The 111,196-nt window shown below is 71.4% G+C and carries 113 protein-coding genes and 4 pseudogenes (1 of these 117 cut by a window edge); 53 read left to right on the forward strand and 64 right to left on the reverse strand.

Features of this window, described 5'->3' with window-relative positions; genetic code table 11:
• Positions 1–508, forward strand: a pseudogene (locus tag AB0M92_RS20355) (2-oxoacid:ferredoxin oxidoreductase subunit beta); the annotation flags it as partial.
• A 34-nt stretch (positions 509–542) separates the two neighbouring features.
• Here AB0M92_RS20355 and AB0M92_RS20360 read toward each other — a convergent pair.
• Positions 543–923: a helix-turn-helix domain-containing protein gene (locus tag AB0M92_RS20360; protein WP_366103634.1), complete on the reverse strand. Its 381-nt coding sequence runs from the start codon at positions 921–923 to the stop codon at positions 543–545.
• Between the two features lie 120 nt (positions 924–1,043).
• Between AB0M92_RS20360 and AB0M92_RS20365 the strand changes: the two genes are divergently transcribed.
• The 3 genes from AB0M92_RS20365 to AB0M92_RS20375 all read left to right on the forward strand — a co-directional run bounded on the left by AB0M92_RS20365 (position 1,044) and on the right by AB0M92_RS20375 (position 4,567).
• Positions 1,044–1,898 carry an SDR family oxidoreductase gene (locus AB0M92_RS20365; RefSeq protein ID WP_366103635.1) on the forward strand — a complete coding sequence of 285 codons (855 nt, stop codon included), beginning with the start codon at positions 1,044–1,046 and terminating at the stop codon, positions 1,896–1,898.
• A gap of 146 nt (positions 1,899–2,044) precedes the next feature.
• The gene (gene rarD / locus AB0M92_RS20370) at positions 2,045–3,037 is read left to right on the forward strand and encodes an EamA family transporter RarD (RefSeq protein WP_366103801.1); all 993 of its coding nucleotides are present in this window, start codon (positions 2,045–2,047) and stop codon (positions 3,035–3,037) included.
• 213 nt (positions 3,038–3,250) lie between these two features.
• Entirely contained in the window at positions 3,251–4,567 is a 1,317-nt protein-coding gene (locus AB0M92_RS20375) for a M28 family metallopeptidase (protein WP_366103636.1), read from the forward strand.
• A 13-nt stretch (positions 4,568–4,580) separates the two neighbouring features.
• On the opposite strand, the gene AB0M92_RS20380 is transcribed toward AB0M92_RS20375, so the two are convergent.
• The 4 genes from AB0M92_RS20380 to AB0M92_RS20395 all read right to left on the reverse strand — a co-directional run bounded on the left by AB0M92_RS20380 (position 4,581) and on the right by AB0M92_RS20395 (position 7,727).
• On the reverse strand, positions 4,581–4,976 hold the full coding sequence (locus AB0M92_RS20380) for a hypothetical protein (RefSeq protein ID WP_366103637.1): 396 nt from the start codon (positions 4,974–4,976) through the stop codon (positions 4,581–4,583).
• On the reverse strand, positions 4,973–5,176 hold the full coding sequence (locus AB0M92_RS20385) for a ribbon-helix-helix domain-containing protein (RefSeq protein WP_229337077.1): 204 nt from the start codon (positions 5,174–5,176) through the stop codon (positions 4,973–4,975). The genes AB0M92_RS20380 and AB0M92_RS20385 overlap by 4 nt, the downstream gene beginning before the upstream one ends.
• A gap of 109 nt (positions 5,177–5,285) precedes the next feature.
• A complete protein-coding gene (locus AB0M92_RS20390; protein WP_366103638.1) occupies positions 5,286–6,491 on the reverse strand; it encodes a DUF2092 domain-containing protein in 1,206 nt (401 codons plus the stop codon).
• Between the two features lie 225 nt (positions 6,492–6,716).
• Positions 6,717–7,727, reverse strand: a complete 1,011-nt coding sequence (locus AB0M92_RS20395; RefSeq protein ID WP_366103639.1) for a polyprenyl synthetase family protein — start codon at positions 7,725–7,727, stop codon at positions 6,717–6,719.
• A 190-nt stretch (positions 7,728–7,917) separates the two neighbouring features.
• Between AB0M92_RS20395 and AB0M92_RS20400 the strand changes: the two genes are divergently transcribed.
• Both AB0M92_RS20400 and AB0M92_RS20405 read left to right on the forward strand, forming a co-directional pair.
• Entirely contained in the window at positions 7,918–9,444 is a 1,527-nt protein-coding gene (locus AB0M92_RS20400) for a peptide MFS transporter (protein WP_366103640.1), read from the forward strand.
• Positions 9,445–9,465: 21 nt separating this feature from the next.
• Positions 9,466–11,478 carry a CocE/NonD family hydrolase gene (locus tag AB0M92_RS20405; RefSeq protein ID WP_366103641.1) on the forward strand — a complete coding sequence of 671 codons (2,013 nt, stop codon included), beginning with the start codon at positions 9,466–9,468 and terminating at the stop codon, positions 11,476–11,478.
• A gap of 51 nt (positions 11,479–11,529) precedes the next feature.
• Here the strand turns inward: AB0M92_RS20405 and AB0M92_RS20410 are convergent, their stop codons facing one another.
• A complete protein-coding gene (locus AB0M92_RS20410) occupies positions 11,530–12,351 on the reverse strand; it encodes an HAD family hydrolase (RefSeq protein ID WP_366103642.1) in 822 nt (273 codons plus the stop codon).
• 140 nt (positions 12,352–12,491) lie between these two features.
• On the opposite strand from AB0M92_RS20410, the gene fahA reads away from it, so the two are divergent.
• From fahA to AB0M92_RS20450, 8 genes and pseudogenes are all read left to right on the forward strand, one after another.
• Positions 12,492–13,742, forward strand: a complete 1,251-nt coding sequence (gene fahA / locus AB0M92_RS20415; RefSeq protein WP_366103643.1) for a fumarylacetoacetase — start codon at positions 12,492–12,494, stop codon at positions 13,740–13,742.
• 151 nt (positions 13,743–13,893) lie between these two features.
• Positions 13,894–14,664, forward strand: a complete 771-nt coding sequence (locus tag AB0M92_RS20420) for a GntR family transcriptional regulator (RefSeq protein WP_366103644.1) — start codon at positions 13,894–13,896, stop codon at positions 14,662–14,664.
• Between the two features lie 60 nt (positions 14,665–14,724).
• The gene (locus AB0M92_RS20425; RefSeq protein ID WP_109778462.1) at positions 14,725–14,952 is read left to right on the forward strand and encodes a ferredoxin family protein; all 228 of its coding nucleotides are present in this window, start codon (positions 14,725–14,727) and stop codon (positions 14,950–14,952) included.
• Positions 14,953–14,966: 14 nt separating this feature from the next.
• Positions 14,967–16,334 (forward strand): ABC transporter substrate-binding protein, encoded by a 1,368-nt coding sequence (locus AB0M92_RS20430; RefSeq protein WP_366103645.1) that lies wholly within the window; start codon positions 14,967–14,969, stop codon positions 16,332–16,334.
• Positions 16,331–17,185: an ABC transporter permease gene (locus tag AB0M92_RS20435; protein WP_366103646.1), complete on the forward strand. Its 855-nt coding sequence runs from the start codon at positions 16,331–16,333 to the stop codon at positions 17,183–17,185. Before AB0M92_RS20430 ends, AB0M92_RS20435 begins: the two co-directional genes overlap by 4 nt.
• A 97-nt stretch (positions 17,186–17,282) precedes the next feature.
• The gene (locus AB0M92_RS20440; RefSeq protein WP_366103647.1) at positions 17,283–18,065 is read left to right on the forward strand and encodes an ABC transporter ATP-binding protein; all 783 of its coding nucleotides are present in this window, start codon (positions 17,283–17,285) and stop codon (positions 18,063–18,065) included.
• A 23-nt stretch (positions 18,066–18,088) separates the two neighbouring features.
• The gene (locus AB0M92_RS20445; RefSeq protein WP_366103648.1) at positions 18,089–20,803 is read left to right on the forward strand and encodes a fumarate reductase/succinate dehydrogenase flavoprotein subunit; all 2,715 of its coding nucleotides are present in this window, start codon (positions 18,089–18,091) and stop codon (positions 20,801–20,803) included.
• 98 nt (positions 20,804–20,901) lie between these two features.
• A pseudogene (locus tag AB0M92_RS20450) lies at positions 20,902–21,299 on the forward strand (Uma2 family endonuclease).
• 22 nt (positions 21,300–21,321) lie between these two features.
• Here the strand turns inward: AB0M92_RS20450 and AB0M92_RS20455 are convergent.
• The 19 genes and pseudogenes from AB0M92_RS20455 to AB0M92_RS20545 all read right to left on the reverse strand — a co-directional run bounded on the left by AB0M92_RS20455 (position 21,322) and on the right by AB0M92_RS20545 (position 39,795).
• On the reverse strand, positions 21,322–21,978 hold the full coding sequence (locus tag AB0M92_RS20455; protein ID WP_366103649.1) for a contact-dependent growth inhibition system immunity protein: 657 nt from the start codon (positions 21,976–21,978) through the stop codon (positions 21,322–21,324).
• 32 nt (positions 21,979–22,010) lie between these two features.
• Positions 22,011–22,604: a hypothetical protein gene (locus AB0M92_RS20460; RefSeq protein WP_366103650.1), complete on the reverse strand. Its 594-nt coding sequence runs from the start codon at positions 22,602–22,604 to the stop codon at positions 22,011–22,013.
• A gap of 28 nt (positions 22,605–22,632) precedes the next feature.
• Positions 22,633–22,737: pseudogene (locus tag AB0M92_RS20465) on the reverse strand (RNase A-like domain-containing protein); the annotation flags it as partial.
• A 36-nt stretch (positions 22,738–22,773) separates the two neighbouring features.
• Positions 22,774–23,574 (reverse strand): hypothetical protein, encoded by an 801-nt coding sequence (locus tag AB0M92_RS20470; protein WP_366103651.1) that lies wholly within the window; start codon positions 23,572–23,574, stop codon positions 22,774–22,776.
• A 34-nt stretch (positions 23,575–23,608) separates the two neighbouring features.
• Entirely contained in the window at positions 23,609–23,812 is a 204-nt protein-coding gene (locus tag AB0M92_RS20475; protein WP_366103652.1) for a WXG100 family type VII secretion target, read from the reverse strand.
• Positions 23,813–23,938: 126 nt separating this feature from the next.
• On the reverse strand, positions 23,939–25,585 hold the full coding sequence (gene nuoN / locus AB0M92_RS20480; protein WP_366103803.1) for an NADH-quinone oxidoreductase subunit NuoN: 1,647 nt from the start codon (positions 25,583–25,585) through the stop codon (positions 23,939–23,941).
• Positions 25,586–25,590: 5 nt separating this feature from the next.
• Positions 25,591–27,183 (reverse strand): NADH-quinone oxidoreductase subunit M, encoded by a 1,593-nt coding sequence (locus AB0M92_RS20485; RefSeq protein ID WP_366103653.1) that lies wholly within the window; start codon positions 27,181–27,183, stop codon positions 25,591–25,593.
• Between the two features lies 1 nt (position 27,184).
• A complete protein-coding gene (gene nuoL, locus AB0M92_RS20490; protein ID WP_366103654.1) occupies positions 27,185–29,080 on the reverse strand; it encodes an NADH-quinone oxidoreductase subunit L in 1,896 nt (631 codons plus the stop codon).
• Positions 29,081–29,092: 12 nt separating this feature from the next.
• Positions 29,093–29,392, reverse strand: a complete 300-nt coding sequence (gene nuoK / locus AB0M92_RS20495; RefSeq protein ID WP_048474479.1) for an NADH-quinone oxidoreductase subunit NuoK — start codon at positions 29,390–29,392, stop codon at positions 29,093–29,095.
• Positions 29,389–30,198, reverse strand: coding sequence for an NADH-quinone oxidoreductase subunit J (locus AB0M92_RS20500; RefSeq protein ID WP_366103656.1), 810 nt, complete (start codon positions 30,196–30,198; stop codon positions 29,389–29,391). Before AB0M92_RS20500 ends, nuoK begins: the two co-directional genes overlap by 4 nt.
• Positions 30,195–30,803 carry an NADH-quinone oxidoreductase subunit NuoI gene (gene nuoI / locus AB0M92_RS20505; protein ID WP_366103657.1) on the reverse strand — a complete coding sequence of 203 codons (609 nt, stop codon included), beginning with the start codon at positions 30,801–30,803 and terminating at the stop codon, positions 30,195–30,197. Before nuoI ends, AB0M92_RS20500 begins: the two co-directional genes overlap by 4 nt.
• Complete coding sequence (gene nuoH / locus AB0M92_RS20510; RefSeq protein WP_366103658.1) at positions 30,796–32,166, reverse strand: NADH-quinone oxidoreductase subunit NuoH; 1,371 nt, start codon at positions 32,164–32,166, stop codon at positions 30,796–30,798. Before nuoH ends, nuoI begins: the two co-directional genes overlap by 8 nt.
• Positions 32,163–34,670 (reverse strand): NADH-quinone oxidoreductase subunit G, encoded by a 2,508-nt coding sequence (locus tag AB0M92_RS20515; protein ID WP_366103659.1) that lies wholly within the window; start codon positions 34,668–34,670, stop codon positions 32,163–32,165. Before AB0M92_RS20515 ends, nuoH begins: the two co-directional genes overlap by 4 nt.
• On the reverse strand, positions 34,667–36,013 hold the full coding sequence (gene nuoF, locus AB0M92_RS20520; RefSeq protein WP_366103660.1) for an NADH-quinone oxidoreductase subunit NuoF: 1,347 nt from the start codon (positions 36,011–36,013) through the stop codon (positions 34,667–34,669). Before nuoF ends, AB0M92_RS20515 begins: the two co-directional genes overlap by 4 nt.
• Positions 36,013–36,777 carry an NADH-quinone oxidoreductase subunit NuoE gene (gene nuoE / locus AB0M92_RS20525; RefSeq protein WP_366103661.1) on the reverse strand — a complete coding sequence of 255 codons (765 nt, stop codon included), beginning with the start codon at positions 36,775–36,777 and terminating at the stop codon, positions 36,013–36,015. The genes nuoF and nuoE overlap by 1 nt, the downstream gene beginning before the upstream one ends.
• Positions 36,774–38,123: an NADH-quinone oxidoreductase subunit D gene (locus AB0M92_RS20530; RefSeq protein WP_366103662.1), complete on the reverse strand. Its 1,350-nt coding sequence runs from the start codon at positions 38,121–38,123 to the stop codon at positions 36,774–36,776. Before AB0M92_RS20530 ends, nuoE begins: the two co-directional genes overlap by 4 nt.
• Positions 38,123–38,869, reverse strand: a complete 747-nt coding sequence (locus AB0M92_RS20535; RefSeq protein ID WP_366103663.1) for an NADH-quinone oxidoreductase subunit C — start codon at positions 38,867–38,869, stop codon at positions 38,123–38,125. Before AB0M92_RS20535 ends, AB0M92_RS20530 begins: the two co-directional genes overlap by 1 nt.
• Positions 38,866–39,420 carry an NADH-quinone oxidoreductase subunit B family protein gene (locus AB0M92_RS20540; RefSeq protein ID WP_030028258.1) on the reverse strand — a complete coding sequence of 185 codons (555 nt, stop codon included), beginning with the start codon at positions 39,418–39,420 and terminating at the stop codon, positions 38,866–38,868. Before AB0M92_RS20540 ends, AB0M92_RS20535 begins: the two co-directional genes overlap by 4 nt.
• A 15-nt stretch (positions 39,421–39,435) precedes the next feature.
• A complete protein-coding gene (locus AB0M92_RS20545) occupies positions 39,436–39,795 on the reverse strand; it encodes an NADH-quinone oxidoreductase subunit A (protein ID WP_366103664.1) in 360 nt (119 codons plus the stop codon).
• Positions 39,796–40,553: 758 nt separating this feature from the next.
• Here AB0M92_RS20545 and AB0M92_RS20550 point away from each other — a divergent pair.
• From AB0M92_RS20550 to AB0M92_RS20565, 4 genes are all read left to right on the forward strand, one after another.
• Positions 40,554–41,390 (forward strand): C40 family peptidase, encoded by an 837-nt coding sequence (locus tag AB0M92_RS20550; protein WP_366103665.1) that lies wholly within the window; start codon positions 40,554–40,556, stop codon positions 41,388–41,390.
• 225 nt (positions 41,391–41,615) lie between these two features.
• Entirely contained in the window at positions 41,616–41,939 is a 324-nt protein-coding gene (locus AB0M92_RS20555; protein WP_366103666.1) for a hypothetical protein, read from the forward strand.
• Positions 41,940–42,037: 98 nt separating this feature from the next.
• The gene (locus AB0M92_RS20560; protein WP_147420012.1) at positions 42,038–42,280 is read left to right on the forward strand and encodes a hypothetical protein; all 243 of its coding nucleotides are present in this window, start codon (positions 42,038–42,040) and stop codon (positions 42,278–42,280) included.
• A complete protein-coding gene (locus AB0M92_RS20565) occupies positions 42,274–42,723 on the forward strand; it encodes a DNA-binding protein (RefSeq protein WP_366103667.1) in 450 nt (149 codons plus the stop codon). Before AB0M92_RS20560 ends, AB0M92_RS20565 begins: the two co-directional genes overlap by 7 nt.
• Positions 42,724–42,782: 59 nt before the next feature.
• Here AB0M92_RS20565 and AB0M92_RS20570 read toward each other — a convergent pair whose 3' ends face one another.
• Positions 42,783–44,066: a geranylgeranyl reductase family protein gene (locus tag AB0M92_RS20570; RefSeq protein WP_366103668.1), complete on the reverse strand. Its 1,284-nt coding sequence runs from the start codon at positions 44,064–44,066 to the stop codon at positions 42,783–42,785.
• A 98-nt stretch (positions 44,067–44,164) separates the two neighbouring features.
• Here AB0M92_RS20570 and AB0M92_RS20575 point away from each other — a divergent pair, with 98 nt between their 5' ends.
• Entirely contained in the window at positions 44,165–44,701 is a 537-nt protein-coding gene (locus AB0M92_RS20575; RefSeq protein ID WP_366103669.1) for a GNAT family N-acetyltransferase, read from the forward strand.
• A gap of 38 nt (positions 44,702–44,739) precedes the next feature.
• Here the strand turns inward: AB0M92_RS20575 and AB0M92_RS20580 are convergent, their stop codons facing one another.
• Both AB0M92_RS20580 and AB0M92_RS20585 read right to left on the reverse strand, forming a co-directional pair.
• Positions 44,740–45,651: a glutaminase gene (locus AB0M92_RS20580; RefSeq protein ID WP_366103670.1), complete on the reverse strand. Its 912-nt coding sequence runs from the start codon at positions 45,649–45,651 to the stop codon at positions 44,740–44,742.
• Positions 45,652–45,670: 19 nt separating this feature from the next.
• Positions 45,671–46,366 carry a demethylmenaquinone methyltransferase gene (locus tag AB0M92_RS20585; RefSeq protein ID WP_366103671.1) on the reverse strand — a complete coding sequence of 232 codons (696 nt, stop codon included), beginning with the start codon at positions 46,364–46,366 and terminating at the stop codon, positions 45,671–45,673.
• Positions 46,367–46,565: 199 nt separating this feature from the next.
• Between AB0M92_RS20585 and AB0M92_RS20590 the strand changes: the two genes are divergently transcribed.
• Both AB0M92_RS20590 and AB0M92_RS20595 read left to right on the forward strand, forming a co-directional pair.
• Entirely contained in the window at positions 46,566–47,492 is a 927-nt protein-coding gene (locus AB0M92_RS20590) for a DUF3152 domain-containing protein (RefSeq protein WP_366103672.1), read from the forward strand.
• A 69-nt stretch (positions 47,493–47,561) separates the two neighbouring features.
• Positions 47,562–47,831 (forward strand): helix-turn-helix transcriptional regulator, encoded by a 270-nt coding sequence (locus AB0M92_RS20595; RefSeq protein ID WP_366103673.1) that lies wholly within the window; start codon positions 47,562–47,564, stop codon positions 47,829–47,831.
• A 10-nt stretch (positions 47,832–47,841) separates the two neighbouring features.
• On the opposite strand, the gene AB0M92_RS20600 is transcribed toward AB0M92_RS20595, so the two are convergent.
• The 4 genes from AB0M92_RS20600 to AB0M92_RS20615 form a co-directional block, all read right to left on the reverse strand.
• The gene (locus tag AB0M92_RS20600; RefSeq protein ID WP_366103674.1) at positions 47,842–48,486 is read right to left on the reverse strand and encodes a hypothetical protein; all 645 of its coding nucleotides are present in this window, start codon (positions 48,484–48,486) and stop codon (positions 47,842–47,844) included.
• A 7-nt stretch (positions 48,487–48,493) separates the two neighbouring features.
• Positions 48,494–49,693 carry a cyclic dehypoxanthinyl futalosine synthase gene (gene mqnC / locus AB0M92_RS20605; RefSeq protein WP_366103675.1) on the reverse strand — a complete coding sequence of 400 codons (1,200 nt, stop codon included), beginning with the start codon at positions 49,691–49,693 and terminating at the stop codon, positions 48,494–48,496.
• 72 nt (positions 49,694–49,765) lie between these two features.
• Entirely contained in the window at positions 49,766–51,541 is a 1,776-nt protein-coding gene (locus AB0M92_RS20610) for a serine/threonine-protein kinase (protein ID WP_366103676.1), read from the reverse strand.
• A gap of 233 nt (positions 51,542–51,774) precedes the next feature.
• Positions 51,775–52,638, reverse strand: coding sequence for a menaquinone biosynthesis protein (locus AB0M92_RS20615; RefSeq protein ID WP_366103677.1), 864 nt, complete (start codon positions 52,636–52,638; stop codon positions 51,775–51,777).
• A gap of 238 nt (positions 52,639–52,876) precedes the next feature.
• Between AB0M92_RS20615 and AB0M92_RS20620 the strand changes: the two genes are divergently transcribed.
• Positions 52,877–53,080: a cold-shock protein gene (locus AB0M92_RS20620; RefSeq protein WP_030162033.1), complete on the forward strand. Its 204-nt coding sequence runs from the start codon at positions 52,877–52,879 to the stop codon at positions 53,078–53,080.
• Between the two features lie 189 nt (positions 53,081–53,269).
• On the opposite strand, the gene AB0M92_RS20625 is transcribed toward AB0M92_RS20620, so the two are convergent.
• Positions 53,270–54,949, reverse strand: coding sequence for a hypothetical protein (locus tag AB0M92_RS20625; RefSeq protein WP_366103678.1), 1,680 nt, complete (start codon positions 54,947–54,949; stop codon positions 53,270–53,272).
• Positions 54,950–55,616: 667 nt separating this feature from the next.
• On the opposite strand from AB0M92_RS20625, the gene AB0M92_RS20630 reads away from it, so the two are divergent.
• Entirely contained in the window at positions 55,617–56,093 is a 477-nt protein-coding gene (locus AB0M92_RS20630) for an SRPBCC domain-containing protein (protein WP_366103679.1), read from the forward strand.
• A gap of 51 nt (positions 56,094–56,144) precedes the next feature.
• Here AB0M92_RS20630 and AB0M92_RS20635 read toward each other — a convergent pair whose 3' ends face one another.
• Complete coding sequence (locus AB0M92_RS20635; protein ID WP_366103680.1) at positions 56,145–56,996, reverse strand: AraC family transcriptional regulator; 852 nt, start codon at positions 56,994–56,996, stop codon at positions 56,145–56,147.
• Positions 56,997–57,257: 261 nt separating this feature from the next.
• Between AB0M92_RS20635 and AB0M92_RS20640 the strand changes: the two genes are divergently transcribed.
• Positions 57,258–57,731 carry a carboxymuconolactone decarboxylase family protein gene (locus tag AB0M92_RS20640; protein WP_366103681.1) on the forward strand — a complete coding sequence of 158 codons (474 nt, stop codon included), beginning with the start codon at positions 57,258–57,260 and terminating at the stop codon, positions 57,729–57,731.
• Positions 57,732–57,794: 63 nt separating this feature from the next.
• Here AB0M92_RS20640 and AB0M92_RS20645 read toward each other — a convergent pair whose 3' ends face one another.
• Positions 57,795–59,534, reverse strand: a complete 1,740-nt coding sequence (locus tag AB0M92_RS20645; RefSeq protein WP_366103682.1) for an AMP-dependent synthetase/ligase — start codon at positions 59,532–59,534, stop codon at positions 57,795–57,797.
• A gap of 147 nt (positions 59,535–59,681) precedes the next feature.
• On the opposite strand from AB0M92_RS20645, the gene AB0M92_RS20650 reads away from it, so the two are divergent.
• Complete coding sequence (locus AB0M92_RS20650; protein ID WP_366103683.1) at positions 59,682–60,728, forward strand: AraC family transcriptional regulator; 1,047 nt, start codon at positions 59,682–59,684, stop codon at positions 60,726–60,728.
• Here AB0M92_RS20650 and AB0M92_RS20655 read toward each other — a convergent pair.
• Complete coding sequence (locus AB0M92_RS20655; RefSeq protein WP_366103684.1) at positions 60,715–61,914, reverse strand: calcium-binding protein; 1,200 nt, start codon at positions 61,912–61,914, stop codon at positions 60,715–60,717. The two genes, AB0M92_RS20650 and AB0M92_RS20655, sit on opposite strands and share 14 nt — an antisense overlap.
• A gap of 236 nt (positions 61,915–62,150) precedes the next feature.
• Here AB0M92_RS20655 and AB0M92_RS20660 point away from each other — a divergent pair, with 236 nt between their 5' ends.
• Positions 62,151–63,314, forward strand: a complete 1,164-nt coding sequence (locus tag AB0M92_RS20660) for a lipase family protein (protein WP_366103685.1) — start codon at positions 62,151–62,153, stop codon at positions 63,312–63,314.
• Positions 63,315–63,353: 39 nt separating this feature from the next.
• Here the strand turns inward: AB0M92_RS20660 and AB0M92_RS20665 are convergent, their stop codons facing one another.
• The gene (locus AB0M92_RS20665) at positions 63,354–63,785 is read right to left on the reverse strand and encodes a MarR family transcriptional regulator (RefSeq protein ID WP_366103686.1); all 432 of its coding nucleotides are present in this window, start codon (positions 63,783–63,785) and stop codon (positions 63,354–63,356) included.
• Positions 63,786–63,906: 121 nt separating this feature from the next.
• On the opposite strand from AB0M92_RS20665, the gene AB0M92_RS20670 reads away from it, so the two are divergent.
• On the forward strand, positions 63,907–64,335 hold the full coding sequence (locus AB0M92_RS20670) for a heme-binding protein (protein ID WP_366103687.1): 429 nt from the start codon (positions 63,907–63,909) through the stop codon (positions 64,333–64,335).
• A gap of 45 nt (positions 64,336–64,380) precedes the next feature.
• Here AB0M92_RS20670 and AB0M92_RS20675 read toward each other — a convergent pair whose 3' ends face one another.
• Complete coding sequence (locus tag AB0M92_RS20675) at positions 64,381–66,240, reverse strand: long-chain fatty acid--CoA ligase (RefSeq protein WP_366103804.1); 1,860 nt, start codon at positions 66,238–66,240, stop codon at positions 64,381–64,383.
• A gap of 215 nt (positions 66,241–66,455) precedes the next feature.
• Between AB0M92_RS20675 and AB0M92_RS20680 the strand changes: the two genes are divergently transcribed.
• From AB0M92_RS20680 to AB0M92_RS20695, 4 genes are all read left to right on the forward strand, one after another.
• Positions 66,456–68,075 (forward strand): ATP-binding cassette domain-containing protein, encoded by a 1,620-nt coding sequence (locus tag AB0M92_RS20680; RefSeq protein WP_366103688.1) that lies wholly within the window; start codon positions 66,456–66,458, stop codon positions 68,073–68,075.
• A 112-nt stretch (positions 68,076–68,187) separates the two neighbouring features.
• Positions 68,188–68,556 carry a hypothetical protein gene (locus AB0M92_RS20685; protein WP_366103689.1) on the forward strand — a complete coding sequence of 123 codons (369 nt, stop codon included), beginning with the start codon at positions 68,188–68,190 and terminating at the stop codon, positions 68,554–68,556.
• Positions 68,557–69,411, forward strand: a complete 855-nt coding sequence (locus AB0M92_RS20690) for a serine hydrolase domain-containing protein (protein WP_366103690.1) — start codon at positions 68,557–68,559, stop codon at positions 69,409–69,411.
• A 164-nt stretch (positions 69,412–69,575) separates the two neighbouring features.
• Positions 69,576–70,715, forward strand: a complete 1,140-nt coding sequence (locus tag AB0M92_RS20695) for a hypothetical protein (protein ID WP_366103691.1) — start codon at positions 69,576–69,578, stop codon at positions 70,713–70,715.
• A 19-nt stretch (positions 70,716–70,734) separates the two neighbouring features.
• On the opposite strand, the gene AB0M92_RS20700 is transcribed toward AB0M92_RS20695, so the two are convergent.
• Both AB0M92_RS20700 and AB0M92_RS20705 read right to left on the reverse strand, forming a co-directional pair.
• Positions 70,735–71,661 (reverse strand): helix-turn-helix domain-containing protein, encoded by a 927-nt coding sequence (locus AB0M92_RS20700; RefSeq protein WP_366103692.1) that lies wholly within the window; start codon positions 71,659–71,661, stop codon positions 70,735–70,737.
• A gap of 214 nt (positions 71,662–71,875) precedes the next feature.
• Positions 71,876–72,283, reverse strand: a complete 408-nt coding sequence (locus AB0M92_RS20705) for an ATP-binding protein (RefSeq protein ID WP_366103693.1) — start codon at positions 72,281–72,283, stop codon at positions 71,876–71,878.
• Positions 72,284–72,438: 155 nt separating this feature from the next.
• Between AB0M92_RS20705 and AB0M92_RS20710 the strand changes: the two genes are divergently transcribed.
• The 8 genes from AB0M92_RS20710 (at position 72,439) to AB0M92_RS20745 (ending at position 78,288) form a co-directional block, all read left to right on the forward strand.
• Complete coding sequence (locus tag AB0M92_RS20710; RefSeq protein ID WP_366103694.1) at positions 72,439–73,299, forward strand: helix-turn-helix transcriptional regulator; 861 nt, start codon at positions 72,439–72,441, stop codon at positions 73,297–73,299.
• Positions 73,296–73,544, forward strand: coding sequence for a DUF397 domain-containing protein (locus tag AB0M92_RS20715; RefSeq protein ID WP_366103695.1), 249 nt, complete (start codon positions 73,296–73,298; stop codon positions 73,542–73,544). Before AB0M92_RS20710 ends, AB0M92_RS20715 begins: the two co-directional genes overlap by 4 nt.
• 98 nt (positions 73,545–73,642) lie before the next feature.
• Positions 73,643–74,089: a hypothetical protein gene (locus AB0M92_RS20720; RefSeq protein ID WP_366103696.1), complete on the forward strand. Its 447-nt coding sequence runs from the start codon at positions 73,643–73,645 to the stop codon at positions 74,087–74,089.
• Complete coding sequence (locus AB0M92_RS20725; RefSeq protein WP_366103697.1) at positions 74,086–75,477, forward strand: hypothetical protein; 1,392 nt, start codon at positions 74,086–74,088, stop codon at positions 75,475–75,477. Before AB0M92_RS20720 ends, AB0M92_RS20725 begins: the two co-directional genes overlap by 4 nt.
• The gene (locus AB0M92_RS20730) at positions 75,474–75,794 is read left to right on the forward strand and encodes a hypothetical protein (RefSeq protein ID WP_366103698.1); all 321 of its coding nucleotides are present in this window, start codon (positions 75,474–75,476) and stop codon (positions 75,792–75,794) included. The genes AB0M92_RS20725 and AB0M92_RS20730 overlap by 4 nt, the downstream gene beginning before the upstream one ends.
• A gap of 76 nt (positions 75,795–75,870) precedes the next feature.
• Positions 75,871–76,344 (forward strand): hypothetical protein, encoded by a 474-nt coding sequence (locus AB0M92_RS20735; RefSeq protein ID WP_366103699.1) that lies wholly within the window; start codon positions 75,871–75,873, stop codon positions 76,342–76,344.
• A 10-nt stretch (positions 76,345–76,354) separates the two neighbouring features.
• Positions 76,355–77,782 (forward strand): hypothetical protein, encoded by a 1,428-nt coding sequence (locus tag AB0M92_RS20740; protein WP_366103700.1) that lies wholly within the window; start codon positions 76,355–76,357, stop codon positions 77,780–77,782.
• The gene (locus AB0M92_RS20745; protein ID WP_366103701.1) at positions 77,782–78,288 is read left to right on the forward strand and encodes a hypothetical protein; all 507 of its coding nucleotides are present in this window, start codon (positions 77,782–77,784) and stop codon (positions 78,286–78,288) included. Before AB0M92_RS20740 ends, AB0M92_RS20745 begins: the two co-directional genes overlap by 1 nt.
• A 68-nt stretch (positions 78,289–78,356) precedes the next feature.
• Here the strand turns inward: AB0M92_RS20745 and AB0M92_RS20750 are convergent, their stop codons facing one another.
• From AB0M92_RS20750 to AB0M92_RS20770, 5 genes are all read right to left on the reverse strand, one after another.
• Positions 78,357–79,664: a dicarboxylate/amino acid:cation symporter gene (locus AB0M92_RS20750; RefSeq protein ID WP_366103703.1), complete on the reverse strand. Its 1,308-nt coding sequence runs from the start codon at positions 79,662–79,664 to the stop codon at positions 78,357–78,359.
• Positions 79,665–79,984: 320 nt separating this feature from the next.
• Positions 79,985–80,290, reverse strand: coding sequence for a DUF4229 domain-containing protein (locus AB0M92_RS20755; protein WP_366103704.1), 306 nt, complete (start codon positions 80,288–80,290; stop codon positions 79,985–79,987).
• A 170-nt stretch (positions 80,291–80,460) separates the two neighbouring features.
• On the reverse strand, positions 80,461–80,985 hold the full coding sequence (locus tag AB0M92_RS20760) for a GNAT family N-acetyltransferase (protein WP_366103705.1): 525 nt from the start codon (positions 80,983–80,985) through the stop codon (positions 80,461–80,463).
• A 93-nt stretch (positions 80,986–81,078) separates the two neighbouring features.
• Positions 81,079–82,242, reverse strand: coding sequence for an aminofutalosine synthase MqnE (mqnE, locus tag AB0M92_RS20765; RefSeq protein ID WP_048474516.1), 1,164 nt, complete (start codon positions 82,240–82,242; stop codon positions 81,079–81,081).
• A gap of 72 nt (positions 82,243–82,314) precedes the next feature.
• On the reverse strand, positions 82,315–82,770 hold the full coding sequence (locus AB0M92_RS20770; protein WP_359172825.1) for an Lrp/AsnC family transcriptional regulator: 456 nt from the start codon (positions 82,768–82,770) through the stop codon (positions 82,315–82,317).
• A gap of 138 nt (positions 82,771–82,908) precedes the next feature.
• Here AB0M92_RS20770 and AB0M92_RS20775 point away from each other — a divergent pair, with 138 nt between their 5' ends.
• Complete coding sequence (locus tag AB0M92_RS20775; RefSeq protein ID WP_268257432.1) at positions 82,909–83,043, forward strand: hypothetical protein; 135 nt, start codon at positions 82,909–82,911, stop codon at positions 83,041–83,043.
• Here AB0M92_RS20775 and AB0M92_RS20780 read toward each other — a convergent pair.
• Positions 83,040–83,726 carry a UbiX family flavin prenyltransferase gene (locus AB0M92_RS20780; protein ID WP_366103706.1) on the reverse strand — a complete coding sequence of 229 codons (687 nt, stop codon included), beginning with the start codon at positions 83,724–83,726 and terminating at the stop codon, positions 83,040–83,042. The two genes, AB0M92_RS20775 and AB0M92_RS20780, sit on opposite strands and share 4 nt — an antisense overlap.
• Before the next feature lie 77 nt (positions 83,727–83,803).
• Between AB0M92_RS20780 and AB0M92_RS20785 the strand changes: the two genes are divergently transcribed.
• Positions 83,804–84,406, forward strand: a complete 603-nt coding sequence (locus tag AB0M92_RS20785) for a rhomboid family intramembrane serine protease (RefSeq protein WP_366103707.1) — start codon at positions 83,804–83,806, stop codon at positions 84,404–84,406.
• On the opposite strand, the gene mqnP is transcribed toward AB0M92_RS20785, so the two are convergent.
• The 3 genes from mqnP to AB0M92_RS20800 are packed head-to-tail and all read right to left on the reverse strand — an operon-like array spanning position 84,403 to position 87,253.
• The gene (gene mqnP / locus AB0M92_RS20790) at positions 84,403–85,323 is read right to left on the reverse strand and encodes a menaquinone biosynthesis prenyltransferase MqnP (protein ID WP_366103805.1); all 921 of its coding nucleotides are present in this window, start codon (positions 85,321–85,323) and stop codon (positions 84,403–84,405) included. The two genes, AB0M92_RS20785 and mqnP, sit on opposite strands and share 4 nt — an antisense overlap.
• Entirely contained in the window at positions 85,323–85,799 is a 477-nt protein-coding gene (locus tag AB0M92_RS20795) for a hypothetical protein (protein ID WP_366103708.1), read from the reverse strand. The genes mqnP and AB0M92_RS20795 overlap by 1 nt, the downstream gene beginning before the upstream one ends.
• A complete protein-coding gene (locus tag AB0M92_RS20800; protein WP_366103709.1) occupies positions 85,796–87,253 on the reverse strand; it encodes a menaquinone biosynthesis decarboxylase in 1,458 nt (485 codons plus the stop codon). Before AB0M92_RS20800 ends, AB0M92_RS20795 begins: the two co-directional genes overlap by 4 nt.
• Positions 87,254–87,343: 90 nt before the next feature.
• On the opposite strand from AB0M92_RS20800, the gene AB0M92_RS20805 reads away from it, so the two are divergent.
• From AB0M92_RS20805 to AB0M92_RS20815, 3 genes and pseudogenes are all read left to right on the forward strand, one after another.
• Positions 87,344–87,634 (forward strand): PLD nuclease N-terminal domain-containing protein, encoded by a 291-nt coding sequence (locus tag AB0M92_RS20805; RefSeq protein WP_366103710.1) that lies wholly within the window; start codon positions 87,344–87,346, stop codon positions 87,632–87,634.
• Positions 87,635–87,793: 159 nt separating this feature from the next.
• Positions 87,794–87,961 (forward strand): annotated as a pseudogene (locus AB0M92_RS20810) (helix-turn-helix domain-containing protein); the annotation flags it as partial.
• 45 nt (positions 87,962–88,006) lie between these two features.
• Positions 88,007–88,477, forward strand: a complete 471-nt coding sequence (locus AB0M92_RS20815; RefSeq protein ID WP_366103806.1) for a hypothetical protein — start codon at positions 88,007–88,009, stop codon at positions 88,475–88,477.
• Here AB0M92_RS20815 and AB0M92_RS20820 read toward each other — a convergent pair.
• The 8 genes from AB0M92_RS20820 to hemL form a co-directional block, all read right to left on the reverse strand.
• Positions 88,453–88,962, reverse strand: coding sequence for an SRPBCC domain-containing protein (locus tag AB0M92_RS20820; protein ID WP_366103711.1), 510 nt, complete (start codon positions 88,960–88,962; stop codon positions 88,453–88,455). The two genes, AB0M92_RS20815 and AB0M92_RS20820, sit on opposite strands and share 25 nt — an antisense overlap.
• A gap of 56 nt (positions 88,963–89,018) precedes the next feature.
• On the reverse strand, positions 89,019–90,128 hold the full coding sequence (gene ccsB, locus AB0M92_RS20825; protein WP_366103712.1) for a c-type cytochrome biogenesis protein CcsB: 1,110 nt from the start codon (positions 90,126–90,128) through the stop codon (positions 89,019–89,021).
• Positions 90,125–91,840 (reverse strand): cytochrome c biogenesis protein ResB, encoded by a 1,716-nt coding sequence (locus AB0M92_RS20830; RefSeq protein ID WP_366103713.1) that lies wholly within the window; start codon positions 91,838–91,840, stop codon positions 90,125–90,127. The genes ccsB and AB0M92_RS20830 overlap by 4 nt, the downstream gene beginning before the upstream one ends.
• Positions 91,841–91,853: 13 nt before the next feature.
• A complete protein-coding gene (locus AB0M92_RS20835) occupies positions 91,854–92,633 on the reverse strand; it encodes a cytochrome c biogenesis CcdA family protein (protein ID WP_366103714.1) in 780 nt (259 codons plus the stop codon).
• Between the two features lie 4 nt (positions 92,634–92,637).
• The gene (locus AB0M92_RS20840) at positions 92,638–93,234 is read right to left on the reverse strand and encodes a TlpA disulfide reductase family protein (protein ID WP_366103715.1); all 597 of its coding nucleotides are present in this window, start codon (positions 93,232–93,234) and stop codon (positions 92,638–92,640) included.
• 66 nt (positions 93,235–93,300) lie between these two features.
• On the reverse strand, positions 93,301–94,530 hold the full coding sequence (locus AB0M92_RS20845) for a hypothetical protein (RefSeq protein ID WP_366103716.1): 1,230 nt from the start codon (positions 94,528–94,530) through the stop codon (positions 93,301–93,303).
• A 75-nt stretch (positions 94,531–94,605) separates the two neighbouring features.
• Entirely contained in the window at positions 94,606–95,280 is a 675-nt protein-coding gene (locus AB0M92_RS20850) for a histidine phosphatase family protein (RefSeq protein WP_366103717.1), read from the reverse strand.
• Positions 95,277–96,611: a glutamate-1-semialdehyde 2,1-aminomutase gene (gene hemL / locus AB0M92_RS20855; RefSeq protein ID WP_366103718.1), complete on the reverse strand. Its 1,335-nt coding sequence runs from the start codon at positions 96,609–96,611 to the stop codon at positions 95,277–95,279. The genes AB0M92_RS20850 and hemL overlap by 4 nt, the downstream gene beginning before the upstream one ends.
• Positions 96,612–96,916: 305 nt before the next feature.
• Here hemL and AB0M92_RS20860 point away from each other — a divergent pair, with 305 nt between their 5' ends.
• Positions 96,917–97,354, forward strand: coding sequence for a hypothetical protein (locus AB0M92_RS20860; protein WP_030161262.1), 438 nt, complete (start codon positions 96,917–96,919; stop codon positions 97,352–97,354).
• A 46-nt stretch (positions 97,355–97,400) separates the two neighbouring features.
• Here the strand turns inward: AB0M92_RS20860 and AB0M92_RS20865 are convergent, their stop codons facing one another.
• From AB0M92_RS20865 to AB0M92_RS20875, 3 genes are all read right to left on the reverse strand, one after another.
• Positions 97,401–97,802 carry a hypothetical protein gene (locus tag AB0M92_RS20865; RefSeq protein WP_366103719.1) on the reverse strand — a complete coding sequence of 134 codons (402 nt, stop codon included), beginning with the start codon at positions 97,800–97,802 and terminating at the stop codon, positions 97,401–97,403.
• Between the two features lie 149 nt (positions 97,803–97,951).
• On the reverse strand, positions 97,952–99,013 hold the full coding sequence (locus AB0M92_RS20870) for a serine hydrolase domain-containing protein (protein ID WP_366103720.1): 1,062 nt from the start codon (positions 99,011–99,013) through the stop codon (positions 97,952–97,954).
• 118 nt (positions 99,014–99,131) lie between these two features.
• Positions 99,132–100,472 carry an FAD-binding oxidoreductase gene (locus tag AB0M92_RS20875; RefSeq protein WP_366103721.1) on the reverse strand — a complete coding sequence of 447 codons (1,341 nt, stop codon included), beginning with the start codon at positions 100,470–100,472 and terminating at the stop codon, positions 99,132–99,134.
• A gap of 232 nt (positions 100,473–100,704) precedes the next feature.
• On the opposite strand from AB0M92_RS20875, the gene AB0M92_RS20880 reads away from it, so the two are divergent.
• On the forward strand, positions 100,705–101,844 hold the full coding sequence (locus tag AB0M92_RS20880) for a TDT family transporter (protein WP_366103722.1): 1,140 nt from the start codon (positions 100,705–100,707) through the stop codon (positions 101,842–101,844).
• Between the two features lie 35 nt (positions 101,845–101,879).
• On the opposite strand, the gene AB0M92_RS20885 is transcribed toward AB0M92_RS20880, so the two are convergent.
• Entirely contained in the window at positions 101,880–102,779 is a 900-nt protein-coding gene (locus tag AB0M92_RS20885) for an NADP-dependent oxidoreductase (protein WP_366103807.1), read from the reverse strand.
• Between the two features lie 156 nt (positions 102,780–102,935).
• Between AB0M92_RS20885 and AB0M92_RS20890 the strand changes: the two genes are divergently transcribed.
• Positions 102,936–103,352 carry a helix-turn-helix domain-containing protein gene (locus AB0M92_RS20890; RefSeq protein WP_366103723.1) on the forward strand — a complete coding sequence of 139 codons (417 nt, stop codon included), beginning with the start codon at positions 102,936–102,938 and terminating at the stop codon, positions 103,350–103,352.
• Positions 103,353–103,431: 79 nt separating this feature from the next.
• Complete coding sequence (locus AB0M92_RS20895; RefSeq protein WP_366103724.1) at positions 103,432–104,172, forward strand: Mut7-C RNAse domain-containing protein; 741 nt, start codon at positions 103,432–103,434, stop codon at positions 104,170–104,172.
• A gap of 12 nt (positions 104,173–104,184) precedes the next feature.
• Here the strand turns inward: AB0M92_RS20895 and AB0M92_RS20900 are convergent, their stop codons facing one another.
• Positions 104,185–104,691 (reverse strand): hypothetical protein, encoded by a 507-nt coding sequence (locus AB0M92_RS20900; RefSeq protein ID WP_366103725.1) that lies wholly within the window; start codon positions 104,689–104,691, stop codon positions 104,185–104,187.
• 123 nt (positions 104,692–104,814) lie between these two features.
• Here AB0M92_RS20900 and AB0M92_RS20905 point away from each other — a divergent pair, with 123 nt between their 5' ends.
• The gene (locus AB0M92_RS20905) at positions 104,815–105,150 is read left to right on the forward strand and encodes a YnfA family protein (protein ID WP_366103726.1); all 336 of its coding nucleotides are present in this window, start codon (positions 104,815–104,817) and stop codon (positions 105,148–105,150) included.
• A gap of 71 nt (positions 105,151–105,221) precedes the next feature.
• Positions 105,222–105,986, forward strand: coding sequence for an SDR family NAD(P)-dependent oxidoreductase (locus tag AB0M92_RS20910; RefSeq protein ID WP_366103727.1), 765 nt, complete (start codon positions 105,222–105,224; stop codon positions 105,984–105,986).
• Positions 105,987–106,063: 77 nt separating this feature from the next.
• On the opposite strand, the gene AB0M92_RS20915 is transcribed toward AB0M92_RS20910, so the two are convergent.
• A complete protein-coding gene (locus AB0M92_RS20915; protein ID WP_366103728.1) occupies positions 106,064–107,119 on the reverse strand; it encodes an MBL fold metallo-hydrolase in 1,056 nt (351 codons plus the stop codon).
• Positions 107,120–107,368: 249 nt separating this feature from the next.
• Here AB0M92_RS20915 and AB0M92_RS20920 point away from each other — a divergent pair, with 249 nt between their 5' ends.
• Positions 107,369–108,208 (forward strand): hypothetical protein, encoded by an 840-nt coding sequence (locus tag AB0M92_RS20920; RefSeq protein ID WP_366103729.1) that lies wholly within the window; start codon positions 107,369–107,371, stop codon positions 108,206–108,208.
• A gap of 76 nt (positions 108,209–108,284) precedes the next feature.
• Here the strand turns inward: AB0M92_RS20920 and AB0M92_RS20925 are convergent, their stop codons facing one another.
• The gene (locus AB0M92_RS20925; protein ID WP_366103730.1) at positions 108,285–109,478 is read right to left on the reverse strand and encodes an RtcB family protein; all 1,194 of its coding nucleotides are present in this window, start codon (positions 109,476–109,478) and stop codon (positions 108,285–108,287) included.
• A gap of 175 nt (positions 109,479–109,653) precedes the next feature.
• Between AB0M92_RS20925 and AB0M92_RS20930 the strand changes: the two genes are divergently transcribed.
• Positions 109,654–110,502 (forward strand): DUF3558 domain-containing protein, encoded by an 849-nt coding sequence (locus tag AB0M92_RS20930; RefSeq protein ID WP_366103731.1) that lies wholly within the window; start codon positions 109,654–109,656, stop codon positions 110,500–110,502.
• Between the two features lie 177 nt (positions 110,503–110,679).
• On the forward strand, positions 110,680–111,196 hold the 5' portion of the coding sequence (locus AB0M92_RS20935) for a DUF3558 family protein (RefSeq protein ID WP_366103732.1). 260 nt of this gene lie beyond the right edge of the window; only the first 517 of its 777 coding nucleotides appear in the window; the start codon lies at positions 110,680–110,682; the stop codon falls past the right edge of the window.

Here is a 111,196-nt window from a genome sequence, read left to right on the forward strand (position 1 = left end):
GACGGTCGACTCCGACCGCAAGCACCTCACCGAGGTGCTGCGCGCGGCCGCCGACCACCAGGGCACGGCGCTCGTGGAGATCTACCAGAACTGCAACATCTTCAACGACGGCGCATTCGAGGTCCTGAAGGACAACGCGCAGGCCCAGGAGGCCGTGATCCGGCTGGAGCAGGGGCGGCCGATCCGCTTCGGCACCGACGGCCGCAAGGGCGTCGTACGCGACCAGAGCACCGGGGAGCTGGAGGTCGTGGACGTGACCCCCGAGAACGAGTCCCGGATCCTGGTCCACGACGCGCACGGCGCCGGCCCGACCACCGCTTTCGCACTGTCCCGCCTCGCCGACCCGCACACCCTGCACCAGACGCCCATCGGGGTCTTCCGCAGCGTGGAGCGGCCGGTCTACGACTCCCTGATGGCCGAGCAGCTCGACCACGCCGTCGACGCCAAGGGCAAGGGCGACCTCAGCACCCTCCTCGCCGGCAGCGACACCTGGACGGTCGTCGGCTGATCCGTATCCCGCAGGCCGAACGGCCCGGAGCTCCTCAGGAGCTCCGGGCCTCGTCGTAGGCGGCCCGGGCCGCCTGCACGTCGGCGGTCCGGCGCTCGGTCCAGCGGGCGAGGGCGTACACCTGCTCGGCGGCCTCCCGCCCGAGCCCGGTCAGCGAATAGTCCACGCGCGGCGGGATCACGGGCTTGGCGTCGCGCAGCAGGAACCCGTCGCGCTCCAGCGTCTGGAGGGTCTGGGCCAGCATCTTCTCGCTGACGCCGCCGACCTCCCGGCGCAGTTCGCCGAAGCGGTACGAGCGCTCGACGAGGGCGGCCAGCACCAGGACGCCCCAGCGGCTGGTGACGTGCTCCAGCACTCCGCGGGAGGGGCACATCGGGGCCTTCACGTCCACGGCCGGCTGCTCACTTACCTTCATACCAGTACCTTACTTTGAAGTGGGTACTTACGAAAGGTTAGCGCTCTCCCTAGGGTGGTGTCACACCCCGAAGCCAGACATGGCCCACACCCAGACATGGCCCCACGCAAGGAGCGCACCATGAGCATCGTCGTCACCGGAGCCACCGGAGCCCTCGGCCGCCTCGTCGTCGAGGAGCTGCTGAACCGGGTCCCCGCCGAGCGGGTGGCCGTCGTCGTCCGCAGCGAGGAGAAGGCCGCCGACCTGGCCGAGCGCGGGGTCGAGGTGCGCATCGCGGACTACGACGCCCCCGAGACCCTGGCCGGCGCCTTCCGCTCCGGCGACCGCGTCCTGCTGATCTCCGGCAACGAGGTCGGCCGCCGGGTGCCGCAGCACCTCGCCGTGATCGCGGCCGCGCGGACCGCCGAAGTGGCCCAGCTCGCGTACACCGGGATCCTCGGCGGCCCCGAGGCCGACTTCGACCTGGCCGCCGAGCACAAGGTCACCGAGCAGGCCATCCTCGACTCCGGCCTGCCGTACACGTTCCTGCGCAACGGCTGGTACCACGAGAACTACACCGGCCGGCTGGACACCGTCCTGGAGCACGGCGCGGTCGTGGGCAGTGCGGGCGAGGGCCGGATCGCCTCGGCGGCGCGGGCGGACTACGCCGCCGCCGCAGCCGCCGTCCTGACCGGCGAGGGCCACCTCGGCCAGGCGTACGAGCTGTCCGGCGACTCCGCGTGGAGCCTGGCGGAGTACGCGGCCGAGGTCGCGGCGCAGACCGGCAAGGAGGTCGCCTACAGCGGGGTCCCGGCCGAGGCGCACCTGGCGATCCTGACCGGCGCCGGGGTGCCCGAGGGCTTCGCGGCGATCCTCGTCGACGTGGACGCGGCGATCTCCCGCGGGCGGCTGGCCCACACCGGCGGGGACCTGTCCCGCCTGATCGGCCGCCCGACGACCCCGGTGGCCCACGCCATCGCCTCCGCCCTGGCCTGAGCGGGGCCGGCCGCGGCCCGGGTCCGCGCCGCCGCGGCCACGCAAGGCCCCGCGGGTGTCATGAGTATCTCCTGCGAACGGGCATGACATCCGGTCCGCCCGGCGCTACCTTCGTCAAGTTGGCCGAATCACGACTGGAGGGCCCCGTGAAGGCGGAGAACGAGCAGCGCACGGGTTTGCTCTACGGATTCGGCGCATACGGGATGTGGGGGCTGGTCCCCCTGTTCTGGCCGCTGCTCAAGCCGTCCGGAGCCATCGAGATCCTCGCCCACCGCATGGTGTGGTCGCTGGGCGTGGTCGGGATCCTGCTGCTGGCCATGCGCCGCTGGTCCTGGATACGGGACCTGCTCCGCCGGCCCCGCAAGCTCGCCCTGACCGCGCTGGCCGCGTCGGTGATCTCCGTGAACTGGGGCCTGTACATCTGGGCCGTCAACAACGGCGCCGTCGTCGAGGCGAGCCTCGGGTACTTCATCAACCCGCTCGTCACCATCGCGATCGGCGTGCTGGTCCTCGGCGAGCGGCTGCGCCGGGTGCAGTGGGCGGCGGTCGGCATCGGCGTGGCCGCCGTGCTCGTGCTCGCCGTCGGGTACGGGCGGCCGCCGTGGATCTCGCTGGTACTGGCGTTCTCCTTCGCCACCTACGGGCTGATCAAGAAGAAGCTCAACATGGGCGGGGTCGAGTCGCTCGCCGCCGAGACCGCGCTGCTGTTCCTGCCCGCTCTCGGCTACCTGCTGTGGCTGGGCGCGCAGGGCAGGTCCAGCTTCGCCACAGAGGGCCTCGGGCACGCCTCGCTGCTGGCCGCGACCGGGCTGGTCACCGCGATCCCGCTGGTCTTCTTCGGGGCGGCCGCGATCCGGGTGCCGCTGTCCACGCTCGGACTGCTCCAGTACCTGGCCCCGGTGTTCCAGTTCGGGCTCGGCGTCGTGTACTTCCACGAGGCGATGCCGCCGGAGCGCTGGGCCGGGTTCTCCCTGGTCTGGGTCGCCCTGGCGCTGCTGACCTGGGACGCGCTGCGTACGGCGCACAAGACGCGGGCCCGGCTGGAAGCGGCCCGCGCCGCCGCCGCAGCGGTGCCCGCCCCGGTGGCCGAGCCGGCGACCGGGCCCGCGCCCGCCCCGGCGACCGAGCCGGCGGCGTAACCCCGTACCGCGCGCCCCCGATACCCCCACGATCCCCGCTACGGAACTCCCGTGGCGGGGATCGTCCGTTTACCGAACCACCCTGACCGAATCGCGGTCTTGACGGGCAGTCACCCTTCCACTGAACATCAGGCTCGCACTGACGCACGATCGCTCAATTGCGCCACCCCGCACGTTCCGTTCAATCCCCAACGGAATCCCGGAGTCCCCCACATGAGCCTGTCCGTCTCCCGGCGTCTCGCCGCCGTGACCGCGATCGCGGTCGCCGGCCTGTTCGCCTCCACCGCTCCCGCCGCACTCGCCGCCCCCACGGCGACGACCGCGGCGCCGACCCCGCCCGACATCCCGGTCGCCAACGTCAAGGCGCACCTGGCGCAGCTCCAGTCCATAGCCACCGCCAACGGCGGCAACCGGGCCCACGGCCGGGCCGGCTACAAGGCCTCGATCGACTACGTGAAGGCCAAGCTGGACGCGGCCGGGTTCACCACCACCCTGCAGACCTTCACCAGCAGCGGCGCGACCGGCTACAACCTGATCGCCGACTGGCCGGGCGGCGACCCGAACTCGGTGCTGATGTCCGGCTCGCACCTGGACTCGGTGACCGCCGGCCCCGGCATCAACGACAACGGATCCGGCTCGGCGGCCATCCTGGAGACGGCGCTGGCCGTCTCCCGCGCCCAGCTCCAGCCCACCAAGCACCTGCGGTTCGGCTGGTGGGGCGCGGAGGAGCTCGGCATGATCGGGTCGAAGTACTACGTGAACAACCTGCCGGCCGCCGAGAAGTCGAAGATCTCCGGCTACCTGAACTTCGACATGATCGGCTCGCCGAACCCGGGCTACTTCGTCTACGACGACGACCCGACGATCGAGCAGACCTTCAAGAACTACTACGCGGGCATCGGCGTCCAGACGGAGATCGAGACCGAGGGCGACGGCCGCTCCGACCACGCCCCGTTCAAGAGCGCGGGCATCCCGGTCGGCGGCCTGTTCTCCGGCGCCGACTACACGAAGACGGCCGCGCAGGCGCAGAAGTGGGGCGGCACCTCCGGTCAGGCCTTCGACCGCTGCTACCACTCCTCGTGCGACACCTCGGCGAACATCAACGACACCGCCCTGGACCGCAACTCCGATGCCATCGCGTACGCGATCTGGAACCTGGGGGCGGCCACCCCCGTACCGCCGGGCAAGTCCTTCGAGAACACGGCGGACGTGAACATCCCCGACTCCCCCGGCGCCGCGGTGAACTCGCCGATCACGGTCTCGGGCGTCACGGGCAACGCCCCGGCCACCACCAAGGTGGACGTGAACATCGTCCACACCTACCGCGGTGACCTGGTGGTCGACCTGGTCGCCCCCGACGGCACCGTGTACAACCTGCACAACCGCAGCGGCGGCAGCGCCGACAACCTCGTCCAGACGTACACGGTCAACGCGTCGAGCGAGGTGGCCAACGGGGTCTGGAACCTCCGGGTGAAGGACGGCGCGGCGCAGGACACCGGCTACGTCAACAGCTGGAAGATCACCTTCTGAGACGGGAAGGGTCCTAGGACGAGGCCGTCTGCGGCTCCTGTATGAGGGCCCGGAGCTCCTCGGCGACCGTCCCGATGTCGGCGCGGCCCAGCTTCGCCGCCTCCACCAGGTCGCCGAGTTCCTCCGGCGAAGGCAGCTGTTGGGCTCCCGCCACGCGCAGGTACGAGCGCGTGGCGGCAGCCGCGTAGAACTCGTTCATCGGCGATTCCAGCGCCGGGCACACCGCGAGGGTGTGCAAAAACGCGGCGGCCCGCCACGCGGTGTCCGGGGCGGGCTGTTCGGGCACCAGGACGAGGTCGTTCTGGTGCCGGGCGACCGCGGCGGCCACCCCGGAGGGATCCCACACGGCGGGATCTGACGGCAGATGGTGGGCCAGAGCGGTCCAGGCCCACTCCATGGTGATCTTCAATTGCCGAACCGCTCCTGGAAGTAGCTCCAGTGGTCGGCGAACTCCTCGATGCCGGACAGGAAGTTCTTCCGGTCCTCGTCGAGCTCGCGTTCCGTTACCTCGGTGATCAGCGCGGTGACCGTCGTCCCCAGTGCCGCCGCGCGCGCTTTGAGGCGCTCGTGGAACTCTTCGTCCAGGCGGATGGTGACGTGTCTCGACATGCTTTTCACGGTACAGCGGGCGCGCTGTACACAGGGCCACAACGGCCGAAGGGTGGGCAGGGACACAGTCCCCGCCCACCCTTCGGACAGCTCTACCGGGCTTGCGGCACTACTTGTTGGCGTCGGCCGCCTGCACCAGTGCGTCCTTGGTGACCGCACCGACGTAGACCTTGCCGTCGTCCGTGATCAGCGCGTTGACCAGGCGGGTCTTGAAGACCCGGCCCTCGCCGAACTTGCCGTTGACCTTGCCGCCGAGGGAGTCGAGGAACTGCTTGGCCTCCTTGGGGGCGTCCTTGCTGTTCTCAAGGTCCTTCAGGCTCTTGCCGGCGCCCGTGTCGACGCGGGCGATCGTCGCCCAGCCCTCGCCGAGCACCTTCGTCTCGCCGCCCTTGCCGGCGCCGCCCATGCCGCCGGTCAGGGCGTCCAGGCCGGGGAAGGAGTCCAGGCCCTTGAACTGCTTGCCGTGGCCGTCCTTGCCCGCCTCGGCGGCGCCCTCGGTCACCTTGGCGCCCTTGGGCGCGGCGAACGCGAACGTGTCGGCGGAGGGCTTGGCGAAGTCCACCTTGGTGAACCCGGCGTCGACGATCGGCTTGCCGCCCTCGGCCGAGAGCAGCTGGACCCGCAGCGGCACGCCGTTCTTGGCGTCCACCGCGATCTTGACCGAGCCGACCGTGGTGCCGCTCTGCTTCGGCTTCAGCACGAGCTGGTACGCGTCCCGGCCGGCCACCTGCGCGGTCTCGCCCACGCTGACGTCCGTGGTCGGCCCGGCGGCCTTCAGCACGTCCTGGGCCAGCTGCTGGGGCGAGGCGCCGCCCAGCCGGTCGGCCGTCTTCTTCTCGTCCTTGCCCGCCGCCTCGGGGTTCTTCTCGTGCCAGACCTCGTTGGCCTTGCTGTCGTAACCCCACACGTCGGCGCCGTTGTGGATCAGGCTGTACTCGTCCTTGCCGTCCACGAACGTGAGCTTCTGGCGGTCCGGGCCGTCGGCCGCGACGCGCACGGTGTGCGAGCCGTTGGCCAGCTGCGCGATCTTGTCCTCGGGATTGGCCGAGCCGCCCGAGACGCCCGCACCGCCGAGGAGGCCGCTCGCCAGCTTCGGCAGACCCAGGTCGGTGCTGATCTTCGCGCTGCCGGACAGCTGCTGCACGTCGGAGGCGGCGACCTTCTCGATCAGCTGCTGCGCCGTCATCTTCGGCAGGTCCGGACCGCCGGAGTTCGCGAAGGCCGGGACCATCGCCACGGTCGCGGCGGCCACACCCGCCACCGCTACCGGTACGGCGTACCGGGCGGCCTTGCGGGTCTTTGCGTTCGTTGCCATGTCTGCCCCTACCTCCGTGTCACCCGTTCTGGTGTGTCTCCATCTGACCAAAGGGGAGGGGGCCGGGGCGTCACTCCCCGGGGCCAACTCCGCGTACGCCCCAGGGATGACACGACGAGGGCCCGGCATCGCCCACCCGTAGGGGATGCCGGGCCCTCGCCCTGCCGAAAGTCCTGCCCGGACGCATCCGGGCGCACCGGCCGCGCCCCCAGGGGGGCGGGCCCGCTAGCCGGCCCGGTGCACCACCGCGTCGCAGAGCTCTTCGAGCGCCGACTTCGCGAAGCCCTCCGGCAGCGGCGCCAGCGTCGCCCGCGCCTCCTGCGCGTACCGGATGGTGTCGCGGCGGGCCTGCTCCAGCGCGGGGTGGACCCGCAGCCGGGCGAGCACCTGCGCGTGCAGGGCGTCGTCGGTCAGGTCCCCGTCGAGGAGACCCACGAGCTCAAGGTCGTCGGGGTCGCCGCCCTGGGCGGCCATCTCGCGCAGCCTCAGCACGGGCAGCGTCGGGATGCCCTCGCGCAGGTCCGTCCCCGGGGTCTTCCCGGATTCGTGCGCGTCGGAGGCGATGTCCAGGACGTCGTCGGCGAGCTGGAAGGCGATGCCGAGGCGCTCCCCGTACTGGGTCAGGATGTCGACGACCGACTCGTCGGCGCCGGACATCAGCGCGCCGAAGCGGCCGGAGACCGCGATCAGCGAACCGGTCTTACCGGCCATGACGTCGAGGTAGTGGGCGACCGGGTCGCGGCCGTCGCGCGGGCCGGCCGTCTCCAGGATCTGGCCGGTGACCAGCCGCTCGAAGGCCTCGGCCTGGATGCGTACGGCCTCCGGCCCGAGGTCGGCCAGGATGTGCGAGGCGCGGGCGAACAGGAAGTCACCCGTCAGGACGGCCACCGAGTTGCCCCAGCGGGCGTTGGCGCTGGCCACGCCCCGGCGCTCGTCCGCCTCGTCCATGATGTCGTCGTGGTAGAGCGTCGCCAGGTGGGTGAGCTCGACGACCACCGCGGAGGGCACGATGCCGGGCGCGTAGGGATCGCCGAATCGGGAGGCGAGCATCACCAGCAGCGGCCGGAACCGCTTGCCCCCGGCGCGCAGCAGGTGCTGCGCGGCATCGGTGATGAAGGGGACTTCGCTCTTGGTGGCCTCCAGCAGACCCGCCTCGACGGCGGCCAGTCCGGCCTGGACATCGGTCTCAAGAGCCTGGTCCCGCACGCTCAGTCCGAACGGCCCGACGACGGTCACGAGGGGTACTCCTGTCTGCTGACGATCACGGTGACGATCACCTGGATTGTCGATGTGTCGCTGCCATCACTCAAGCCAGCGTATCCGGTCTGTTTTCGATCACCGAGAGCGGCCGTCATGTCGCCACCCGCGCAGTGCCCGATGCGCACCGGTATGTTCGTGAGGAGCCGAAACAACCGGAGAATACGTTTTGTCCAGAACTGACACCGCAAGAGAGGAACCGGCGGAGCCGGTCGACCCGGAGGCGGACCAGCCGCCGCCCTCCGACGACCACGCCTTCCTCGGGCACCCCCGGGGCCTCGCCACGCTGTCCGGACTGGAGGTCTGGGAGCGCTTCTCGTTCCTCGGCATGCAGGCCATCCTCGTCCTCTACTTCGCGGACGCGGTGGCGAACGGCGGCCTCGGGATGAACCCTGGCACCGCGGCCTCCGTCTCGGCGGCCTACGGGACCATGGTCTACCTCGTCTCCGTCGCGGGCGGATGGCTCGCCGACCGGATCCTCGGTTCGTACCGGGCCGTGCTGTGGGGCGGCATCCTGATCGCCTGCGGCCACTACGCCATGGCGGTGCCGACGGCCGCCATGACCTGGACGGGCCTCGGCCTGATCAGTGCGGGCACCGGTCTGCTCAAGCCCAACGTGGCCAGCATGGTCGGCAAGCTGTACCGGACGAACGACGACCGGCGCGACGCCGGCTTCGCCCTGTACTACATGGCCATCAACATCGGCGCCTTCGCCGGACCCCTGATCACCGGCTGGCTCGGCGAGCACCAGGGCTGGCACTGGGGCTTCTCCGCCGCCGCCGTCGGCATGACCGCGGGCTTGATCCAGTACGTCCTCGGCCGCCGCCATCTGGCCGGGCGAAAGCACTCGGCCGAGTACGCCCTCGCGCCCGACGCGATGCGCCGCGCCGTCCGGTGGATCGTCGCCGGACTCCTCGCCGCGGCCGCCCTCGCCACCCTTCTGGCCGCCGTCGGGTGGCTGACGACGGACCGATTCGTCGACCTGCTCACCCTCGTCTCGGTGATCGCCCCGGTCGTCTTCTTCACGGTGATGTTCCGCAGCCCGCGGGTGACGCGCGAGGAACGCGGGCGGCTGCGCCCTTACGTGGTGCTCTTCCTCGCCTCCGTCGCCTTCAACTTCATCCTCTTCCAGGCGTACTCCACGATGATGCTGCTCGCGTCGACGAACGCCCGGACCGAGATCCTCGGCTTCCACTTCCCCGCGAGCTGGTACGCCTCCGCGCTCGGCGCGTTCGAGGTGGCGCTCGCCCCGGTCGTGGCCGCGCTGTGGGCCAGGATGGGCCGCCGCCAGCCGCACGCCTCCAACAAGATCGCCATCGGGGTGATCCTGGGCGGCCTGTCCTTCCTTTTGATGGTCATCCCGACCTCGGGGCACGCCGGGGAGGCGTACCGGATGGCCGCCTGGTGGATCGTCGGCTCGTACCTGCTGCTCGGTCTCGGCGACGTCCTGCTGGAGACCTCCGGCATGTCGGCCACCACCAAGCTCGCCCCGAAGGCCTTCGCCGGCCAGACCATGGCGCTGTGGTTCCTCTCGCTCGCCCTGGCCAACGGCGTCCAGGCCCAGGTGGTCAAGCTCTACGGCCAGGTGTCCACCCCCGCGTACTTCGGCGTCAACGGCGCGATCGCGGTGGTGGCGGGCCTGGCAGTCATCGCTCTGGCGCCGTGGCTGCGGCGCACTATGCACCCCGTCCACTGAGGCCCAGGTGGTGGTTTCCGCATGATCATCCGTACCGAGTTTCCGTACGAGACGGCCCACGAGGATGTCCGGATCCCGATGCCCGACGGCGTCGAGCTGTACGCCCGGATCTGGCGGCCCGTGACCGACCAGCCGGTCCCGGCCCTGCTGGAGTACCTGCCGTACCGGCTGACCGACTGGACCGCGCCGCGCGACTGGCAGCGCCACCCCTGGTACGCGGGCCACGGCTACGCCTCGGTCCGGGTGGACGTACGGGGCCACGGGTGCAGCGGCGGGAACCCGGGCGACGAGTACGACCCGCGGGAACTGGCCGACGGGGTCAAGGTGGTGGAGTGGCTGGCGGAGCAGCCGTGGTGCACGGGGTCGGTGGGGATGTTCGGGATCTCGTGGGGCGGGTTCAACTCCCTCCAGATCGCGGCGCTGGCCCCCGAGGCCCTGAAGGCGGTCGTCACGGTCTGCTCGACGGACGACCGGTACGACAACGACGTCCACTACATGGGCGGCTCGGTGCTGGCCGTGGACATGCACGCGTGGGCCGCGACCATGCTGGCCTTCGCGGCGCGGCCGCCGGACCCGCAGTTCGCCGGGGACGGCTGGCGGGAGCAGTGGCTGGCGCGGCTGGAGGCCGTCGAGCCCCTGATCCACACCTGGCTCGCCCACCAGACGCGCGACGACTACTGGCGCCACGGCAGCGTCTGCGAGGACTACGGGGCGATCGGCGCGGCCGTGCTGGCGGTGGGCGGCTGGCACGACCCTTACCGGGACACGGTGCTGAGGCTGGTCTCCCGTCTGCCGGACGACCGGGTGCGGGGGCTGATCGGGCCCTGGTCGCACCAGTACCCGGACCGGGGGCTGCCGCCCGGACCGGCGATCGGCTTCCTCCAGGAGACCCTGCGCTGGTGGGACCACTGGCTGAAGGGCGAGGAGAACGGGGTGATGGACGAGCCGCTGCTGCGGTCGTGGATCTCGGAGTCCCATCCGCCGGCGACCTCGTACGAGGTGCTGCCGGGGAGGTGGGTCGCCGACGCCCGGTGGCCCTCCCCCTCCGTCACCCCGGTCACCTACGCGCTCCAGGGCGCGCCGGTGGCCGTGGCCTCGCCGCAGCACACGGGGCTGGACGCGGGCCGGTTCTTCCCGTTCGGCAACGATGCGGACCTGCCCCCGGACCAGCGGGAGGAGGACGCGAAGTCGGCCTGCTTCGAGTTCCCGGTGGGGCGCGAGCCGGTGGAGGTCCTGGGCCGGGCGCAGGTGACGGCCAGGCTGCGGATGGACGTCCCGTACGGGCAGGTGGTGGCGCGGCTGTGCGACGTGGCGCCCGACGGGTCCTCGACGCTGGTGACGCGGGGCGCGCTGAACCTCTCGGCGCGGCTGGGGCGGGACAAGGCGGTGCCGTGGCCGGTGGGCGCGTACGAGGACGTGGTGTTCGAGCTGAACGGCATCGGGCACCGCTTCGCCGCCGGGCACCGGATCCGGCTCGCGCTGTCCTCGGCGTACTGGCCGTGGATCTGGCCGCGGGCCGGGTCGGAGGCGGGGTGGACGGTGGATCCGGCGGGGAGTTCGGTGGTGCTGCCGGTGCGTGCGGCGGCCGCGGCCGCGGCCGCCTCCGATGCGGAGGTCGGCTTCGAGCCGCCGGAGCAGGCCGAGCCGCTGGGGGTGTCGTACCCGGCCACGCTGGACGAGCCGCGGCCGGAGCGGTTGGTCGTACGGGACGTGGCGCGGGGGCGGTGGCGGCTGGAGGTGGACCCGCGGTACGGGGGCACGCGGGTGTTTCCGGACGGGCTGGAGTACGGGGAGGACGCCCGGGAGGTGTACGAGATCGACTCGGCGGACGCGTTGTCGGCGCGGGCGCGCTCGCAGTGGCGGATCCGGTTGCACCGGCCGGAGTCGGGGTGGGACGTGCGGGTGGAGACGCGGTCGGAGATCTCGTGCGACGAGGGCGGGTTCACGACCTCGAACGAGGTCGTGTGCCGGGAGGGGGAGGAGGTGGTGTTCCACCGGACGTGGGAGCGGCGCCTTCCGAGGGCGGCGGGCTGAGGAGGAGGGCCCGGGGGCCCTGCGCGGCCGGAACCGGGCGGTGGGGCGGGATCAGCCCCGGTAGAGGCGTTCCAGGACCACCGCGATGCCGTCCTGTTCGTTGGAGAGGGTCAGTTCGTCGGCCACCGCCACCAACTCGCGGTGGGCGTTCGCCATGGCCACCCCGTGGGCCGCCCACGCGAACATCGGGATGTCGTTCGGCATGTCGCCGAAGGCGATCGTCGACGACGGGCCGACGCCCAGCACCTCCGCCGCCAGCGCGAGCCCGCTCGCCTTGCTGACGCCCGGCGGCTGGAGCTCCACCGTGTGCTCCCCCGCCATCGTCACGTTCACCAGGTCCCCGACCACGGCGCGCGCCACCCGCGTCAGCTCGTCGTCGTCCAGCTCCGGGTGCTGGAGCAGCACCTTGTTGATCGGCGCGGCCCACAGGTCGCCGCGCCGGGGCACCCGGACCGTCGGCAGGTGCGGGTGCCACATGCGGTAGCCCGGCCCTATCAGCATCTCGGCGTCCACGCCTTCCTGGTTGACCGCCGCGTACACCTCGCCGATCTCGGCCTCGATCTTGCCGAGCGCCACCTCGGCCAGTTCCCGGTCCAGCGCGACGGAGTGCAACAGGCGCGTGCCCGCCGTGTCGTACACCTGCGCGCCCTGCCCGCACACCGCGAGCCCCGTGTAGCCGAGGTCGTCCAGTACGTGACGGACCTGCGGAACGGGGCGTCCGGTGACGATGATGTGCTGGGCGCCCGCGGCGCGCGCCGTCGCGAGCGCCGCGTACGAGCGGGCGGAGACGGTGTCTCCGGCGCGCAGCAGGGTCCCGTCCAGGTCAGTGGCGATCAAGGCGAACGGGGGGGCCGAAAGCGGGGCGGAAGTCACGGCGCAAGGATACGGACCCCTTTGGACAAGTCCTACAAATAGAGCCCCAATCCGGCCTCCCACCCGCCCCACCGGCCACGTAACGTATCAACCAGCCCCCGGGACACCCCCGGTCCGCAGCGAAAGCGAGGCAGTACCCCATGCCCCAGCAGAGCCCCCTCGATGTCCCCGAGGGCGACCCGTTCGGGCCGCACAACCTCCCGTACGGCGTCTTCTCCACCGCCGGGTCCACCGCCGGGTCCGCCGACGCCGAGCCGGCCCGCCGTCGTATCGGCGTGCGCATCGGCGCACACGTGCTCGACGCGGGGGCGGCCGCGGCAGCGCTCGGTTCCCCGTACGCCACACTGCTCGGGCAGTCCTCGCTCAACCCGCTGCTCGCCGCCGGCCGCACCGCCTGGCGCGACGTGCGCCGCGCGCTGACCGCGTGGGTGACCGACCCGGGCCACCGCGAGACGGTCGAGGCGCACCTCTTCCCGCTCGACGCCGTCACCCTGCACCTGCCGTACGAGGTCGCCGACTACGTCGACTTCTACGCGAGCGAGCACCACGCCACCAACGTGGGCCACATCTTCCGCCCGGACGGCGAGGCGCTGACCCCCAACTGGAAGCACCTGCCGATCGGTTACCACGGCCGCTCCGGCACGGTCGTGGTCTCGGGGACGGAGGTCGTACGGCCCTGCGGGCAGCGCAAGGCGCCCTCCGACCCGGCGCCGGTCTTCGGGCCGTCCGTCAAGCTCGACATCGAGGCGGAGGTCGGCTTCGTCGTCGGCACCCCGTCCGAGCAGGGCCGCCCGGTGCCGCTGGCCGACTTCGAGGACCACGTCTTCGGCCTGTTCCTGCTCAACGACTGGTCGGCCCGCGACATCCAGGCCTGGGAGTACGTGCCGCTCGGCCCCTTCCTCGGCAAGTCCTTCGCCACCTCGGTCTCCGCCTGGGTCACCCCGCTGGAGGCCCTGGAGGCGGCCCGGGTCGCCCCGCCCGCCCGCGACTTCCCCCTGCTGCCGTACCTCGACGACGCCGAAGCCGACCGGCCCGGCGGCTTCGACCTGCGCATCACCGTCTCCATCAACGGGCAGGAGGTCGCGCAGCCGCCGTTCGCGACGATGTACTGGACCGCCGCCCAGCAGCTCGCGCACATGACGGTCAACGGCGCCTCCCTGCGCACCGGCGACGTCTACGGCTCGGGCACGGTCAGCGGCCCCGAGGTCGGCCAGCGCGGCTCGCTGCTCGAACTGACGTGGAACGGACGCGACGCCATCGAGCTCGCGGACGGCAAGCGCACCTTCCTGGAGGACGGGGACACCGTCACCCTCACCGCCTGGGCGCCGGGCCCGGAGGGCACCCGCGTCGGCCTCGGCGAGGTCACCGGCCGCATTGTGGGATCCCGCTAGTCCGGCCCTTGGGACGGAGCATGGCACCGGGGTGGCGGATCTTTCCGCCGCCCCGGCGTCGTAGCAGGTCAGAGCGGTGCCGCTGAGTGTCCGCGGTGGCGCAATACTGCGGCAACACCACTGGCCGGAAGCCGTCGGTATGTTCCGTGCCATGCCAGCCGAACGCACCCGTGAGCACACCGTCCCGGTCGCCGCCGCGCGCCGGCGGCGGCTGCGCGCGGACCGGGCGCGGCAGCTCGCCGACCTGCTGCGCCACCAGATCCTGGCCGGAGGCTACCCCGGCGGGGTCCTCCCCCTGGAGGACGTCCTCGCCGCCGAGTACGGAGCCGGCCGCAACACCGTCCGCCAGGCCCTCGACCTGCTGCGCGGCGAGCGGCTCGTCGAGCGCCGCCCGGGCGTCGGCACCGTCGTCGTCTGCGAGAAGTACCCGCACGGCCTCGACCGCCTCCAGGGCCTGGCCGAGACCCTCCACGAGCACGGCCGGGTGACCAACGAGGTCCGCACGGTCGGCCCGGTGCGCGCCCCGGCCCCGGTCGCCGGCCGCCTCGGCCTCCCCGAGCACGCCGACGTGCTCTACATCGAGCGGCTGCGCCGCCTGAACGGGCTGCCGCTCTCCCTCGACCTCACGTACGTCCCCCTCGACATCGGCGCCGGACTGCTCGGCTGCGACCTGGAGAACACCGACGTCTTCCGGCTGCTGGAGTCCCTGACCGGTCAAGCGCTCGGCCACGCCGAGATCACCCTGGAGGCCGTCAACGCCGACGCGCACTCCGCCGCCGTACTGCAGGCCCCGCGCGGGGCCGCCGTGCTGATGCTGGAGCGGCTCACCCATCTGGCCGACGGCCGTCCCGTGGACCTGGAGTTCATCCGCTTCCGCGGAGACCGGATCACCATGAGCGGCCTGCTCCACCGCTCCCTCTGACCCTCCTGCCATCGCGCGGCCGGGCCAACCCCTGCCGTACCCACCTTCCTGGAGACAGCCATGCCCGTGGTCCCCCAGCGCGGCGACGTGCCCGTGACCATCGACGAGTCCCTGTGCATCGACGGCTGCACCCTGTGCGTCGACATGTGCCCGCTCGACTCGCTCGCGATCCGCGAGGACGACGGCAAGGCGTACATGCACGTGGACGAGTGCTGGTACTGCGGCCCGTGCGCCGCCCGCTGCCCCACGGGCGCGGTGACCGTCAACATGCCCTACCTGCTCCGGTGAAAGGCCCCGTTCCGATGCTCCGTACGAGAGCCCTTTCGCCCGCTCTGCCGCTGCTGCTCCTCGCCCCGCTGGCCGGCGGGTGCGGCGGGAGCGCGTCGGGGGCGGACGGCCCCAAGACCGTGACGGTGACCGTCGGCTACCAGTCCAAGACCATCAACACCGTCACCGCCGGGACCCTGCTGCGCTCCCTCGGCTACTTCGAGCAGGAGCTCGTGGCGCGCGGCCGGCAGGACGGCGTCACGTACAAGGTCGACTGGCAGGACTACGCCACGGGCGCGCCCATCACCGCCCAGATGACCGCCGGGAAGGTCGACATCGGCTCGATGGGCGACTTCCCGCTCCTGCTCAACGCGGCGCGCGGCAAGGAGCTGGGGCAGCCGACCCGGCTCGTCTCCGTGACCGGGTACAACCTGCGCGGCGGCCTCAACACGATCGTCACCGCGCCGGGCGCGCCGTACACGTCGCTGGCCGACCTGCGCGGCAAGAAGGTGTCGACCTCGGTCGGTTCGGCCGCGGACGGGACCCTCGTACGGGCTCTGCGGCGCGCCGGGATCGATCCGTCGAACGGCGTCCAGAAGCTCAACCAGCAGCCCAGCGTGGGGGCGTCGGCCCTCCAGGCGGGCAGCGCGGACGCGCTGTCGCAGTTCGTGGCCTGGCCGGGGCAGCTCGCGTACGAAGGGAAGGCGAAGGCCCTGTACGACGGGGCCGAGCTGAACCTGCCGACGTTCCACGGGGTCACGGTGCGGCAGAAGTTCGCGGCGCAGCGGGCCGGAGTGCTGGACGACTTCCTGCGGGCGCAGCGCAAGGCGACCGAGTACCTGCGGACGCAGCCGGTCGCGGCGGCCGAGTCGGTGGCGAAGGAGACGGGGCTGCCGGCGGAGGTCGTGTACCTGTACAACGGCGCGAACGGGATCGCGACCTTCGACCCGGCGCTGCGGCCGGAGCTGGTGGCGGCGCTGAAGGAGGACGTACCGGTCCTGAAGGACGCGAAGCTGGTCGGCGACGTGGACGTGGACGCGTTCGTGGATCCGGCGCCGCTGGAGCGGGCGGCTGCGGAGGCGGGCCACCCGGCCTACCCGGTGGCCGGTCCGGCTCGCCCCGAGCTGTGGCTGAGGAACGAGCCGGCGACGCGGACCTTCGACACCCCGGCGGCCCTGCTGAAGGCCCTGAAGGGCGCGGGGGCGGGGGCGGTCCGGGCGGCGTACGTGCCGGACGCGGTGACCGGGACCCCTTGGTTCGCCGACAAGGCGGTGTGGGTGGCGCAGGGCGCCGAGCTGCGGGCCTTCGTCACGGCGGCGGGCGCGAAGTCGTACGTCGACCGGAACGCGGGGTCCGGGGCGCGGATCGTGGGCTTCGCCGAAGCCGAAGGCCTGGCGTCATGACGCCGGGCCGCAGGCTGCTGAGGCTGGCTTCGCTCGGGGCGGCTCTGCTGGCATGGCAGCTGCTGACCTCCCTGGACGTGGAACTCTGGCTCCGTTTCGGGCAGTTCCCGACGGTCACGGAGGTGGCGTCGAAGCTGGCGGAGCGGGCCGGGGCGGCCCCGTACTGGGAGGACCTGGCCTCCAGCCTGCGCCGGATCGTGTCGGGCTTCGCGCTGGCGGCGGTCTCGGGGGTGGTGGTGGGCACGGCGATCGCCCGCTCGCGGGTGGCGGCGGACGTGCTGGGGCCGGTGCTGGAGGTGCTGCGCCCGATCCCGGCGATCGCGCTGGTCCCCGTCGCCATCCTCCTGTTCCCCTCGAACGAGCAGGGGATCGTGTTCATCACGTGCGCGGCGGCGTTCTTCCCGGTGCTGGTCTCCACGCGGCACGCGGTGGCCGCGCTGTCACCGGTCTGGGAGGAGGCGGCCCTCACGATGGGCGCGGGGCGGGGGCGCATCCTGCTGTCGGTGATCCTCCCCGGCTCCCTCCCCGGCGTCTTCGGGGGCCTGTCGGTCGGGATCGGGGTGTCGTGGATCTGCGTGATCTCGGCGGAGATGATCTCGGGGGAGTACGGGGTGGGCTACCGCACCTGGCAGGACTACACGGTGGTGGACTACCCGGGGGTCTTCGTCGGCATGGTGACGATCGGCGCGCTGGGCTGGCTGACGTCGACGGCGGTGGAACGCCTGGGCCGCCGCCTCACGCACTGGCTCCCGACCCGCCCCGAGCAGCCCGCACCGGCCGCCGCCCCGAAGCCGGTCCCCGGCGGCGCCCCTCCCCTGAACCAGCGCTCCACTGAGCCGGCCCATCCCTGACCCGCCGCGGTGGTTGCCGCCGCACGGGAACGATGCCCGGGCGGCGGGAGCGGCGCCGCCGGGCACCGGCATTCGACGACGCACAGGAGGTCCCCCGATGTCCGCATCCGCGGCGGCGGCGCCCGCCGGCACCACCACCACCAGCACCGCACCCGAACCCTCCGGTCCCGGCCCCGGCGCCGCCCTGCGGCTCGACGGCGTCCGGCTCGGCCGGGCCGCAGGGCCCGCCGTCCTCGACCGGCTCGACCTCGACGTCCGGCCCGGCGAGGTGCTCGCCGTCCTCGGGCCCTCCGGCTGCGGGAAGTCCACGCTCCTGCGCACCCTCGCCGGGCTCCTGCCCCCGCTCGCCGGCACCGTCACACAGGACGGAACCCCGATCACCCGGCCCGGCGCCGACCGCGCGCTCGTCTTCCAGGACGACGCCCTCCTCCCCTGGCGGACCGTACGGGCCAACGTCGAACTGCCCCTGCTCATCCGCCGCGTACCCCGCGCCGAGCGGCGCCGCACCGCCACCGACTGGCTGGCCCGCGTCGGTCTCGCCGACCACGCGCTCAAGCTGCCGCACCGGCTCTCCGGCGGCCAGCGCCAGCGCGTCCAGCTGGCCCGCGCCCTCGCCGCGCGCCCCCGCGCCGTCCTCATGGACGAGCCCTTCGGCGCGCTCGACGCCCAGACCCGCGCCGGGATGCAGGACCTCCTGGTCGACGTCCTCGCCGGTACCGGCGCGAGCGTCGTCTTCGTCACCCACGACGTGGACGAGGCCCTGTTCGTCGCCGACCGCGTCGTGCTCCTGGCCACCGGCACGGTGCTCGACGTACCGGCCCCGCGCGAGCGGACCGCCGACCACTCGGCCCTGCGCACCCGCATCCTCTCCTCCCTCTGACCCCCCGAAGGGCGATCCCGACCATGGAAATCCCCGCACTCGCCGACGCCGAGGAACTCTCCTGCGACGTCCTCGTCATCGGCGGCGGCACCGCCGGCACCATGGCGGCCCTGACCGCCGCCGGCCGCGGCGCGCGGGTGCTGCTGCTGGAGAAGGCGCACGTACGCCACTCCGGCGCCCTCGCCATGGGCATGGACGGGGTCAACAACGCGGTCGTCCCCGGCCGCGCCGAGCCCGACGACTACGTCGCCGAGATCACCCGTGCCAACGACGGCGTCGTCGACCAGTCGACCGTCCGCCAGACCGCCACCCGCGGCTTCGCGATGGTCCGGCGCCTGGAGTCGTACGGGGTGAAGTTCGAGAAGGACGAGCACGGCGAGTACGCCGTCCGCCGCGTCCACCGCTCCGGCTCGTACGTGCTGCCCATGCCCGAGGGCAAGGACGTCAAGAAGGTCCTCTACCGGCAGCTGCGCCGCCGCGAGATGCGCGAGCGGATCCGCATCGAGAACCGGGTGATGCCGGTACGGATCCTCACCTCGCCCGAGGACGGCCGGGCCATCGGCGCCGCCGCCTTCAACACCCGTACCGGCGCCTTCGTGACCGTCCGCGCGGGCGCCGTGATCCTGGCGACCGGCCCCTGCGGCCGGCTCGGACTCCCTGCCTCCGGATACCTGTACGGGACGTACGAGAACCCCACGAACGCCGGTGACGGCTACGCCATGGCCTACCACGCGGGTGCGGCCCTCACCGGGATCGAATGCTTCCAGATCAACCCGCTGATCAAGGACTACAACGGTCCGGCGTGCGCGTACGTCGCGAACCCCTTCGGCGGCTACCAGGTCAACCGGCACGGGGAGCGGTTCGTCGACTCCGACTACTGGTCGGGCCAGATGATGTCGGAGTTCGCGGCCGAACTCGCCTCGGACCGGGGGCCGGTGTACCTGAAGCTCAGCCACCTCCCGGAGGAGACCGTCTCCGCGCTCGAATCGATCCTGCACACCACCGAGCGGCCGACCCGCGGCACCTTCCACGAGGGCCGCGGCCACGACTACCGCACGCACGACATCGAGATGCACATCTCGGAGATCGGACTGTGCGGGGGCCACTCGGCGTCGGGCGTGCGCGTCGACGACCACGCGCGCACCACCGTGCCGCGGCTGTACGCGGCCGGGGACCTGGCCTCCGTACCGCACAACTACATGATCGGGGCGTTCGTCTTCGGCGACCTGGCGGGCGAGGACGCGGCGCGGTACACCGCCTACGAGGGTCCCCTGCCGGCGGACCAGGTGGCGGCGGCGCACGAGTTGGTCTACCGGCCGCTGCGCCGGCCGGACGGCCCGCCGCAGCCGCAGGTGGAGTACAAGCTGCGGCGGTTCGTCAACGACTACGTGGCCCCGCCGAAGACGGGTGCGAAGCTGTCGCTGGCCGTGGAGGCCTTCGCCCGGATGAGCGGCGAGATCGAGGAGATGGGGGCGCGGACGGCGCACGAGCTGATGCGCTGCGCGGAGGTGTCCTTCATCCGGGACTGCGCGGAGATGGCGGCGCGGGCCTCGCTGGCGCGCACGGAGTCCCGCTGGGGCCTCTACCACGAGCGGCTCGACCACCCCGAGCGCGACGACCCGGCCTGGCTGCACCACCTGGACCTGCGCAAGTCGGCTTCGGGGGCGATGGAGTTCACGGCCCGGCCGGTGGAGCCGTACGTGGTCCCCGTCCCCGAGTTCACCCCGCAGGGCGGCCCCTCCCGCCACCTGGGCGAGGTCGAGCTGGTCGGCGTGGCCACGGCGGGTCCGCGCACGGCGGCTCCGGCGGCCGGTGCCGCGGGGCCGGTGGCCCCGGCCCAGGCCCCGGCCCCGGTCGGGGCCACCGGCCCCTCGCCCCGGATCCTCGAACTGCTCGGCCTGGCCGAGGAGTCGCCGGACCTCGCGGCGCTGCGCCCGTACCTCGGCGACCCCGATCCGGCCGTGCGGGCCGCGGCCGTCGCCGTGCTCGGGGAGACCGTCCCGACCGGTACCGGGCCCGAGCTGGCGGGGCGGCTCGGGGACGCGGACCCGGCCGTACGGGCCGCCGCCGCTGCTGCGCTGCGGGAACTGCTGGAGGTGCTGCCGGGCGAGCCGGAGCTGGCGGCCGCGCTGCGTGCCGCGCTGCCGGTCGCCGACCCTGCGGTGCGCTCGGCGGCGCTCGAAGCCCTGCGCGCCCTGCGGCTCGGCGACGCCGCCCTGTACGCGGAGTCCCTCGCGGACCCCGATCCGGAGGTACGTACCCACGCCGTGCGGGCGCTGGTCTCGGTGGACGCCGTCCCGGCCCTCGCGCGGGCCGCCGCGGATCCGGCCCGCGAAGTCCGGGTGGCGGTGGCCAAGGGGCTCGCGGCGGTGCACTCCCCGGCCCCCGACCCGCTGGACCCCCTCCTCGCGGACCCGGACCCGCTGGTCCGCGCCGCGGCGCTGGCGGCGCTGGCGGCGACGGGCTGCCCGCCGGCCCACGCGGCCGGGGCGGTGGCGGCCCTGGCCGACCCGGCCTGGCAGGTCCGCACGGGCGCGGCCACCGCCCTGTCCGCCGCGGCCCCCGACGCCGCGGTTCCCGCACTGGCCGGGGCCCTGAAGGACGAGAACGCCGACGTCCGCAAGGCCGCCGTCCTCTCCCTGCGCGCCCACCGCCCGCACCCGCAGGCCCGAGCGGCCCTGGCCACGGCCGTCTCGGACCCGGACGCGGACGTCCGCGCATATGCCGCCCGCCCGTGACTTCGACACGTGGTCAACCTGTCGACCGCGTGCTCACACGTGTGGGCGGTCCGGCTGATCCCCGGCGATACGCCGGACGGACTGGCGAGACGCGGCTCATGGGAGCACTGATGAACCCGGACCACAGCCGGCCGATCCCGCCCGCGGGCGGCTGGACTGCCGATGACCTGGACACGCTTCCGAATCTGCCTCCGCACACGGAGCTGATCGACGGGAGCCTGATCTTCGTGAGTCAGTTTCTTCGAGAGGCAGATCGAGTCGCTGGCCCCGAGACCGCGAGACGAAACCGGTGAAGTACGCCCGCGCTGGCATCCCGCACTACTGGCGCGTCGAGAACAAGGACGGCCGGGCGGTGGTCTACGTGTTCGAACGCGAGCCCGTGACGCGGTCCTACATCCCGGTCGGCATCTTCCACGACCGGCTGAAGGTCTCCGCCCCCTTCCCCATCGACCTCGACCTCACCGAGATCGCCCCGAAGCACCGCCGCGCCGAATAGCCCGGCCGGGCCGGACGCTCGATCAGCCGTGCGCCAGGCTCATCGCCACCGACTGGAACCCCGCGCCGTACGAGAAGGGCTCGGGCGGGGCGACCTCCATGCCGAGTTCCGCCGCGGCCAGGGCGTAGTCGGCTTCGTCCAGCGGGAGGGCGAGGAGTTCGTGGAGCTCGCCGACGAGGCGGGCGGCCAGCTGGGGGTCGGTGGTGGCGGCGTAGTCCGCGACGGCGGCCTCGTGGTCGGGGAACTCGTCGACGATGTCCTGGGAGAACCAGCCGCCCAGCAGCTGCGCGGTCTCCGGGAACCGGGCGTGCCACTCCCAATGGGTCTGCGGGGTCGACGGCGGCGGCACTTCGCCTTCCTCGATGCTCCGCTTGAGGTGGTCCGCGAGCACGAGCAGCCAGTCGCCGATCGCGGACTGCGGCATCCCGGTGTCGGGGACGGCGTAGAACTCGCCGAGACCGATCCGCAGGCGGCCCGGGGGATTGCGGCTGTACTCGCGCAGTTGGCGCTCGGCCTCGGCGACGGCCCAGGGCCGGGTGTGCCAGGTGTGGCGCAGGTAGGCGTCCAGCGCGCGGCTGCGCCGGTCGCCCGTATCGTCCGCGGGCTGCCCGAGGTAGGCGCGCATGACCTGATCGAGCTCGCCGTAGCGCCGATCGTGTTCGAGGGGCTTCATGGACACGCTCGGCTGCCTCTACAGGTAGAACGGGACTCTCAATTCGCATTGAACGACCAGAAGACGCCGACCTCGTCCGGGGACACCGCGACCAGGCCCAGGGCCATCATGTGGTCGGTGAACGGCCTGCCGCCCTCCAGGTCACGGGCGAGGAAGTCCGGCGAGGCGGACGTGCGCGCTTCCTCGGAGGAGGACCAGAACGTGGCGTCCGGCCCGAACCTGGCCAGTACGGTCCCGGCGTCGGCCAGCACTTCGTCGCGGTCGGCCCGCGAGCGGACGGGGGCGGGCTCGAAGAACCACTCCTGGGCCAGCGAGGCCAGCAGCTCGGCGGCGGCGGCGGAGGCGACGGGGGACAGCCCCTCGCGGACCTCCTCGGCCGTGAGGGCCAGGAACGGGTGGGAGGGACGGCCTGCCTCGCGCCCCTCCCTGTCGACCTGCCATTCCATGACGCGCCAGCCCCGGGGATCGGCGACCGTGCGTTCCATGACGGCCAGGACGTCCTCGGACCAGTCCTCGTGCCGACGGGGTCCGGTCATCGCGAAGGTGTAGACGTCGTCGAGGAGCCGCACCAGCGCGGCTTCCCAGGTGGTGCTGTCGAGGGGTTTCATCGGGTTTCCGGAGCGGTCGGTCACGGCGCTGGCATGGACGTGTAGATGTGTTGGACGGATCCGACTGGTCCCGCAGCCGCTGGGCGAGCTGTTCGTCGGTCTTGCCCACGTGCTTGTCCAGCGTGTGGCCGCCCCCGAGGTACTCGTTGGCTGCCAGGTCGAAGGCCTGGTTGCCGTTCGCCCCCTGGACCGTCTACTGCTGTTCGTGCTTGAACTCGTTCAGGGCACGGGCGCCGAAACCGTGGGCGCGGGCGACGCCGGCCTCGAACTTCGGGGCGCTGCGGTCGGCCTCCTTCAGGGCGGTCTCCAGCGCCGCCATCCGCGTGGTGAGGCCGTCCAGAATGCCGGTGTACTTGTCCACGATCCGGTTCAGCTTGGCCGTGTCCATGTTCAGGACCGTCTTGACGTCGAAGCTCAGCATGAGCTCGACGCCCTTGCCGACCACGTGGGTCACCGCGCTGACGACGCTCTTGACGCTCAGGTCCTTCTTCGGCTTCTCCAGGTCGTCGAGGATCTCCTTGGCGGCCTTCTTGAGAGCCCTCTTGTACTCCTCGCAGACGTCGTGGTTGAGCTCGACGGCCGCTTCCGCGTACTCGCGCAGCAGATCGCTGATCTTGGCCGCCGTGTCGTTGAGCACGCTCATCACCGGCTCGCTACCCGTGGCCACCCTGGCCCCGTGCGGGCCGGTGGTGTGCCCCCACTGGTAGCCGTGGCGGGACTTGCCCCAGTCCGTCCCGCCCCACAGTGCGCTGCAGAACGTGCGCATGGCCGATTCCCAGTCGGCCTGCTGGTGGTTGGTGATGCCGCCGAGGGCCATGGTCAGGTTGTCCCCCACCATGGTCACGCAGGTTCCCGCGTCCATCCAGCTGTGGCAGTGCGAGTTGAGGTAGTGCTGCTGCGGGAACGGGTGGACGTCGGCCACCTTGCCGAGCCGGAACACGTGCTTGGCGACGGGCTGGAGGATGTCGCGGACGACCTCCGGTATGCCCTCCATCGCACCGCGCAGGAAGTCGTCGCCGCCGTCGTCGTCACCCCACTTGATGTCGGGGACGGAGGCGAAGACGGAGGGAGCGGTACGCCGTGGCCGTGGGCCCCTGCCAGCCGCCCGCGATCCTGTCGACCACCGCGTCCATGGCCCGTACCTGGCGGTCCAGATGGCGCTGCATCTCGTCGAGGTCGTTCGCGAGCCGGGTGAGTCCGTCCTCCGATACCGCGAGATCGCCGTCCTGCACGTCATGACCCCCGTCATGCTTGGCGTGTTTTCGATCCGTCGCACTCCGATGATCACAAAGCGGAACATGTGCCAGGGCCCGGCTCCCCCGAGGGGAGCCGGGCCCTGGCACGAAACCGCCCTGCGGCTACCTGACGAACGTGCTCGCCTGGCCCGCCAGGTCCAGGAAGTACTGCGGGGCCACGCCCAGGACCAGGGTCACCGCCACGCCCACCGCGATCGTCGTCATCGTCAGCGGCGAGGGAACGGCCACCGTCGGGCCGTCGGCCTTCGGCTCGCTGAAGAACATCAGGACGATCACCCGGATGTAGAAGAACGCGGCGATCGCGGACGAGATCACACCGACCACGACCAGCGCCCCGGCGCCGCCCTCCGCCGCCGCCTTGAACACGGCGAACTTCCCGGCGAAGCCGGAGGTCAGCGGGATGCCGGCGAAGGCCAGCAGGAACACGGCGAACACCGCCGCCGTCAGCGGCGAACGGCGGCCCAGGCCCGCCCACTTGGACAGGTGCGTCGCCTCGCCGCCCGCGTCGCGCACCAGCGTGACCACCGCGAACGCGCCGATCGTCACGAAGGAGTACGCGCCCAGGTAGAAGAGGACGGACTTGACGCCCTCCGCCGAGGTCGCGATCACACCGGCCAGGATGAAGCCCGCGTGCGCGATCGAGGAGTACGCCAGCAGCCGCTTCACGTCGGTCTGGGTCACCGCGATCACCGCGCCGGCCAGCATCGTCAGGATCGCCACGCCCCACATCACCGGCCGCCAGTCCCACCGCAGGCCCGGCAGGACCACGTACAGCAGGCGCAGCAGCGCACCGAACGCGGCGACCTTCGTCGCCGCCGCCATGAAGCCCGTGACCGGGGTCGGGGCGCCCTGGTAGACGTCCGGGGTCCACATGTGGAACGGGACAGCGCCGACCTTGAAGAGCAGGCCCATCAGGATCAGCGCCCCGCCGATCAGCAGCAGCGCGTCGTTGCCCATGGTGTCGGCGAGCGCCGGGTCGATCTTGGTGACCGTACCGTCGACCACGTCGGCGATCGCCGCGTACGAGACCGAGCCCGCGTACCCGTAGACCAGCGCGATGCCGAAGAGGAGGAAGGCCGAGGAGAAGGCGCCGAGCAGGAAGTACTTGACCGCCGCCTCCTGCGACATCAGCCGCTGGCGGCGGGCGACGGCGCAGAGCAGGTACAGCGGGAGGGAGAAGACCTCCAGGGCCACGAACAGCGTCAGCAGGTCGTTGGCCGCCGGGAAGACCAGCATGCCGGACACCGCGAACAGGGCCAGCGGGAAGACCTCGGTGGTGGTGAAGCCCGCCTTGACGGCGGCCTTCTCGCTCTCGCTGCCCGGTACGGACGCCGCCTGCGCGGCGAACGAGTCCACCCGGTTGCCGTGCGCGGCCGGGTCCAGGCGCCGCTCGGCGAAGGTGAAGACGGCGACGATCGCGGACAGCAGGATGATCCCCTGGAGGAACAGCGCCGGGCCGTCCACGGCCACCGCGCCCATCGCCGCGATGTGCGCCTTGTCGCCGCCGTATCCGCCGGCGGCGAGGCCGACGACCGCCGCGAAGGCCGAGGCCAGAGCCGCGACGGCGAGGAACACCTGGACGTAGTAGCGGGACTTGCGCGGTACGAAGGCCTCGACGAGGACTCCGAGGACCGCCGCGCCCACCACGATCAGCGTGGGCGCGAGCTGCGCGTATTCGATGTGCGGGGCCGGGATCCGGTCGACCGGTTCCCCGGCCGCCAGGGTCAGCAGCCCATGGGCCGCAGCCATGGTGCTCACTTCGCCGCCTCCCCGTTCTTGGCCTCGACGGCCACCTGTGGCTTCGGGTCCTTCTCGTGGACGTCGGACATGGTGTGCTCCACCGCCGGGTTGACGATCTGGGTGAGCGGCTTCGGGTACACGCCGAGCCCGATCAGCAGCACGATCAGCGGGGCGACCACCAGCACCTCGCGCAGGCGCAGGTCGTGCATCCCGGAGACCTCCGCCTTCACCGGGCCGGTCATCGTGCGCTGGTAGAGCACCAGCGTGTAGAGCGCGGCCAGCACGATGCCGATGGTGGCGATGATGCCGATGACCGGGTACCGGGCGAACGTGCCGACCAGGACCAGGAATTCACTGACGAAGGGCGCGAGGCCCGGCAGCGACAGGGTGGCGAGCCCGCCGATCAGGAAGGTGCCGGCCAGCACCGGGGCCACCTTCTGCACGCCGCCGTAGTCGGCGATGAGGCGGGAGCCGCGGCGCGAGATCAGGAAGCCCGCGACCAGCATCAGCGCGGCCGTCGAGATCCCGTGGTTGACCATGTAGAGCGTCGCGCCCGACTGGCCCTGGGAGGTCATCGCGAAGATGCCCATGATGATGAACCCGAAGTGGGAGATCGAGGCGTACGCCACCAGGCGCTTGATGTCCCGCTGTCCGACCGCGACCAGCGCCCCGTAGACGATGCTGATCAGGGCCAGGACGAGGATCGCGGGCGTGGCCCACTTGCTGGCGTCGGGGAACAGCCCGAGGCAGAAGCGGAGCATCGCGAAGGTGCCGACCTTGTCGACGACCGCGGTGATCAGGACGGCGACCGGGGCGGTGGCCTCGCCCATCGCGTTCGGCAGCCAGGTGTGCAGCGGCCACAGCGGGGCCTTCACCGCGAAGGCGAAGAAGAAGCCGAGGAACAGCAGCCGCTCGGTGTTGGTCGCCATGTCGAGCGTGCCCGCGGCCCGGGCGGCGGTGATCTCCTGGAGCGAGAAGTTCCCGGCGACCACGTAGAGGCCGATGACGGCGGCCAGCATGATCAGGCCGCCGGCCAGGTTGTAGAGGAGGAACTTGACCGCCGCGTACGAGCGCTGCGCGGCCGCGTTCTCGTCGGTCCCGGCGTGTGCCCGGTCCCCGAAGCCTCCGATGAGGAAGTACATCGGGATGAGCATGGCTTCGAAGAAGATGTAGAAGAGGAAGACGTCGGTGGCCTCGAAGGAGATGATCACCATCGCCTCGACCATCAGGATCAGGGCGAAGAAGCCCTGCGTCGGCCGCCAGCGGGACGATGAGGTCTCCAGGGGATCGGCGTCGTTCCAGCCGGCCCCGATCACGAACGGGATCAGCAGCGCGGTGAGCGCGATGAGCGCCACCCCGATCCCGTCGACGCCCAGTTCGTAGCGCACGCCGAAGTCGGCGATCCAGGCGTGTGATTCGGTGAGCTGGTAGCGGGCGCCACCGGGCTCGAAGCGGACCGCGACGAGCACGGCCAGCGCCAGCGTCGCCAGCGAGAAGAGCAGCGCCAGCCACTTGGCGGCGGTCCTGCGGGCGGCCGGGACGGCCGCCGTCAGGACGGCGCCGACCGCGGGGACCGCGGCCGTCACCGTCAGAAGCGGGAAACTCATCTCACACCGCCCTCATCAGCAGGGTCGCGGCGATGAGGATCGCCGTGCCCCCGAACATCGAGACCGCGTAGCTGCGGGCGTAGCCGTTCTGCAGCTTGCGCAGCCGGCCCGAGGCCCCGCCGACCGCGGCGGCCGTCCCGTTGACCACTCCGTCGACCAGGCTGTGGTCCACGTACACGAGCGAGCGGGTCAGGTGCTCCCCGCCGCGCACCAGCACGACGTGGTTGAAGTCGTCCTGGTACAGGTCCCGCCGGGCCGCCCGCGTGAGGATCGAGCCGCGCGGGGCGAGGACCGGGACGGGACGCCGGCCGTACATCGACCAGGCGATGGCGACACCGACGACCAGGACGACCATGGTGGACGCGGTCACCGTCATGGCGCTGACCGGCGAGTTGCCGTGCTCGTAACCGGTGACGGGCTCCAGCCACTTCAGGAAGCGCTCGCCGATCTCGAAGAACGCTCCGGCGAACACGGATCCGAAAGCCAGGATGATCATCGGGATGGTCATGGACTTCGGGGACTCGTGCGGGTGCGGCTCGTGGCCCGTCGCGTCCGGCTGCCAGCGCTTCTCGCCGAAGAAGGTGAGGAGCATGACCCGGGTCATGTAGAAGGCGGTGATGCCGGCGCCCAGCAGGGCCACCCCGCCGAGGATCCAGCCCTGGGTGCCGCCCTTGGCGAAGGCCGCCTCGATGATCATGTCCTTGGAGAAGAAGCCGGACAGACCGGGGAAGCCGATGATCGCCAGGTAGCCCAGGCCGAAGGTGACGAAGGTGATCGGCATGAACTTGCGCAGGCCTCCGTACTTGCGCATGTCCACCTCGTCGTTCATCCCGTGCATCACGGAACCCGCGCCGAGGAAGAGGCCGGCCTTGAAGAAGCCGTGCGTCACCAGGTGCATGATCGCGAAGACGTAGCCGACGGGGCCGAGGCCCGCGGCCAGGATCATGTACCCGATCTGCGACATCGTCGACCCGGCGAGGGCCTTCTTGATGTCGTCCTTCGCGCAACCGACGATCGCACCGAAGATCAGCGTGACCGCGCCCACGACGGTGACCACCAGCTGGGCGTCCGGCGCCCCGTTGAAGACGGCGGCCGAGCGGACGATCAGGTACACGCCCGCCGTCACCATCGTCGCCGCGTGGATCAGGGCCGAGACCGGGGTCGGGCCCTCCATCGCGTCCCCGAGCCAGGACTGCAGCGGCACCTGGGCCGACTTGCCGCACGCGGCGAGCAGCAGCATCAGGGCGATCGCCGTCAGCTTGCCCTCGGTGGCGTTCCCCACGGAGGCGAACACCGGGCCGAAGGCGAAGGTCCCGAAGGTGGTGAACAGCAGCATGATCGCGATCGACAGGCCCATGTCGCCGACCCGGTTGACCAGGAAGGCCTTCTTCGCGGCGGTCGCCGCGCTGGGCTTGTGCTGCCAGAAGCCGATGAGCAGGTACGAGGCGAGGCCGACGCCCTCCCACCCGACGTACAGCAGCAGGTAGTTGTCGGCGAGGACCAGCAGCAGCATCGCCGCGAGGAACAGGTTCAGGTAGCCGAAGAAGCGCCGGCGGCGCTCGTCGTGCTCCATGTACCCGATGGAGTAGATGTGGATGAGCGTGCCGACCCCGCTGATCAGCAGGACGAAAGTCATCGACAGCTGGTCGAGCTGGAAGGCGACGTCCGCCTGGAAGCCCTCGACGGGGATCCAGGTGTACAGCTTCTCGTGCAGGGTGCGGTCCTCGGCCCCGCGGCCCAGCATGTCGGTGAACAGGGCTACGCCGATGCCGAAGGAGGCGGCGGCGAAGAGGGTGCCGAGCCAGTGCCCGGCCTTGTCGAGGCGCCGGCCGCCGAGAAGCAGCACCGCCGCTCCGAGCAGGGGCGCCGCGATCAGCAGCCCGATCAGATTCTCCACTGTGAGCGCCCCTTACAGCTTCATCAGGCTGGCGTCGTCGACCGAGGCCGAGTGGCGGGTACGGAACATCGACACGATGATCGCGAGACCCACCACGACCTCCGCGGCGGCGACGACCATCGTGAAGAAGGCGATGATCTGGCCGTCGAGATTGCCGTGCATCCGGGAGAAGGCCACGAAGGCGAGGTTGCAGGCGTTGAGCATCAGCTCGACGCACATGAACAGCACGATCGCGTTCTTGCGGATGAGCACGCCGGCCGCGCCGATGGTGAACAGCAGGGCGGCCAGGTACAGGTAGTTGACCGGATTCACTTCGATGCCTCCTCGCGGCCGAGGCGCTCCGCCGACGCCTGCTCCAGCGCCTTCAGATCGTTCAGTGCCTCGCTCGACACGTCCCGGATCTGGCCGCGGGCGCGCAGCGTCTTGTTGACGGTCAGCTCGGACGGGGTGCCGTCCGGGAGCAGGCCGGCGACGTCCACCGCGTTGTGCCGGGCGTAGACGCCGGGCGCGGGCAGCGGCGGGAGCTGCACGCCCTCGCGCACGCGCCGCTCGGCGAGCTCGCGCTGGGTGGCGGCCCGCTCGGTGCGCTCGCGGTGGGTGAGGACCATCGCACCGACGGCGGCCGTGATCAGCAGCGCGCCGGTGATCTCGAAGGCGAACACGTACTTGGTGAAGATCAGCGTGGCCAGCCCCTCCACGTGCCCGGCGGAGTTGACCCGGCCGAGCCCGTTGAAGTGGTTCAGCTTCGCGTTGCCGATGCCCGCGATCAGCAGGACGCCGAAGCCGAGCCCGCACAGGACGGCCAGCCAGCGCTGCCCCTTGAGGGTCTCCTTCAGCGAGTCGGCGGCGGTGACGCCGACGAGCATGACCACGAAGAGGAAGAGCATCATGATCGCGCCGGTGTAGACGATGACCTGGACCACGCCCAGGAAGTACGCCCCGTTGGCGAGGTAGAAGACCGCCAGGATGATCATCGTCCCGGCCAGGCTGAGCGCGCTGTGCACGGCCTTCTTCATGAGGATCGTCGAGAGCGCCCCGATGACGGCGACGGTGCCGAGGACCCAGAACTGGACCGCCTCGCCGGTGGAGGTCAAGGTGGCCGCTGCGAGGGCGCTCATGCCTGCACCTCCTCGGCATCGGCCGCGGTCTCGCCCTTGGAGAGCGCCACCTGGCGGACCGTCCCGGGAGCCGCCCCCGTCACCAGCCCGCGGTAGTAGTCCTGCTCGTCCGTGCCCGGGAAGATCGAGTGCGGAGACTCCACCATGCCCTCGGTCAGACCCGCGAGCAGCTGCTCCTTGGTGTAGATGAGCGATTCGCGGCTGGCGTCGGCCAGTTCGAACTCGTTCGTCATCGTCAGCGCCCGCGTCGGGCAGGCCTCGATGCACAGCCCGCACAGGATGCAGCGGGCGTAGTTGATCTGGTAGACCCGCCCGTACCGCTCACCCGGGGAGTAGCGCTCCTCCTCGGTGTTGTCCGCGCCCTCCACGTAGATGGCGTCGGCGGGGCAGGCCCAGGCGCACAGCTCGCAGCCGATGCACTTCTCCAGGCCGTCCGGGTGCCGGTTCAGCTGGTGCCGTCCGTGGAAGCGCGGAGCGGTGGTCTTCTGCTGCTCGGGGTACTGCTCGGTGAGGCGCTTCTTGAACATGGCCTTGAAGGTCACGCCGAAGCCGGCCACCGGGTTCTGCCACTTCTCGCCCTGCTCGGCGTCAGACTTGTCAGACATTCTCAGCACCCTCCTCTCGGTCACTGTCGGTATTCGTCCCGCCACTGACGATCAGCTCCCGCTCACTGCGAGGCCGCCTGCGCGGTACGGGTGCCAGGTGCTGGCCGGGCTTGGGCGGTACGGGGAACCCGCCCGCCAGCGGGTCGAAGGGCTCGGCCCCGGCGGCCTCGTCGGCCCGCCCGGCGGAAGCCTTCTCCTTCCGGTCGCGGAAGAGGTCCGCGACGAAGGACAGCAGCAGGATCGCCACGACCCCGCCGCCGACGTACAGCACGATCTCCGAGAAGTCGTAGTTCTCGTTGCGCAGCGCCCGGACGGTCGCGACCAGCATCAGCCAGACCACGGAGACCGGGATCAGGACCTTCCAGCCGAGCTTCATCAGCTGGTCGTAGCGCACGCGGGGCAGCGTGCCGCGCAGCCAGATGAAGAAGAACAGCAGCAGCTGGACCTTGATGACGAACCAGAGCATCGGCCACCAGCCGTGGTTCGCGCCCTCCCAGAAGTGACTGATCGGGTACGGGGCGCGCCAGCCGCCGAGGAAGAGGGTGACCGAGACCGCCGAGACGGTGACCATGTTGACGTACTCGGCCAGCATGAACAGCGCGAACTTGATGGAGGAGTACTCGGTGTTGAAGCCGCCGACGAGGTCGCCCTCGGACTCCGGCATGTCGAACGGCGCGCGGTTCGTCTCGCCGACCATCGTGATGACGTAGATGATGAAGGACACCGGCAGCAGCACGATGAACCAGCGGTCCGCCTGCGCCTCCACGATCGCCGAGGTCGACATCGACCCGGAGTAGAGGAAGACGGAGGCGAAGGCCGCGCCCATCGCGATCTCGTACGAGATCATCTGCGCGCAGGAGCGCAGGCCCCCGAGCAGCGGGTACGTCGAGCCCGAGGACCAGCCGGCCAGGACGATGCCGTAGATGCCGACCGAGGCGACCGCGAGGATGTAGAGCATCGCGATCGGCAGGTCGGTGAGCTGCATCGTCGTGCGCTGGCCGAAGATCGAGACCTCGTCGCCGGCCGGGCCGAACGGGATCACCGCGATGGCCATGAAGGCCGGGATCGCCGCGATGATCGGGGCCAGGACGTACACCACCTTGTCGGCCCGCTTGACGATGATGTCTTCCTTGAGCATCAGCTTCACGCCGTCGGCGAGCGACTGGAGCATGCCCCAGGGGCCGTGCCGGTTGGGGCCGATGCGCAACTGCATCCAGGCGACGACCTTGCGCTCCCACACGATGGAGAAGAGCACGGTCACCATCAGGAAGGCGAAGCAGAACACCGCCTTGATCACGACCAGCCACCAGACGTCCCTGCCGAACAGGGAGAGGTCCTCGGCCGCGAGCTGTACCGCGTTCACGCGCCCACCTCCGCGGGGGTGCCGCTGCCGTCGGCCGGGGTCGCCGGTCCGATCCGTACGAGGGTGCCCGGGTGGGCCCCGGTGTCGGCGAGGACGCCGTGCCCGGCGGAGTTCAGCGGGAGCCAGACCACGCGGTCGGGCATCTCGGTGATCCGCAGCGGGAGTTCCAGGGAGCCGGCCGGGCCGGTCACCGCGAGGACGTCGCCCTCCTTGACGCCGGTCTCGGCGGCCGTGGCGGCCGACAGCCGGGCGCTCGCCTCGTGCCGGGTGCCGGCCAGGGCCTCGTCGCCCTCCTGGAGCAGGCCCTGGTCGAGCAGGAGCCGGTGACCGGCGAGGACCGCCTCGCCGGCGCCCGGGCGGGGCAGCGGCGCGGTGTCCGCAGACTGCTCGGCGGCGCGCTCCCCGGCCCAGGGGCCGAGCGCGTCGAGCTCGCGGCGTACGGCGTGTACGTCGGGCAGCGCGATCGGCCGGTCGGCCGCGTCGGCCAGCATGTGCAGGACGCGGGCGTCGGCGGGGGCGAGCCGGCGGGTCATCTGGTCGGGCTTGAGCGCGGCCTCGAACGGCCGGACCCTGCCCTCCCAGTTGATGAACGCACCGGCCTTCTCGTCGACGGCCGCGACCGGGAAGACCACGTCCGCGTGGTCGGTGACCTGGCCGGGCCGCAGTTCCAGCGAGACCACGAAGGCCTCCTGGAGGGCGATCAGCGCCCGGGCCGGGTCCGGCAGGTCGGCGATCTCGACGCCCGCGACCAGCAGGGCGGAGAGCTCGCGGCCCGCTGCGGCCTCGACGATCTGGCCGGTGTCGCGGCCGTAGCGGTGCGGGAGCTCGTCCAGCCCCCAGGCGGTGGCGACCTCGTCGCGGGCCCGCGGGTCGGTGGCCGGACGGGCCCCCGGCAGCAGCGAGGGCAGCGCGCCCGCCTCGACGGCGGCCCGCTCCCCGGCCCGGCGGGGGATCCACACGAGCTGCGCGCCGGTCGCGGCGGCGGCCCGTACGGCGGCGGTCAGCGCACCCGGCACGGCGGCGAGGCGCTCACCGACGACGATGACCGCACCGGCCCGGCGCAGCGCTTCGGCGGCCTCGGCCCCGCCGGCCTCCAGGCCGGTGCGGGAGGCGAGGGCGTCGAGCCACTCGGGCTCGGTGCCGGGGGCGGCGGCCAGCAGGGCGCCGCCCGCCTTGTCCAGACCGCGGGTGGCGAACGGGGCGAGCGCGAAGGTCCGTTGCTTGTGCTTGCGGTGGGCCTTGCGCAGCCGCAGGAAGACCCCGGGGGCTTCCTCCTCGGACTCGATGCCGGCGAGCAGGACGGCGGGGGCCGCCTCCAGCTTCGCGTACGTCACGCCGCGGCCGTCGAGGTCCGTGCCGGTGCCGGCGACGGTGGCGGCCAGGAACTCGGCCTCCTCCGCGCTGTGGATCCGGGCCCGGAAGTCGATGTCGTTGGTGTCGAGGACGACGCGGGCGAACTTGGCGTACGCGTACGCGTCCTCGACGGTCAGCCGGCCGCCGGTCAGGACCCCGGCTCGGCCGCGCGCGGCCGAGAGCCCGGCGGCCGCGGCCTCCAGGGCCTCGGGCCAGCTCGCCGGGGCGAGGACCCCGTCCGAGCCGCGCACCAGCGGAGTGGTGAGCCGGTCGGGGCGCTGCGCGTAGCGGAACCCGAAGCGGCCCTTGTCGCAGATCCACTCCTCGTTGACCTCGGGGTCCTCGGCGGCCATCCGGCGCAGCACCTTGCCGCGGCGGTGGTCGGTCCGGGTCGCGCAGCCGCCCGCGCAGTGCTCGCACACGCTCGGGGAGGAGACGAGGTCGAACGGGCGGGAGCGGAACCGGTAGGCGGCCGAGGTGAGGGCGCCGACGGGGCAGATCTGGATGGTGTTGCCGGAGAAGTACGACTCGAAGGGGTCGCCCTCGCCGATGCCGACCTGCTGGAGCGCGCCGCGCTCCAGGAGCTCGATCATCGGGTCGCCCGCGACCTGTGTGGAGAAGCGGGTGCAGCGCGCGCACAGCACGCACCGCTCGCGGTCCAGCAGCACCTGCGTGGAGATCGGGACCGGCTTCTCGTACGTGCGCTTCTTGCCCTCGAAGCGCGAGTCGCTCTGCCCGTGGGACATCGCCTGGTTCTGCAGCGGGCACTCGCCGCCCTTGTCGCAGACCGGGCAGTCCAGCGGGTGGTTGATGAGCAGCAGCTCCATCACCCCGCGCTGGGACTTCTCGGCCACCGGGGAGGTCAGCTGCGTCTTGACGACCATGCCGTCGGTGCAGGTGATGGTGCAGGAGGCCATCGGCTTGCGCTGGCCCTCGACCTCGACGATGCACTGGCGGCAGGCGCCGACCGGGTCGAGGAGGGGGTGGTCGCAGAACCGGGGGATCTCGATGCCGATCTGCTCCGCGGCCCGGATGACCAGGGTCCCCTTGGGCACCGACAGTTCGATGCCGTCGATGGTCAGGGAGATCAGGTCCTCGGGCGGCACGGCGGCCTCTCCGCCACCGGTCGGAGCATTAGTGGTGACGGTCATGCGTTCACCTCCGTGTCAGCCCAGAGGGTCGACTTCTTGGGGTCGAAGGGGCAGCCCTTGCCCGTGATGTGCTGCTCGTACTCCTCGCGGAAGTACTTGAGTGAGGAGAAGATCGGGCTGGCGGCGCCGTCGCCGAGCGCGCAGAACGACTTGCCGTTGATGTTGTCGGCGATGTCGTTCAGCTTGTCGAGGTCCGACATGACGCCCTTGCCGGCCTCGATGTCGCGCAGCAACTGGACCAGCCAGTACGTGCCTTCGCGGCAGGGGGTGCACTTGCCGCAGGACTCGTGGGCGTAGAACTCGGTCCAGCGGGTGACGGCCCGCACCACGCAGGTCGTCTCGTCGAAGCACTGGAGCGCCTTGGTGCCGAGCATGGAGCCGGCCGCGCCGACGCCCTCGTAGTCCAGCGGCACGTCGAGGTGCTCGTCCGTGAACATGGGGGTCGAGGAGCCGCCCGGGGTCCAGAACTTCAGCCGGTGCCCGCGGCGCATCCCGCCGCTCATGTCGAGGAGCTGGCGCAGGGTGATGCCGAGCGGGGCCTCGTACTGGCCGGGTCCGGCGACGTGCCCGGACAGCGAGTAGAGCGTGAAGCCGGGGGACTTCTCGGTGCCCATCGACTTGAACCAGTCCTTGCCCCGGTTCAGGATCGCGGGAACCGAGGCGATGGACTCCACGTTGTTGACGACAGTGGGGCACGCGTAGAGCCCCTCGACGGCGGGGAAGGGGGGACGCAGCCGGGGCTGACCGCGCCGGCCTTCGAGGGAGTCGAGGAGTGCCGTCTCCTCTCCGCAGATGTACGCGCCCGCCCCCGCGTGCACCGTGATGTCGAGCTTCAGGCCGCTCCCGAGGACGTCCTCGCCGAGGTAGCCGGCCTCGTACGCCTCGCGCACCGCCTCGTGCAGGCGCCGCAGTACCGGGACGACCTCGCCGCGCAGGTAGATGAAGGCGTGCTCCGAGCGGATCGCGTAGCAGGCGATGATCATTCCCTCGATGAGGGAGTGCGGGTTGGCGAAGAGGAGGGGGATGTCCTTGCAGGTTCCCGGCTCCGACTCGTCCGCGTTCACGACGAGGTAGTGCGGCTTTCCGTCGCCCTGCGGGATGAACTGCCACTTCATTCCGGTGGGGAAGCCCGCGCCGCCGCGGCCGCGCAGACCGGAGTCCTTCACGTAGGCGATGAGGTCGTCCGGGGTCATCGCGAGCGCCTTGCGCAGGCCTTCGTAGCCCTCGTGCCGCCGGTAGGTCTCCAGCGTCCACGACTGCGGCTCGTCCCAGAAGGCCGACAGCACGGGCGCCAGCAGCTTCTCCGGGGCGCCGTTCTCATGCATTTCGGCAGTCACCGTCATCACTCCCCCTCCTCGGTGGCAGCGGAAGCCTCACCACGCGGGTGCACGACCTTGCCGAGCTGCCCGGTCTCGCCGCGCGCGATGCGCAGCCCGATCAGGGAGGCGGCGCCGGCACCGCCGCTCGCCTCGACCGCGCCCGCGCGCTCGTCGGGGAAGCCGGCCAGGATCCGGGCCGTCTCCTTGTACGTGCACAGCGGCGCGCCCCGGGTCGGCGCGACGGGCCGGCCGGCGATCAGGTCGTCGACCATGGCCTTGGCGGAGTCGGGGGTCTGGTTGTCGAAGAACTCCCAGTTGACCATCACCACGGGGGCGTAGTCGCAGGCCGCGTTGCACTCGATGTGCTCCAGCGTGACCTTGCCGTCGGGGGTGGTCTCGTTGTTGCCGACCCCGAGGTGCTCCTTGAGCTCGTCGAAGATCGCGTCACCGCCCATGACCGCGCACAGGGTGTTCGTGCAGACCCCGACCTGGTAGTCGCCGGAGGCCTTGCGCCGGTACATCGTGTAGAAGGTGGCCACGGCGGTGACCTCGGCGGTGGTCAGGCCCAGCACCTCGGCGCAGAAGCGGACCCCGGTGCGCGAGACGAAGCCCTCCTCCGCCTGGGTCAGGTGCAGCAGCGGCAGCAGCGCGGAGCGGCTGTCGGGGTAGCGGGCGATGACCTCCTTCGCGTCCGCTTCGAGCCGGGCGCGTACGTCGGCCGGGAAATCGGGGGCCGGAAGCCCGGGCATGCCCAGACTCACCCCTTGACCGGTCGGATTGGCTGTCATCGGTCGACGCCTCCCATCACGGGGTCGATGGAGGCGACGGCGACGATGACGTCGGCGACCTGGCCGCCCTCGCACATCGCCGCCATGGCCTGAAGGTTGGTGAAGGACGGGTCGCGGAAGTGGACCCGGTAGGGGCGGGTGCCGCCGTCGGAGACGACGTGCACGCCGAGCTCGCCCTTGGGCGACTCGACGGCCGCGTACGCCTGCCCGGCCGGCACCCGGAAGCCCTCGGTCACCAGCTTGAAGTGGTGGATGAGGGCCTCCATGGAGGTGCCCATGATGTTCTTGATGTGGTCGAGCGAGTTGCCGAGGCCGTCCGGACCCATCGCGAGCTGCGCCGGCCAGGCGATCTTCTTGTCGGCGACCATGACGGGGCCCGGCTCCAGCCGCTCCAGGCACTGCTCGACGATCCGCAGGGACTGGCGCATCTCCTCCAGGCGGATCAGGAACCGCCCGTACGAGTCGCAGCTCTCGGTGGTCGGCACGTCGAACTCGTAGGTCTCGTACCCGCAGTACGGGTCCGCCTTGCGCAGGTCGTGCGGCAGGCCCGCCGAGCGCAGGATCGGCCCGGTGGCGCCGAGCGCCATGCAGCCGGTGAGGTCGAGGTGGCCGACGTCCTGCATGCGGGCCTTGAAGATGGGGTTGCCGGTGGCGAGCTTGTCGTACTCCGGCAGGTTCTTCTTCATGGTCCCCAGGAAGTCGCGCAGCTGGTCCACGGCGCCCGGGGGCAGGTCCTGGGCGAGGCCGCCGGGGCGGACGAACGCGTGGTTCATGCGCAGGCCGGTGATCAGCTCGAAGATGTCGAGGATCAGCTCGCGGTCCCGGAACCCGTAGATCATGATCGTGGTCGCGCCCAGCTCCATGCCGCCGGTGGCGATGCACACCAGGTGGGAGGAGATCCGGTTGAGCTCCATCAGCAGGACGCGGATGACGGTGGCGCGGTCCGGGATCTGGTCGGTGATGCCGAGGAGCTTCTCGACGCCGAGGCAGTACGCCGTCTCGTTGAAGAACGGCGTCAGGTAGTCCATGCGCGTCACGAAGGTGGTGCCCTGCGTCCAGTTCCGGAATTCGAGGTTCTTCTCGATGCCGGTGTGCAGGTAGCCGATGCCGCAGCGGGCCTCGGTGACGGTCTCGCCGTCGATCTCCAGGATCAGCCGGAGCACGCCGTGGGTGGAGGGGTGCTGCGGGCCCATGTTGACGACGATCCGCTCGTCGTCGGCCTTCGCCGCGGACTGGACGATCTCGTCCCAGTCCCCGCCGGTGACGGTGTAGACGGTGCCTTCGGTGGTCTCCCGGGAGGCCGCGGCGTTCGAGGAGGCCTTGTTCGATGCGTTCTGGGCGTTCATCAGCTGTACGACCTCCGCTGGTCGGGGGCCGGGATCTGGGCGCCCTTGTACTCGATGGGGATGCCGCCGAGCGGGTAGTCCTTGCGCTGCGGGAAGCCCTGCCAGTCGTCCGGCATCATGATCCGCGTGAGCGCCGGGTGCCCGTCGAAGACCAGGCCGAAGAAGTCGTACGCCTCGCGCTCGTGCCAGTCGTTCGTCGGGTAGACGGAGACGAGCGAGGGCACGTGCGGGTCGGCGTCGGGGGCCGTGACCTCCAGGCGCACCACCCGGCCGTGGGTGATCGAGCGCAGGTGGTAGACGGCGTGCAGCTCGCGGCTCTTGTCGTCGGGGAAGTGGACCCCGCAGACGCCGGTGCAGAGCTCGAAGCGCAGGGCGGGGTCGTCGCGCAGGGTCTTGGCGACGCGGACGAGGTGCTCGCGGGCGATGTGGAGGGTCAGCTCGCCGCGGTCGACGACGACCTTCTCGATCGCGTTCTGCGGGAGCAGGTCCTGCTCCTCCAGCGCCCCTTCGAGCTCGTCGACGACCTCGTCGAAGTAGGAGCCGTAGGGGCGGTGGCTCTCGCCCGGCATGGCCACGGTGCGGACGAGGCCGCCGTAGCCGCTGGTGTCGCCGCCGCCCCGGGCACCGAACATGCCCTTGCGGACGCCGATCACCTCGGGGCCGCCGGCGGAACCCCGCGGGGCAGGAACGTTGTTCCCGTTGCCGTTGGCGTCGGTGCCTGGGGAGGTCTCGCTCGCGTCGCTCACCGGAGCAGCCCCTTCATCTCGATCGTGGGGAGGGCCTTGAGGGCCGCCGCCTCCGCCTCGCGCGCCGCCTCTTCCCGGTTCACGCCGAGCTTTCCGCCCTGGATCTTCTGGTGGAGCTTGAGGATCGCGTCCATCAGCATCTCGGGCCGCGGCGGGCAGCCGGGGAGATAGATGTCCACCGGGACGATGTGGTCGACGCCCTGGACAATCGCGTAGTTATTGAACATTCCGCCTGAAGATGCACAAACCCCCATGGAGATGACCCATTTGGGAGCGGGCATCTGGTCGTACACCTGCCGCAGCACCGGCGCCATCTTCTGGCTGACCCGACCGGCCACGATCATCAGATCGGCCTGGCGCGGGGATCCGCGGAAGACCTCCATGCCGAAGCGGGCCAGGTCGTACCGGCCCGCTCCGGTGGTCATCATCTCGATGGCGCAGCAAGCCAGGCCGAAGGTCGCGGGGAACACGGATGACTTGCGCACCCAGCCCGCGGCCTGTTCGACGGTGGTCAGCAGAAAGCCGCTCGGCAGCTTCTCTTCCAGTCCCATGGGAAATTCAGCCCCTCAGTCCCATTCCAGACCGCCGCGGCGCCACACGTAGGCGTAGGCGACGAAGACGGTGAGCACGAAGAGCAGCATCTCGACGAGCCCGAAGATCCCCAGGGAGTCGAAGGTGACCGCCCAGGGGTAGAGGAAGACAACTTCGATGTCGAAGACGATGAAGAGCATCGCCGTCAGGTAGTACTTGATGGGGAAGCGGCCGCCGCCGGCCGGCGTCGGCGTCGGCTCGATGCCGCACTCGTACGCATCGAGCTTCGCCCGGTTGTACCGTCTCGGGCCGATCAGCGTGGCCATGACCACGGAGAAGATCGCAAACCCTGCGCCGAGGGCGCCGAGCACGAGGATGGGCGCGTACGCATTCACGCTCCTCGCTCCTTCCAGTCGTCCTTGACCGTTGGACCGCCGTGCCGGCCGCCTCGCGAAGATCGTCCAACTCGACGGGATCTCATGTGAGGCAGTTCACAAGCCGGACTGCTGCGCATCTTATGCCTGCTCCTCTGTGATCTGCGACACGGGTAACAACACCGAGTTTGTGATCTCCACCACCTGACGAACGATCATCAAGCCCGATAGGTGGTGATCTTCATACGCGAAGCATCCACATGATCACCAAAGGTGACATCCGGCCTCGTTGTCGCAGGTGGAAGGCCGATGCCCCTATCAAAGGATGGCGAGTGCAGGCAAATTTGCAGGATCAAGCCTTGCACGGTAAAGGAAATCGCCGTCGCCCGGCCGGGGGAGGCTCCGAGGACGCGAGTGGACGGCGCCGGGCGCGTGCGCGCGTTCACGAGCACGGGCGACCGCGCCCACGGGAAGTTCACGGTCGGATCACGGACGGACCACAGCGCCCTCACAGTGAGATGAATCTGTGACCTGCGCCACACCGAATTCTCGGTTCCGAAACGGGGCTTGGCCATCTGTGTGCAGTGATGGTAGGTCGTGGATCAATTCGGACTTATTGCGGAAACCCCTTGATCACAGCCTTGTGACGGCGTGTCCGATACGTCCGTTACGGCGTCAATAGGACGCGCGACGCGCCCGGTTAGCCCGATTCGCGGACAACTGTGGCGCAGACCACGTTTCTTGAAGGGAACCCGGACCCCCTGATAGCGGTTGTCCTCATGTCCCACACCGCTCACATACCCAGCCACCGGAAGCCCCGTCGCAGCGCCTCGAAGCTCGCGGTCCGCGCCGGAGTTGCCGGTGGCGTCCTCAGCACCCTGGCGATGGCCGGCACGGCGAGCGCGTCCCCGTCCGAGCCCGTGACCGAGACGACGCTCGAAATGCCGGTCCTGAACCTGGACCTGGCCGCCGACGTCTCCTCCGCCGTCACCACCGCCGCCGAGAACACGGCCGCCGCCGCCGTCACCGGTGAGCTGCGCACCCAGGAGGAGCAGGCCCGTACGGGCGCTGCCGCCGAGGCGAAGAAGGCCAAGGAAGACGCCCAGAAGGCCGACGCCGAGAAGAAGGCGAAGGAGGAGGCGGACCGCAAGGCCGAGGCCGAGCGCGCCAACCGCAGCTCCTCCCGGGGCAGCCTCCAGAGCACCTCCGCGTCGGACTCGGGCTCCGAGCTGGGCTCGGGCACCGTCACCGCCCCGGCGACCGGCTCCGCCGCAGCCATCGTCAACTTCGCCCGCGCGCAGGTCGGCAAGGCGTACATCAGCGGCGGCACCGGCCCGTCCTCGTACGACTGCTCCGGCCTCGTCCAGGCCGCCTACCGCCAGGCCGGCGTCACCCTGCCGCGCATGTCGCAGGACCAGTCCGCGAGGGGCACCTCGGTCTCCCTGAGCGCCCTCCAGCCGGGCGACGTCCTGTACTGGGGCTCCCGCGGCAACGCCTACCACGTCGCCATCTACGTCGGCGGCGGCAAGTTCGTGGGCGCCCAGAACCCCAGCACGGGCATCGTCGAGCGCTCCCTGAGCTACGACAAGCCGACGGGCGCCGTCCGCATCCTCTGAGACCCCCGAGGTCCCTCTGAGCGCCCTGGGGTTCCCCAGGGGCTCCCTGAGCCCCTCTCAGCGCGTCTCGGCGTGCTCCGGCGCGTCCGCGTACGTCCCGGCACGGCCCGAGGGCCGGCACTCCCCCGCTCGCGGGCGCAGTGCCGGCCCTTTCCGCGTCCGCCGGCGCCCTGAGAGGATGGCGGTACGAAGCGCCCGATTCAGGCCAGGAGGTGGCGGACCGTGATGACCGACGCGTACGAGGAGCAGGACCGCGCCGCCGACCCCACCTCCGCGCCCGCCGCGGCCGGACTCTTCCTGCTCGCGGTCGGCGGCTGGCTGTTGAACACCACCCGCCCCTGGCACAAACCCGGACATCCCGTCATCCTGGGGCTCGGCTGGGCCGTTGCCTTCGCCCTGCTGCTCTGGGGCGCGGTGCTGGTGACCCGCTGCGTACGGACGGTCCACGGCCCGCGGCGGCAGCCGGCGCACGCGCCCGGAGGCGACGAAACGGGCCGAACCGGCGAAGCGGGCCGAACCGGCGAAGACCCGGCCCGACCCGCTCCCTAGCCCGGTTCCCGTCGGCCTCAGGCCTTGGGGGCCACCTTGGTTCCGCTGAGGTAACCATCGGACAAGAAATTTCCTACCGCCGGTGGTACGTTTTAGATATGAGCAGCCACGTGGCACCCCAGGCCGTCGAGCGGGCCGGCAAGAGATCCGTGTCGCTCGCCCAGTCATTGATCAAGGAAGTCGAGGAACGCGCCGGCAAGAGCGGGTTCTCCTCCGTTGTGGCCGAAGCCCTGGAGGAGTGGCTGGCCGCGCAGAAGCTGCGTGAGGTCGTGACCGCCGACCGCAAGGCGTTCGGCCCAGTCTCCGCCGAAGCGCGGCGGCAGGCGGAGCAGGAGTGGTAAGCAAGCGCCTCAAGATCAAGGCGAAGTGCGAGGGCACTCTCGTCCTGGACGCCCAAGGGCTTTCACTGCACGTCGACGGTGACGAGGGGATGCGTGCGCGCATCGAGGTCGCTCAGCAGAGCGGCCGACGCGTGGCGCTCTCCGCACTGACGCCTTTGGAGGTACGCAGAACGGGCGAAGCCGCCCAGCGGCTCCGGTTTCTGCTGTCCCGGTTCGACGTGAAACCGGTCAACGACGCGGTGACGGACACTGCAGCAAAGCTGCTGGACGCCTCCGGCCTTGACGGACACGAATGCCTCGTGGACGCCCTCGTCGTCGCCACGGCCGCACTCTGCACTCCCCCGGTACTGCTCGTCACCTCCGACAAGTCCCACATCCCGGCCCTGTGCAAGGCCGCCGAGGAGCTTCCCGGCTCCCCGAAGGTGAAGATCGTCAACGTCTGACGCGCGACACCACGAGCCGGGCCGCTCGACTGTCGGACGAGCGGCCCGGCGTTGAACCATCAAGCTCGGGGAGCCACCTTCGAGAGGCCGTTGATGATGCGGTCCATCGCGTCGCCGCCCGAGGGGTCGGTCAGGTTCGCCAGCATCTTCAGCGTGAAGCGCATCAGCACCGGGTGCGTCAGTCCGCGCTGCGCGGCGACCTTCATGACCTTCGGGTTGCCGATGAGCTTCACGAAGGCGCGGCCCAGCGTGTAGTAGCCGCCGTACGTCTCCTTGAGCACCTTCGGGTAGCTGTGCAGCGCCAGCTCGCGCTGGGCCGGGGTGGCCCGGGCGTGCGCCTGCACGATGACGTCGGCCGCGATCTGGCCCGATTCCATCGCATATGCGATGCCCTCGCCGTTGAACGGGTTGACGAGCCCGCCCGCGTCGCCGACCAGCAGCAGGCCCTTGGTGTAGTGCGGCTGCCGGTTGAAGGCCATCGGCAGGGCCGCACCGCGGATCGGCTGCGTCATGTTCTCGGGCGTGTAGCCCCAGTCCTCCGGCATCGACGCGCACCAGGCCTTGAGGACCTCGCGCCAGTCCAGCTCCCGGAAGGCGGAGGAGGAGTTGAGGATGCCGAGGCCGACGTTGGACGTGCCGTCGCCCATCCCGAAGATCCAGCCGTAGCCGGGCAGCAGCCGGTCCTGCGCGCCGCGCCGGTCCCACAGCTCCAGCCAGGACTCCAGGTAGTCGTCGTCGTGGCGGGGCGAGGTGAAGTACGTACGGACGGCCACGCCCATCGGGCGGTCCTCGCGCCGGTGCAGGCCCATGGCGAGCGACAGGCGCGAGGAGTTGCCGTCGGCGGCCACCACGAGCGGGGCGCTGAAGGTGACCGGGGTCTTCTCCTCGCCCAGCTTCGCCTGCACGCCGGTGATGTGGCCGGTGCGCGGGTCGCGTACGGGCTCGCCGACGTTGCAGCGCTCGTACAGGCGGGCGCCGGCCTTCTGGGCCTGGCGGGCCAGCGTCTCGTCGAAGTCGTCGCGCTTGCGCACGAGTCCGTAGTCCGGGAAGGAGGCGAGTTCCGGCCAGTCCAGCTGGAGGCGCTGGCCGCCGCCGATGATGCGCAGGCCCTTGTTGCGGAGCCAGCCGGCCTCTTCGGAGATGTCGATGCCCATCGCCACCAGCTGCTTGGTGGCGCGCGGGGTCAGACCGTCACCGCAGACCTTCTCGCGCGGGAACGCCGTCTTCTCCAGCAGCAGGACGTCGAGTCCGGCCTTGGCGAGGTAATAGGCGGTGGTCGAGCCGGCGGGCCCGGCCCCGACGACGATCACATCCGCGGAGTGTTCGGAGAGGGGCTCGGTCACTGCGGGGTCTCCCGAAGGCTCGATAAGGGGTGCCCAACGGCACGGGACATGTGCAGTCTATGCAGCGAGAGAGATCACGAACCCGAAGGGCTGCCCCGATGACCGCTTCGCCCACCTCGCCCGCCTCGCTCCCCACCGTCCGGCTGCGCGTGCCGACCGACGAGGACGCCCGGGCCTGGCACGAGGTCTTCGACGACCCCGACGTGATGGAGTTCCTCGGCGGCCCGGCCGAACTGTCCCTGTACGAGGAGTTCACGGCGCGCCAGCGGATGCACGACGCACAGCTCGGCTTCTGCCTGTGGACGCTGCTGGACGCGGACGGAGCGGTGATCGGCTTCACGGGCGCCCAGCCGTGGCCGCAGGACAAGCCGTGGGGGCCGGTCGGCGAGATCGAGATCGGCTGGCGCCTGGGCCGCTCGGCGTGGGGCAAGGGCTACGCCTACGCGGCTGCCCTGGCCACGCTGGAGCGCGTGCGGGCGGCGGGTATCGGCCGGGTGGTGGCGATGATCAACGATGAGAACCAGCGCTCGATCGCGGTCGCGGAACGCCTCGGCATGACCCTGGCGGAGCGCTTCCTGCTCCCCAACGGCGTCCGCCACGGCCGCCGCTACGAACTCGTACTGGCGGCCGGGTAGCCCCCGCCCGGGCCGGGCCGGGCCGTGCGAGCGGCGCGTCAGAAAACGGACAGGCCGGTCAGCGTCGTGAACCGGTCCAGGGCGGCGACACCCGCGACGGAGTTGCCGTGCGGGTCCAGGCCCGGTGACCAGACGGCCAGCGTGCACACGCCCGGCACCACCGCCACGATCCCGCCGCCCACGCCGCTCTTGCCGGGGAGTCCGACGCGGTACGCGAACTCGCCTGCCGCGTCGTACGTCCCACAGGTCAGCATCACCGCGTTGACCTGCTTCGCCTCGCTCCGCGTCAGCAGCCGCGACCCGTCGGCCCGCAGCCCGTGCCGGGCCAGGAACCGCGCCGCCCGCGCCAGGTCGGCGCAGCTCATCTCGATCGAGCACTGCCAGAAGTAGTGGTCCAACAGCGCCGGCACGGGGTTGTCGATGTTCCCGTACGAGGCCATGAAGTGCGCCAGCGCGGCGTTGCGGTCGCCGTGCTCGTGCTCCGAGGCCGCCACCTCCGCGTCGAAGCCGAGGTCGGGGTTCCCGCTCTCCTCCCGGAGGAACTTCAGCAGCTCGCTGCTCGCGTCGCCCGTCAGCGTCTGCAGCCGGTCCGTGACCACCAGCGCGCCCGCGTTGATGAACGGATTGCGCGGGACGCCGTTCTCGTACTCCAGCTGCACCAGGGAGTTGAACGGGTTGCCCGAGGGCTCCCGCCCGACCCGCTCCCACAGGCTGTCGCCGCCCTCGGCCAGCGCCAGCGCCAGCGCGAAGACCTTCGTGATCGACTGGGCCGAGAAGGGAACCTGCCAGTCACCCACCCCGTAGACGTTCCCGTCGAGATCGGCGACGGCCATCCCGAACTGCCCCGGATCCACGGAGGCGAGCGCGGGGATGTACTCGGCCGGCGTGCCGCCGCCCACCAGGGGGGCGACATCGGCCGCTATCTGTTCGAGGAGGGGCTGGTAGTCCACGGGTCCGCGCGCCCTGCGCCTAGGCCGTCTTGACGCCGCGGTGCAGCGCCACGATGCCGCCGCTGAGGTTGCGCCAGGCCACCTTCGACCAGCCGGCCTTCTGCAGCAGGCCGGCCAGCGCCGGCTGGTCGGGCCACTCGCGGATCGACTCGGCGAGGTACACGTACGCGTCGGGGTTGGAGGAGACCGCGCGGGCCACCGGCGGCAGGGCGCGCATCAGGTACTCCATGTACACCGTCCGGAAGGGGCCCCACGTGGGCTGCGAGAACTCGCAGATCACGACCTGCCCGCCCGGCTTGGTCACCCGGTACAGCTCGCGCAGCGCCGCGTCCGTGTCCTGTACGTTGCGCAGCCCGAAGGAGATCGTCACGGTGTCGAAGACGTCGTCCTTGAACGGCAGCCTCGTCGCGTCGCCCGCGGTCAGCGGCAGCCAGGCGTGCCGCTTCTTGCCCTCGCGGAGCATGCCGAGCGAGAAGTCGCAGGGGACGACGTACGCGCCCGTCGCGGCGAACGGCAGCGAGGAGGTCGCGGTTCCGGCGGCCAGGTCCAGCACCTTGTGCCCGGGGCGCGCACCGACAGCCCTGGCCACCTCCTTGCGCCACAGACGGGCCTGCCCGAGGGAGAGGACGTCATTGGTGAGATCGTAGTTCGCCGCCACACCGTCGAACATGGAGGCGACTTCGTGCGGCTGCTTGTCCAGGGAAGCGCGGGTCACTGGCGTTGGCCCCTCAGGTGCGGTGCGGTACGGGTGGGCTGATACCGGGCCATTCTCGCAGGCGGTCCCGGGCCCCACCGCCGGGGGCACAACTGGCCCGATGGACAGTTACGCGGAGCATGCGCGTCCGCGTTGACTGGCGGTCATGGCCCGAACAAGGCCCACCGAAACACCTTATTCACGAACAAAGGGCTCCACGATGCCGGCAGGCCATACCACCGGTCACGGTCGAAGTTCTCGTCTCGGCCGCCGCGCCCAGCGGCGGGCCGAGCGGCGCAAGCGGCTCCACCGCACGCTCCTCGCGGCGGGCGCGGTGGTCGCCGTGGCGGGGACCGCGTACGCGGTCGTGCCGCTGGACGACGCCTCCTCCGTCTCGGACTCCGTGGCCGCGCCGGCGTCCGGTACGCCCGGTGCCGCCTCCGGTGCGCCCGGCCAGGACCCCGCGGCGGCCTCCCCCTCGGCCCCGGCCGGATCCGCCGGGTCCGCAGGGCCCGGGAAGCCCTCCGACGATGCCTCGAAGCCCGGCGGCGAGGGAGGCGGACCGACCGCGGGCAAGACGCCCCAGTCCGGCCCGGGCACCTTCGCGGCCTCTTCCCGCGCGGGACAGCCGCAGGGCAGGGGGACCGCCCGCAAGTGGCGGATCGAGGTCGAGGACGGGAGCGGGGTCGACGCGAACACCGCCGCCCAGTCCGTGGAGAAGATCCTGGGCGACCCGCGCGGCTGGATCAAGGACCCGGCGTACGGCTTCCAGCTCGTCGGGGCCGGCCAGCCCGTGGACTTCACCGTGAAGATCGCCACACCCACGACCACCGACCGGCTGTGCGAGGTGGTCACCCCGGAGCTGATCGGCGAGACGAACTGCCGGGCCGGTCACACCGTCGTCGTGAACCTCAAGCGCTGGCTGGAGGGATCACCGCAGTTCAAAGGGGCCGTGGAGGAGTACCGGGCACTGATCGTCAACCACGAGGTGGGCCACGAACTGGGCCACGACCACGAGACCTGCCCGGGCCCCGGGAAGCCCGCTCCGGCAATGATGCAGCAGATCAAGGGGCTGCTCGGCTGCAAGGCCAATGCCTGGCCGTTCGACGGAAATGGAACCTACCTGTCGGGACCACCCGTCCCATAGGGCAGAGAGATCCGACGGGCCGCACGAGTTGACCGCTCGACCACCGGCCGGGGGCGAGGAGTGGAAACCATGCGCGTCGTCAGCTACAGCGTCCCCGTCTGGTTCCCGCCCCGCACGGGGGAGGGCGTACGGCCGCAGGCCCAGCTCACCGAGCAGGAGTCGGCCGTGTTCCTGTGCCTGGCGACCGGCGCCTCCAACGCGGAGCTCGCGGGCGAGCTCCAACTGTCCGTCAGCACGGTCAAGTTCCACGTCCACAACATAAGAGCGAAGCTGGGCGGCATCAGCCGGCTCCAGGCCTGCCTGCTGGCCGCCCTGGCCCGCGAATCCGCGAGGGCCTAGACCACACCCCCTAGCGGCGCCGGTGCAGGAGGCGGCCGGATATGACCGTGGCCACGCAGGTGGTGGCGCCCTGGGCGAGGAGCTGCGCCGGGTCGGCCACGGCGAAGGCCGCGAAGCGGGCCGGGGCGCCCGCTTCGAGTGCCCCGTGGAAGGCCTCCTCGGGCGACTCGCGGCCGGCGAAGGGGTCCAGTGAGGGGGTCCCGGAGACGGGCGCCGGCGGGAGGAGGGTCAGGCCCGAGCGGGACACCGCCGTGCGGACCGCCGGGACCGTGAGCCTGCCGGCCACCGCCACCACCCCGCGGGCCAGCAGCTTCTGCGTGGCCCGGCGGGCACTGTTGCCCCAGCGGGACTCCGTGGGCGACAGGGCGGCCAGCGCCTCGGCGCCGCTGATCGGGTCGGCCCCGAGTTCGGCGGTCTCGTACGGGTCGTCCGGGTAGTACGTCCGCTCCAGCAGCTCGTCCGCCCCGCGCACCAGCAGCCCCGGGGTCAGCACCCCGGGCCAGCGGCGGACCCGCGCGTGCGGGCAGCCCGCCGCGAGCTCCTCGTACGGGCCCACCCGGGCGATCCGGTCGCCCTCGACCAGGACCGCCCCGGCGGGCAGCGGCGCGCGGCCCGCCCCCGGGACGAGGAGGTCGGCGGTGTGAAGCGTCAGCACGGGTACGTCAGTTCGTGGAGATGAGCTTCAGCTCGGGGTGCGCCGTGCCGCCCTCGATCGCCGTCGACGAGATGTGCGAGACCACGCGGTCGTCGACCGGGTCGTTCGCCGGGTCGTCGTGCACGAGGAGGTGCTCGTACGTCGTCGCGCGCTGCGCCGGGACCCGGCCCGCCTTGCGGATCAGGTCGATGATCTCCTGGCGGTTCGAGCGGTGCTTCGCGCCCGCCGAGGAGACCACGTTCTCCTCCAGCATGATCGAGCCGAGGTCGTCCGCACCGTAGTGCAGCGAGAGCTGGCCCGCCTCCTTGCCCACGGTCAGCCAGGAGCCCTGGATGTGGGCGATGTTGTCGAGGAAGAGCCGCGCGATCGCGATCATGCGCAGGTACTCGAAGACCGTCGCCTGGGTCCGGCCCTTGAGGTGGTTGTTCTCGGGCTGGTACGTGTACGGGATGAAGGCGCGGAAGCCGCCCGTCCGGTCCTGCGTGTCCCGGATCATCGCGATGTGCTCGATGCGCTCGGCGTTCGTCTCGCCGGTGCCCATCAGCATGGTGGAGGTGGACTCCACGCCCAGCCCGTGGGCGAGCTCCATGATCTCCAGCCAGCGCTCGCCGGACTCCTTCAGCGGGGCGATCGCCTTGCGCGGCCGCTCCGGCAGGAGTTCGGCTCCGGCGCCCGCGAAGGAGTCGAGGCCCGCCGCGTGGATCCGCTTGATGGCCTCCTCCGCCGAGACGCCCGAGATGCGGGCCATGTGGTCGACCTCGGAGGCGCCGAGGGAGTGGATGACCAGCTGCGGGAACGCCTTCTTGATCGCGGAGAAGTGCTCCTCGTAGTACTCCACGCCGTAGTCCGGGTGGTGTCCGCCCTGGAACATGATCTGCGTGCCGCCGAGCTCCACGGTCTCCGCGCAGCGGCGCAGGATGTCGTCGAGGTCGCGGGACCAGCCCTTCTTGGTGTCCTTCGGGGCCGCGTAGAAGGCGCAGAACTTGCACGCCGTGACGCACACGTTCGTGTAGTTGATGTTGCGCTCGATGATGTACGTCGCGATGTGCTCGGTGCCGGCGTAGCGCAGGCGGCGCGCCGCGTCGGCGGCCTGGCCCAGCGCGTGCAGCGGGGCGTGCCGGTAGAGGTCGAGCGCCTCTTCCCTGGTGATCCGGCCCCCTGCGGCGGCACGGTCGAGGACAGACTGGAGAGCGGCCTGGTCGGTCACCGGTGCGTCACCTTTCGGCGGTGTCAAGAGGTACGGACCGATCCAGCCTACGCCAGGGCCCGTCGGCGGCTCTCAGGGGATGCGGGTCAGGTCGCCTTCGGGGTTTCCGGCCGGCCCGTCGCCCGACTTGTAGTGGAGCGTCCCGTTGGCGTTCAGGGTGAAGCGCTCGTCGGCGGAGCCGTTGGAGCAGATGCCGGGCGCCGGGTTGGTGCCGCCCGCCGTGTCCAGCACGAGGGAGCGGTCGGTGGCGGAGGCCAGCTTCCAGTCACCGCTGCAATCGGTGCCGAAGAGCGGCAGGACCGACTTGTCCCGGCCGACGATCTCGCCGACCTTGCCGGCCTTGATCGTGATCTCGAACTCGCTGGAGACCCCCGCGCGGGCGGTGGTGACCGTGCCCTTCCAGGTGCCGGTGAGCTCCTTGGGGACGTCGCCCCGGGTGCCGGCCGGCGCCCCCGTCGAGGGCTTGGCCGTCGAGGGGGTGGCGGAGGGGGTCGCCGACTCCTTGGGGGCCGGGGTGCCGGAGGCCGCCGCCGAAGGGGGCGTGGCGGCGGTGTCGCCCGACGCGTGCTGGCCGGTGCCGTCGCGGCCGGTCTCCCGGAGCAGCCCCAGCGCGTACAGACCGCCGCCGCCGAACACGGCCAGGACGGTCGCCGTGGCGAGGACCAGCGAGCAGCTGAACCGGCGCCCGGCCGCGTTGAAGGTGACCTGGCGCGCCCGGTCGGGGGCGGTGCGCGGCTGCGGCACCGCGCCCCCGCCGGTCTCGGTGGGGGTGTGCGCCGCGTCCGGGGGCGGCGGCCCGTAGGGCCCGTACGACGGGACGGCGCCGGCGGCGCTCCCGTACGAGGGGTCCGGCGCTCCGAACCCGACCGCGGGTCCGCCGTACGAGGAGGCCGTGAACGGGACCGGCCCGGAAGCGGGTTCGTGGCCGCGGGCCGCGCCGCCCTCAGCGGGCCCGATCGGCGCGGCCTCCAGGTCCAGCAGGGCCGTGGCGGCGCGGCTGGCGTCCTCCACCACCGGCGCGGGGAGCCAGCCGGGGGCGCGCAGGGCGCCGGCGAGCGCCTGCGCGATCTCGGCCGGGGCGGGCCGGTCGGCGGCGGCCTTGGCCAGGCAGGCCGCGATGAGCTCGCGCAGCGCGCCGGCCGGGACGGCGTCGAGGTCCGGCCGTTCGTGGACCACCTTGTAGAGGAGGGTCGCCGAATTGTCCCCGGTGAACGGCGGCTGCCCGGTGGCCGCGAACACGAGCACGGCGCCGAGCGAGAACACGTCGGCCGCACCGGTGACCCCCTTGCCGAGGATCTGCTCGGGGGACATGTAGCCGGGGGAGCCGATGGAGACGCCGGTGGAGGTCAGCGAAGCCGTGCCGTCCGTGGCGCGGGCGATGCCGAAGTCGATGAGCCGGGGGCCGTCGAGGGTCAGCATCACGTTCGAGGGCTTCACGTCCCGGTGGACCAGTCCCAGCCCGTGCACGGCCACCAGGGCGCGCGCCAGGCCTTCGCCGACGGCCCGTACGGAGCCCTCCGGAAGGGGCCCGTGCCCGGCCACGGCGCCGCCGAGCGAGGGGCCCGCCACGTACCCGGTGGCCACCCACGGCACGGCCGCTTCCGGGTCGGCGTCCAGGACGGGCGCGGTCCACTCTCCGCCGACGCGCCGCGCGGCCTCGACCTCGCGGCGGAAGCGGGCGCGGAACTCCTCGTCGGAGGCGAAGTGCGGGTGCACGATCTTGACGGCCACGGTCCGGCCGCCGGCGCTGCGGCCGAGGTAGACCCGCCCCATGCCGCCCGAGCCGAGCCGGCCGAGCAGCCGGTACGCGCCTATGGTCCGCGGTTCGCCGGCTTCGAGCGGCTGCATCGCGTCCCCCTCCCCCGTCGGTGCCTGAGCACTGAAGCACTGAGCGCTGACGGCCGGTCCCGGACCGGCCAAGAGCACCTTAGGGGGTGGGCGGCCCACCGCGGCGAGGTATTCCCCCTCGTGGACGGGAAAGCGAAAAGAGGGGGAATTCCCGGGAAACGGCATTTCGCCGAACCGGAAGCGAACCGGAAGCGGAACCAGAACCGGAACCGGCGGCCCCTGATCGGAAATGATCAGCAGCGCACGCCGTCCCCGTTCAGCAGCTCCACGGCGACGTCGGCTTCATAGCCCGTACTCGGTCCCGTACGACGCGCGAATTCCCTTACACCGGCCAACTGTTCGGGCCCGAAGCGGAAGTCGAGCGTCGTGAAGTAACGCTCCAGGAGATCGGCGTCGAAGGCCTCCCAGCGGGCCGCCTGCTCGGCGACCTTGGCGACCTCCTCCAGGGAGAGGTCACGGGAGTCGAGGAAGGCCTCGTGCACCTTCTGCACGACGAGCGGCTCGCGGGCGAGGTAGTCCTTGCGGGCGGCCCAGACGGCGAAGACGAACGGCAGTCCGGTCCACTCCTTCCACATCAGCCCCAGGTCGTGCACGTGGAGTCCGAGCCGGGGCGCGTCGTGCAGCGAGGCGCGCAGCGCGGCGTCCCCGATGAGTACGGCGGCGTCGGCCTCCTGCATCATCAGCCCCAGGTCGGGCGGGCAGGTGTAGTAGTCCGGCTCGACCCCGTACCGCTCGGAAAGCAGCAGCTGGGCGAGGCGCACGGACGTGCGGGAGGTCGAACCGAGGGCGACGCGCGCCCCGTCCAGCTGCTCCAGCGGCACCTGCGAAACGATCACGCAGGACATGACGGGACCGTCGCAGCCGACCGCGAGATCGGGGAACGCGACGAGCTGGTCGGCGTTGCGGAGGAACTCCACGAGGGTGATCGGACCCATGTCGAGCTCCCCCCGGACGAGGCGCTCACTGAGCTTCTCGGGGGTGTCCTTGGTCAGCTCCAGGTCCAGCAGCGTGCCGGTTCTGGCCAGTCCCCAGTAGAGCGGAAGGCAGTTCAGGAACTGAATGTGGCCGACGCGGGGCCGGCTGCGATAGACGTCCACATCGCGAGACTAGCCCCCGGGTCTCCGTCAGCCTTCAGGCGGCCCTCAAACGTCCGGGTGACGTGATCTTTCCCTCTGGTCTCCGCCACAGGGTGCGTGCTAGGCTCGTCCGCAAGTTGCAGTTTGGTTTCCCTTGCAGTACGAGGCCTGCGGAGAATGTGACCCGCAGGCTTTTGTAGTTTTCAGACTTCTTAGCAGGTTCTGGAGCAGGGCGACCCTTTGGCCCATAGGAGGGCTCATGGCTACCGGAACCGTGAAGTGGTTCAACGCTGAAAAGGGCTTCGGCTTCATCGCCCAGGACGGCGGCGGCCCGGATGTCTTCGTCCACTACTCCGCGATCAACGCCTCTGGCTTCCGCTCCCTTGAGGAGAACCAGATGGTGAACTTCGACGTCACGCAGGGTCCGAAGGGCCCGCAGGCGGAGAACGTCACCCCGGCCTAATCGCCTGGGCCAACCTAATCGCGGTTGGAAAAGCAGTACCCAAGGAGCCCTGCCTCCCCCGTGCGAACGGAGGAGGCGGGGCTCCTGCCTTTTCCTCCCGGGCGGGGGACGGGGCGAACGCGGACCGCCCCCGGTCACCGTCGAGACGGTGACCGGGGGCGGTCCGTGTGCGTGTGCCGACCGGACGGCTTACGGGGCCGGCGTCGTGGCCGGGGCCGCCGTGATCTTCAGGTCCAGGACCAGGACCACGTTGTCCTTCGTGATCAGGCGCAGGTGGTACGTGCCCGGGGCGACGTCCGTGGTGAACAGCTCCGGCAGCGCGATCTTGCCGTCGGCCCCGGCCGGGGCCAGGAGCAGGCTCGTGACCTTGTTGCCGTCCTTGTCCTTGAACCAGGGGCCCTTGGACTTCGCCGGGTCCACGGGGACCCACGGCCCGTCCTCCTTGGTCCGCTCGACGAGTCCGGCCGTGACCTGCGTACCCTCCACGGCCTTGCCCTGCGCCGTGGCCGTGAACTCCAGGCCCTTCAGGCCCTTGCCCGCCTCGACCTCCAGAGGCTTGTCCGCGCCCGCGTCGGTCCGGGCCAGCTTGTCCGCGACCGGGGCCGGCTTCGCCGTGACCGTACCGGTGAAGTTCACCGTCAGCTGCGCCTCGGTGTTGTACGCCGCCACCCGCAGGGTGAAACCGCCCGCCTTGGCACCGGCCTTCAGGCCGGGGAGGGCCGCGACGCCCTCGGAGTCGGTCTCGACCACGAGGAACGTCTTGCCCTCGGCGCCGATGGAGGAGCCCGTGGTGTCGTCCTTGAGCTCGAACAGGATGGGCTTCGCGGCGGCCGGCTTGCCGTCGCTGAGCACCGCCTTGATCCGCGGGACCGCCGTGAACGCCGAACCGGCCTCGGCCTTGAGCTCCGCGCTGCCGAGCAGCTCCAGCTTGGCCAGGGTCGGCGTCGGCGTGGGCTTCGGCTCCTCCGGCTTCGGCGTGGGCTTCGGCGTCGGAGTCGGGGTCGGGGTGGGCTTCGGGGTGGGCGTGGGCTTCGGGGTCGGGGTGGGAGTCGGCGTGGGCAGCGTCGTCGTGGGCGGCGTCGGGTAGTTGCCGACCGGCGGGTTCGGCACCCCGGCGGCGCCGTTCTGGTACTGATGCATGTACCCGAGCACCGTGTTCACGTACTCGCGCGAGTTGTTGTAGCTGAGGATCGCCCGGTCGAGCTGCGCCTGGTCCGAGAGGTTGCGGTCGCCCGCGCACAGGTAGAGGCCGGCGCCCAGCGCCGCGTCGTAGATGTTGTTCGGGTCGCGCTTGGAGTCCCCGTTGCCGTCGGCTCCCCATTTTTCCCAGGTCGAGGGGATGAACTGGAGCGGGCCGACGGCGCGGTCGTAGACGGCGTCCCCGTCGAACTCGCCCTTGTCGGTGTCCTTGATCTCGGCGAACCCGTTGCCGTCGAGGCGCGGGCCGCGGATCGGCTTCTCGGTGTAGCCGTCGTTCTTGAGCCCGTAGCCGGAGGCGTGGACGGACTCGACGCGGCCGATGCCGGCGAGCAGCTGCCAGGGCAGCTTGCAGCCGGGGAGCGCGGCGGCCACGGAGATCTCGGCCCGCTTGTACGCGTCGAGGGCGGTCGCGGGTATGCCGCTGGCCCCCTCGCCGGCGCCCGCACCCGCGGTGGGCGGTACGGCCGGATCGGCGAGCGGGTCGGGCAGATCGAGGCGGGCGTCGCCGCGGTCGGTGGCCTGGGGGCTGTCCGGGGTGGGCTCGGACTCGCCCGCGTCGGCGGTGGACGTGTTGGTCACCACCGCGGCGGTCGTCAGGCTGGCCGCGAGCGCGGCCGTGCACAAGACCTTGCGCGAGGTGTTGACGAGGTGACGGTGAAGCGGCTTCACAGTGCGGCGATCCCCCCAAGGCGGCCGACAAGGTATACGACGGCGGGTCGAGCCGTGGATATCCGTGGATATCCACTGTCTATCAGGTATTCGGATGCGACTCACCGGCACCCGGGCAGATGTGACACACCATTCGTCTCGGCTTCACCGGCTCCTCACGGCCATCCGGACAAAGGGCGTTGGTCCATGGTGAAAGGCACCAAAGACCTACCGTTTGGGCCGCCTTGGGTCCTTAGGGTGATTTCATGGCGACCAGCACCGAGAACGACCGGCGGCGCGAAGCCCGTGAACGACTGCGCGCGCAGCGGGAGCAGGCGGGCCGCCGCACGAAGCTGCGCGGCAGGCCGCCGGTCGGCGGGGCGGTCGTGGCGGTGCTGGCGATCGCGACGGGGAGTGCGGTGTTCGCGGCCGGCTCCAAACCCTCCGGCGGTGACGGGCCGTTCGTCCGGCCCGCGCACACCACCGGGAGACCGGCCTCGGCAAGACCTTCCGGGGGACGCGGACGCGGGCGCGTTCCGGGTCGAGCTCACGCTCAACTCGGGCAAGGGGATCGAATCCGTCACGCCGGAGGCGTTCCGGAAGCTGGTCGCGCAGAACCGGAAGGCTTGAGGGGGCGGGCGGTGCGCCACGGCCGGATCCGGCGCCTCCGGTCCTACGGTGGGATGCCATGACCACCATCGAGCCGGTTCGCGTCCCCGATCTGTCGGACCGCCCCCACGAGCTGACCGTCGAACGGTCGATGATCGCCACCGAGCACACCCTGTACGCGGGATGGACCGAGCAGTTCGACCGCTGGTTCGCGGCTCCCGGCTCGGTCCTGATGCGCGCCGAGGTGAACGCGCCGTTCTTCTTCGAGACGGAGTTCGCGCCGGAGCCCGAGGGCCCGCGGACCAGGCACCCGCACTACGGGCGCTTCCTGCGCCTGGTCCCGAACCGGCTGGTGGAGCTGACGTGGGTGACGGGCCGGGGCGGTACGGAGGGCGCCGAGACGGTGGTCACCGTGGAGCTCCTCCCGCACCCGATCGGCACCCACGTACGGCTGACGCACGCCGGGTTCCCGGACGAGGCGGCCCGTGACCGGCACGTGGTGGCCTGGGAGCAGGTGCTGATCCGGCAGGACGAGGCGCTGACCGGGGAGGAGTGAGGCGGCCGGCGGCCGGGGCGGACGCCGGGGCCGGACGCCGGGGCCGGACCCTCAGGCGTGCTCGGGCTCCACGGGGAGCCAGAGCTCGGCCTCGGCCTCGGTGTTGTCCGCTGACATGCGCACGCGCAGGATCTCGGGGCCCGTGCGGCTGCGGTACGGGTTCGACGGGAACCATTCGGTGAACACGTCGCGCCACAGCTCCTGGATGGCCTGCGGTGCGGGTCCGGAGGTGGTGAAGACGGCCCAGGTGCCGGCCGGGACGGCCAGGGAGCCCTCGCCGGCCGTGATGACGCCGTGGTAGTAGTCGAGTTCGGTGCCCTCGGCCCGGCTGGGGTCCAGGTCGTCGCAGACGGCGACGATGCCCCGGGGCTCCTGGTCCGAGAGCTCCCGCAGACCCTCCAGCGTCTGCGGGTCGATGCTGCGGACGAAGTCGATGATCGCCTGGTTCGGACCCGCGTGGACCAGGGGCACACGGGCCTTGGGTCCGGCGACGGCGAAGGCCGGCTTGTCCACGACGCGATAGCGCATACTGCTGCTCCCTTCGATGGTGAGACGGAAGGCCATCCGGGACTGGGAGCTGAGCGCCGCGCCCGTGCGCCGGGCCTCACCCGGCCCGACGCCGTGCATGGCACGGAACGCGCGGGCGAACGCCTCGCCCGATCCGTAGCCGTGGCGCACGGCGATGTCGAGCAACGTCGCGCTCCCCGTCAGCACTTCGGCGCCCGCCACGGTGAGCCTGCGGCGACGGATGTACTCCGACAGCGGCATGCCCGCCAGTGCGGAGAACATCCGGCGCAGGTGGTACTCCGAAGTGGCCGCGATGCGCGCCAGCTCGTCCACCTCGATCGCCTGGTCGAGACGGCTCTCGATGTGCTCCATGGCCTGGTTCAGCCGCTCCAGCATTCCCGGTGTCCTTCCTCTTTGCGATCACCACGCTAGGCGCCGCCCACCATGGCGGACCCGACATTGCGTGCCCGATGAAGTCGGGTGCCCGCCCCGGCACCGGCCCACCGCGACCACGCCGCGAAGCCCCCGCCCGCCCGCCCGCCGAACAGGTGACCCGCGGCTCCCCCGACCGTGTCGGCCGGCCGTCACATTCAGCGGGCTTGTTCCGTCATTGCTGTACGACGGTCCGCACTCCACACGGCACACAAGGAGATCACGATGAACGCCCGACTCGACTTCTTCGGCAACGCCCTCGCCGCCAAGTTCTCGCGCTACATCAACTCGGCGGGCAAGGTCATCTCGGACTCGGCCCTGCCGCCCGCCACGCAGGAACTGGTGAAGCTGCGGGCCAGCCAGATCAACGGCTGCGGCTTCTGCACGGACATGCACTACAAGGACGCGGTGCACGCCGGGGAGGACGCTCTGCGCCTCAACCTGGTCGCCGCCTGGCGTGAGGCCACGGTCTTCACCGACGCCGAGCGGGCCGCCCTGGAGCTGGCGGAGCAGGGCACGCGCATCGCCGACGCGGCCGGCGGGGTCTCGGACGAGGCCTGGGCGAACGCCTCCAAGTACTACGACGAGGACCAGATGGTCGCCCTGGTCTCCATCATCGCCCTGATCAACGCCTACAACCGGATGAACGTCCTCGTCCAGCAGCCGGCGGGCGGCTACCAGCCGGGCCAGTTCGGCTGACCGGCCGGCACCGCCCGCCGCCCGCCGCCCGCCGCCCGCCGCAGAACCGCGCAGGCCCCGCGCCTACGCGTACAGCGCGTCGATCTCGGCCGCGTACCGCTCCGCCACCGCCGTGCGGCGCAGCTTCAGGGTCGGGGTCAAGGTGCCCGCCTCGATGGTGAACTCCTCCGGGAGGACGCGGAAGGCGCGGATGCGGGCCGGGCGGGAGACCGTGGCGTTGGCCGCCTGGACCGCCTCCTCGACGAGGGCGCGGACCGCGGGGTGGGCAGCGGCCGCGGCCAGGTCGAAGGACTCCAGGCCTTCCCGGCGGGCCCACGCCCCGATCTCCTCCGTGTCCAGGGTGATCAGGGCGACCGGGTGGGGCCGGCGGTCACCGATGAGGACCGCCCGCGAGACGTACCGGGAGCGCTGGACGGCGAACTCGACCTCCGTCGGCGTGATGTTCTTCCCCGCCGAGGTGATGATCAGCTCCTTCTTGCGGCCGACGATCGACAGGAACCCGTCGGCGTCCAGTTCCCCCAGGTCCCCGGTGTGCAGCCAGCCCTGCGCGTCCAGCGTCCGGTCCGTGGCGGCGGGGTTCGCGTGGTAGCCGGGGAAGACCATCGGTCCGCGGACCAGGACCTCGCCGTCCGGCGCGATGCGGACCTCGCAGCCCGCGATGGGCTTGCCGACCGTGCCGTGGCGGGTGGCTTCCGCGTGGTTCATGCTGATCAGCCCGGCGGTCTCGGTCATCCCGTAACCCTCGTAGATGGTGATCCCGCAGGCCCGCAGGAAGTCCATGGTCGCCGGGGCGATCGGCGCCGCGCCGGTCACCGCCTGGTTCAGCCGGCCCCCGAAGGCGTTCCTGACCAGCGAGTACAGGTTCTTCTCCGCCTCCTCGTACGCCGGCCGGTCGGCCTCCGGGAGCCGCCCTTCCGCCGCGAGCACCCCGATCCGCACCGCCTCCCGGAAGCGCTCGGCGCCGCCCTCCTGCGACTCGGCCATCGACAGCACCACCGAGTGCACCTTCTCGAACAGCCGCGGCACGGACGGCAGATGGGTGGGCTTCGCCTCGGCCAGCTCGGAGAGCACGTCCTCGATCCGGCCGCCGAAGTAGCACAGCTCCCCGCCCGCCAGCAGGGTCGTGAACTGGATCAGCTGGGCCAGCACGTGCGCCAGCGGCAGGTACAGGTACGTGGAGTCGCCCGGTCCGCCGTGGATCAGCGGGCGCGTCGCGTCCTGGATGGCGCCCATGTTGCCGTGCGTGAGGCGGCACCCCTTCGGCAGGCCCGTCGTCCCCGAGGTGTAGATGATCGACGCGTCGCTCTGCGGGGTCACCTGCCGCGCCCGCTCCCGCAGTTCCGCCTCCGGGGCCGCTTCCATGTCAGCCAGCGCGTCCATCCGTACGACCGCCCGCAGGGCGGGCAGCTTCGCCCGCAGCGCCTCCACCCGGTCGGCCTGCGCCGCGTCGTCGCAGACGACGGCCACCGCCTCCGCGTCCGAGAGGACCCAGGCCAGCTCCTCCTCCCCGGCCGTCGGGTAGACGGGTACGAGGACGGCGCCCGCCGCCATGATCCCGAAGTGGGTGTACGTCCACGCCGGGCGGGTCTCGGCCAGGACCGCCACCCGCTCCCCGGGCCCGACCCCCAGCCCGATCAGCGCCCGCCCGGTGCGCCGTACGCGCTCGCGCAGCGCGGCGTACGTGACGGTGGCCCAGCCTCCGTCCCCGTCCGGGTCCCGGTGGCGCAGGGCGGTCTCGCCGCCGTACCGCTCCCCCGTCCACTCGGTGAACACCGCCAGCGTCTCCGGTCGCACAGCGTCCATCGCGTTCGCCTCCCTGGGGCCGGTACGGCGTACGGCGCACGGCGCGCGTACGTCCGACCGACGCTAGGCAGCCAAAGCCCCCGTGCGACATGACCGGAAGCGTCACGACCCCTGACCCGAGCGCTCATCCGGGCTACCGTCGGACCCATGGGGAGGCGGACGATCACCGTGCACCATGTGCGTGCCGTGCTCGCGGGGGCGGCGCGCGGCGGCATCGACACCGTGCCGCTGCTCCAGGAGGCGCAGATCCCGCCGCTGCTGCTCGGCGACGACCGGGCGCGGATCACGCCGGCGCAGTTCGCCCGGCTGTTCCGGGCGCTGTACCGGACCACGCAGGACGAGTTCCTCGGCCTGTCGGCGGTGCCGAGCCGCCCGGGCACGTTCGCGATGATGTGTCACGCCTCGCTGGGCTGCCGGGATCTCGGCGCGGCCGTGGAGCGCGCCGCGACCTTCTACGGCCTGTTCCCGGGCGGTCCGGAACTGCTGCTGGAAGTGACCGGCGCCGAGGCGCGTTTCACGGTGCGCAACGATTTCGCGCGGGACGAGGAGCGGTTCCTGACCGAGTGCGTGCTCACGATCTGGCACCGGCTGAGCAGCTGGCTGATCGGGCGGCGGATCCCGCTGGCGTACGCGGCGTTCGCCTATCCTCCGCCGCCGCACGAGGCGGAGTACGAGATCCTGTTCGACTGCCCGGTCCGCTTCGGGGCGGACCGTACGGGGGCCGCCTTCGACGCGCACTGGCTGGCCGCACCGCTCGTACGGGACGAGGCGGCGCTGGACGCGATGCTGCGGCGGGCCCCCTTCGACCTGCTCTCGCGCCCGGAGTACGGGACGACGGTCGCGGAGCAGGTCCGCCGGGCCCTGGCGGGGCAGTTGCGGACCTCTCCGCGGCTGCCGGCGCTGGGCGAGGTGGCGGCGCGCCTCGCGGTGTCCCCGGCGACGCTGCGGCGCCGGCTCCGGCAGGAGAGCACTTCGTTCCAGCAGCTGAAGGACCACGTCCGGCGGGACGCGGCGATCGCCGGGCTGGCGGAGAGCACCGAGTCGATAGCGGAACTGGCGGCCCGCCTCGGCTTTTCGGAGGACACGGCCTTCCACCGCGCGTTCCGCCGCTGGACGGGCACGACCCCGGGCGCGTACCGCATCGCGTCGGGGCCCCTCCGCCCTTCCGGCACGAGACCGCCTAGGGGATGTTGACGGTGGTCTCGCAGCGGACGGCGACGTTGGCGGTGCCGCCCTGGCCGTCGCAGAAGTCGACGTTCGCCCCGCCGTCGAGGAAGTCGTCGGCCGGGCCTGCGAAGATCGAGTCGTTGCCGGCCTGACCCCGGAGCTGGTCGCGGCCGCCCGCCGTGCCGGCGGTCGCGTTCCCGTCGAAGTCGGAGTTGTCGCCGAACAGGGTGTCGTCGCCGCCTCCGGCGTCGATCGTGTCGTTGCCGGCCGAGGTGGTGGTGGCGTCCGCGACGGAGCTGTCGCCGATCAGGGTCTCGGCCGCGGCGCCGCCGATGATCCGGTCGTTGCCCGCGCCCGTGGCCCGTCCGCCGGCCGGGTCGCCGATGTTGTGGTCGCCCAGCGCGAAGATGCCGCCGTCGGTCCCGAGGTCCAGGAGGTCGTTGCCACCGCTGCCGACGGCCGCCGTGATGCCCTCGCTGTCTCCGATGAGGGTGTCCCCGGTGCCGGGGCCGCCGCGCAGGATGTCGTCGCCCGCGCCGGTGCCGGTCCCCTGGACGGGCGAGGCGGAGTCCCCGAGCAGGCCGTCGTCCCCGGCGCCGCCGTCGAGGAGGTCGTTGCCGCCTCCGGTGGCGTCGCCTCCGAGGGCGACGCTGTCCCCGGTCACGTGCTCGTCGTCGCCCTCCTCGCCGAAGAGCCGGTCGTTGCCGCCGCCGATGGCCGTACCGGCGGCGTTGCTCCTGGAGTCGCCGGTCATGAAGTCGGCTCCGGGCCCGCCGTACATGACGTCGTTGCCGCCGCCCGAGGCGTTGCCGCTCTCGGTGAACGAGTCGCCGACCAGGTCGTCGTCGCCGGCGCCGCCGCGCAGTTCGTCGTTCCCGCCGCCGGAGGCGTTGCCGGAGGTGACGGCGGTGTCACCGCGCAGGACGTCGTCGCCGGCGCCGCCGTCGAGCCGGTCGTTCCCGGTCCCGCCGACGAGCCGGTCGTTCCCGCCGAGCCCGCACACGAGGTCGTTGCCACCGAGCCCGTTGACGGTGTCGGCCCCCGCCGAGCCGACGATCACGTCGTTGCCGGGCGTGCCGGTGAGCGTGCCGCTGCCGGTGATGGTGGCCGGTACGCCGAAGCAGGTCACGGGCGCGGCGGCTCCGGCGACCGGCATCCCGAGGGCGAACAGCGCGGCGGTGACGACACCGACGGTGATGAGGGGGCGAGCCATGCGAATCCTCCGACGACGGTCAGCAACGACATCGCAGCACCCCTCCCACCGGAGCCCACCCCGCAAGCGGAAGCTCCGCCGACCGGCCCGCCTTGTCCCTCGTGCGGGTGGCGGGGACGGGGTGCGAAGCCCGGCCAGCAAAGGTGAGCTGCACGGTCAGCGACGTTCCGACCGGTCGGTCACTACGTTCTCCTCACCCACCCCCCGCACGAAACGTTCCGTTGGGAGAGCCGCCCATGCGTTTGCGAACCCCCACGCGCAGGACCGCCGTCGCCGTGGCCCTGGCCGCCCTGGCCGCCTCGGCCGTGTCGGTCGCCGGCCCCACCGCCTCCGCGGCCACAGGCCGGCCCGGGGACATCGTCGATGTCGTCCCCTCCGCCTTCCATCCGCTGCCCGGACAGCCGACCGGCACCAAGGCGTGGAAGATCCACTACCGGTCCACCACCGCCGACGGCGTCCCGGACACCGTCTCCGGCACGGTGATCGTCCCGCAGGACGGACGGACGGGCCCACGCCCGCTCGTCACGTACGCCGTCGGCACCGTCGGCATGGGCGATTCCTGCGCGCCGAGCAACAACCTCCCCTACGGCACCGCCATGGAGGCCAACCTCATCCAGCAGCTGACGCTGCGCGGCTGGGCCGTGGTCGTCACCGACTACGAGGGGCTCGGCACGCCGGGGGTGCACACGTACACGGTGGGCCCGTCGGCCGGGCGGGCCGTGCTCGATGCCGCCCGCGCGGCCACCCGGCTCCCCGGGACGGGGCTTTCGGCGCAGACGCCGGTCGGCATCATGGGCTACTCCCAGGGTGGCCAGGCCAGCGGCTGGGCCGCCGAGCTGCAGGGTTCGTACGCCCCCGAGCTGAACGTGAAGGGCACGGCGACGGGCGGGGTCCCGGCCGACCTGCTGGAGGTGGCCGACTTCAACAACGGCTCCTACGGCTCGGGGCTCGTCTTCATGGCGGCGGCCGGGCAGGACGCCGCCTTCCCGGAGCTGCGGCTCGACTCGTACCTCAACCCGGCGGGCAAGGCGCTCGTGGCCGGGATGAAGGAGAGCTGCGTGGCCATCGACGCCATCGCGGGCTCCTTCAAGCGGATCTCCGACCTCACGACCCGCAATCCGCTCGAACAGCCCGACTGGCAAGCCCGGTTGAACCAGAGCCGGCTGGGGCGGACGGCGCCGGCCGCGCCGGTGTACCAGTACCACGCGCTCGGCGACGAGCTGATCCCGTACGCGGTGGGACGCCGGCTGCGCTCGGAGTGGTGCGCGAAGGGCGCGAACGTCGAGTGGCGGACCATCTGGGTCGGTGAGCACGTCAGCGGCGTGATCACCCACTCCCTCGCGGCCGGCGACTGGCTCGCCGACCGCTTCGCGGGCCGCCCGACGCACGCCGACTGCTGAGCGGTCCCGCCGGGTCCCGGGAGTCAGAGGGTCAGAGAGTCACAGACCCGGGGCCTCGGCGTTGCGGACGATGCGGGCGAGCAGCTCGCGGACGGCGACCGCCTCGGCCTCGGAGAGGCCCTCGCCGAGGCGGGCGTCGAGCTTCGCCACCAGCGCGTCGGCCTGCGCGAAGACCTCCGCACCGCGCTCGGTCATCCGGATCTCGATCAGCGTGCCGTGTATCGGGTGCGGGGTGCGGGCGACCAGGCCGCGCGCCTCCAGCCGGCCCAGCAGGCTGTTCATCGTCTGCGGGGTCACCGAGAGCTTGCGGGCGAGCTCGGCGGCGTTGATCCCGGGGTTGTCGCTGAGCACGGCGAGCGCGCCCTGCTGGGCGGCGGTGATCCCCACCTCGCGGACGGCGGCCTCCTTGGCGGCCTGGGTCACGCGCTCGGCCCGCTTGATGGAGATCAGCAGTCGCTCGGAGTAATGCATGGGCCGAGTGTAGGAGACGGCCACCAGTTCCCGCCGGGACAGCAGACAGCTTGCATGCAGCTATCAGCATGCTGTTAGCTGCACGCATACGAAGAAGCTGTCCTTCTGCAAGGAGCTCGCCATGACCGCCGTCCGCACCCGTCCCGCCCTCAGCAACGACCTCGCCCGCGCCATCGTCGACGCCGCCCTCGCCGCGGCCGGGAAAACGGAGCTGCGGTTCGCCATCGCGGTGGTCGACGAGTCCGGCCACCTCAGCGCCTTCGCGCGGATGGACGGCTCGGGCCTCATGACGATCCAGATCGCCCAGGACAAGGCCTACACCTCCGCGGCCTTCGGCCTGAGCACCACCGACTGGCACGAGTTCGTCGAGAACGACGCGCAGCTGGCGCCGGGCGCCCGGACCGGCATCGACCGCCTGGTCACGTTCGGCGGCGGCCTGCCGATCGTCGTGGACGGCCAGCTCATCGGCGGAATCGGCGTATCGGGCGGCCACTGGTCGGACGACGTGGAGATCGCCGAAGCGGGCCTGGCGGCCATCACCGCCGGATAGCCGCCGGGCCGGGGGCCGGGGGGCGGGGCACCACCCCGCCCCCGGTCAGGCCTTGCGGTACATGCCGTCGATCTCGCGGTCGAATTCACGGGCGATCCTTGCGCGCTTCAGTTTCAGGGACGGCGTCAGGTGGCCGGCCGCCTCCGTGAATTCCACCGGCAGCACCGCGAAGCGGCGTATCGACTCCGCCCGCGAGACCAGGCGGTTCGCCTCGTCCACCGCGCGCTGCAAGTCCGCCCGCAGGTCCTCGTCCCGTACGAGCTCCCGCATCGGCATCGACGTCTTCTTGTGCATCTGCCGCCAGTGGGCCAGCCCCTCGGGCTCCAGGGTGATCAGCGCCGTGATGTACGGCCGGTTGTCGCCGGTCACCATGCACTGGCCGACCAGCGGGTGGGCGCGCAGCCAGTCCTCCAGCGGGGCCGGGGCCACGTTCTTGCCTCCGGTGGTGATGATCAGGTCCTTCTTGCGGCCGGTGATCGTCAGGTAGCCCTCGGCGTCCAGCTCCCCGATGTCCCCGGTCGCGAACCAGCCGCCGACCGCCTCGCCGGAGTTCCAGTACCCCGCGAAGAGGTGCCGCCCCCACAGCAGCACCTCCCCGTCGTCCGCGATCCGCACCGCGGTGCCCGGCAGCGGCCACCCCACCGTCCCGAGCCGCGGTTTCAGCGGCGGGGTCACCGTGCTGGCCCCGGTCGTCTCCGTGAGTCCGTACCCCTCGAAGACCTCGATCCCGGCGCCCGTGTAGAAGGCCGCGAGCCGGCGCCCCAGCGGGGAGCCCCCGCTCAGGACGTACCGCACGCGCCCGCCCAGCGCCGCCCGGATGCGCCGGTACACGAGCGGGTCGTACAGCGCCCGCGCCGCCCGCAGGCTCACTCCCGGGGTCCGGCCCTCGACGATCTCCCCGTACCGCTGGGCGATCCGCGCCGCGCGGTCGAACGACGAGGCACGGCCCATCCGTTCGGCCGTCGCGCGGGCGGTGTTGTAGACCTTCTCCAGTACGTACGGGATGGCCAGCAGGAACGTGGGCCGGAACCCGGCGAGGTCGGCCAGCAGCTCCTCGGTCTGGATGCTCGGCGCGTGCCCGAGCCTGACCCGCGCACGCATGCACCCCACCGCCACCATCCGCCCGAACACGTGCGAGAGCGGCAGGAAGAGCAGCGTCGAGGCCGCTTCCGTGGTCGCGGACTTGAAGACGGGGTGCAGGAGCTCGACCGCGTTGTCGGCCTCGGCGAAGAAGTTGGCGTGCGTGATCACGCAGCCCTTGGGCCGTCCCGTCGTACCGGACGTGTAGATGAGCGTGGCCACGGAGTCGGGCGTACGGACGGACCGGCGCGCGTGCACGACGGCGTCGGGCAGGTCCTCGCCGGCCTTGACCAGCCGCGCCACCGCGCCCGTGTCGAACTCCCACAGGTGCGCCAGCCAGGGCAGGTTGCCCCGCTCCGCGCTGATGATGCGGGCCTGTGTGGTGTCCTCGACGGCGCAGGCCACGGCCCCGGAGTCCTGGATGATCCAGCGGGCCTGGAGCGCGGAGGAGGTCGGGTAGATCGGTACGGTGATCAGCCCGGCGGCCCACGCCGCGAAGTCCAGCAGGGTCCACTCGTACGTGGTCCGGGCCATGATCGCGAGCCGGTCCCCCTCGCGCAGCCCCTCCGCGATCAGGCCCTTGGCCACGGCCGTCACCTCGGCCGCGAACTCGGCGGCGGTCACGTCGCGCCAGCTGCCGTCGCGCTCCTTGCGGGCGAGCACCACCTCACCGGGGGCCTCGCGGGCGTTCTGGTAGGGGATGTCCCCGAGCGATCCGCTCACCGGCACGCCGGCCAGCGCGGGCACCGCCGCCTCCCGCACCACCCCGTCGACGACGGTCAACAAAGGGGGTACCAGGGCGGGCGGCGCCTGCTGGTGCGACACCTGCTGGGGCGGCACGGCTTCCACGGCGGTCTCCTCGACTTGGCTCGACTCTGGAGTTACCGCCGGTAATTTACGCACGGGTAACCCCTCTGACCAGCCCCTGCGCACCCTTTGGACGAACCCACCCCACTCCTCCACACCCCCCGCACCGCTCGCGCCGCCCGCACCGAAAACGCGTTGTGCCGCCGCCGCGCCACGGGGCAGTGTTCAGGACCATGGGACATCTCGAAGCCTCGCACCTGGAGTACTACCTGCCCGATGGGCGTGTGCTGCTCGGTGATGCCTCGTTCAGAGTCGGTGAAGGTTCGGTGGCGGCCCTCGTCGGCGCCAACGGCGCGGGCAAGACCACGCTGCTCCGGCTGATCTCGGGCGAGCTCCGGCCGCACGGCGGAACGATCACCTCCAGCGGCGGGGTCGGCGTCATGCACCAGTTCGTCGGCTCCGTACGGGACGACCGCACGGTCCGCGACCTGCTGGTCTCGGTGTCGCAGCCGCGGATCCGGGCGGCCGCGGCCGCCGTGGACGCCGCCGAGCACCTGATCATGACGGTGGACGACGAGGCCGCGCAGCTGAAGTACGCGCAGGCGCTGAGCGATTGGGCCGAGGCCCGCGGCTACGAGGCCGAGACCGTCTGGGACATGTGCACGACGGCGGCCCTCGGCGTGCCGTACGACCGCGCGCAGTTCCGCGAGGTGCGCACGCTGTCGGGCGGCGAGCAGAAGCGGCTCGTACTGGAGGCGCTGCTGCGCGGGCCCGACGAGGTCCTCCTGCTGGACGAGCCGGACAACTACCTCGACGTACCGGGCAAGCGGTGGCTGGAGGAGCGGCTGCGCGAGACCCGCAAGACGGTCCTGTTCATCTCCCACGACCGGGAGCTGCTGGCGCGGTCCGCACAGCGGATCGTCGCGGTGGAGCCCGGTCCGGCCGGATCCGACGTCTGGGTGCACGGCGGCGGCTTCGCCACCTTCCACGAGGCACGGCAGGAGCGCTTCGCGCGCTTCGACGAGCTGCGCCGGCGCTGGGACGAGAAGCACGCGCAGCTGAGGCGGCTCGTGCAGGACATGCAGCAGTACGCGGCGCGCAGCGACGAGATGGCCTCGCGCTACCAGGCGGCCAAGACCCGGCTGCGCAAGTTCGAGGAGATCGGCCCGCCCCCGGAGCCGCCGCGGCGCCAGGACATCCGGATGCGGCTGCAGGGCGGCCGGACGGGGGTCCGGGCGGTGGTCTGCGAGGAGCTGGGGCTCACGGGCCTGATGAAGCCGTTCTCCCTGGAGGTCTTCTACGGGGAGCGGGTGGCGGTCCTCGGCTCGAACGGCTCGGGCAAGTCCCACTTCCTGCGGCTGCTGGCGGGCGGGGACGTCTCCCACACCGGAGGGTGGAAGCTGGGCGCGCGGGTGGTCCCCGGCCACTTCGCGCAGACGCACGCGCACCCCGAGCTGATGGGGCGCCCCCTCGTCGACATCCTGTGGACGGAGCACGCCAAGGACCGGGGCGGGGCGATGTCGGCGCTGCGCCGGTACGAGCTGGAACGCCAGGGCGACCAGCCCTTCGACAAGCTGTCGGGCGGCCAGCAGGCCCGTTTCCAGATCCTGCTGCTGGAGCTGGCGGGCACCACGGCACTGCTCCTCGACGAGCCGACGGACAACCTCGACCTGGAGTCGGCGGAGGCACTCCAGGAAGGGCTGGCGGCGTACGAGGGCACGGTGCTGGCGGTGACGCACGACCGCTGGTTCGCCCGCTCCTTCGACCGCTACCTGGTCTTCGGCTCGGACGGGGTGGTCAGGGAGACCGCGGAGCCGGTCTGGGACGAACGCCGGGTCCAGCGGGCCCGCTGAGGGCTCACGGCCGGGCGGCCCGGCTTGGCGGCCCGGCCGGGCGGCTCTCCCGCGCGCGGACGGCCGGCTCTCCCGCGCGCCGGATGGCGGTGACGGACCCATACTGAGGGGCGTGACGCGTACTCGGACGGCGGGCGTCTTCGCTGCCGCTCTGGTCGCCGCGATCCTGCCGCTCGGCGCGGGGACCGCCCCGGCCGGGGCGGCCGCGGAACCCGCGCGCAGGTGTGCCGCCTCACCCGACCCGGCCTCGGCCTCTGGCCAGGCGGCCCGCGTGCTCGACATCACCAAGGCGGCACAACGGGAGTTCGGGCTCAACTCGGTCGTCTTCCGCGTCACCTCGGGGAAGACGAACCTCGTCACCGGAGCGCTCGGCAACTCGATGACCGGCGTGCCCGCCGACCCCGCCATGCACTTCCGTACCGGCTCGGTCGGCATCGTCTACATGGCCACCGCGCTGCTGGCCCTCGTCCACGAGGGCTAGGTGGGCCTCGACGACCCCCTCTCGAAGTGGCTGCCCGACGTCCCCCACGCCGACGAGATCACCCTGCGCATGCTGGGCAGTTCCACCTCCGGCATCCACGACTACGTCACCGACCCGGTGTTCCTCAAGGAGATCGAGGCCAAGCCCTTCCGCCAGTGGACCCCGGCGCAAACCCTGGCGATCACCAGCAAGCACCCTCTCTGGTACGAGCCGGGCACGAGCTTCAGCTACTCCCACGAGAACTTCCAGCTGCTCGGCGCCGCCCTGGAGAAGATCACCGGTCAGCCGCTCGACCAGGTGCTCCAGGAACTCGTACTGGACCCGCTCGGCCTGCACGAGACGCGCAACTCCGCGACCCCCGAGATCCCGGCCCCGGCCCTGCACGCCTTCACCTCGGAACGCGGTACGTACGAGGAGTCGAGCTACTGGAACCCTTCCTGGACCACCGCCCCCGGCGCGGTCCTGACCGGGGACATCTGCGACCTGGCGACCTCGGCCCGCGGCATCGGCACGGGGGCCCTGCTGTCGAAGGAGGCCTTCCGCACCCAGCTGAACCCCGGCACGGTCGGCCTGGGCACCCCGACCAAGCAGTGCCCGGCCCCGTACTGCCGGAAGAACACCGAGGCCCTCCACTTCGGGTTCGGCGTGCTGGTGCTCCACGACTGGATCGCGACGAATCCCTCCTTCTCCGGCTACGCGGCCGTCTCGGCCTACCTCCCGGCGCAGGACCTGTCCATCGCGGTCTCCGTGACCAAGGGCCCCTCCTCCCCCGAGGGCAACTCCGCCTCCACGGTGGCCGAACGGATCGCGAAGGCCCTGGCCCCCGACCACCCGCTCACCCTGGGCCCCGGCTGAGCCGTCCCGTTGCCCGGGCCGCAGGCCCCAGTGCCAACCGGCCCCAAGTCGTCAACCGAGCAGGCGATCTTCCGGCCGTGGCTGCCGGAAGATCGGTCTGATACGACGTCACCTCTTCCTTGTGCCGCGTTCCCCGGCACCTCGCGCCGCCCAAGGAGAGCCCCGTGCCCCGACTCCCCCGCCTGGCCACCGCCGCCACCGTCGCAGCCGCCCTCGCCCTGCTCGTCTCCACCACCGCGTCGGCCGGCGAGCCGACCCTTTCCGATCCACGCACCGTCGCGCAGTTCAACCTGACCTCCGGGGAGACACCGGAGAACATCGCCCTCGAACCCGACGGCTCCGCGAACCTGACCCTGTCCTTCGCCCGACAGGTCGTCCGCATCGACAAGCACGGGTCCTCCCGGCTCCTCTCGGAACTGCCCCACGTGTCGAACCCGCGGACCCCCATCTTCCGCTCGCCCGTGGTGATGGGCATCGTGCGCGCACACGACGGCACCCTGTACGTCAACTACGCCACCGGAACGAGCGAGACCGGCATCTGGCGCATCGGACCCCACGGCGGCACGCCCGTCCAGATCGCGCAGCTTCCGACGGACTCGCTCCCCAACGGCCTCGCACTCGACGAGAAGCTCGGCGTGTTCTACGTGGCCGACACGGCACGCGGACTCGTCTGGCGCGTCCCGCTGAAGGGCGGCACGGCCACGATCTGGGCCGCGGGGGCCGCGCTCGAACCGCTTCCCGAAATCGACGGCTTCCGGGCGGGCGCCAACGGCATCAAGATCCACAATGGCGCCGTGTGGGTGTCCAACACGGACCGCCAGACCCTGCTGCGCATCCCCGTACTCCGCAACGGCGGCGCCGGCACGATCGAGACCAGGGCGGCCGGGCTCGCCTGGATCGACGACTTCGCCTTCACCGGGAAGGACGACACGGTCCTCGCCGCGCTCATCAGGAACCACGAGGTCGTCCTCGTCCGCCCGAACGGCACCCACTCCATCGTCCTCACCTCCCCGGACGGCCTGGACAACCCGACCGCCGTCGCGCTGTTCGAAAAGCAGGACGGCAAGGACGGCAAGGACGGCAAGGACGGCAAGGAGGACAAGGAGAAGCAGAAGGATCCGGAGAAGACCGTCTACGTGACGAGCTCGTCCTACTTCACCGCCGCGACGAACCCCAACCTCCTCACGGCCCGCCTCGGAGACGGCAAGGACCAGGGCAAGGGCGAGGGCAAGGGCGAGGACGGGGACGGCGGCAAGGACAAGGACGAGGACAAGGACAAGGGCATGGGCAAGGGGCAGGGCTAGCAGCGACGCGGGCCGAGGGTCAGACGGCGGAGCGGCATTCCGGGGGCGGGCAGTCGCGGCAGCGGCCGGGGGCGGGGGCCCGGAAGGCCCGGTCGCAGCCGTCGCAGGTTTGGAAGGGGTCCGGCCTTCGGACCGGGGTGGGCGCCGGGGGCGGGGGCAGCTGTGGTGGAAGGAGCGCGTTGAGGCGGTACGCGAGTACCGAGGCGGGGTTGCGCATCGGCTCGGGGAGGTTCGCGGACAGGGTCAGCCCGACCGCCTCGGGGTCGGCCCCACGGTCCAGCCAGGCCGAGGCGCCGGGTGCGAGGCGTCGTACGTCGCGCTCGGACAGCAGCAGGCGCGGGTCGTGGAGGCGAAGGCCGGCGAGCAGATCGGCCGCCCCGGGGTGGAGGGCTCGCGGGGCGGTCTCGGCTTCGGGGGCCTGCGACGGCTCGGGCTCCGAGACCGGTGCGGGGTCGTGCTCCGGGCCCGGGGCCGGGCCCGGGGGTGAGGGCGGGCCTGCCGGCGGGCGTGCGGCCGGGGCGGCGGCCGGGTCGGGTGCGGGCTCGCGGGTCGGCGGGAGTGGGGGTGGGGCGTCCGGGGTGGAGTGCGGCTTGTTGTACGAGTAGGTGCGCGTGATGACGCGGCCCGTGTCCAGGCGCTCGCGGCGACGCTCCAGGTAGCCGTGGCGCTCCAGCTCGCGCAGGGCGGCGCTCATGCGCATCTCGCCCTCCGGAAAGCGGGCCACCAGGGCCCTGATGCCGACCGGGGTGCCTTCCGGGAGCGACTGGATGTACGCCGCCACCCCGATCGCCGTGGCCGACAGCTCGCGGTGCTGGAGGAGGTGGTTGCCGACCACGGTGAAGTGAGTGGCGTGCCGCTTGTTGACGTGGATGACACCGGATCGGGGGGTCCCGGGGTGAGCGCGGGACGGGGTGCGCGCGGGCGCGCTAGGGTGCTGAAGAGCCATGGGGAAGCGTCTACTTCCTACGATGGTTAGGCCCTCGGCCGGGATGCCAGTCCCGTCGGGGGCCGTCTCATGTCCTGCGGTTGTCGGGGCGAGCATATGCCCGCCAACCGGCTCGAAATCCAGCCGAGTTGGCACGGTTCACCCGACCGAGCGACGCGGGCGGGTGGGGTTGGGTCGGTTGGTTCTCTCCCCCGGTTCTTTGGTTCTTTTGCGTCTAAGCCCGCCGGATCGCGAAAGCCCGGGACTCGGGCGTGAGTGACAGCTCCGCCCACACCACCTTGGACGGGACCGGCCCTTCCCTCACGCCCCAACGGTCGGCCAGCGCCTCCACCAGGACCAGACCCCTGCCCGTGTCGCGGATCTCCGGCATGCGGTCACCCCGGGTGTCCGTCACCTCGATCAGCAGCGCCTCGGGGGTGACGGTGAGGGCGAGCTTGAAGTCCCGCCCGGGTACGCGACCGTGGGTAATCGCGTTGGTGGAGAGCTCGGCGATGATCTGCCCCGGGGCATCCAAGGGCAAGCCCCAGGAGCGGAGTTGTTCGATGGCGAGCATGCGCCCGAGTCGAGCCCCGCGCGGGGTCGCGGACAGCTGGACGTGGAAGTCGACGAGTTGAGGAATCACGTCACTGAGCGTGGCCGCGCGTGCGTACCGTGGGAAGCGACAGCGTCTGTACGTCCCGCGTTTGTCCGGCGCTTGTCCAGTGCTGTCAGGGCTGTCCGGACCGGGGGGACGGGTACGGGGCGCTGAGGACATCGGCTCGTCGGAGGTGGGCGCGCGTGGGCGTGGACGGCAGTGACGGTACGGAAGAGCCCGGCTGGGACGTGGACCCGGAGGACGAACAGGGCGTGGCGGTGGTCGCCGCGCTGGGCCGCCAGCTGAAGGTCTGGCGGGAGGAGGCGGGGATGCGGGCCGCCGAGTTCGGGGCGGCCATCCAGTACGGGGAGGACCAGGTACGCAAGGTCGAGGCAGGGAAGAGGATCCCCCGCCCCGAGTACCTGGACCGAGCGGATCGCGTACTAAAGGCCGGCGGCAAGATCTCCGCAATGAAGGCGGACCTGGAACAAGTCCGCTACCCGAAGAGGATCCGCGACCTGAAACAGAGGGAAGCCAAGGCCGTCGAGATCGGCGCCTACAACAACCACAACATCCACGGCCTGTTGCAAACCGAGGGATACGCGCGAGCACTCTTCCGAACGATGCGCCCCGCCTACACGGCGGACGAGATGGAACGGATGGTGGCTGCCCGCATGGCACGGCAAACAATCTTCCAAAAATCTCCCGGCCCAACGCTCAGCATTGTCCAGGAAGAGGTCACACTCCGCCGTCCCATCGGAGGCACAATGGTCTTGCGCCGACAGCTCGAACACCTCTTGGAGGTAGTCCAGTTGCCGAACATCGAGTTCCAGGTCATGCCGACCAGCCGCGAGGATCACGCCGGAATGCTCGGTCTGATCCAGTTCCTGAAGTTCGGCGACGGAACAGCCGTCGGCCGTGCGGACGGGGTGTTTCAGGGGCGCCCGGTCTCCGATCCAAAGCAGCTGCACCTCCTTGAGCTGCGCTATGGCATCATCCGAGCTCAGGCGCTCACGCCGCGAGAGTCGAAGGCTTTCATCGAGGAACTGCTGGGAGAGACATGATCCACGAGTCCGAGCTGGACTGGTTCAAGAGCACCTACAGCAGCAGCAGTGACGGCAACGACTGCGTCGAGGTCGCCTGGTTCAAGAGCAGCTACAGCGACAGCAGTGACGGCAACGACTGCGTCGAGGTGGCCCGTACCCCCCGCGCCGTCCTCGTCCGGGACTCCAAGGACGTCCAGCGCGCCCACCTGACGGTCGGGCCGGGTGCCTGGGCCGGGTTCGTGGCCCACGCCTGCGGTAACTGACCACGGTCTCTGGAACCGTAAGATCCTCTTCCGCGTCCCTCATGGACATGACCAGCACTATCCGGTCATGTCCGGTTGTCAACTCACCCAGGGGACAGATGTCGTTCGACGCGGAATGGGCTCAGCACAAGGCCGCCGTCCTCGCGCAGCAGCCGTCGCCCGCCATGCGCCTCAACCACGTGCCCGCCGACGCGGGCGTGCCGGGCAGCCCCGCCGGGAGTCTCCTCGCCGGGGCGCAGTCCATCAACGGCAACGCCAACCTGCTCATCGAGATCGCGGCGCTCCTCCACGAGGGGCGGCCGGACGGGGACGCGAGCACCATGGCCCGCGCCCCGCGCGCACACGCCGACGTCTCGGCGGAGGCCCTGCGCTTCGCCCGCTTCGCGGACGACCAGTTCAAGGACACGATCAACCTGTTCGCCGCCCTGGCCACCAAGCTCAAGACCACCGGCACCGGCTTCGCCCAGGTGGACGACGGGACCGCCCGGTCCTTCCTCGACGGCGTCCTCGACGGGGGCCGGTACGTGAGGCCGGAGTCGAAGTGAGCCTGAGCCACCGCAAGGACGTCCAGTTCCTGGAGGAGTGCAATCCGGCGCTCGTGGAGCGCAACGCCGCCGAGTTCAAGCGGCTGCGCGACCTCCTCGTCCAGGTCGAGGAGCCCGCCCGGCGCGCCGAGACCGGCACGCAGTGGCAGAGCGACGGCAGCCACACGTACACCGATCGGCTCTCGGAGGCGCGGCAGCTCGTCCTGCACATGGCCGAGGGGTACGACAAGGCGGCGAGCGCCCTGCACGCGTACGCGGCGGCCCTGACGACCGCCAAGTCGCACTACGGGAACGGCAAGCGGTCGGAACGCGCGCTCGCCGCGCTCATCGGCACCAAGGGCACGGCGATCACGCGCACGGCGCAGGAGGCGGAGCCGATGTGCCAGTGGGAGGACATGCGGGCCACCACCGGCGTCATGGACTTCTTCGCCGAGCTGACGATGGACGTGGACGACATCCGGGAGGAGGCGGACCGGCTGCACGACGACGCGGGCGGCAGCTTCCACCTCGCCAAGACGGCCGAGGGCGAGGCGCGCAGCGTGTGCGTGCACGCGCTGAAGCAGGCGTACGAGCTGCTGCCGGAGTTCAAGGTCAAGGGCGGCGGGGGCGGGGTCGACGTGTACGCGGCGATGGCAGACATCCGGCGCGAGGCGGCGGAGGCCCGCACCAACCCGCTGACGCACCTGCCGGGCAGCGGCCCCAAGAAGGACGTCACCGCGCCCTTCGGCACCGAGCCGGTCTCGCCCGAGCTGCGGGACATCCGGATGCGGGTGGCCGGGCTGCCGGCGGCGGACGACAACTACTGGGACCCGCCGCAGTCGGACGAGGGGCGGGCGGAGTGGATCCGCAACAACAAGGAGATCCTGCGGGCGGCCGCACAGCGGGCGGGGCTGCCGGAGGAGATGGTGGCCGGCATCGCGTGGAAGGAGGTCGGCGGCCAGCCGGGGATCTTCGACGACGGCGTGGACTTCCTGCGGCAGGCTGCCGACGCGCCGTGGGGGCTGAGCCCCGTCACGCCGGAGAACCTGCCGAACCGGGCGGGCGGCAAGCCGGACGAGACCTCCTTCGGACCGATCGCGGTGCAGCTGCGGCGCGGGGCGGAGGTACTGGGCTACGACCCGGAGAACCTCACTGACCAGCAGCGCAACGTGGTGAAGTCCGCACTCCAGGACCCGAAGCAGAACGCGTTCATCGCGGCGGGGTTCCTGGCGCAGATCAAGGAGGAGACGGGGTACGCGAACGTGCCGGCGGACCAGCTGACGGAGGCGCAGATGCAGGAGATCGCCGCCCGGTACAACGGCGGCCCCTACTGGGAGTCGAAGAAGGCCCAGGACTACGGCGATGATTTCCGCAACAACCTCGGCAACGTGAAGAAGGCCATGCGATGACCCACGGGCGCGAATCGATCGACCTGCCCGAGGACCGCGGCTGCCTCCAGTGGGTCCTGGGCGTCCCCCTCGGGCTCGTCCACCTGCTGAACGCCGTCGCCGTGTTCGCGGCCCTGTACGCCGGCCCGCAGGGCGAGTGGGACGACCAGGGCCATGCGGGCGTCGGGGCGATGTGCCTGATCTCGATGTCCCTGAGCGTGCTGGGCCTGATCGTCACCGTCATCCCTGCCGTCCGCCGCACGATGGGCCTCTGGTGGCTGGCGCCGCCGCTGATCCTCGGCCTGACGGCCTTCATCCGCGCCGAGACCCTGGGCTGACCGGCCTCGGCCGACGACCAACGGGCTTGCCGGGTAAGGCGATTGCACTGTCGTAGGGCCGTGGTGGAATGGCGGGATGGTATGGAACGAGTGGGAGAGCGCGAAGGCCGAGGTGGCCGCGGGACGGCAGGTGTCCATGCGGCTCAACCAGTTGCCGGGCGGCGCGGGCGGAGGCGGTCAGGCGGATCTCGTGGTGCACCAGGACGACCTGGGTGCCGTGGGGCACGAGGCGTTCACTCTGCACGGCAAGTTGCTGAAGGGGGCCGACATCGCGGGCGCCGGGTCGAACCAGTCGGGGGCCGGAACCACGATGCAGGCGGCCGCCGCGCTGAAGGCGAGCAAATTCGCCCTCGGGGGCGAGCTGGAAACGACGGTGTCGGTATGGACCTCGCAGGTCAAGGCGGTTCTGCAGGCATGCGCGCACATATCGAACCACCTGGACTACTCGAAGAAGGCGCACGCCGAGGACGACGCCGCGATCGCGGCATCGCTCCGGAACCGGGACGGTTCCGCCGTACCCGCATCGCGTCTCGCCGAGTACTTCAAGTAGGGGCGGCGGCGTGAACTACACCGAGCTCATCGAAGCCGATCTCGGCAAGCTGGGAACTGCGGTCGCGGACTGGAAGCGCATGTCCGGCGAAATGCAGCGCCTCGGGGGCGAAGCCCGTGACGGCCTCAAGGCCAAGGCCGACAAGGCCGACTGGCAAGGGGTCAACGCCGGGGTCACCCGGGAGTTCACCGGCAAAACGGTCAAGGAGTTCGAGGATCTCCACACCGAGGCGAAGAGCATCTTCAGCGTCCTCGACGACGCCCACGCGGAGCTGAAGAGCATCCAGCAGCAGGCGAAGCGGCTGGCGGACGACGCCAGGGGGGACGGGTTCAACGTCAGGACCTCCAAGGACGGGTCGTCCGTGATCGTCGAGCAGCTGATCTGCACGGTGAAGGGGCCCGAGCAGAGGGAGCGCGACTTGATGCGCTGGTACGCCGACACGCTCACCGACGTCGTGGCTCACGCCGGCGAAGTGGACGCCGCCGCCGTGCGGGCCCTGCGCGCGAGTCATGGCGGTGACCCCACCAATCCCGGACACGGCTCCTACACCTCCCTCGACGGGGAGATGCTGCCCCGCGCCATGAAGCTGGCCGGCCTCGGAGAGGACGCCGACGACGCACAGCGCAAGGAACTGCGGCGGCTGTGGCAGTCCCTGAGCCCGCAGTCGCGCGCCGAGCTGTGGACGCAGCACAGGAAGGACCTGCTGGCGGCGGGCCTGCTGGCGCCGTCGGTCAAACAGGTGTCCGCGGACCCCGGCTCCGGCGAGTACGACAGCGAGTCGCCCGGCGTCTCCGACTACTGGAAGCAGATCGAGGCGAACGGCATATCGAACACGGGTGATTTCATCGGCAAGACCGACGCGGCCAGGCACATGGACCATTACCTCCGGGGCACCGGAACCACGCTCGACCTCGATGTCGACCGGATGCTGGGTGACGACGGGAAGCTGCGCGAAGTGACGGAGACCTCCCGCGCCTCGTACCAGGACGAGTGGCGGCGACAAGCGCTGGACGCCTTCGAGAAGTCGGGCGGCAAACCGGTTGCCATCCCGATCGAGACTTCGGGGCAGCCCTACACGCACGAGGACCGCAACTGGTACCTGGCGGTGGGAAGCGGCATGTCGAACTCGACGGGAGTGGTCACGGCCGTGCCCGGCCCGGACGGCAAGCCACAGGTGAGCATCGACTACCAGGTCAACGTGTGGGACCGGTACAACTGGGACCCGGGCAAAGCCACCCCGATCGGTCCGACCACGGTGACGGACGCCGACATGGCGCGGCTGCACCGGACGGGACTCGCACAGGACTTCGACATGAGGGGCAGCGGCTCGGTGCAGCACCACGACCTCGATTCCGGCGGTGGGAGCTGGCCGGACCCGCAGGAGCCGGGACGCGACGGCACGCGAACGGACCCGGGCCGAAACGGAGACGCGCGGTGATGAGGGCACGGGCTTCAGCGGTCCTGGTCGGCATGGCCGTGGTCGTCGCGATGGCGGCCGGGTGTTCCACGACGGTCTCGGACACCGGATCCCATGACGTACGCGAGGCTCCGCACTGGAAGGAGGGGGCCACGGTGGAGTCCGTCGCCGCGGAGCTTCAGGTCCAGGTGCCCGCGACGGCGACCGATGCCAGAGCCGCCCACCAGGAGGGGTTCCAGGACGACGGGCTGATTCTGGCGTTCGTCCTGCCGAACGACGCGGTGGAGGGCTTCCTCGCGCAGCTGGAGCCGAGGGACCCCCTCCGGCTCAGAGAGCAGCCGCACAAGGACACGCTGAACCCGACGACCCCGTTCTCCCACCTCGGAGTGCCGGACCCGGATCTGCTGGGGGCCGTCCGGGAAGGCACCGTGTGCGGGCCGTGCAAGAGCAAGCTCATGGCCGTCTCGGTGGCGGTGGCGCGGGTCGACGACCAGAGCAGCCGCGTGTACCTGAGGGGCTTCGGGTGAGCGCCGGCCGCTGAACGCGCCGCGGCCCCCGCCCGGACGGGGGCGGGGGCCGCGGGTGGGTGGGACGGTCAGGCCGCCACCGCTACCGGGGTGCGCTCGTCGAGCGGGGAGGACGAGGCCGTCGCGTAGGCCTTCTTGTCCAGGATCCCCTCGCGGGCCGCGACCACGACCGGGACCAGGGCCTGGCCGGCGACGTTGGTGGCGGTGCGCATCATGTCCAGGATCGGGTCGATCGCCATCAGCAGGCCGACGCCCTCCAGGGGCAGGCCCAGGGTGGAGAGGGTCAGGGTCAGCATGACCGTGGCGCCCGTCAGGCCGGCCGTGGCGGCCGAACCGACGACCGAGACGAAGGCGATCAGCAGGTAGTCGGTGATCGTCAGCTGCACGTCGAAGATCTGCGCGATGAAGATCGCGGCGAGCGCCGGGTAGATCGCGGCGCAGCCGTCCATCTTCGTCGTCGCACCGAACGGGACGGCGAAGGAGGCGTACTCCTTCGGAACGCCGAGGCGCTCGGTGACCTTCTGGGTGACCGGCATCGTGCCGACCGAGGAGCGGGAGACGAAGGCCAGCTGGATCGCGGGCCAGGCGCCCTTGAAGAACTGGACGGGATTGACCTTGGCGACCGTGGCCAGCAGCAGCGGGTAGACGCCGAACATCACGAGCGCGGAGCCGACGTACACGTCCGCGGTGAAGGTCGCGTACTTGCCGATGAGCTCCCAGCCGTACGAGGCGATCGCGGTGCCGATCAGACCGACGGTGCCGATGGGGGCGAGGCGGATGACCCACCACAGCGCCTTCTGGAGGAGCTCCAGGACGGACTCGGCGACGGTGAGGATCGGCTGGGCCTTGTCGCCGAGCTGGAGGGCGGCGATGCCGGCGACGGCGGCCATGAAGACGATCTGGAGCACGTTCAGCTCGGTGAACGGCGTGATGACGTCGGTCGGCACGATGCCGGTCAGGAAGTCGAGCCAGGAGCCGGTGCGCTTGGGCAGCTTGCCGTCCTGCGGGGTGAGGCCGGTGCCGGCGCCGGGGTTGGTCAGCAGGCCGATCGCGAGGCCGATGCCGACGGCGATCAGCGAGGTGATCATGAACCAGAGCAGCGTGCGCGAGGCGAGGCGGGCGGCGTTGTTCACCTTCCGCAGGTTGGTGATCGACACCAGGATCGCGAAGAAGACGAGCGGGGCCACGGCCAGCTTCAGCAGCTGGACGAAGATGTCGCCGACCTGCTCAAGGGTCTTGGCGAGCCAGCTGACGTCCTGGCTGCGGGCGAGCCAGCCGAACAGGACGCCGAGCACGAGACCGGTGACGATCTGGGCCCAGAACGGGAACTTGAAGGAGGCCTTGGCAGGGGCCTGAGGGGTCGCGGACACGGACACACTCCGGTGGTGATGCGCAAAGAAGGGGGAAAGAGGAAGAACGGCGTGGGCTCAGCGACGGCCACAACAGGCCGCGGACACGCGGCGGCAGAGGTCGACGTGCAGGCGCGCCACGAGCGGGACGCTCGCGGTCATCTTGTGCGCAACTGTGGTCAACATGTTTAACACGCTAACACTTTCCCTTTGAGGATCTCAAAGGTGCACTTTGAGTCAGAGGCGCACCGCGAAACGCCGAACCGCCCCGGCGCGCAGGGCAATCCAGGCGCTGGGGCGGTTCGGGGTGGTTCGGGGTGTGACGCAGCTAACGGGCGCGCGGGAACTTACGCGCGGGCGGCATCGTCGGCCGCGTCCTCCTGCGAGCGGTTCGCGGCGAGCTTCTCCTTCGCGCCCGCGACGCGTCCGGAGATCTGCGCGGACATCTCGTCGCGCTGCTTGCGCAGCAGCACGAAGGAGAGCGGCGCGGAGACCACGAGGGCGAGGAGCACGACCCAGACGGGGTTGGCGTCGCCGAGACCGGCGGGCACCCAGCCCACGTTGACCAGGACGGCGACCAGGACGAGGCATCCGACGAAGATGCCCAGCCGCATCGCGGTGTAGCGGATCGTCGCGCTCGGCTTGAGGGACACGGTGACCCCTTCTCTCTCGTCGGTACTCGTACGCGCACCTGTCGACTGCGTGCCCGTCCAGTGAAGCACGGCGCAGGTGCGGACAAACCCGCCGGGGTCACCTCCGGGTCGGCCTCCGGGTCGGCTGCCAGGTCAGCCGCCACGTCGGCCGTCAGGTCGGCCGCCGACCGTCAGTGCAGCGGCAGCAGCATGGTGATGTCGTCGCGGTCGTCGCCCGGGGCCACCCGGATGGCGCCCGGGACGCGGCCGACCTCCTTGTAGCCGCAGGCCTCGTAGAAGTGCTCCAGACCCAGGCCGCCGCGGCAGCCGAGCCGCACCGCCTCGATGCCGTCGAGCGAACGGACGGCCTCCTCCAGGGCGGCCATCAGCGCGCGGCCCGCGCCCCGGCCCTGCAGCTCGGGGTGGACCATGACGGCGTAGACCCACACCCAGTGCGCCTGGAGGTCGTGCGCGTTGCGGGCGATGACCGCGAAGGCGCTGACCCGCCCCGAGGCATCGCGCCCGACGAGCAGGCTGTTGCGCCCCTCGGCCACCGCGGCGAAGTGCTTGGCGACCTCGGGGCGGACGTCGTCCAGGGTGACCTCGGACGCGAAGCCGACCGCACCGCCGGCGTTGGAGGCATCGACCCACAGGGCGGCGATGCCTTCGGCCAAGGCGGGGTCGGCTACCGGCTCGAAGGAGAAAGTAAGGGTCATGTAGCGAGATTATCTATTACCGTCGACACCGGCAACAGAAATCCGAAAGGCCCCGGTCCTCGTGGGACCGGGGCCTTCGGGAAGTCTGCGGCGTCAGACGCGCATCGCCTGCGGGGTCTCGCGCAGGTCCGCGTCCGGGCCGGGGTACTCGCGGATGATCTCGTAGCGCGTGTTGCGCTCGACCGGGCGGAAGCCGGCCTCGCGGATCAGCTCCAGCAGATCGTCACGGCCGAGCTTGTTCGGCGTGCCGTAGTTGTCCGCGTCGTGCGTGATCTTGTACTCGACGACCGAGCCGTCCATGTCGTCCGCACCGTGCTGGAGGGCCAGCTGGGCGGTCTGCACGCCGTGCATGACCCAGAAGACCTTGACGTGCGGCACGTTGTCGAAGAGCAGGCGGGAGACGGCGAAGGTCTTGAGGGCCTCCGCGCCCGTCGCCATCGTCGTGCGCGCCTGGAGCTTGTTGCGGACCTTGCCGTCCTGCATGTCCACGAAGTCGTGCTGGTAGCGCAGCGGGATGAAGACCTGGAAGCCGCCGGTCTCGTCCTGGAGCTCGCGCAGCCGCAGTACGTGGTCCACGCGGTGACGCGGCTCCTCGATGTGTCCGTAGAGCATGGTCGACGGGGTCTTGAGGCCCTTGGAGTGCGCCAGGCGGTGGATGCGCGACCAGTCTTCCCAGTGGGTCTTGTGGTCGACGATGTGCTGGCGGACCTCCCAGTCGAAGATCTCCGCGCCGCCGCCGGTGAGCGACTCCAGGCCGGCCTCGATCAGCTCGTCCAGGATGTCGGAGGCCGACATTCCGGAGATCGTCTCGAAGTGGTGGATCTCGGTCGCCGTGAACGCCTTCAGCGAGACGTTCGGCAGCGCCTCCTTCAGCGCGGAGAGCGAGCGCGGGTAGTACCGCCACGGCAGGCTCGGGTGCAGGCCGTTGACGATGTGCAGCTCGGTGAGGTTGTCGTTCTCCATGGCCTTGGCCAGGCGCACGGCTTCCTCGATGCGCATCGTGTACGCGTCCTTCTCGCCCGGCTTGCGCTGGAACGAGCAGTAGGCGCACGAGGCGGTGCACACGTTCGTCATGTTGAGGTGGCGATTGACGTTGAAGTGGACGACGTCGCCGTTCTTGCGCGTACGCACCTCGTGGGCGAGGCCGCCCAGCCAGGCCAGGTCGTCGGACTCGTAGAGGGCGATGCCGTCCTCACGGGTCAGCCGCTCGCCGGAACGGACCTTCTCCTCCAGCTCACGCTTGAGCCCAGCGTCCATCGGCCGGTCGCCTCCTCGATTGTCCATCTGTCTGTCCTGCCGCCTGCCTTGCCCGACCCCGCAACCGTACTCTTAGCCCTCTTCGGGCAGGTCCCCGACCCGGTTCTCCCACTTCGTGGAGAGCACGATGGTGGTACGGGTGCGGGAAACGCCCTTGGTGCCGGAGAGCTTGCGGATGATCCGCTCCAGCCCGTCCACGTCGCCCGCGCGGACCTTGAGCATGTACGAGTCGTCGCCGGCGATGAACCAGCAGTCCTCGATCTCCGCCAGGTCGCGCAGGCGGCGGGCCACGTCCTCGTGGTCCGCGGCGTCGGAGAGGGAGATGCCGATGAGCGCCGTGACGCCGAGGCCGAGCGAGGCCGCGTTGACGGTCGCCCGGTAGCCGGTGATCACGCCGGCCGATTCGAGCCGGTTGATCCGGTCGGTGACGCTGGGGCCGGAGAGGCCTACGAGCCGGCCGAGCTCCGCGTACGAGGCACGTCCGTTCTCACGAAGTGCCTGGATGAGCTGCCTATCCACCGCGTCCATATACCTGGAGCCTTCCATTATTCGGCGATCCCGCAAGTTTACGTATAGAATCAAAGGCGCACAGGGTCAACACCCTGTGAATCTTTCAACAGATCGGCGATGATCTCGCTGATCTGACGACATCAGGAGTGGTTCACCGTGTACACGATCGAGATGGCCTACGCGCACATGCGACAGCTCCAGGAGCTGGCCAACCGATCCCGCACCGACCAGCCCGCCGCGGCCCACCGCGTCGACCGGACCCGCAAGCTGCGCACTGACAAGAAGCGCTAGTCACCGCTTGCCTCCCGGGAGCGGGAAGCTCCACCGAGCTCCCCCTCCCACCTGCGGTACAGCCGGTGCGGCACCCCTGCCGCATCGAGCACCCGCCCCGCGACGAAATCCACCAGGTCCTGGATGTGCGTCGCACCCGCGTAGAACGCCGGAGAGGCGGGCAGCACCACTGCGCCCGCCTCGTCCAGCGCCACCAGATGCTTGAGCGTCTGCCCGTTCAGCGGGGTCTCCCGCACCGCGACCACCAGTCGGCGCCGCTCCTTGAGCGTCACGCTCGCGACGCGCTGGAGCAGGTCCTTCGAAAGCCCGAGCGCCACTCCCGCCACACAGGCCGTGGACGCCGGCACGATCAGCATCCCCTTCACGGGATACGAGCCCGAGCTCGGCCCGGCGGCCAGGTCCCCGGCGCCCCAGTAGCGGACGTCGTCCAGTTCCGGCCGCGCGAACGTCGCGGGCTTGCCGTCCGCTCCGCGTTCCAGCCAGGCGGCGAGATCGTCCCGCCAGTGGGCGTCGCGGAACGCGATGCCCGTCTCGTCGAGCAGGGTCAGCCGCGAGGCGCGGCTGACCACGAGGTCCACGTGCTCCCCCGCCGCCAGCAGTCCCCGGATCACCGCCGCCGCGTACGGCGTCCCGGACGCCCCGGAAACCCCGACCACCCACGGGGTGCGCTTGCCGTCAGTCATAGCTCCGAGACTATCCGGCCACCGGCGGACGACGCTGAGTAAGGTGACCCGAGCACCGACAGCGGGGGGATCAGGACATGGCCGATGCGCAACTCCAGGAGTGGAGCCGGACGGACCGCGCCAAGGCGGCCGCGAAACTGATGGTGGGCTGGGTGGCCCTGCTGTGGCTGATCGAGCTGGTCGACCTGGCCACCGGGCACGCCCTCGACGCGTACGGCATCTCGCCACGGGACCCCGACCGGCTGACCGGCATCGTCGCCCACCCGTTCCTGCACTTCGGCTTCGCCCACGTGGCGTCGAACAGCGTCCCGCTGCTGGTCCTCGGGTTCATCGCCGCACTGGGCGGCATACGGCGCTTCCTCGCCGTCAGCGCCCTGATCACCCTCGCGGTCGGCGTCGGCTGCTGGCTCGTCGCGCCGCCGAACACCCTCGGCGCGGGCGCTTCGGGGCTGGTCTTCGGCCTGTTCGGCTACGTGGTGGTCCGCGGCTTCGTCGAGCGCAAGCCGCTCAACGCGGTGGTGGGTCTGGCGGTCGCCGCGGTCTGGGGCGCCACCTTCCTCCTCGGCGTCCTGCCGACGGACTCCGGAGTCGGCTGGTACGCCCACCTCATCGGCCTGGTGGCCGGCGTGGCCACGGCGGTGCTCCACCGCCGCCCGGCCGGCCCGGCCGGCCACGCCTAGAGGGACAGGCCCCGGGCCACCAGGTCCGCCAGGGCGCAGACGAACAGGGCCATGCCGATGAAGCCGTTCACCGTGAAGAAGGCCCGGTTCAGGCGCGACAGGTCGTGCGGCTTCACGATCGTGTGCTCGTACAGGAACGCGGCGACGACGATCAGCAGGCCGCACCAGAAGAACGGGCCGGCGTCCGTCGCGAGCGCGTACCAGGCCAGCAGGGCCGTGGTCACGACGTGCGCGCCGCGCGCCCCCCACAGGGCCGCCGGGACACCGAAGCGGGCCGGGACCGACTTCACGCCGTCCGCGCGGTCCGCCGCCACGTCCTGGCAGGCGAAGATCAGGTCGAAGCCGCCGATCCAGACGCCGACCGCCAGGCCCAGGATCACCGCGTCCCAGGACCACTCCCCCGTCACCGCGAGCCAGGCGCCCACCGGCCCCATGGCCTGGGCGAGGCCCAGGATCGCGTGCGGGAAGTTCGTGAACCGCTTGCCGTACGGGTACACCACCATCGGGATCACCGCAACCGGCGCCAGCGCCAGGCACAGCGGGTTGAGCAACGCCGCCGACCCGAGGAACACGGCCAGCGCGATCCCGGCCCCGGTCCAGGCCGACCGTACGGACACGGCGCCCGTGACGAGCTCGCGCCCGGCGGTGCGCGGGTTCCGGGCGTCGATCTCCCGGTCGATGATCCGGTTCGCGGCCATCGCGAAGGTCCGCAGCCCCACCATGCAGACGGTGACGAGCAGCAGCTCGGCCCAGTGCATGGTGCGGTCGAGCCGGAACATGGCCGTCAGCGCCGCGATGTAGGCGAAGGGCAGCGCGAAGACCGAGTGCTCGATCATCACGAGCCGCAGGAAAGCCTTCACCTTGCCGGTCGGCTGCGGCGCCGGGCCGGACCCGATCACCCCGTCGGCGGTCGTCATCATGCGAGTGCGCTCCGGAAGTCTTCGAGGTCGGCGAGCAGCCGCGCCGCCGGGAGCGCGCCGAGGTCCAGGGTCCGGGGGCCGGCGGCCCCGTCCTCCTCGTCCTCGGGCGGGGTGATCCGGGCGGTCAGCCGCCAGGCATCGGCCGCCGGGCGGGCGTCGAGGTGCAGGAAGTCCCCGGCCTCGACCGTGAACGGCTCGCCCGAGGCCAGCGCGGCCTGGAGCTGCTCCGCGAAACCGTCCGCCTCGGTGTCCCGCGCGCCCGGGAGCTCGAACTCACCGTGGCCGCCGCCGTCCTCGTACATCAGCGCCCAGACGTCGCCGGGTCCGGCGAACTCCTCGGGTGTGACGCCCGCCTGCTCGGCGGCCAGCCGGACGCCCGGGTCCGCCGGGTCGATCTCCGGGCGGAGCAGGGCCACGTAGACCTCGCCGGCACCGAGGAAGAGCTCGGGACCCCCCACAACGATCGGGCTCACAGGCCGTACTCCTTCCAGCGGCGGTCCACCAGAGCCGCCGTCGCGGGGTCGGACTCCACCATGTCGGGCCAGCCGCCGTCGCGGGTGTAACCCTCCTCGGGGAGCTTCTTCGTTGCGTCGATGCCCGCCTTGCCGCCCCAGAACTGCTGGTACGAGGCGTGGTCGAGGTGGTCGACCGGGCCTTCGACCACCGTGAGGTCGCGGGAGTAGTCCGTGTTGCCGAGGGCCCGCCAGGAGACCTCGTGCAGGTCGTGGACGTCGCAGTCGGAGTCCACGACGATGATGAGCTTGGTCAGCGACATCATGTGGGCGCCCCAGATGGCGTGCATGACCTTCTGGGCGTGCTTGGGGTACTTCTTGTCGATCGAGACGATCGCGCAGTTGTGGAAGCCGCCCGACTCGGGCAGGTGGTAGTCCACGATGTCCGGCACGATGATCTTGAGCAGGGGGAGGAAGAAGCGCTCCGTGGCGCGGCCGAGCGGGCCGTCCTCGGTGGGCGGGCGGCCGACGACGATCGACTGGAGGAGCGGGCGCTTGCGCATCGTCACGCAGTCGATCTTCAGGGCCGGGAACGGCTCCTGCGGGGTGTAGAAGCCGGTGTGGTCGCCGAAGGGGCCCTCCGGGAGCATCTCGCCCGGCTCCAGCCAGCCCTCGATGACGACCTCGGCGTTGGCCGGGACCTGGAGCGGGACGGTCTTGCAGTCGACCATCTCGATGCGCTTGCCCGCGACGAACCCGGCGAAGAGGTACTCGTCGATGTCGCCGGGCAGCGGCGCGGTGGACGCGTACGTCACGGCCGGCGGGCAGCCGAAGGCGATCGCGACCGGGAGCCGCTCGCCGCGCTTGGCGGCGACCGCGTAGTGGTTGCGGCTGTCCTTGTGGATCTGCCAGTGCATGCCGATGGTGCGCTTGTCGTGGCGCTGGAGGCGGTAGAGGCCGAGGTTGCGGACCCCGGTCTCCGGGTGCTTGGTGTGGGTCAGGCCCAGGTTGAAGAAGGACCCGCCGTCCTTGGGCCAGGTGAAGAGGGCCGGGAGCAGGTCCAGGTCCACGTCGTCGCCGGTGAGGACGACCTCCTGGACGGGGGCGGACTCGCCCTTCACCTTCTTCGGCGGCACGTGCACCATCGAGCCCAGCTTGCCGAAGGCCTCGCGCACACCGATGAACCCCTGCGGGAGTTCCGGCTTGAGCAGGCCGCCGATCTTCTCGCTGATCTCGCCGTACGACTTGAGGCCGAGGGCCTTCAGGAGGCGGCGGTCGGTCCCGAAGACGTTCATGGCCAGCGGCATCGCCGAGCCCTTGACGTTCTCGAAGAGGAGGGCGGGACCTCCCGCCTTGTTCACCCTGTCGACGATCTCCCCGACCTCCAGGTACGGGTCGACTTCGGCCTTGATGCGCTTGAGGTCGCCCTCTCGCTCCAGAGCCCGGAGCAGCGAGCGGAGATCGTCGTAAGCCATAGGGGCCAGTATCCGTCACCGGCTAGCCTGGGAGTGTCACCGGGGCCCGAGGCGGGTCCCCCGTCACTGCTGGGGAGTCGGTCCCACACCGTGCTGCGCTATCTGCCGTTCCTGCTGATCATCGCGCTGACCATCTACGCCTTCATCGACTGTCTGAACACGCCGGAGGAAGAGGTCAAGCACCTCCCCAAGGTGGTGTGGGTGATCATCATCCTGCTGTTCTCGATCGTCGGACCGGTGGTCTGGCTGTTCGCGGGCCGGCAGCGCTCCGTGGTCGGCGGGGGCCGTTCGCGCCGCACCCAGTGGGTCGCCCCCGACGACAACCCGGAGTTCCTGCGCTCCCTGAACGAGGACCGCGACAAGGACAAGGACAAGGACTGACGTTCCCCGTCACCGGGCCCAGGGCAGGACCCGGGGTTCCGCTTCTCCCGGGACCGTGACCAGGGCGTCCGAGCGCATCGCGACGTGGGCCTCGACCGCCTCCGCGGCGTGGACGCGGCGCGCCGCGTGCGGCGGGAGGACCAGGGTCTGACCCGCCGCGACCTGCGCCCCGCGCACGGCATGGCCTTCCAGGTGCTCAAGGGGGGCGGGGCCACCGGAACCGAGCTCGGCGAGCGGCTCGGGGTGACCGAGCAGGCCGCCGGGCAGCTCGTGGACGACCTGGAGAAGCGGGGCTACGTACGGCGCGAGCCGCACCCCGGGGGCGGCCCGTCGGGCATTGAACACGTTCAAGGCGGCTGCAAGAATGAGCGGATGCCGAGGAACAGCGGGGGACCGCGGGTCGTCGACACGATCCTGCGCAATCTCCTCGCGTACGGGGTCGCCGTCGCCGCCCTGCTCGCCATGGCCGGCGGCGATCCGCACGCCGCCCGCGCCACCCCCGCCGTCTACGACGCCCGCACCGACGAGATCGTCGGCACCTGGCGCTGCGTCGACGGCACCGAGGTCGTCTTCCGGGCCGACGGAACCGCCACCGTCACCCTCCTCAACGGGCAGGAGCGCGACTACGACCACGGCTGGCGCCTCTCCGGCAGCGGCACCTGGAAGCTCATCAGCCGCGAACGCGCGGGCTGGAACTACGGCCAGCACGTGCGCCTGCGCCTGCCCGACCTCTACAAGTGGACCTTCGAGCTGCGCCGCGACCACCGGCAGACGCTGGAGCTGTACTTCTTCTACGGCGATCCGGACGCCCGCAGCGCCTACGTCCTGGAGAAGGACCCGTAGGAAGCGCGCAGCTCCGCCCAGCGGGCGTCGGTCCACCGGGACCAGTCCGTCGGATGGCCCTGCAGGGCGGATTCCAGCAGCTCGAAGTGGTGGTGCCAGGCGGCCAGGCAGTCGAGGCGCTCCTCGTCCGTCCCGGCCCGCTCGTCGAGGAAGCGGATCACGGTCGAGTCCGTGCCCACCGCCTCCAGGTGGAAGCGCATCCGGCCGTGCTCGCCCACCGTGTACTCGACGACCCGCTCGACGTCCCACGCCGTGACGTGGCCGGAGACCGTCGACCCGCCGTTCAGCCAGTGCAGGGTGAGCGCCCCGCCCAGCCTGCGCTCCAGTACGTCCGCCGCGGCCAGCCAGCCGCGCAGCCCGTCCGCCGTGGTCAGGGCGGGCCACACGGCCTCGTACGCGCTCGGCACGTGGACTTCGAAGCGCAGCAGCCAGCGGCCCTCGCCGCGGCTCTCACTGGTGGCATGGCTCACCGGTGTCAGCCTCATGCCACCAGCGTCCCACTCCCGCGGGCGCCGCGCCCGCGGGTGCGCCTTCCCGCGGGTCAGACGCCCGCGTACGAGTGCTTGCCGCTGAGCAGGATGTTCACGCCGTAGTAGTTCCAGATCCAGCAGGCGAAGGCGAAGAGCGCGAGGTACGCGGCCTTGCGGCCCTTCCAGCCGGCGGTGGCGCGGGCGTGCAGGTAGCAGGCGTACGCCACCCAGGTCACGAAGGACCAGACCTCCTTGGGGTCCCAGCCCCAGTAGCGGCCCCAGGCGTCGCCCGCCCAGATCGCGCCCGCGACGATGGTGAAGGTCCACAGCGGGAACACGGCCGCGTTGATCCGGTACGAGAACTTGTCGAGCGAGGCCGCCGAGGGCAGCCGCTCCAGCACCGAGGAGCGGAAGCGGCCCGGCGTGCGGCCCTGCTCCAGGTGGCTCTCGTAGGAATCGCGGAAGAGGTAGAGCACCGCGCCGGCCGCACCGATGTAGAAGACCGCGCCGCAGAAGATCGCGGTGGAGACGTGGATCCACAGCCAGTACGAGTGCAGGGCCGGGACCAGCTGGTCACTGGCGGTGTAGAGCCAGGTGGTGGCGATGCCGAGGTCCAGCAGGACGGTGGTGACCAGGATCAGGCCGAGCCAGCGGACGTTCTTCTTCAGTACCAGGAGCGCCAGGTAGGCACCGACGGCGACGGTGGAGAAGGTCACCGAGAACTCGTACATGTTGCCCCAGGGGGCCCGCTGCACGGACATCGCGCGGGTCACGACGCCGCCCGCCTCGATGACGAAGGCCAGGGTGGTCAGCGAGACCGCGATCCGGCCGTACAGGTCGCCGTTCTCGGTGCCGCCGGCCGCACCGGGGCCGTCCGGGACGTCGCGGGTGCCGGCGGCGGAGCGGGTGACGACCTTCGGCTTGTCGAGGACCGCGGTGCCCCCGGTTTCACCGGAGCCACGCGCCCCCTTCTGGCGCACCTGGACGGCGGGGGCGGCGGCCGCGGCGGCCTTGGCGCCGGTCAGCGCCGCGGCCGTACGGCCCACCTTGCTGCGGCTGCCGAAGGTCCACTCGGCGATGTGCGCGAAGAAGGCGAGCATGTAGACCGCCATCGACGAATAGATCAGGTAATTGCTGATCTGCGCCAAATTCTCGTTGACTTCGGCTGCGAGCGGCGTCATCCGCGCTCCCCTTCGACAGGTTCCTTGACAGGTTGGTCGGGCGCCGTGGGCGCCTGCTGGTGGAGGGCGGCGGCGAGCTGCCCCAGCTCCTGCGGGAGCTTGGCCGACTCGCTGCGGCCGAGGCCGGCCATCTCGACGACGGTCACGCCGTCCTTGCCGGCCACCGCGCGCACCCAGACCCGGCGGCGCTGGATGAACAGCGAGGCGGCCAGGCCGCCGATCGCGGCGATCGCGCCCCCGAGGGCGAGGCCGCTGCCGGGCTGGCGGGTGATCGAGAAGGTGGCCCAGCGCTCGATGCCCTCGAACTTCACGGTGCCCGCGCCGTTCGGGAGCTCCATGGTCTCGCCGGGCAGCAGCCGCTTCTTGAACAGCTGCCCGTCGGGGTCCTTGAACTCCTGCATCTTGGAGGTGTTCAGCTGGTACACGTTCTGCGGAAGGCCCGAGTCCACGCCGAGGCTGCCGTGGTAGGCGCTGAGTGCGACGACCGGGAACTTCAGGTCCGGGAACTGGGAGAGCATCGTGCCCTTGCCCTCGCCGGCGAAGGTCGGCACGAACATGGCGTTGAAGCCGAGCTGCTCCTTCTTGCCGTCCTTGTCGCGGTAGCCGTCCGGCACCTTGACGGCGCCGGAGGAGCTGAGGTTCGAGTCGAAGGGCAGCATCGGCACGGCGTCCTTGTAGATCACCTTGCCGGTCGGATCGGTCACCGAGATGACCGGCGCGTATCCGTGGCCGAGCAGGTAGACCTTGGAGCCGTCGACCTCCATCGGCTTGTTGACCTGGATCTCGCGCTTCTGCGGGGCGCCGTCCGAGCCGTCGCTGAAGGTCACGTACGCCTTGAAGTCGCGCGCGGTGCCCTTCTGCGGGCCGCTCTCCTCGTACGTGGCGTCGAACTTGTCGAGCGTGAAGGAGAAGGGCGACAGGTCGTCGGGGTCGAACCAGCTGCCGTACTTGAAGTCGTCGTACTGGGTGAGCGTGTTCGCGAAGCCCTTGCCGCGCAGGACGAGCTTGCCGCCCTCGGACTTGAACAGCTGGCCCCAGGCGAACGCGATCAGCATCACGATCAGGGCGACGTGGAAGAGCAGGTTGCCCGCCTCGCGCAGGTAGCCCTTCTCGGCGGCGACGGCGGACGTGCCCGCCTCGGTACGGAACCGCCTGCCGCCGAGGATGGTCTTCGCCTGCGCGAGGACCTCGTCGGGGGACTTCTGCGTACGCCACGTCGCGTACGCCGGCAGCCGGTCCAGGCGCCGGGGGGCGCCGGGCGGGCGGCCGGTGAGCTGGCCGACGAACTGCCAGGTGCGCGGGACGATGCAGCCGATCAGCGAGATGAACAGCAGCAGGTAGATCGCGGAGAACCACACCGAGCTGTAGACGTCGAAGAGCTGGAGCTTCTCGGCGAGCGGGACCCAGAAGGAGTGGTCGCCCTTCCACTTGGCCACCTTCATCGCGTCGACCTGGTTCTGCGGGACGAGCGAGCCGGGGATGGAGCCCAGGGAGAGAAGGAAGAGGAGGATCAGCGCCACCCGCATGGAGGTGAGCTGCCGCCAGAACCAGCGGATCCAGCCGATCAAGCCGATGCCGACGGGACCGCCGGAGTCCTCCGCGGGGGCGGTGGAGAGCTGCGCGCCGGCCGCGGCGTCGGTGGCGTCCTCGGACGCGTTCGGTGCCTCGGACGGGTTCGACGCCTCGGTGGACGCCTTGTCTGTCGTACTCATGTCCGTGTAGTCCTCAGATCCCCACCGTGAAGCCTTGGGTCCAGCTCTGCATGTCGTTGACGATGCTCGCCCACCATCCTGTGACGAGCAGGAGGCCGGTCAGCACCAGCATGCCGCCGCCGATCCGCATCACCCAGGCATAGTGCCGCTTCACCCAGCCGAACGCGCCGAGCGCCTTGCGGAACGCGATCGCGGCGAGGATGAACGGCAGGCCCAGGCCCAGACAGTAGGCGACGGTCAGCAGCGCGCCGCGGCCGGCGCTGGCCTGGTCGAGGGAGAGCGTGTTGACCGCGGCGAGGGTCGGGCCCATGCAGGGGGTCCAGCCGACGCCGAAGAGCACGCCGAGCAGCGGGGCGCCGATCAGGCCCGCGGTCGGCTTCCGGTGGAAGCGGAACTCGCGCATCGTCAGCCCCGGGATCAGGCCCATGAAGAAGAGGCCGAGGACGATCACCAGTGCGCCGAGCACCCGGGAGATGGTCTCCCGGTTCTCCTGGAGCGTGCCGCCGAAGTACCCGAAGAGCGCGCCGGTGGAGACGAACACCGCGGTGAACCCGGCGATGAACAGGCCGGCGCCGGCCAGCATCCGGCCGCGCCGGGCCTCGGCGAGGTCGGCCCCGCTGATGCCGGTGACGTAGGAGAGGTAGCCGGGGACCAGCGGGAGCACACAGGGCGAGAAGAACGAGACGAGTCCGGCGAGGACCGAGATGGGCAGTGCCAGCATCAGGGCCCCGTCGAGGACCGTCGTGTTCACGCCGGTCGGCTCGGCGGCCAGGGTGAGGAGCTCGGGGACCACTCGGTCACTGCTCCGCGAGCACGGGGTCGATCATGGAGCGCAGCTGCTGCTCGTTGATCGCGACGAGCGTGCGGGCGGCGATCCTGCCCTGCTTGTCGAGGACGATCGTGGAGGGAATGGCCTGCGGGTTGAGCGTGCCGGCGGGGAAGCGGAGCAGCAGCTTCCCGTCCGGGTCGTAGAGGCTCGGGTACGTGATCCCGAAGTTCTCCTCGAACGAGGTGGCGTTCTGCTTGCTCGTGTCGCGGGTGTTGATGCCGACGAACTGCACGTCCTTGCCGGCGTCGGCGAGCTCCTTGGACACCTTCGCGAAGTTCGGGGCCTCGGCGCGGCACGGCGGGCACCAGGAGCCCCACACGTTGAGGACGACGACCTTGCCCTTGAGGGCGGTGGTGTCGAGCGTCTTGCCGTCGACGGTCTCGCCGTCCAGCTTGGGGGCCGCGGTGCGCGCGCCCTCGGCGACGGTGGAGACGCCACCGGCGCCGGTCACGTAGTTGCCGCCGGAGGAACCGTTCGGCTTGCCGCCGCCGTCGTCGCACGCCGACAGGGTCAGAGCGCTCGCGAGGGTCACCGCGGTGAGCAGGAGAGCACGGCCAATTCTCATGTGAAAAGTTTCGCATGAGCGATTTGCGGATCTTTCCCGCCCCCCGAGGCCGTGCCGAACCGCTGGTCAGGCGGCGGAGAGGTACGCGTTCCAGCCTCCGGCCGGCGACTGACCCGGGGCCAGCTCCTGGAGCTTTGCGAGCAGCTTGGGGTCCTGTGCGTCGATCCAGTCGGTGAACTGCCGGAAGGAGACAAGTCGTACGTCCTTTTTGTCCGACATGCCCTTGAGGGCCTCCTCGACGGCATCCATGTAGATGCCCCCGTTCCACTCCTCGAAGTGGTTGCCGATGAACATCGGCGCCCGGTTCGTCTCGTACGCCCGCCGGAAGCCGCCGAGGTAGGAGGCGGTGGCCTGGGTGCGCCAGGCCGGGTAGTTGGAGGGCACGCCCCGGGTGGTGTTCTTCGACTGGTTGGCGAGGATGTTGTAGTCCATCGACAGCACTTCGAAGGAGTGCCCGGGAAAGGGCATCGACTGCAGCGGCAGGTCCCAGACGCCCGACTTCTTCGACGGCCACACCTGGACGCCGCCGGGCGAGGAGGCGTCGTAGCGCCAGCCCAGCTTCTGCGCGACGGGCAGCAGGTTGTCCTGGCCCAGCAGGCACGGGGTGCGGCCGCCGACCAGCTCCTTGCGGTAGTCGAAGGGCAGCGGTTCGATGTCGGTGAAGCCGGTGTTGGTCCGCCAGCCCGTGACGAACGACACGGCCTGGTCGATCTCGCTCTGCCAGTCGTCCGCGGCCCAGTGGGCCACGGAGCCGGAGCCGCCGCAGAAGTGGCCGTTGAAGTGGGTGCCCACCTCGTGGCCGTCGAGCCAGGCCTGGCGCACGCAGCCCAGGGTGTTGCGGACGTTCTCGTCCTTGAGGTAGCCGATGTCGGAGGCCCCGACGGGGTTGTTCGGCGGCTTGTAGAGGTCCTTCTTCGACTCGGGCAGGAGGTAGAGGCCGGAGAGGAAGAAGGTCATGGCCGCGCCGTGGTCCTTGGCCAGCTTGAGGAAGCGCGGGAAGAGGCCGTTGCCGATCTCCCCCGCCCCGTCCCAGCTGAACACCACGAACTGCGGTGGGGTCTCGCCCGGCTGGAGCGGTACGGGCTTGGCCGGCTGGTGGGGCTGCGGGCCGGTGTCGGCGGTGGAGCCGTCGCCGATCGGCCGGATGGCGGCCGAGGACGGGGATTCGCCGGGACCGCCGGGGCCGGGGCGGCCCGGGCGGTCGTCGGCTCCGCAGCCGACGACTCCGGCGGCGACCGCCGCCGCGCCGAGCCCGAGCACTCCCCTTCGGGTGAAGTCGCGCTTCGTTTCGCTCATGAATAGTCACATAAACGGACTTTTCAGCGAAGTCGAGCTCCACCACGGCGTTTCGCGTACGACTTGTATTACTTTTTAAGCGCCGAACGCCTTGGACTTGCCCTTCACCGGCTTCGCACCCGCGAGCAGGTGCGCCGGGACCAGGTCCCGCGCCGGCTCGCTGTAGCCCACCGAAACCAGCCGGTCGTCCTCGTACGTGAACGACGTCAGCGAGGCCAGCGTGCACTGCCGGCGCCGCGGGTCGTGCCACAGCCGGCGCTTCTCCGCGAAGCTGCGCACGATCCAGATCGGGAGCTGGTGGCTGACCGCCACCGCCTCGTGGCCGCGCGCCGCGTCGCGCGCCGCCTCGATGGCGCTCGTCATGCGGACGACCTGCTCCACGTACGGCTCGCCCCAGGACGGCCTGAACGGGTTCGTCAGGTGCTTCCAGTTGGCGGGCTTGCGCAGCGCGCCGTCGCCGACGCCGAAGGTCTTGCCCTCGAAGACGTTCTCCGCCTCCAGCAGCCGCGCGTCGCTCGCCACGACCAGGCCGTGGCCCTTGGCGACCGGCGCCGCCGTCTCCTGCGCCCGCTCCAGCGGGGAGGAGACCACGTACGTGATGTCACGGCCCTGCAAGTGGTCCGCGACGCGCTCGGCCATCTCGCGGCCCAGCTCGGAGAGGTGGTAGCCGGCGCGGCGCCCGTACAGGACCCCGTCCGGGTTGTGCACCTCACCGTGGCGCATCAGGTGGACGACGGTGATCTCGCTCATGCGGTGGCCTCCGGGGTGGCCTGCGCGGCGGCGCGGGCGGCGGCGGGGAGCGCGGCGGCGATCCGCTCGACCGCCCGCTCGTCGTGGGCGGTGGACACGAACCACGACTCGAAGGCCGACGGCGGCAGGTAGACGCCCTGCGACAGCATCGAGTGGAAGAAGCCGTTGAAGCGGAAGGACTCCTGCTTCTTGGCGTCGTCGTAGTTCTTGACCTCGTCCTCGGTGAAGAAGACGGAGAACATGTTGGACGCGGTCTGCAGCCGGTGCGCCACGCCCTCCTTGGCGAGCGCGTCCGTGACCAGGCCCTGGATCTGCGCGGAGACCGCGTCGACCTTCTCGTACGCGGCCGCGTCCAGCAGGCGCAGCTGCGCGAGACCGGCGGCGGTGGCGATCGGATTGCCGGAGAGCGTGCCCGCCTGGTAGACCGGGCCGGCCGGGGCCAGGTGGCCCATGACGTCGGCGCGGCCGCCGAAGGCCGCGGCCGGGAAGCCGCCGCCCATGACCTTGCCGAAGGTCATCAGGTCGGGCTTGACCCCGTCGACGCCGTACCAGCCGGCGCGGGAGGTGCGGAAACCCGTCATGACCTCGTCGGAGACGTACAGCGCGCCGTTCTCGCGGCACAGGTCCGCCAGGCCCTGGTTGAAGCCGGCGGCCGGGGTCACGACGCCCATGTTGCCGGGCGCGGCCTCGGTGATCACGCAGGCGATCTCGCCGGGGTGCGCGGCGAACGCCGCCCGAACCGCTTCGAGGTCGTTGTACGGCAGCACGATCGTGTCGCCGGCCTGCGCGCCCGTCACGCCGGGGGTGTCCGGCAGCGCGAAGGTCGCGAGCCCGGAACCGGCGGCGGCCAGCAGCGCGTCTACGTGACCGTGGTAGCAACCGGCGAACTTCACGATCTTGGCCCGGCCCGTGAAGCCGCGCGCGAGGCGGATCGCCGACATGGTCGCCTCGGTGCCCGAGGACACCAGGCGGACCTGCTCCACGGGCTCGACGCGCTCGACGATCTCCTCGGCGAGGGCGACCTCGCCCTCGCCGGGCGTGCCGAAGGAGGTGCCGCGGGCGACGGCGGCCTGGATGGCCTCCACCACGGCCGGGTGGGCGTGGCCGAGAATCATCGGTCCCCACGAGCAGACCAGGTCGACGTACTCGCGGCCGTCGGCATCGGTCAGGTACGGACCGGTACCGGACACCATGAACCTGGGCGTTCCGCCCACGGCGCGGAACGCGCGCACCGGAGAGTTCACGCCGCCAGGCGTCACGAGGGACGCACGGTCAAAGAGAGTCTGCGAGACTTTGGCTTCATACGGGTACGGGTAGCTCACACCAGCCATGGTCTCATCAGGCCGCGACTGACTTGCGGACGGGCGTTTCACCGCGCCGCCCCGGGGGAGGTCACTGCCATGATGATCAGGCTGCGTGGCGGGGGCCGCGGGGCCGGGGCAGGCAAGACCAGTCGGGTGGAGATATGCAACGCGGTGGTGGACCGGGCGAGGGTACGGACGGCCTCGACCCGCAGCGCGCCCGCGAGGCCCGCGAAGCCCGCCGCCGAGGCAAGCACCGGCGCCGGGCCGCGGACGCGGCCGATCCGGTGCCGGGACCGCTGGAGTCCCCCGACGGCCTGCCCAAGGGCCGCGGCATGGGCGTGACGTACAAGTACTTCGGCGCGCCGGACGGCGCGACCGCCGCCCGGGTCCCGGTCACGATGCGGCCGGAGGAGCTCGGCGGCGACGAGCTCGGCATGGGCGGCCTCTTCACCAAGATCAAGCCGGAGACGGTGGCCGCGATGGTCCTGACCGGCATCGAGGGCATACCCCTGCACAAGGTGCCCCCGCTGGAGCTGGTCGTCCTCCACCCCGACTACGCGGTGGTCAAGCTCCCGATGACCGTGGTCGACCCGCTGCGCGGCATCGGCGAGGAGTCGGTCGGCGCGGCGGCCTTCATCTGGTCCACGGTCCCGGACCGGGGCGGGCCGCGCGACGCGTTCAACGTCTACCAGTTGCTGCACGAATGGCAGGACTTCAGCCACCGCCTCCACGAGGCGGGACACCAGCCGTACTGCCTGGTCTGGCCCTGAGCCGCGGCCTGCCGGCGGCCGGCGGGACGCCGCGCCCCGCGCCGTGTCAGGCCCTGGGCCTGTCCGTACGGGTGAGCACGCCGCTGAGGCTGGCGGAAAAGGGATCCCGCCGGGTGCGCGGAAGCGGCACTTCGGCCAGCTTGCCGTCGTAGAGCATCCACAGCCCGAAGCAGTCGTCCTCCTCGTCGCGGATCATGACCTGCACCGACCACGGGTCGGGCCACGGCAGCGATTCCAGACGGGCCAGCAGTCCGGTCCAGTTGTGGCGGATGAACTGGATCACCCAGGCGTAGCACTCCTCGGACCGCCCGGTCGCTCCGGCGAACACGCGGTCGTCCACCCGCGTGAAGCACTGGTGCCACTCCCGCTCCTCGTCGGGTCGGGTCAGGGGCTCCATCACCGCCTCCGCCCTCCGCGCCAACACGATGACCTCGGCATATCTGCTCATGCGGCGAGTATGGAAGTCCGGCCCGAGGGCCGCGGGCGGGGGTTGCCCGGTGCGGGCGGGGGTTGCCCGGTGCGGCCGGGGTGCGCAGTGCGGCCGGGGGTGCGCAGTGCGGTCGGGGGTGCGCAGTGCGGTCGGGGTGCCCGGTGCGGTCAGCCCGCGGCCAGGATCTTCTGGGCGCAGTCGCGCAGCGGTGTGATCCGGGTGCGCGCGGCGGCTCCGTTGTGGACCGCGTTGGTGAGGACGACCACGTACCGGCCGGTGGCGGGGGCGAGGCACAGACTCGTGCCGGTGAATCCGTGGTGGTACGCCACGCTGCCGCCCGCGCCGAGGATCCATCCCAGGCCGCGCTGCAGACCGGGCTCGATCTCCGCCTGCGGGACCAGGCTCATCCGGAACCACTGGCCCAGCGGGCTCTCGCGCCCGGCGAGGAGGTGCTCGGCGTACGTGGCGAGGTCGGCCGCCGGCGCGAAGACCCCGGCGTGGCCGGCGACGCCCCCCATGATCGCCGCGTTCTCGTCGTGGACGGCGCCCCAGAGCCGGTCGTGGCCCTCGGGCCGCTCGGTGGGGGCGACGCGCGGCTCCTGCCTGACCGGCCCGTAAGCGGTGCCGTCCATGCCCAGTTCGGCCCACAGCTCCGTGGCGAGCTCGTCGAGGGGCCGGCCGTGGACGTGCGCGAGGGCCAGGCCGAGGAGGATGTAGCCGCGGTTGACGTAGCGGTGGGTGCCCGGGAGGTTCTCCATCAGCTCGTGGCAGATCAGCTCGTGCAGCGGGCGCTCGGTCAGGTCGTAGAGGTCGAAGCGGGTGGCGGCCCGCAGGCCGCCGGTGTGCGAGAGCAGCTGCCGTACGGTGGCTTCCGCGCTCGGCATCGCACCCTCCATCGGCGGCAGGAACTCCCGTACGGGCGAGTCCAGGTCGAGCAGGCCCGCGTCGAGGGCGCGGCCCGTGAGCGGCCAGGTGGCGGTGACCTTCGTCAGGGACGCGAGGTCGTAGACGGTGTGCTCGTCGGGGGTGCCGGGGCCGGTGAACGGGGAGACGACCCCGGCCGAGAGCACGGTCCGCTCACCGGGCGCCGTACCGCTCGCGTGCCGCGTACCGCAGACGACGACACCGCCCGGGGTGGCGCCGTCGGCGACGATCTCGTGCAGCACGTCGTGCAGGGCGCCGATCTCGGCGGCCGTGAACATCGGTGCGGCCTGGTCCATCGGGTTCATCTACGCCTCCGGCTCGGTGGATGGTGATCCCGCCGTCCAGCGTGGCCATGGCGCCCGGAGAGTGCCCGCCGCCGCGCCGGAGGCGGCCGCAGGTGATCGCACGCCACGGTTCGGCCCGCTACGGTTCGCCCGCCGGCGGGATGTTCTGGTTGAGGCGGAACACGTTGCCCGGATCCCACTGCGCCTTCAGCGCCCGCAGCCGGTCCAGCTTGCGCTCCCGCGCGCCGTACGCCTGGCGCACGCGCTGCTCGCCCTCGTCCATCAGGAAGTTCACGTACACGCCGGCGTGGTACGGCTCCATCGCGGTCCAGAACTCCCGGACCCACCCGCACTCCTCGGCGAAGCCCTCGGGCGTGTCCCGGATCCCGTTGATGTTCAGCATGTGGCCCAGGGAGCGGCCCGCGGCCGCCGTGTCGTCCTCGCCGACCCGGGCGACCGCCCCGCCCAGCTGGAACAGCGGGAACCCGCTCTGCGGCGAGGCGATCCGCCCCGCGTACCGCGCCATCGTGTCCAGCGCGCCGTCGTCGAGCCGGTCCAGGCCGCAGCCCCGGAAGTAGTACCACCAGCCGTGCGGGAACGAGGCGTCGAACATCGCCTGGTGCGCCAGGTACGGCTTCGGCCGGCACAGGTCGAGCAGCGGCCGCCCGAACTCACGCATCGGCCGCATCACTTCCTCCCCCGCTGCCGTCCCGCCCACCCAGCACGCGATCACCATCACCACCGGCCGGCCGTGCAGCTCCGGCGGGATCGCCGGCGACGGCGGCGCCTTGCGGTGGATCACGATCGTCGTCAGCTCGTCCGGCACCTGCGCGACCCAGTCCCGGTAGAACCGCATGACCTGCGGCGAGTCCTCCACCGGCCACAGCACCGGCCCGGCGAGCACGGTCGGACCGACCGGATTCAGCCGGAACGTGAACTCCGTGACGATGCCGAAGTTCCCGCCCGCCCCGCGCATCCCCCAGAACAGCTCCGGCTCGTGCGCGGCACTGGCCGTGAGCCGCTCCCCGGCCGCCGTGACCAGGTCCACCGACAGCAGCTGGTCCACGCTCAGCCCGTACTTGCGGCTCAGCCAGCCGATCCCGCCGCCCAGGGTGAGCCCCGCGACGCCGGTGTGCGTGACGATCCCCGACGGCACCGCCAGCCCGAACGGCTGCGTCGCCGCGTCCAGCTCGCCGAGCAGCGCCCCTGCCCGGACACGGGCCGTAAGGGCCTGCGGGTCCACCCGGATCTCCTTCATCGGCGACAAGTCGATCACCAGGCCGCCGTCGCAGACCGAATGCCCGGGGAAGCTGTGCCCGCCGGCGCGCACCGCCACCGGCACACCGGTCTCCACCGCCCACTTCAGCGCCGCCACGACATCGGCCGAACCGGTACAGGGCGCGATCAGGGCGGGATGCCGGTCGATGGCGCCGTTCCAGATCCGCCGGCGCTCCTCGTACGGGGCGTCCCCGGGCCGCACCAGGCCGCCCCGGAACGCGCGCGCCAGCGCGTGGTACGCGCAATCGTCCAGGCGAACCCGTGCCGGGGCGGGTGCCGGTGTCGGTCCCGGTCCCGGTCCCGGTCCCGGTGTCGGTGTCGGCGCAGTCGACGCACCCATGGGACGAGTCTTCCACCGCGCGGATGCGCGGGCCAGCCGTGGACCGCTCGCGCGCCTGTTTGCGGAGGTCACCGCTCCGGGCCACGGTGAGCACATGGCCGCGCCACCGCCACCGCCACCGTCACCACCACCGTCACCACCACCCCCCGCCGGCCTGATCCGGCACCTCGGCCCCAACTGGTACGCCAGCGTGATGGGGACCGCCATCATCGCCAACGCGGGCGTCGCCCTGCCCGTGCGCGTCCGCGGACTGCACACCTTCAGCCTGGTCTTCTGGGCGCTGTCCGCCGTCATGCTGGCCGTCCTGCTCACCGCCCGCGCCCTGCACTGGAGCCGCCACCCCGACCAGGCCCGGGACCATCTGCTCGACCCGGCCGTCGCCCCGTTCTACGGCTGCCTCTCCATGGCCCTGCTCGCCGTGGGCGGCGGCACGATCCTTGTCGGCAAGGACGTCATCGGCCTCCACGCCGCCGTGGTCGCCGACGCCGTCCTCTTCGTCGCCGGAACGGCGATCGGGCTGCTCGCCGCCGTCGCCATCCCGTACCTGATGGTCGAGAGCCACCGGATCCGGCCCGGCAACGCCTCACCCGTCTGGCTGCTGCCCGTCGTCGCCCCGATGGTCTCCGCCGCGCTCGGCCCGCTGCTGGTCCCGCACCTGCCACCGGGCCAGTGGCAGCGCGCGCTGCTGCTCGGCTGCTACACGATGTTCGGGCTGAGCATGCTGGCCACGCTGGTGCTGCTGCCCGTCGTCTTCGGCCGGATGGTGACCGGCCCGCGGCTGCCGCTCGGGCTGACCCCGACGCTCTTCCTGGTGCTCGGCCCGCTGGGGCAGTCGGTCACGGCCGCGAACAAGTTCGCCGACGCCGCCCCGGGGGTGGTGCAGTCCCCGTACGCCGAGGGCTTCCGGATGCTGGCCGTGATCTACGGGGTGCCGGTGATGGGGTTCGCGCTGCTCTGGTTCGCCTTCGCCTGCGCGATGCTCGTGCGGGCGCGGCGGCTCGGCATGCGGTTCTCGCTGACCTGGTGGGCGCTGACCTTCCCGGTGGGCACCTGTGTGACGGGTGCGGAGGGGCTGGCCCAGCACACCGGCCTCGACGTGTACCGCTGGCTCGCCGTGTTCCTGTACGCCTGCCTGCTGGCGGCCTGGGCGGCGGCCGCCTCGCTGACCGTACGGGGCCTGACGACGGGCGCGTTCGTCCCGGCCCCGGAGCCCGCACCGGCCGCCGGCGCGTGACCCCCGGCGTGCGCCAGGCGCTCGTCAGCCGGTCGTCAGCCGGTCGTCAGGACCAGGCGGCCGCGGGTGCCCGGCTCCGCCAGGCGGGCGTGCGCCTTCACCGCGTCCGCGAGCGGGAACGTCTGCGCGACCCGCAGGTTCAGGGCGCCCGCGTCGACCAGGCCCACCAGCTCCGCGAGGTGCGCGCCGTCGGCCGCGACCTCCTGCTCCACCACCCGGATGCCCCGCTCCGCAGCCGGGCCGGCGTGCGGGCGCAGGCCCACGTAGACCCCGCCGTCCCGGACGAAGCCGAGCGCCGGCTCCCCCAGTACGGCCGCGTCCAGGACCCCGTCCACCGGCCCGGCCGGAGCCGAGCCGCGCGGGAGGAACTCCGCCGCGCCCAGCGACCGTACGAGCTCCTCGTCCGACTCCCCCGCCAGGGCCGTCACCACCAGCCCCGCCCGTACGGCGAGCTGCACCGCGAGCCCGCCGACCACGCCGGCGGCCCCGGTGACCAGCACCGAGGATCCCGGCGCCAGTCCCAGCAGCCCCACCGCCCGGGCGGCGGTCAGCCCGCTCAGCGGGAGCGCGGCCGCGGCGGCGTCGTCCACGGTGGCGGGGGCGACGGCCACCGCCGAGGCGTCGAGCACGGCGTACTCGGCGTGCGTGCCCAGCGGCTTGACCGGCCCGTAGTGCAGTGCGACCACCCGCTGCCCGGCCGACCAGCCGGTGACCCCGGCGCCGACCTCGTCGATCTCGCCCGCCACGTCCCAGCCGAGCCCCAGCCGCGTCCCGGCGCCCCCGAAGACGCCGACGCGGACGGCGCCGTCCACCGGGTTCACCCCGGCCGCCGCGACCCGGATCCGGACCTGGCCGGCGGCCGGCCGCGGGACCGGCACCCGCACGATCCGCACCTGCTCCGGCCCGCCGAAGGCGCTCACGACGGCCGCCCGCATGGTCTGCACGGTCTGCGCGTTCTCGCTCATGGTCTGTCTCCCCGATTCGGTCGGTTGCGTTCGCTCGTTCCTCTGAGCACTAACCTAGGGAGAGGTACTCTCCTTTCGTAAGTACGTACCTGGAGGTGCGTACCCGACCCGGAAGTGGGGCACCCGATGGCCACCCGTACCGCCGCGACCCGCCGCGAAGAGGCCCGCCACGCCTACGACGCCTTCCTCAAGGAGTGCCCCACCAGCCAGCTCCTGGCCCGCATCAGCGACAAGTGGGTCGGCCTCATCGTCGCCGCGCTCGCCGAGGCCGAGGACAACTCCCTGCGCTACAGCGACCTCGGCCGCAAGATCCCCGGCGTCAGCCAGAAGATGCTCACCCAGACCCTGCGCTCCCTCGAACGCGACGGCCTCGTCACCCGCACCGTGACCCCCACCGTCCCCGTCCGCGTCGACTACCGCCTCACCGGACTCGGCTCCAGCCTCGCCTGCCTCCTCACCTCCGTGAAGCGGTGGGCCGAGAACCACTTCGACGAGGTCGACGCCCATCGCACCGCCTACGACGGCGCCGCCGCGACCGCGTGATCGGACCGGGCGTTTCGGCCGCGTGATCCGGCCGCGTAATTCGGCCGCGCCGGACCGGCCCCGATGGCATGCTGGCAGCGTGAACGGACCTGGCATTCAGCTCACCCTCGCCCCCGAACTGCGCCTCTTCGCGCCGCCCAGCCGGCGCGCCGACCGCGTACCGACCGCCACCGACGGCGCCTCCAGCCTCGGCCACGTCGTCGAATCGGCCGGCGTCCCGCTCACCGAGGTCGGCCGGCTCCTCGTCGACGGGCAGGAGGTGCCCGTCTCGTACGTGCCCGCCGCCGGCCAGTGCGTCGAGGTCTTCGGCGTCGACCGCCCCCAGCGCATCCCCGGCGACGCGCCGCTGCGTTTCCTCCTCGACGTCCACCTCGGCACGCTCGCCCGCCGCATGCGGCTGCTCGGCGTGGACACCGCGTACGAGAACGAGGACATCGGCGACCCCGCCCTCGCCACCCGCTCCGCCGCCGAACGGCGCGTCCTGCTCTCGCGCGACCGCGGACTGCTGCGCCGCCGCGAGCTGTTCGCGGGCGCGTACGTCTACAGCGACAACCCCGACGAGCAACTCCGGGACGTGCTCGGCCGGTTCGCCCCCGCCCTCACCCCGTGGACCCGCTGCACCGCGTGCAACGGGCCCTTGCGCGAGGCCGACAAGGACAGCGTCGGGGACCGGCTGGAGAGCGGCACGCACCGCTCGTACGACGTCTTCGCACAGTGCACGGCGTGCGAGCGCGTCTACTGGCGCGGCGCCCACCACGCCCGGCTGGAGCGGATCGTCGGCGAGGCCGTAGAGGAATTCGGCGGCGTGGCCACCCCGTAACGGCCGCGCGGGTCAGAAGGCGTACGAGTCGCCCGTGTCCAGCGCCAGCACCGCGTGCCGGTTGTTGGACACGTCGCGGTCGGACGCCCCGCCGTTCCACCAGGTGTCGATCCGGACCACCACCTCGGGCACCGGCTCCTTCAGCTCCAGCAGCAGCCCGATGTGCCGGCCGCGCCCGTGCAGGGGCAGCGCGCCCGTCTCGCACACCACCTCGCGCAGCCCGGCCCGCGCACAGCCCTGCGCCAGCTCCTGCCGGTCCGCGAGGTCCGCCGACAGCCGCACCCGCAGCGTCGCGTTGGGCAGCGCGGCCGGCCCGTCGTTCTGCGGTACGACCCACACCCGCAGCCGCCCCTGGGACAGGGACACCCGCCCGTGGTACGCCACGTCGGCCTCGGGACCGCCCCGGGCGGCCGCCCCCGCCTCCCCGGACACCCCGGACACCCCGGACACCCCGAGCACCAGCAAGCCCGCCACCACCACACTCCGTACGGCACCACGGCGCACCGCCACCACCTCCACGCGCGGAGGCTAGCCAGCGCCGCCCCCGTCCGGTCGGACCATCACACGAACGAGGGCGCGCCCCTGGCCCAACCGGCGGGCGCCGATCCGGGCCCGGGGGTCCGTCTGCGTACGCTTCGAGCCATGCTGATCGCCCGCTCCGCCGCCCTGTTCGCCGTCGCCGCCGTCCTGGAGATCGGCGGTGCCTGGCTCGTCTGGCAGGGCGTGCGCGAGCACAGGGGCTGGGCCTGGATCGGCGCCGGGGTGATCGCCCTCGGCCTCTACGGCTTCGTCGCCACCCTCCAGCCCCAGGGCGATTTCGCCCGCGTCCTCGCCGCGTACGGCGGGGTCTTCGTCGCGGGCTCCCTCGTGTGGGGCGCGGTCGCCGACGGCTACCGCCCCGACCGCTGGGACATCACGGGCGCCCTCGTGTGCCTCGCCGGCATGGCGGTGATCATGTACGCCCCGCGCGGCCGCTGAGCCCCGCCTATGCTGGCGGGTATTCGTCCGTACGAACGACCGAACGACCGCAACGACCGAGGAGCCCGCACATGAGCACCGCCGCCACCCGGACCGCCGTAGTCACCGGCGCGAGCAGCGGCATCGGCGCGGCCACCGCCCGGCAGCTCGCCGCCGCCGGCTACCGCGTCGTCCTCACCGCCCGCCGCAAGGACCGCATCGAGGCCCTCGCCGCCGAGCTGACGGCGGCCGGCCACCGCGCCGCGGCCCACGCGCTCGACGTCACCGACCGCCCCGCCGTCGACGCGTTCGCGGCCTCCCTCGACCGCTGCGACGTACTGGTCAACAACGCGGGCGGCGCCATCGGAGCCGAGCCCGTCGCCACCGGCGACCCGGCCGACTGGCGCACGATGTACGAGGTCAACGTCATCGGCACCCTCAACCTCACCCAGGCGCTCCTGCCCGCCCTCATCGCCTCCGGCGACGGCACGGTCGTGGTCCTGTCCTCCACCGCGGGCCACGCCACGTACGAGGGGGGCGCAGGCTACGTCGCGGCCAAGAACGGCGCCCGCGTCCTGGCCGAGACCCTCCGCCTGGAGATCGTCGGCGAGCCGGTCCGCGTCATCGAGATCGCCCCGGGCATGGTGAAGACGGAGGAGTTCGCGAAGACCCGCTTCCGCGGGGACGCCGAGAAGGCCGAGAAGGTCTACGCGGGCGTGGCGGCCCCCCTGACCGCCGACGACGTGGCCGACACCATCACCTGGGCCGTGACCCGCCCCAGCCACGTCAACATCGACCTCCTGGTGGTCCGCCCCCGCGCCCAGGCCTCGAACACGAAGGTCCACCGCGACCTGTAGGCGGCCGTACGCCGCCCCTGCGAGGGCGGCCCGGCGCTCCTCCACCTCCCACCGCGGCCCGCGAGCAAGGCCCCGCGTCAAGGCCCCGGTCGGAGCGGAGGGCGGGACCAGGGGGCGCCGGGAGCGGCGGATTCCGGGCGCAGTCCCAGCTCGCGGAGCTGGTTGACCGCCATCATCGCGAGGAACAGGGCGTTCGGGTTGGCGCCGCCGCCGCCCGTTGCGGCCACGGCCTGCGCGTACCGGGCGGTGAACTCGCCCGGTACGACCGGACCGTTCCCCCCGGTCGCCCCGAGCGCCGCCGTCTGCAGGGCGGTGGCCTGCTCCAGCAGGCCGTCCAGGAACGGCACGACGACCTCGGCTCCGCGGCGCACGGCGAAGGTGTGCCCGTCGGTGAGGAGCGCGGCCTCCCCCTCCTCGAAGAGGAGGGCCACCGCGCCGAGCGTGGTCTGGATCTTGACCTGGTCGGCGTCGGCCATCGCGCCGCAGGCCCCGTTGCCCTCGTCGGACAGGTGGAGGACACCGCAGTCCCTCAGGTGCACGATCACGTGTCCGGCGCAGTGGCCGTGGGTGCGCAGCACGCGGACCGCACCGTCGGCGAAGGTCCAGCCGGTGAAGCGCGACGATCCGAGGCGGATCCGCTCCAGCGGGCGCTCCTCGTAGGTCCGGGTGCCGGCGGCGAAGGGCCGGTACGGCCGGAAGAGCGACACCAGGGCGGGGCCGGCCACCGCCGGGGCGGGCAGCGGCGCCATTCCTTCGACGCGCTCGAAGGCGCGCACCCAGTACGCGTCCGGGTCGCGCATCTGGTCGAGGTCGGGAGCGGGTACGAAGTGCTCGGCCGGCGCCCCGGCCCCACCGGCCAGCTCATCGGCCAGGTCGTTGTTGGCGACGTGGTCGGGATGGCCGTGCGTGGTCAGGACCAGCACCCGGGACCACGGCCCGACCCGGTCCGTCGCCTCCCGCAGGGCGGCACGAAAGGCGTCGGTCACGCCGGTGTCGACGATCACGAGGGTCTCGCCGGCCCGGTGCACGAGGGCGTTGCCGACGTCCGGCTGCCCTCGCTCGACGTCCAGCTCCTGCCCGAGGACCAGTACGGTCCGGTCGTCGATCCCGATCAGTTCACCGAGGGCGGTCATGGATCCTCCCGCGTGCCCGCCGGACCCCCGCCCCTGCCGAGCGTACGCCGCCCGCACCCCACTGTCCCCGCGAAGCCACCGGCGTTCGCGAGAGCAATGTGATATTCCGCCATACATTCGAGTGAACGGCTCCAGATCCGACGCCTCAGCCAGGACGAAGACCTAAGTTCGGCCACGACGCAAACGGCCCCCGGCCGGGATGGCACTCCCGGCCGGGGGCCTCACCAACAGGGAAGAAGGACCTTCCTCATGGCTGAACAGGACCTTAGCTCCACCACGCGCTTCATGGACCTCAAGGACCCCCGCTACGCGTACATGTTCGGCTTCCTCCAGGCCGACGGACACCTCTCGGAACGGCCACGCCAGCGCGGCCAGCTCACCGTGGAGATCAACGTGCGGGACATCCACATCCTGCACGAGTTCCAGCGCCTGACGCCCTACGCAAGCAGTGTGCGCGAACGCATCCGGAGTACGAACTTCTCGTCACGACACCACTCGGCGACCTGGGCGCTGTGCGCTCTCAAGGCCAGGACCACCCTCAATGAGCTCGGCCTCCCGTACGGACGCAAATCGGCGACGATCACTCCTCCCCGAGTGGAGTTCTCCAGGCCCGATTACCTTCGCGGGGTCGTCGACGCGGACGGATCCGTCGGCTTCACCGGTCAGGGATTCCCCTTCGTTTCGCTGACCACCGCCAGCACTGCCGTGGGCGCGTACCTCTGCCACTACGCGAAGAAGATCACTGGTGCCGAGCGCCGGATCAAGCGCAACGCACGCGACGGCATCTATAACATCGTCTACACCAAGGAAGCTGCCGTGCAGCTGGCCGGCCACCTCTACTACCCGGGCTGTCTGGCTCTGCTCCGCAAGCAGACGGCCGCGGACTCCCTGGCCTCGTGGCAGCGCCCGGCCGGCATGAGGATCGCGCCACCACGGCGCCGCTGGTCGCAGGCCGACGACCGGCTCCTGCTCCTGCTCCAACTCGATGATCCGGCAACGGCAGCACGCGCGATGGACCGTACCGAACAGAGCTGCACCATGCGCCTCTGGCGACTGCGCAGCGGGCGGGCTCCCATGCCGTCCGCGTGATGATCCACGCAGGGGGAAGGGCCCGGACCGAAATCGGTCCGGGCCCTTCCATTCCCGCGACAACCACACCCGGGGCTCATCCCTTGATGCAGATGACCTGCCTGAGCTTGGCCACGACCTCAACCAGGTCCCGCTGCCGCTCCATGACCTGCTCGATCGGCTTGTAGGCCGCCGGAAGCTCATCCACGACGCCCGAGTCCTTACGGCACTCGACGCCCTTGGTCTGCTCCGCCAGGTCCCGCGTTGAGAAGCGCTTCTTCGCGGCCGTCCGGCTCATCCGGCGGCCGGCGCCGTGCGAGGCGGAGTTGAAGGCCGCCGCGTTGCCAAGGCCCTTCACGATGTACGTACCAGTGGCCATCGAGCCGGGGATGATTCCGAGATCTCCCGCACCGGCGCGGATGGCGCCCTTACGCGTGACCAGCATGTCCATTCCCTCGTACCGTTCCTCTGCCACGTAGTTGTGGTGGCAGCTGATCTCCGGATCGAAGGTCACCTTGGCCTTGCGGAACTCGCGCCGGAGCACCTCTTTCGCGAGCGCCATCATGATCGCGCGGTTGTACATGGCGTACTCCTGCGCCCAGTGCAGATCGCTCCGGTACGCGGCCATCTCCGGAGTGCTCGCCAGGAAGACCGCCAGGTCCCGGTCCACCAGCCCCTGGTTGTGCGACAGGCTTCGCGCCACACCGATGTGGTGCTCCGCGAGCTGGTTGCCGATGCCTCGCGAACCGGAGTGCAGCGTCAGCCAGACGGCACCCTGACCGTCCAGGTTCAGCTCTAGGTGATGATTGCCGGATCCGAGGGTCCCGATCTGCTTGGTGGCCCGTTCACGACGGAATTTGACCGCATCCGCCAGGTAGTCGAACCGCTCCCACAGCCCCGCGTACCCCTCCACCGGGAAGCCGTACAGGCGGTCCGGGTCGACCGGGTCGCGGTGCATGCCCGCGCCCACCGGGATCGCCCGCTCGATCTTCGAGCGGAGGGGGGACAGGTCGCCCGGGAGGTCGTTCGCCGTCAGGGACGTCTTCACCGCCGACATGCCGCAGCCGATGTCCACGCCCACCGCCGCCGGGCACACCGCGTCCTTCATCGCGATCACCGAGCCGACGGTGGCCCCCTTGCCGTAGTGGACGTCCGGCATGACGGCCAGGCCCTTGATCCAGGGGAGGCCGGCGACGTTGTGCAGCTGCTGCATCGCGCTCGCCTCGACCGACGCGGGGTCGGCCCACATCCGGATCGGGACCTTCGCTCCCGGTACCTCTACATACGACATACGGCTTCAATCCCCCGAATAAGAAAAAACATCACCCTTGACCACAAAGCAGACAGGGGACCGGCGCCGGCACCAGCGCGTGCGATAGACATTGTGTTCATCCGCGTCCAAAGCGCGGCAACGCAATTTTCCTGACCGCCGGGCGGCCCCGGCCGGTCGAAGGGAGCCAGTGGACGTGCAGCGCAAGGCGGTACGGCAACGACGACGGGTCCTGCCGGGCATCGCGATGCTCACCGCGCTCATGGCCGGCGCGGCCGGCCTGACCGGATGCACCAGCGGCGACGGCGTCGGGTCCGACACCGATTCCAAGGCGGGCGACAGCAGCCCCGCACCCGCACCGGCCGGCAAGTACCGCAGCCTGCCCGCGCCCTGCAAGGCCGCCGACGCCAAGCGCGTCAAGGCCATGCTCCCGGCCGGGGACAGCCTCACCGAAGAGCAGCGCACCCAGCTGTACGCCGGGGTCGCGGACACCTCGTACGACGGCGACCGGCACGTCGGCTGCCGCTGGACGGCGCAGTCGCCCGAGGAGACCCGGCTGCTGTCGGTCGGCTTCGAGCGCGTGGTGTCGTACGACCGGACGCTCATGAGCGACGACGACAAGGCGCGGCAGGTGTACGTGCGCCGGCTGACGGACGCGCACCTGCCGTTCCCCGGCCCGACCGCGAGCCCCACTCCGAGTACGGGCTCCAGCTCCCCTCCGGCCGCCAGCGCCCCGCCGCCGGCCGCCGGGCAGTCGCCCTCCACGGGCGCCGCCGCGAGCCCGTCCGCGCCGCCGCCCGAGCTCGGCTCCCGGGTGCTCGAAGGGCTCGGGACCGAGGCGTACATCGAGGACAAGCTGAGCGCCGCGGGCGCGAGCGCGGCGCAGGCGCGGACCGTGCGGATTGTGTTCCGCACCTCGAATGTCATCGTCACGGTCGAGTACGTCGTGCAGCCCGCGCTGCCCGGCACGGTGCCGCCCAGCCCCGAAACCCAGGACAAGGCACGGCAGTTGGCGCAGGCACTCGTCGAGCGTTTCAACGAGTGAGCGGGGGCGCACGGGGCTCGGCGTGACGGCGCGCACAGCAGGCGCGCGCCGGGTCGGGCTACCGTTGTTCGCGTCCCGCGCCCGCCCACCGAGCCCGAACCGAGTCCGAACCGAGCCCGCTCCGAGCCCGCACCGCGTCCCCGGAACGTGCCACACCACGTACTGACTGAAGGAACCATGCACCGATCTGCCTCGCGCCTCACTCGCGTTCTCGCCTGCGCAGCCGTCCCGGTGATCCTCACCGTCGCCGGCTGTTCGTCCGACTCGGGCAAGGACTCCGGTTCGGGCGGCGACAAGAAGCCCGGCGCGTCCTCGTCCGCCAAGCCGAGCGCAAAGGCCTCGGCCGCGCTGGAGAAGGCGGCGTTCGCGGCGCTCCCCGACCCGTGCAAGGCGATCCAGACGAAGACGATCGAGACCCTCGTCCCGGAGGCGAAGGACAAGAACGGCTCCGCGACCAAGTCGAACGACCTGGCCTCCCGCGCCGGCTGCTCCTGGAACGGCCTGGACGAGGACGGGCTGAAGGGCTCGCAGTACCGCTGGCTGTCGATCTCCCTGGTCCGCTACGACTCGCACGCCACGCTGGGCGGTGCGAACAAGCGCGCCGAGGACCAGCTGGGCAAGCAGGTCGAGGCGGCGAAGGCGACCGAGGGCGCGACGAACGTGAAGGTCGAGCCGGCGAGCGGGATCGGCGACC

Origin of the sequence: Streptomyces sp. NPDC051582, from assembly GCF_040681715.1 — a bacterium.
Lineage (GTDB): Bacteria > Actinomycetota > Actinomycetes > Streptomycetales > Streptomycetaceae > Streptomyces.

Bases quoted from the DNA above. Each gene is read 5' to 3' on its own strand.
- AB0M92_RS20360 (WP_366103634.1), bottom strand. From the start codon at position 923: ATGAAGGTAAGTGAGCAGCCGGCCGTGGACGTGAAGGCCCCGATGTGC.
- AB0M92_RS20365 (WP_366103635.1), top strand. From the start codon at position 1,044: ATGAGCATCGTCGTCACCGGAGCCACCGGAGCCCTCGGCCGCCTCGTC.
- AB0M92_RS20375 (WP_366103636.1), top strand. From the start codon at position 3,251: ATGAGCCTGTCCGTCTCCCGGCGTCTCGCCGCCGTGACCGCGATCGCG.
- AB0M92_RS20385 (WP_229337077.1), bottom strand. From the start codon at position 5,176: ATGTCGAGACACGTCACCATCCGCCTGGACGAAGAGTTCCACGAGCGC.
- AB0M92_RS20390 (WP_366103638.1), bottom strand. From the start codon at position 6,491: ATGGCAACGAACGCAAAGACCCGCAAGGCCGCCCGGTACGCCGTACCG.
- AB0M92_RS20405 (WP_366103641.1), top strand. From the start codon at position 9,466: ATGATCATCCGTACCGAGTTTCCGTACGAGACGGCCCACGAGGATGTC.
- fahA (WP_366103643.1), top strand. From the start codon at position 12,492: ATGCCCCAGCAGAGCCCCCTCGATGTCCCCGAGGGCGACCCGTTCGGG.
- AB0M92_RS20420 (WP_366103644.1), top strand. From the start codon at position 13,894: ATGCCAGCCGAACGCACCCGTGAGCACACCGTCCCGGTCGCCGCCGCG.
- AB0M92_RS20425 (WP_109778462.1), top strand. From the start codon at position 14,725: ATGCCCGTGGTCCCCCAGCGCGGCGACGTGCCCGTGACCATCGACGAG.
- AB0M92_RS20430 (WP_366103645.1), top strand. From the start codon at position 14,967: ATGCTCCGTACGAGAGCCCTTTCGCCCGCTCTGCCGCTGCTGCTCCTC.
- AB0M92_RS20435 (WP_366103646.1), top strand. From the start codon at position 16,331: ATGACGCCGGGCCGCAGGCTGCTGAGGCTGGCTTCGCTCGGGGCGGCT.
- AB0M92_RS20440 (WP_366103647.1), top strand. From the start codon at position 17,283: ATGTCCGCATCCGCGGCGGCGGCGCCCGCCGGCACCACCACCACCAGC.
- AB0M92_RS20445 (WP_366103648.1), top strand. From the start codon at position 18,089: ATGGAAATCCCCGCACTCGCCGACGCCGAGGAACTCTCCTGCGACGTC.
- AB0M92_RS20470 (WP_366103651.1), bottom strand. From the start codon at position 23,574: ATGGAGGGCATACCGGAGGTCGTCCGCGACATCCTCCAGCCCGTCGCC.
- nuoN (WP_366103803.1), bottom strand. From the start codon at position 25,585: ATGGCTGCGGCCCATGGGCTGCTGACCCTGGCGGCCGGGGAACCGGTC.
- AB0M92_RS20485 (WP_366103653.1), bottom strand. From the start codon at position 27,183: ATGAGTTTCCCGCTTCTGACGGTGACGGCCGCGGTCCCCGCGGTCGGC.
- AB0M92_RS20500 (WP_366103656.1), bottom strand. From the start codon at position 30,198: ATGAGCGCCCTCGCAGCGGCCACCTTGACCTCCACCGGCGAGGCGGTC.
- nuoI (WP_366103657.1), bottom strand. From the start codon at position 30,803: ATGTCTGACAAGTCTGACGCCGAGCAGGGCGAGAAGTGGCAGAACCCG.
- AB0M92_RS20515 (WP_366103659.1), bottom strand. From the start codon at position 34,670: ATGACCGTCACCACTAATGCTCCGACCGGTGGCGGAGAGGCCGCCGTG.
- nuoF (WP_366103660.1), bottom strand. From the start codon at position 36,013: ATGACGGTGACTGCCGAAATGCATGAGAACGGCGCCCCGGAGAAGCTG.
- nuoE (WP_366103661.1), bottom strand. From the start codon at position 36,777: ATGACAGCCAATCCGACCGGTCAAGGGGTGAGTCTGGGCATGCCCGGG.
- AB0M92_RS20530 (WP_366103662.1), bottom strand. From the start codon at position 38,123: ATGAACGCCCAGAACGCATCGAACAAGGCCTCCTCGAACGCCGCGGCC.
- AB0M92_RS20540 (WP_030028258.1), bottom strand. From the start codon at position 39,420: ATGGGACTGGAAGAGAAGCTGCCGAGCGGCTTTCTGCTGACCACCGTC.
- AB0M92_RS20550 (WP_366103665.1), top strand. From the start codon at position 40,554: ATGTCCCACACCGCTCACATACCCAGCCACCGGAAGCCCCGTCGCAGC.
- AB0M92_RS20555 (WP_366103666.1), top strand. From the start codon at position 41,616: ATGACCGACGCGTACGAGGAGCAGGACCGCGCCGCCGACCCCACCTCC.
- AB0M92_RS20560 (WP_147420012.1), top strand. From the start codon at position 42,038: ATGAGCAGCCACGTGGCACCCCAGGCCGTCGAGCGGGCCGGCAAGAGA.
- AB0M92_RS20575 (WP_366103669.1), top strand. From the start codon at position 44,165: ATGACCGCTTCGCCCACCTCGCCCGCCTCGCTCCCCACCGTCCGGCTG.
- AB0M92_RS20590 (WP_366103672.1), top strand. From the start codon at position 46,566: ATGCCGGCAGGCCATACCACCGGTCACGGTCGAAGTTCTCGTCTCGGC.
- AB0M92_RS20595 (WP_366103673.1), top strand. From the start codon at position 47,562: ATGCGCGTCGTCAGCTACAGCGTCCCCGTCTGGTTCCCGCCCCGCACG.
- AB0M92_RS20610 (WP_366103676.1), bottom strand. From the start codon at position 51,541: ATGCAGCCGCTCGAAGCCGGCGAACCGCGGACCATAGGCGCGTACCGG.
- AB0M92_RS20620 (WP_030162033.1), top strand. From the start codon at position 52,877: ATGGCTACCGGAACCGTGAAGTGGTTCAACGCTGAAAAGGGCTTCGGC.
- AB0M92_RS20630 (WP_366103679.1), top strand. From the start codon at position 55,617: ATGACCACCATCGAGCCGGTTCGCGTCCCCGATCTGTCGGACCGCCCC.
- AB0M92_RS20635 (WP_366103680.1), bottom strand. From the start codon at position 56,996: ATGCTGGAGCGGCTGAACCAGGCCATGGAGCACATCGAGAGCCGTCTC.
- AB0M92_RS20640 (WP_366103681.1), top strand. From the start codon at position 57,258: ATGAACGCCCGACTCGACTTCTTCGGCAACGCCCTCGCCGCCAAGTTC.
- AB0M92_RS20645 (WP_366103682.1), bottom strand. From the start codon at position 59,534: ATGGACGCTGTGCGACCGGAGACGCTGGCGGTGTTCACCGAGTGGACG.
- AB0M92_RS20650 (WP_366103683.1), top strand. From the start codon at position 59,682: ATGGGGAGGCGGACGATCACCGTGCACCATGTGCGTGCCGTGCTCGCG.
- AB0M92_RS20655 (WP_366103684.1), bottom strand. From the start codon at position 61,914: ATGGCTCGCCCCCTCATCACCGTCGGTGTCGTCACCGCCGCGCTGTTC.
- AB0M92_RS20660 (WP_366103685.1), top strand. From the start codon at position 62,151: ATGCGTTTGCGAACCCCCACGCGCAGGACCGCCGTCGCCGTGGCCCTG.
- AB0M92_RS20665 (WP_366103686.1), bottom strand. From the start codon at position 63,785: ATGCATTACTCCGAGCGACTGCTGATCTCCATCAAGCGGGCCGAGCGC.
- AB0M92_RS20670 (WP_366103687.1), top strand. From the start codon at position 63,907: ATGACCGCCGTCCGCACCCGTCCCGCCCTCAGCAACGACCTCGCCCGC.
- AB0M92_RS20680 (WP_366103688.1), top strand. From the start codon at position 66,456: ATGGGACATCTCGAAGCCTCGCACCTGGAGTACTACCTGCCCGATGGG.
- AB0M92_RS20700 (WP_366103692.1), bottom strand. From the start codon at position 71,661: ATGGCTCTTCAGCACCCTAGCGCGCCCGCGCGCACCCCGTCCCGCGCT.
- AB0M92_RS20715 (WP_366103695.1), top strand. From the start codon at position 73,296: ATGATCCACGAGTCCGAGCTGGACTGGTTCAAGAGCACCTACAGCAGC.
- AB0M92_RS20720 (WP_366103696.1), top strand. From the start codon at position 73,643: ATGTCGTTCGACGCGGAATGGGCTCAGCACAAGGCCGCCGTCCTCGCG.
- AB0M92_RS20730 (WP_366103698.1), top strand. From the start codon at position 75,474: ATGACCCACGGGCGCGAATCGATCGACCTGCCCGAGGACCGCGGCTGC.
- AB0M92_RS20735 (WP_366103699.1), top strand. From the start codon at position 75,871: ATGGTATGGAACGAGTGGGAGAGCGCGAAGGCCGAGGTGGCCGCGGGA.
- AB0M92_RS20745 (WP_366103701.1), top strand. From the start codon at position 77,782: ATGAGGGCACGGGCTTCAGCGGTCCTGGTCGGCATGGCCGTGGTCGTC.
- AB0M92_RS20760 (WP_366103705.1), bottom strand. From the start codon at position 80,985: ATGACCCTTACTTTCTCCTTCGAGCCGGTAGCCGACCCCGCCTTGGCC.
- mqnE (WP_048474516.1), bottom strand. From the start codon at position 82,242: ATGGACGCTGGGCTCAAGCGTGAGCTGGAGGAGAAGGTCCGTTCCGGC.
- AB0M92_RS20770 (WP_359172825.1), bottom strand. From the start codon at position 82,770: ATGGACGCGGTGGATAGGCAGCTCATCCAGGCACTTCGTGAGAACGGA.
- AB0M92_RS20780 (WP_366103706.1), bottom strand. From the start codon at position 83,726: ATGACTGACGGCAAGCGCACCCCGTGGGTGGTCGGGGTTTCCGGGGCG.
- AB0M92_RS20785 (WP_366103707.1), top strand. From the start codon at position 83,804: ATGGCCGATGCGCAACTCCAGGAGTGGAGCCGGACGGACCGCGCCAAG.
- mqnP (WP_366103805.1), bottom strand. From the start codon at position 85,323: ATGACGACCGCCGACGGGGTGATCGGGTCCGGCCCGGCGCCGCAGCCG.
- AB0M92_RS20800 (WP_366103709.1), bottom strand. From the start codon at position 87,253: ATGGCTTACGACGATCTCCGCTCGCTGCTCCGGGCTCTGGAGCGAGAG.
- AB0M92_RS20815 (WP_366103806.1), top strand. From the start codon at position 88,007: ATGCCGAGGAACAGCGGGGGACCGCGGGTCGTCGACACGATCCTGCGC.
- AB0M92_RS20820 (WP_366103711.1), bottom strand. From the start codon at position 88,962: ATGAGGCTGACACCGGTGAGCCATGCCACCAGTGAGAGCCGCGGCGAG.
- ccsB (WP_366103712.1), bottom strand. From the start codon at position 90,128: ATGACGCCGCTCGCAGCCGAAGTCAACGAGAATTTGGCGCAGATCAGC.
- AB0M92_RS20830 (WP_366103713.1), bottom strand. From the start codon at position 91,840: ATGAGTACGACAGACAAGGCGTCCACCGAGGCGTCGAACCCGTCCGAG.
- AB0M92_RS20840 (WP_366103715.1), bottom strand. From the start codon at position 93,234: ATGAGAATTGGCCGTGCTCTCCTGCTCACCGCGGTGACCCTCGCGAGC.
- AB0M92_RS20845 (WP_366103716.1), bottom strand. From the start codon at position 94,530: ATGAGCGAAACGAAGCGCGACTTCACCCGAAGGGGAGTGCTCGGGCTC.
- AB0M92_RS20850 (WP_366103717.1), bottom strand. From the start codon at position 95,280: ATGAGCGAGATCACCGTCGTCCACCTGATGCGCCACGGTGAGGTGCAC.
- hemL (WP_366103718.1), bottom strand. From the start codon at position 96,611: ATGGCTGGTGTGAGCTACCCGTACCCGTATGAAGCCAAAGTCTCGCAG.
- AB0M92_RS20860 (WP_030161262.1), top strand. From the start codon at position 96,917: ATGGGCGTGACGTACAAGTACTTCGGCGCGCCGGACGGCGCGACCGCC.
- AB0M92_RS20865 (WP_366103719.1), bottom strand. From the start codon at position 97,802: ATGAGCAGATATGCCGAGGTCATCGTGTTGGCGCGGAGGGCGGAGGCG.
- AB0M92_RS20870 (WP_366103720.1), bottom strand. From the start codon at position 99,013: ATGAACCCGATGGACCAGGCCGCACCGATGTTCACGGCCGCCGAGATC.
- AB0M92_RS20880 (WP_366103722.1), top strand. From the start codon at position 100,705: ATGGCCGCGCCACCGCCACCGCCACCGTCACCACCACCGTCACCACCA.
- AB0M92_RS20885 (WP_366103807.1), bottom strand. From the start codon at position 102,779: ATGCGGGCGGCCGTCGTGAGCGCCTTCGGCGGGCCGGAGCAGGTGCGG.
- AB0M92_RS20890 (WP_366103723.1), top strand. From the start codon at position 102,936: ATGGCCACCCGTACCGCCGCGACCCGCCGCGAAGAGGCCCGCCACGCC.
- AB0M92_RS20905 (WP_366103726.1), top strand. From the start codon at position 104,815: ATGCTGATCGCCCGCTCCGCCGCCCTGTTCGCCGTCGCCGCCGTCCTG.
- AB0M92_RS20910 (WP_366103727.1), top strand. From the start codon at position 105,222: ATGAGCACCGCCGCCACCCGGACCGCCGTAGTCACCGGCGCGAGCAGC.
- AB0M92_RS20915 (WP_366103728.1), bottom strand. From the start codon at position 107,119: ATGACCGCCCTCGGTGAACTGATCGGGATCGACGACCGGACCGTACTG.
- AB0M92_RS20920 (WP_366103729.1), top strand. From the start codon at position 107,369: ATGGCTGAACAGGACCTTAGCTCCACCACGCGCTTCATGGACCTCAAG.
- AB0M92_RS20925 (WP_366103730.1), bottom strand. From the start codon at position 109,478: ATGTCGTATGTAGAGGTACCGGGAGCGAAGGTCCCGATCCGGATGTGG.